Source organism: Aeromonas sp. Y293-4, from assembly GCF_027705905.1.
Lineage (GTDB): Bacteria > Pseudomonadota > Gammaproteobacteria > Enterobacterales > Aeromonadaceae > Aeromonas > Aeromonas veronii.
Map to the genome: position 1 here is coordinate 1 of NZ_JAPDCI010000004.1, position 114,733 is coordinate 114,733.

Genomic DNA, 114,733 nt, shown 5'->3' on the forward strand with positions numbered 1-114,733 from the left:
TCGACTTGCATGTGTTAGGCCTGCCGCCAGCGTTCAATCTGAGCCATGATCAAACTCTTCAATTTAAGTTTGGTTGCCAATTAAGGCGGCTCAATGAATTGCTGAATTAACTGCTGCAACATAAAGTTGCTTTGGTCACTTCATCAGACATTGATATCAAAAATTGTTTTGATGCTCGATGCTGTGAGTGCCCACACAGATTGCTTGATTCAAATTGTTAAAGAGCGACGCAGCTTTTGCTGCTGCGGGAGTGGCATTCTACTCAACCGCCTTCTCGAGTCAAGCCTTATTTGCAAAGGCTTTTCGAGGTTACCGACTCGGTTGTTTGCGTTGCCGCTTGCCGTGTCGATGGAGGCGCATTATAGAGATCCAGCTCACATTGGCAAGCTTTTGCCGCAATAAAATTGCAAAAAAGTGCAATTTATTAGTTATTCATATCAGCACACAGCCTTTATACAGACTTATCCACAGACAAGGGTAAAATGCGGGGTTTTGTCTCCGGATAAGCGCCTCACAAGGGAACAGGCACTCATCCATCATCGCAGCACCGTCGCGTCCGACGCACTGCACCAACGGCCGCTTCTATATAAAGAGGCGTATATAGCAGTGCTTATCCCAATCCAGCCTCTTTGACCCAGCACGCTATCAGCTCGCTGGCAGGAAGATCCCTGCAACCCGATACATTCTGGCCAGCCCAGAGCGGAGAGAAGCCACTGTCCCCCGCCTTCTCGGCGGCGGCACGCAGCGGTGCCAGTGCGCCACTGGCATAGGGGAAGTGAGGGGCAAGATCCGAGAGCGGGCCCAGCTCACGCATCAGACGGTTGACGATACCCCGCGCCGGACGGCCACTGAACAGATTGGTCAGTGCCGTCTGCTGACCTTGGGGCGAGTGGAGGACAGCGCGATGCAGCGCCGAGGTGGTCGCTTCATGGCAGCAGAGAAAGGCGGTGCCCATCTGCACGGCGCTCGCCCCCATTGCTAGCGCGTTGGCGATCCCCTTGCCATCGACGATACCGCCAGCGGCAATCACCGGCAGATCGGTCACCGCGAGGATCTGCGCCAGCAGGGTCAAGGTGCTCTGCTGCAAGGCGATATCATCGGAGAGGAAATGACCGCGATGACCGCCCGCCTCCAATCCCTGAGCGATGATGGCATCGGCGCCGTGTTGAGCGAGCCATACGGCCTCCGCCACCGTGGTGGCACTGGCAAATACCTTGGCCCCCGCAGCTTTCACTTGGACAAGCAGCTCGGGCGCGGGCAAGCCGAAGTGAAAGCTGACCACCGCCGGTCTGAACTCGGCCACCATGGCGGCATGATCCTCATTGAAAGGTGCACGGCTTGGCGCCGTCGTAACAGCTGGGGGCTGTACGCCGAACTCGGCGTAGTAGGGAGCAAACCGCTGCTGCCAGCGGGCCAGTGCAACGGGATCCGGTTCCCGTTGCCGATGGCAGAAGAAGTTGATGTTAAATGGCCCAAGACCACTTTGGGCAAGACGCCCCAGTTCGTTGCGTAGCTCCGCTGATGTGAGCATGGCGGCAGGCAAGGAGCCCAAGCCGCACGCACGGGTCACGGCCAGCGCCAGCTCGCTACCCTGCACACCGGCCATCGGTGCCTGAATAATGGGATAACGCATTCCCAGCTCGCTAAAGAGGCTCATCCATTCACCCCGTTTGTCGCGTCCGCCGCCAGATGTGCGCGGGCCAGCGCAATGGCGCCATCGATGGCACTGCGCGCCTGCGGGCTGTTCTGCCAGCAAGTCGAGCCCAGCATGCTGGCCACCAGCTGGACGATATAGGCGGTGTCGGCCTCTGCCAATCCGGCCAGAGTATAGTAGCCAAGCTGTTCGAGCCGCCCGATAACGGTCGGCCCTACCCCTTTCACGCCGAGCAGCATTGCCCGTTCTTGCGGGCCAAACCGGTTGTTGCCATCCATCTGTCAGACTCCTTTCCGATAGCTATGGTTACACATCAGGCCCGCAAGGGACCCGATGAAGAGAGTGGAGGCTTAACGCACGCTGCGCAGCAGGAAGTCCGGCTGACCACAGGAGCGGCGCTCGCGCTTTTGCATCTCGGCGGAGCAGGTGACCGCATCCGTCCCCTCTTTATTGACGCAGATGTAGATCTCCCGCAGGAAGCGGCCACCATCGGCGCAAGCCACCGTGATGTTGTCGGGAGCCAGCCACTGGTTGGCGCTCGCCAGATCGGCCTTGAGCTGGAAACTGGTTTTGCGCAGCGGCTCTTCCGGGGATTGATAAGCCGCCGGGATCTTCACCTTCTGGCGCAAATCGCTCGCCAGCTGATGGAAGGCCTGCTGGCTCAAGCCAGAGCAGGTACCGTGCTTCTCCCACTCATGGCGATAGAGGAAACGGCTGGGGTAGAGGTCGGCAAACTCGCTCTCCATATCGGGATTGAGCCGTTCGCGGGTGCAGTTGCTGGGGTAACCGCGATCGTACTGGGGCCAGAGCCCGTGTAGCACGAACCCCAGCTTGCGGGAACACTGGTCCCGATCCGCCGGTTTGACGGCGCAATGCTCGGGCGACCAGGAGAGCGCCATGGCGTAATAGTCAAACTCCCCCGCCTCCCCTTTGGCCTGTGCGGCCGAGGAGAGCAACAAACCACCCGCCAGCAGGGCAATCATCTTCTTCATCTATATATGTCCATTTCAACCAACTCGGGAATGGCTGCAATGCTCCCATATTCCAGCACGCGGAAACAGTGCTCCCGCCAAGGCTTGCGACAAGGGTCAGACCACTTCGGGGTTTCACCGGATACTAACGAGGCGTAAGCTGGCATCTTGGCGCCGGGTGCGCCACCGCATCATTTCAAGCAACCACAGGATGTAACATGATCCGCAAGAATCCCTCCGGCCATCTGCCTGTCATCGACGAATCCGCCTATATCGACAAGACCGCCATCATCTGCGGCAAGGTGATCATCAAAGAGAATGTCTTTGTCGGCCCCTATGCGGTGATCCGTGCCGACGAGGTGGATGAGAGTGGAGATATGGAACCCATCGTCATCGGCGCCAACTCCAATATTCAGGATGGCGTGGTGATCCACTCCAAATCCGGTGCCGCCGTCACCATCGGCGAGTACACCTCCATCGCCCACCGCTCCATCGTCCACGGGCCATGCGAAGTGGGAAACCGGGTCTTTATCGGCTTCAACAGCGTGCTGTTCAACTGCCATATCGGTGACGGTGCCGTGGTGCGTCACAACTCGGTGATCGATGGCTGCGATCTGCCGCCGGAGTTCTACGTCCCCTCCACCACCCGCATCAACCAGCAGAGCGATCTGACCCATATCCCGCGGGTTTCGGTGGATGCCGCCGAGTTCTCCGAAGATGTGGCTCACACCAACATCGATCTGGTCAAAGGGTACAAGGCGCTCTCCAACGAGTTCTGATCCCTCTGTATTCCCAGAGAACAAAACGGGCGCCGAGGCGCCCGTTTTTCATCTGACTATCTATGAAGGCTAGATGGCCCTGACGCAGGTGGCTGCATGAGCCTCGTCCGCCAGATCCCACAGCGGATCACCAGTGCTCAGGTCGAGCAGCGGCAACTCACCATCGTCATTGGCAGTTGCATCGCTACTCCAGTAGCGGTTGTAGAGCGGCCACCCCTGCTGCTGAAGCAACTGATCCGTCGCACCATCCTTGTTGTAAGCGGCAAACAGCACCTCCAGCTCGGCCCGGGTCGGCAGACGCCAGTCATCGTGGCCGCGCGCCACCAGCTGCTGGCAGTAATCCCGCGCCCGCGCCTGCCCCATGGTCACATACTCCAGCGGGAAGGGATTGTAGTCACCATCACTGTCACTGCTCACACCGTCATAGGAGATGGACAGACGATCCGCCTCGTCCCTGGTCAACTGGCAGACAAAGGCCAGCTTGCCCGCCACCAGCTCGGGTTGACGACAGCCCCGGGCAAAATCGGGCTGGGCATCCACCACCTGCACCGTCACGGTCAACGTGTGACGAGCCGTGGTCGCCACCAATCGTGCCGTACCGACCGCCACACCGCGTAACTCGCCCTGCGGACTCACGGTGGCGAACTCCGGCTGTTCGCTGCGCCAATCAACAGGCCCATCGAGCGGGCCGAGAGATCCATCGCTCAGTTGCCACTGCAGTTGCAGAGGAAGCGTCCGCCCCACTTCCAGCTGAGGCTGGGCAGGCAGCACGGCCAAGCCGGTGATCACCGCCCCCACCGGAGTCGGGTCATCCGCCTCACTCACCCCCAGCTCGACAACCGTGGCCGGAGTGCGGCGCGGCTCGACCGAGGCGCTGCGCAAAAACTCGCCGATGGCATCGAGCTCGTCATTGCTGAGGCCAAGAGCATGCAGGTGATCGGAGGCTTTGGGGAAGAAGGGATCATATTGATCCGCACCGGTCGGGAAGCCGACCCCGCTGCTCCACTTGGTCACGCCAAAGTTGTACATGGCTACCACCCCCTGCACCGAGCCGCCGATACGTTGGGCCAGGATCGGGAAGATGCCGTTGTGCATATAGGGGCCGGTAAAGGCGACGTCCCGCAAGCTGGGGGTCTTGAAGCGACCGATGTCCGCCTTGTTGCGGGTCTGCAGGAAGCGCCCGCGATCTTCCAGCTTGCCACGACCGTAATAGGTGAGCCCCACACTCTCGAACCCGTGCTGACTCAGCAGCGGGCCGGAGTGGCAGTTCATGCAGCGGCCATCGGTGCGGTAGAGGTGCATCCCCCACAGCGCCTTGTCACTGAGTGCCTGACTATCCCCTTTGACGAAGCGCTCAAAATCGCTGTCTCGGCTGATGATGGTGCGTTCGAAGGTGGCGATCGCCTTGGCGATCCGCTCCAGCGTGATCCCCTGATCGCCAAAGGCGGTGGCAAAAGCAGCCTGATAGTCGGGGCTGGCCTGCAAGCGGGCCAGCAGATCGTCATGACTCAGCGCCATTTCGATGGGGTTCTGGATCGGGTGAAGCGACTGCTCCTCCAGCGTGGCGACCCGCCCATCCCAGAACTGGGTCGAGCTGAAGGCGCTGTTGAGGATGGAAGGAGCGTTGCGATTCCCCTTCTGGCCCAGATGACCGACCGAGACGCTCAGGCCGTCGCTCCACCCCTTTTGCGGATCGTGGCAACTGGCACAGCTGATGTCCCGCCCCTTGGAGAGCTGTTTGTCGAAAAAGAGCTGCTGACCCAGCACCACCTTGGCCCGGCTATAGGGGTTGTCGGCCGGGAAGGGAACCGCCGGCAACGGCCCCAGCTCCTGCCATTCCACCCCTTCATCCACCCGGGCTGCAGGCCATTGGGCTGACGCACCGCTGTACTGGGCACGCAGGGCCGCCATGTCCGGCTTGCTGCTGTCGCGCACCACGGAGGGGCGCACCGGATAGGGGGCCAGCGCATACCAGAGCAGACTGCCTTCTCCCTCATCCAGCCAGGTTCGGGTCGCCAGTTGATAGAGACGGGGTTGACCCGCACCATCCTGCAGCCAGATCTGGGCGGGCAGGCCAACAGCAAAGGTATTGGGATAGCGCCATGCCGACTTGTCACTGCTCAGCAGCCGTTCGAACTCGGTGAGGGTCGGCAGGCGCCAGTCGCTGCGGCCGCAAGCGGTCAGCCCCGCAGCCAGTTGTGGCTGGCTGGCAACCTTCAACGCACTGGTGTCACTGCCATACAGCCAGTACTGGCTACCCTTGACCCCGCTGACCGTGCGCACATCGTGCAGGCACAGCCAGGGGCCACGCACCACCAGTTGCCCCTGCTCATCGAGGCGCAGCAGATCTGCCGTCTCCGGCTCGTCCGGCTGGCTCGGATTGGCGGGATAGAGCTGGGTACGGGCGGACTGGATCTGGGCGCTGTTGCTGCGCTGATACCAGCTGCGTGCCTGCTTGTCATCGCGCAGGGCCAACAGCATCTGCCAACTGTCGGCATAGTCGAGCACGGCACCCGGCTGGCGCTGGGCCAGCAGGAAGGCAGCGTAATCCTCAATGACCGCCTGTTGTTGCACGCGGATCTCCTCTGCCCTACCCCACTCGGCCTGACTGAGGGAACCATCTCCGCTCTGATCCGCCAGCAGGAAGAGCGCCGTCTCCTCCTCGTTCAACCCCAGCCGCGGCACGCTGTTGCGGCGCGCCAGAGTGATCCCGGCCGAGAGATCCGCCACCCGCACCGATACCGCTCGCAGCAGATAGCCCTCGTCGCTACCAAGCAGCTCCAGCGGCTGATCCAGTTGCAGACCTGCTGGCAAAGTGATGCTGACAGGTTGGCCCGGTTCGATGGCCTGCTGCACGCGGATCCCGGTGGCGACCTGTCTCACCTCGAGCTGTGCCCCCGCCCCCAGCCGATCGGCCACATTGACCTCAATGGTCAGAGGCACCCGGGTATGAGTTTCCGGCGGTACTATTGGCGGCGTGATGGGCGGTTCGGTCGGCTTGACGACCGGTGGGGTCACATCGGGTGAGGGGGTCACAGACGTATTGCTGTGATTGTCATTGCATGCGGTCAGAGCCAGCAGGCTGAGCAGTAAAAGGCTGGTTTTCATTCGGTATGGTTGGGTGGTCAGACAAGTGCGCGATTATCCAACCAAATACCAATCATTATCAATTGCATTCAATTAATATGCTTTTTGACAACAACTCCTTATCAGCAACGCCTTACCACCCAATGAGAGAGGGCAGCCTCTTTGGCTGCCCTCTCTTGCTTCAAACCCGCTTGTCGAAAGCCCGACAATCTTCAGGAGCACTTCTTCAGGCTGATATGCCAGTTGGCACCGGACTGAACCTGATGCTTGGCGGCGAAGCTGTCCATGTTCAGCGCCACCGACACCTGCAGCAGGCTGTTGAGGTAGACCAGCGGCTGACCTTCCGGCACGTCACCGAAGCTGCTGACGTAAGGCGCCTTGCCGTCATATTTGACCACATCCCCTTCGCGGATCTTGATGCAGGCGTTATCCCCCTTGTTGATCCCCGCCTTGGTCAGCAGAGCATCGTCGATATTGGTCCAGACGTTGCCGTACTGCACATCGAGGATCGGGATGGTGCCCTTGAGGGTGCCATCCTTCTCGGCTACCGCAGGCTGATAGGGGATCTTCACCACTTCGGCAGGCAGTAGCGGGCCGACCTGCTCGTAGCTGATGGCGCCGGAGGCGAGCCGTGCGCCGGTATAGGCGTACACATCGCGGCCATGGAAGGTGTAGGACTTCTCGGAGCCCTTGAGGCGGTTGAGCTTCTCGTCAATCTGGCGCACTGCCTCGATACCGAAGTGCTCGGCCACCAGAGTCAGGGTGCCGTTGTCCGGGGTCACGATGTAGTGGCCGCTCCTGGTCTTGAGCACTACTGACTTGCGCTCGGTGCCGACACCGGGATCCACCACGCTGACAAACACTGTGCCCTTGGGCCAATACTGCAGGGTCTGGTAGAGGCGGTAGGAGGCTTCCCAGATGTTGTAAGCCGGGATCTCGTGGGTCAGGTCATAGAGCGGCAGGGTGCGATCCACCCCGAAGGCAACCCCCTTCATGGCCGACACGGCGCCATCTTTGAGGCCGAAATCGGTCTGGATCACCAGCGCTTCGTTGGCGGCGGCGATGCCGCTTGCCAGCATGAGGGCGAGCGCAATGGCGCGGGGAGCGGTGCGAAGATCCATATCTGAACTCCTGAATCATCTGAGGATAACGAAACGGCGACAGCCATTTAGACATCCAGACTGCCATCAATGGATTTTTTTGCAAGGGGTTTGCAACAAAGTGAGGGACGACTCGCAGAAATTGTGCTCGCCAAACGTCGGCGGCGGGGGTATCAAAGGCAGAATAGGAAAACGTTTACAATACAGGAGCTCAGAACCATGACACAACCCGTACCGGAGATGATGACCCTGCTGCTGGAGATTGGTGAACAGAGCAGTCAGCTCTGGCTGAGCCAGCCAGATGCGGCCCCGTCACACTACCCGCTGGCCTTTGGCACCCACGCCATCCAGCCCGGACCGTTTCGCCACGCGCCACCCACCCCGCTCGAACTGGAGCGGGCCATCATGGTGGTGGAAGATGAGCTGATGCGCATCGCCCCGCAGATCCCGCCCAGCTTGCAGCTGACCCTGCGCAGCCAGCCGTCGCTGGCCGAAGTGCTGGGGGACAACCAGCTCGCCCGGGATCTGGTGGAGCAAGCCTTTGGCCAGCTGGCCGCCATGGCGGAAGGGGATCCCCTCGCCGCCAGCTTGCTGCCCCGCGACGAGCACTTTGCGGCCGTGCTGCTGATCGTCAGGGAGTGGCTGCACCATCTGGCCAGCGAGAGCGTGCTGATCGTGGAGTAGGGATAAATAAGTGGTGAGGGCTTCAGCTTCTGGCAAGGTTTGTCGGTGGATCCTGTCGGGATTTCATTCGCGTATACTTTGCCCGTATGGCGCCCGCGCCCCTATCGGTACTCTAACCAGACACCTATGACCTTATTTTCAGGTAACCCCCCAGCCTTGCGCTGGCCACCGGCGTTTGCTCGCCAGTTCATCGTCAAAGTGGCCGGATTGGCCCTGCTCGCCCTGACCGGGCTGGGCACTGTCTTCTACTACACCTACCTCACTATCCAGCACGACATGGATCTCATCACCGCCAGACAGAAGAACGTGTTCGAGGTCTTCTACCAGCGAGCCAAGATCCTCAAGGTGGAGAACATCACCAGCTATCTGGCACAACACCATCTGCTCGATCAGCCACCGCCCCCGAATAGCGTCGGCAGCGACTATCTCTACGGGTATGACCTCAAAAGCAAATACCGCTTTGCCGATATTCCGCTGCAATACCCGGCCGCCAACATCCTCAACACCTTCCGCTATGCCCTCTCCTACCCGGAGGTGATCAATATCTACACCATCTGGAATGACTACCGGCTGATCGGCATGGTGGCCGACAACAATGTGCTGCCCGCCAGACTGGCGCCGATCAAGGTGGATCTGATGACACTGCCCGCCTGGTATCACTACTTCGGTTGCGCCAGCTTTGCGCCCGGACGCCCCTTGTGCAGCGCCGATGAAGCCTTTGTCTCCGATATCGAGATCGACAGCTTCAGCATGCGCAACACCATAGTGATGTACTTCCCCTTCATTCATCAGTCGGGGCGCGGCGGTTACAAATACGGGCTGCTCGGTATCGATATCGCCGTCGATGAAGCATTTAACGATGTGCTGCGACCCTTCGACACCATCAACCCGACCCGCACCAACATATCGTTTGAAGCCGCCGAGCCATGCCGCCCGAGGCATCTCTGCCTGAGCAAACCCTTTATGCGCACCAAGGCGGGGGATGATCTCTATCTGAAGTGGTCCTACAGCTGGTTTGATTTCGTCAAGCTGGCCCTGCAAAGTGCGGCCTTCAAGGTCTATCTCATCGTGCTGTTGCTGGGCATGGTGGCCTGGAAGCAGATCTACCTGCGGCTGCGCACCCTGGCGCACACCGACCACCTGACCCGGCTGCCACGCCGGGATGTGCTCTGCCAGAGTCTGCTCCATGAGCACGACTACCTGATGATCCTCGATATCGACAACTTCAAGTCGATCAACGACACCTATGGCCATGGCGTCGGGGATCTGGCACTGGTCGCCTTTGCTCGCCACCTCAGAAGCAATATCCGCAAGGTGGACAGCGCCATCCGCTGGGGCGGCGAGGAGTTTATCGTGCTGTTCAAGGGGATGGAGGATGACGAGATGATGATCCACTCCGCTGGTCGCCTGCTGGATCGGCCATTGGGGATCCCCGAGCTGCCCACCCCCATCACCTTCTCCGCCGGGGTGATCCGCATTCGCGACTACCTCACCGTCACCGAGGCGGTGCATCTGGCCGACGAGCTGCTCTACCACGTCAAACAGCACGGCAAGCACAACATCGCCTGCTACGAGGGCAAAAAGATCCGGCTGATCCGCCCGTTGCCGGACGACGCAGAGGCATAGCCGCCTTCTGCCGCTCCCCCAGCTTCTGTTACCATCGCGGCCACGATCACTCACTGCATCGTGGCCGCAGGCCGCGATAACCCCGACTGGTGCCTTCTATGTCCACGACCTCCTTTGCCGAACTGGCCCTCTCCCCCCGCTTGCAGCAGACCCTGAGCGAACTGGGCTATGCCGCACCGACCCCCATTCAGGCTCGCGCCATCCCCGTCATTCTGGCAGGGCGGGATCTGATGGCAGGCGCCCAGACCGGCACCGGCAAGACCGCCGCCTTTGTGCTGCCGCTGCTGGAGCAGTTGCTGGCACAGCCGCAAATGGCGTCCCCGCGCCCGATCCGCGCACTGGTGCTGGTGCCGACCCGCGAGCTGGCGGTGCAGGTCGCCGAGAGTGTGGCGCGCTACGGCCAGGGCACAGATCTCACCAGCACGCTGGTCTACGGCGGGGTGAGTATCGCGGCGCAGGTGGAGGCGCTTCAAGCCGGGGTGGATATCCTGATCGCCACCCCGGGCCGTCTGCTCGACCATCTGCGTCAGGGGGCATTGAGTCTGGCGGCGCTGCGCCATCTGGTGTTTGACGAGGCGGATCGCATGCTCGACATGGGCTTTATGGACGAGATCAAGGCGCTGCTCAAACAGATCCCGGCGGATCGCCAGACCCTGCTCTTCTCCGCCACCTGCGATGACAATCTGTTTGCCTTGAGCAAGGTGCTGCTACGCGACCCCGAGCTGATTGAAGTGGCACCTCGCAACACCACGGCGGCCGAGGTGGAGCAGCGGGTCTACACGGTGGACAGTGATCGCAAGCTGGCGCTGGTCGAACACATGCTGAAAGTGAAAGGGTGGGCACCGGCGCTGATCTTCAGCCGCACCCGTCAAGGGGCCGACAAGCTGGCCCAGCAGCTCGGCAAGGCGGGCATCAATGCGCTGGCCTTCCACGGCGATCTGTCGCAAAGCGCGCGAGAAAAAGTGCTGCTGGAGTTTCGCGCCGGCACCTTGCAGGCGCTGGTCGCCACCGACGTGGCGGCCCGCGGCCTCGATATCAGCGATCTCAACTATGTGATTAACCTCGAGTTCCCGTTTGTGGCCGAGGATTACGTCCACCGTATCGGTCGCACCGGCCGCGCCGGCAACAAGGGGCTCGCCATTACCCTGTTCAGCCCGGAAGATGCGCCGCTGTTGGAGAAGGTGGAAGCTGTGCTCGACACCCGCTTGCCCCAGCAGTGGTTTCCGGGCTTTGAGCCGGATCTCACCCGCTTCGAGCCCGAGCCGCGCCGCAATAGCAAGGCGGCCCAGAAGCAGCGCGCCAGAAAGCAGGCCCTCGCTGGCAACAAGGGGGGCAAGGGCAAACGCTAAGCTGCCCAGCGCCGCCAATAAAAAACGCCCGCACGGGCGTTTTTTGTTATCTGACCAAAGCCAGCTCTTGGCGAGTAGCACCCTAGCGGGTCGCCAGCACCAGTGGCAGGGATCGCAAGATCTGCCGCTCCGCCAGGGTCGAGAGGATAAACATCACCATATAGCCGAGGCCCAGCGCCACGATAATCGCCACCACGTTGGCGGTGAACTCGGCCACCAGATAGTAGGCGGCAACCAGCGCCACTATGCCCGCCAGCCGGATCAACAAACTCTGGGTAAAGTGGCCGTGAGCCTTGATATAGGCGAGCTGATAGCCGTTGAGCATCATAAAGATGAAGAAGATGGAGAAGTGGAACAGCACAGGCACCGCCCCCACGTAGTCGGCAGGGAAGAACAACAGCACCAGCGGCTTGCCCGCCAGCAGCATCAAGCCAAAGAACGCCAGACTGACGATGGCGGAGAGGCGGAATATCCAGCGCCGGATCATCCGGATCTGGCGGTGGTCGCCATTGCGCAGATTGACCGCCAGCTCAGGCAGCACAAAGCGGTAGATGGGGAAGACAAACAAGGTGGTCATATAGGTGAAGATGGGGCGCACCACCACCTGAAAATCCCCCAGCTCGTCGATGCTGAAGTGGCGGATGGTGAGCAGCACAGTGATGTAGATCATCAGGATACTGGCCCCCGCCTCCAGGGAGGCGGTAAAGCTCTTCTTCACATAGCTCACCATCTCGGGGCCGAGCGCCACCTTGGCGAGCGGCTTGGTGGCGATGGCCCGGCGCCGCGAAACATACATATAACCGGCGATGGCGAGCGACGAGAAGGTCAGCCCGTAGAAGAGCGAGGCAAGCGCATCCATCCCCAGCCCGAAATAGCAGGCCATAAACAGCAGACCGTTGGCCAGCGGCTCCAGCCAGGTGACCCGGTTGGAGAGCTCATACATCCGGTACATCGCCACCAGATTGGTGAAGTAGACCTTGAGCCCAAGCCCGAAGATGACCCCCACCAGTTGCAGATACTCCACCCGGATATGGAGCCCGTGCTTGATATAGGGGATAACCGCCCCCCAGGTGAGCAGCACGATGCCGATGAGGAAGTAGCGGAAGATATTGATGATGTCCCGATCGTTCTTGGTCTGGGAGTAGCTCACCACCATGGAGGAGCGAAAACCTGTCATCAGGATAAAGGAGAGGGAGATCAAATCCACCACGCTGTTGAACAGCGCCAGCTCCCCCTTGGCGACCCACTGCGCCAGCCACACCTTGAAGGCGAAGCCGATAACGATGCTGACCAGCGAGGCCCACATCCCGGTGATAAAGGCCTGCTTGAGGCGCGCGAGAGAGGCGTATTGCATAACGAAAATGGATAACTTTCAGGAAAAAGAGAGAGGGCCATCTTATGAAAGCCCACCCCCCTTGAACAGCGTTAATGCCACGCACTCACAGCCACCAAAAAAACCGCAAACGCAAAAGGCCCGCTTATTTCCTGAAAGAGGGCCTTTTGTGGTGTGCCTTTATGGCTGCTGATTGCAGCGATGGCACGGCTTGCTGCCAGTCTGGCGCACAACCCTTATGACTGCGGCACCGCTTTGATCAGCTCTTCATAGTGATCAATCAGCTCGGGGCCGTGCAGCGGCGAGTCGTGGCCGCCAATCACCGTCTTGATCGGCAACTTCATCGCCTTGAGCCGCTCGATGGTCTGCGGATACTCCTTCACATTGGCAAAGCTCAGGTTGCCCAGCTTCTCCTTGAGGATGCAGTTGCCATAGAGCACCTGCTCGTCGGGGAAGTAGACAAAGATGCCGTCCGGCGTGTGGGCCGGGCCCGCGAAGAAGGCGCGCACCTTGCCCTCTTGCAGGGTGAAGTCGCCATCGTGCACCACGTTGGGCAGCACCAGCGGCAGATCCGGGTACTCCGGCAGCCCCTTGCGGGTAAAGGCGACAATCTCGGCCCAGTCGCTCTTCATCAGATCCCGGGTCTGGCGGGTCGCCACCACCTTGGCCCCGATGGACTTCCAGTAGGCGTTACCGCCCGCCCGATCGGTGTGGTAGTTGGTGTTGATCACCTCCAGCACCGGCTTGCTGCTGACTCTTTTTATCAGCTTGTGCAGCTCGCGGGCGGTATCCGGCGTCCAGGTCGCACCCACCACAGTCACCCCCTTGGCCCCGAAATAGACCATGGAGTTTTCCTTTACGTAGTAGTTATCTTCAACCACGTAAACAGCGCCGCTCACCTGCTTGAGGGAGATCCCCGCCGCCCGCACGCTGCCACCCCAGAAACTCGCCATCAGCACCACGGCCCCGGCCAATCCACACTTCATCCAACCTTTCATCATCTTGCTCCCTCGAACCAACCGCCCCCTCGCCACCCCTGTGGCAAGCCGGGCCTTTTAAGCAGTGGGCAGAAGATACGGAGGATTTGTGAGGGGAAAATGAGGTTGTGTGAAGAGAAGGTGAAGTCAGATGGAATTCAGAAAAAAATCAGGGGGAGATCGACTGCGAACCACGACAAAGATGGCGATTGGCGGTGCGCAGAGTGGAGAGAGGTACAGGCTCAAAACGAACCGACAACACTGATAGCTGCCCCTCACCCTCTCCCGAGGGAGAGGGTGAGGGGATGGCCCGTGCCAACTCCAAGCCCGGTTGCCAGACCAAATCAGAGGCGCATATTTGCCCCCTTCTCCCCTTGCGGGAGAAGGGCTGGGGATGAGGGGGAGGTAACAATAAGCCACATCATGTAGGGACGATTAGCGCAGCGTAATCGTCCGTTTACCGCCGTGCACCGAGTCATGACAAAACCAGCAGGCAACTCTGAATATCACCTGCTTATCGGCCACAACCTGTTCGCGATTGTCCGAATACGCTTCGCTATTCGTACCTACAACCCTGAAATGTGATCTGTGACGGTATCTCAGGGAGTGATTATAAATTAATAAGATAGTACCATTGTGAAATATTTAAAGAATTATCATTGGTATTTAAACTATGTCTTGTGAGAAATTTATTTGCTACAAATGCGTGAGTGAAGAGTATATCAGTAAGCTTATCAAAACAAATGGTGAAAACATCCATAGATGCAGCTACTGTAAAAGCAGGCGTAAAACAATCCCACTAGATGACTTAGCAGAACCTATGCATAATGTATTTTCACTATACTATACATGCAGGACTAATGGAGATTTATATTATGGATATGTGTTTGGTGAATCAGCAGAAGAAGTGATTTATGAATGCCTTGGCGTAGATGATGAAATCCAATCAGATCTTCATGAAATTCTGCAAGAAAATTACAATGACCATTATGACTGTACAATCACATACGATGATGATTTTACTTACAAGAGAACTCATCATTTAACAGAAGAGTTAGACGTCAAATGGGAAGAGATTAAAACATCATTGCAGAGTGAAGCTAGATTTTTCAATTCTCATGTAAAAGCCTTCTTTGAACAAATATTTAGCGATCTTGAATCACATATAACGCATGATGGCAGCAATGCGATAACTTACATTGATAGTAATACTTCATTATTTAGAGCCCGAGTATTTGATAGCCTAGATAAAGTTGAGAATGCCTTAAAACATCCTGAAAATGAATTTGGACCACCACCTCATCAATATGCTACATCAGGTCGAATGAATGCACAGGGAATACCTGTTTTCTATGGAGCTATGTCTTCTGATATAGCTATTGCAGAGGTAAGGCCTGCCGTAGGTAGTTATGTTGTTGTTGCTCAGTTCAAGCCAGTAAGGCCACTACGGATACTAGATATATCTGCTTTAGACAAATTAATACCGTCAACGGATAGTCTATTTGATCCTGCGACGACCGAAAAACTCGCAATATCATCATTCTTAAAAAGATTATCATATAAGCTCACCATTCCCATTTCAGGGGCGAGAACAGATAGCGAATACTTGATAACTCAAGCTGTGTCTGAATATCTTTCCGTTTCTGAAGTGAATGCTCTTGATGGTATAAAGTTCAAATCAACTCAAAAAGCAGGCGATGAAAATAGTAATGAGTCTAGCTACAATATAGTGTTATTCACTAAGTCCTCTGCTGTAGCCGGCGCTGAAAACAAAACAACAGAATACGCAGTTACAATGTACGAATACGATTACGATGATGAATCATATCATCAATATTTATCTCCTGAGATATGTAAAAAAGAAGTAAAGACCAAAAGAAAACATTTCTATGGCATAGGTACAGAGGAACAAACCAATATATCTTTGCAGCTAGACATCAATTCATTAGTCATCCATGAAATAAAGGGTGTTACATATCAACATGAAGAGCATAAAATTAAAAATGGTAAGCCAATAGAAAAAAACGGTCAAAATGACGCCTTCGATGATGATAATTCATTTTGATGGCAACTCACAATTCATACCAAAAAACAAAGAAATCACTTCGATTTTGAAATGGTAACCTTATTATAAAATATGTTTATATTCTAGATGAGCTTGAGTATTCTTATATAGAAAAACCACCTGAATAACGGGTGGTTTTTATTTAAAAAAGAACATGAAGGATTTAATTCAGAGCCACAATCCACACCAACAGCGGCGTGCGCAGCGGCACCATTAGCTTGCTGCCGGTGGACTCAACGCCGAGGCAACACAGCAAACTGTTACCCTCACACACAGCCAACACAGACCAGCCCCAAACTAAAATAGTGCAACCATGGCTAATAAACGCCGTTTTCACTGACGGGTATGATGCAGGCCAGATGTATCGCTTGTTAGTGAGATAAGGAACCAAGGTCATGGCTATTCATGGAGCTACCCCGGTGATGTTGAAGGCTATCGACAGCCTGCAGCTCGCCAACGTCAATCCCGGCAGCAATCAGAAGCTTGCCCTTCATCTGGGTGAAGGCAAGGAGTACACCATTCATATCGGCAAGAGTGGGGATGTCTCCGTACAACGGGACCTGGCCCATTTAAGCACGCTGGGCCGCATCAAAAATGCGGTGGTCGATTTCTTTAGCCGCGCCACCACCAAGGGGGAGAGTGCGCTCACCACCCGGGCCACTCAAATTCAGTCCGAGGTGCAGCGGCAGCTGACCGAACTTGGCCAAGTCAAGAAGATTGTGAAGCAAGCCTTTAACCAGCCCGTCAACGAGTTCAAGAACGAGGCCCAATATCTGAAGCCGGGTAGCGATCCCAAAACGGCGACCATGGCCGACATCACAGATGCCAACAAGAAGCGCCTCGGTCTGGAGAGGCTGGATAAGGACTCACTGAGCTTTGTGCAGCAGCACTTCTCCAGCTTTATCAACGGTAAAGATGCCATCTTCAGCATGCTGAGCAGTCGGGTGATCGAGCGGACGATCGCCCTGCACGAGTCACTCTCGGGTGAGGCACTCAGTTCGGCGTTGAATACGCTGGGCCATGAATCGGAGGCGTTCAACGCCAAGGTCAATGCCGAGTTCAATCGCAGCTTCGTCCAGCTGTTTGAGCAAAGAGCCACCGCCGAGCTGGACGCCCTGACCGAGGCAAACACCCGCGCCAACAAGACCTCACCGCTGGTCGAAGAGCGTACTGGCTCATCGGACGGGGAGAACGTCGCCGCCAAGATGAAGAAAAGCGTGCGCTTTAACGACAATCCGGTGAGCGATGTCCGGATGTTCGAGCTGGAAGAGGGCCGAGCACTCAATATCAAGGTGTAACCCTTGCCATAAATATGGATGACGGCCCGGCCCGCTCGGTGGCGGGCCGTCTCTTTATGATCTTGCCCTGCCCCTTCGAAGACGACCGGGCAACCGGACTGGAGTGTTGTGTTGGATATCTATCAGAAAATCGTGGCCGAGCTGTCGGTCGAGCCGCTGGCCTTCGATGAAAACGGCGTCTGCACGTTCGAGATCCAGCGAGCAGCAGAGGAAGCGAGCGCCCCCTTTGTGGTCAATATCGTGGCTCAACCCGACGAGATGGCACTGGTGCTCTCGGTGACCACGGCGAGCGATCTTCCCGAGCGCCTGTCGCGCGAATTGTTCCTGCGCTTTGGCGAGCATGCCCTCGCCCCCTTGCGCCATGGCTACGGGGTCGGCATCTATCCGGGCACCGAGCGGGTATCGTTTTTCTCCCGGATAGCGCTGGGGAGCTATCGTCCGCAGCAGATCAGGGAGCGCCTCGCCGATCTGCTGGAGAAGGCCCACGAGTGGGAGGCCAGCTTGTTCCAGGATGAGCAGACCCCGCCTGTGACAAAAAGGGAAATGGGCGCGGGCCAGAACATCCGGGTGTGATGGCCAAAGCCAGAACATGGACGAAAAAAGAGGGAGGCATAATGCCTCCCTCTCTCTTTGTGCCTGATCTAACAACTATCAGGCCAGCTGTAGCGATCAAACCAACGGCGGCGTCCGTGGCGGCACCATACGCTTGCTGCCGGTGGATTCGAAGGCCGAGGCGAAGCGCAGCAGGTTGTTGTCGTCATAGGCGCGACCGGCGAAGGTCAGGCCCACCGGCATACCGATATCGGCCATGATGCCCATGGGGACGGTGACGGTCGGTACGCCGAGGTGGCGAATGGCAAGGTTACCGTTGGCAACCCAGATGCCGTTGCTCCAGGCGATATCGGCGGAGGCCGGATTCACATCCGCGTCAGCCGGGCCAACATCGGCCACTGTCGGGAACAGCACGGCGTCGAGCTTAAGCCCGTCCATCCAGTCTTCCAGATCCAGCTTGCGGGTCTTCTCCAGACCGCGCAGACCGTCCGGCACTGTGGCGATCTCGTCCCAGGATTTCAGGCCGCGCTTGGCCATATTGACGTACTCGTCCATGCCCGCCGCCAGATCGCCCTCGCGGTTCGGCAGGGTGCCCGGATCGTGGGGGAAGATCTTCGGCCCATCGACATCCTCAAGCTTGTTCAACTTGGGATCGCCGTTGGCGCGCAGGAAGTCGTCAAACGCCCAGCCGGATAGCTCCCACAGCTCGTCATTGAGAAACTCCGGGCTCACGATGCCGCGATTGAACACGGTCGGCGCGCCGGGTCGGTCCCCTTCGCAGTTGGAGACCAGCGGGAAGTCCACTTCGATGACTTCGGCGCCAGCGGCTTCCAGCGCCTTGCGCGCATCTTCCCACAGGGCAATCACGGTCTCGCGGGTATGGATGCGCTGACCTGTCGGGCCGCCGATGCCGGGGTTTTCGCTGGTGCCGGCCAGTTCATCCTTGTTGATAAACATGCGCGGTACGCCGAGGCGCTTGCCCTTGAGGGCATCGGGCTTGGCAGCCAGATCCAGATAGGAAGCCGGACGCACTTCGGAGGCCTTGGGCAGCTGCACCCAGGGCTGCATGCGCCACAGATCGCCACGGGTGTCGGCATCGTCGGCGACCACTACGTCGAGCACTTCCAAGAGATCGTTCATGGTGCGGGCATAAGGCACCACCACATCCATGGTCGGAGTCAGCGGCCAGTTGCCGCGCACCGAAATCACGCCACGGGATGGGGTGTAGGCACACAGACCGTTGTTGGAAGCCGGGCCACGGCCGCTCGACCATGTCTCTTCCGCCAGACCAAAGGCGGAGAAGCTGGCGGCGGTGGCAGTACCGGCGCCGTTGGAGGAGCCGGAGGCAAAGGGCGCGGTCAGATAGTCGGCGTTGTAGGGGCTCTCGGCACGGCCATAGACGCCGCGCTGCATGCCGCCATTGGCCATCGGCGGCATATTGGTTTTGCCAAGGCAGATGGCACCGGCGGCGCGCAGGCGCTCAACGGTAAAGGCATCGCGCTGGGCCACCAGCTCCTTGAAGGCTGGGCTGCCGGAGGCGGCGGTCAGCCCCTTGACCAGATAGCTGTCTTTGGCGGTGTAGGGGATGCCGTCGAGCGGGCTCAGGGTCTCGCCACGGGCGCGGCGGGCATCGGAAGCCTCGGCCTCTTTCAGCGCATCGGGATTGGCGACCACCACGGCGTTGAGTTTGGTGGCAGTCTCGGGGCCGTTGTAGGCCTCGATCCGGGCCAGATAGGCCTTGACCAGTTCGACCGCTGTGGTGCGGCCTGATTCGAGCGCGGCACGCAGCTCGGCAATGGAAACCTCGGTCACTTCGATCATGGGGATCTCCTGTAAAAGGGTGACTGTTTGTCATGATGATCGCCGCATCTGCGCCTGCGACCATCACACCATCAAGAGAGAAAACCCCACGGCGTGGGGTTTTGAATACCAACCTCAGCTGGCGTAAACCGGTTTACGACCCGTCGCGAGAGGCCGTCAGCAAGGTGAAGAGCAGCGCAGGAACCGGAGCGTATAAACATACGTGAGGCTTCCGAGCAGCACATGAGCCTTGATCACGGTCTCGCAGCAGGATCGTCATCCGGTTCTTATTTGCCGGAGGGGATCTGCTGAGTAATGCAGTGAATATTGCCACCGCCCAGCAGGATCTCGCGAGCCGGTACGCCGATCACTGTGTGCTCCGGGAAGATCTCTTCCAGAATGCGCTGGGCTTCGCCATCGGTGGCGGCATCCAGCAGCGGGTAGACGATGCGATCGTTGGTGATCAGGAAGTTCACGTAGGAACCGGCCAGACGGCCTTCTGCCTCGCGCGGCACACCGCTGCCGCTCTCGACGCCGGCAGACTCCTCTTCAGTGCAGAACAGCGGGCCCGGCTGGGGCAGCTTCCACACTTTCAGCTTGCGACCCTTGGCATCGACCGCCGCTTCCAGCACCTTGAGGGCGGCCACGGAGCGGACGTACTGGGGATCGTTCTGATCGTCAGTCCAGTGCAGGGCCACTTCACCCGGACGCACGAAGCAGCACATGTTGTCGATGTGGCCGTCGGTTTCGTCCATGTAGACACCTTCGTCCAGCCAGATAAAGCTGGTGACGCCCAGATAGTCGCGCAAGTGCGCTTCGATCTGATCTTTGGTCAGGTGCGGGTTGCGGTTTTCGTTGAGCAGGCACTCGGCGGTGGTCAGGCAGGTGCCTTCGCCATCGACATGGATGGAGCCCCCTTCCAGAATCAGCGGCGCGTCGTAGCGAGCCATGCCGTGCTGGGCCAGCATCTGGGCAGCGACCTCTTCATCCTGATTCCACGGGTAGTAGAGACCACCCTTGTGGCCGCCCCAAGCGTTGAAGCCCCAATCCACGCCACGGCACTCGCCGGCAGCGTTGGTAACGATGGTCGGGCCGGTATCGCGGGCCCAGCAGTCATCGCTGTCCATTTCGACCAGAGTGACGTGGGCGGGCATGATGGCGCGGGCCTGCTCCATAAACTGGGCCGGCACCCCCATAAAGACCGGAGTCGCGCCACCGATGGCATCGGCCACCTTGGCGAAGGTCTCTTGCGCGAAGCGACCGGCTACGCGCCAGTTGTCCGGGCGAAACGGCCAGATCATCCAGACGGCCTGCTGGTGCGCCCACTCGGCGGGCATGGTGAAGCCGTCGGCGGCCGGCGTGGAGTTAATGGTCTTGATGCTCATCGCAAGGCTCCTTGCATGGATTGAGGCCCCCGTTTACGCCCGATGCGGCGCGGGAACCCGGAAAAATAAGAGTGGGTCGCAGATTAAGACGTTGCGCCCCCATCCATCAAATGAATAGGATGGATTGTCCCATAAACACGGCGAATAATCCCCCCCATGAAACTGCACCAGCTCGACCTCAATCTGCTGCTCGCGTTTGACGCCCTGATGACGCAGGGCAGTGTCACCCGCGCCGCCGAAGCGCTCTTTATCAGCCAGCCCGCCATGAGCCACTCCCTTAACCGGCTGCGCACCTTTCTCGGCGACCCGCTTTTGGTACGCACCCCGCAGGGGATGCTGCCGACCCCGCGTGCCCAGCGGCTGCATCTCGGGGTGCAGCAGGCACTGCGGCTGCTGGAGCAGCAGCTCACCGAGGAAGAAGAGTTCGAGCCGAGCCAGTCGAAGCGGCGCTTCGTGCTCTGCACCACAGATTACGTGGAGTGCGTGCTGATCCCGCCGCTTATTCAGCGGCTCAGACGGCTGGCGCCGGGGGTCACCATCGAGATCCGCATCCTGCGCGACACCCTGCCCGAAGCCGAGCTGGCAAGTGGCGAGATCGATCTGGTGCTGGGCTTTGACGAGTACATGCAGGTGCCGGGGTATCTGGGTAAAGAGACCTGGCTCACCGAGCCGCTGGCCGGGCTGGTGCGCGCCGATCTGCCCATTGCCAAATCGGCCCCCGCCGGTGCCGAGGATGACCCCTCCCAATGGCAGGAGCGCATCACCTTGCAGCAGCTTATCGCCATGCCCCACGTGTTCCACTCGCCGCTGGGCACCTCGGAGGCGAGCCTCGACCGCTATCTGAAGAGTCAGGGCTTTAGCCGCACCATCTCGGTCAACAGCCAGAGTTATATGTCCGCCGCCGCCATCGTCAGCCAGAGCGATCACCTCTTGGTGCTGCCCAGCATGGTGGCCGAGCTGCTCGCCACCCACTGGCCGCTGAAAAGCCTGCCGCTGCCCGAAGATGTGCCGGATTATCACCTCAACTGCGTCTGGCACCCCGTTCATGCCCAGCAACCGGCGCTGGTATGGCTGAAAGATTTGATGAAGGAGCTGGTGGGGCCGAGGTAAGGCCGCGGCGTATGGCAACAAAGGTTGATGGAAAAGCCCAGCAAGGGCTGAGACCAGAAACAACAGTGGCTCCCGAGGGAGCCACTGTTGTTTCTGCGGTATCGCGTTACGCCCGCAGGGCCCGCATCAGTTGGGCGACCACGTCGTCGAGCAGGGGACGATCGGGGCGGCACTGGGCGAAGGTGACCAGCCCTTGCAGGTTGATCAGCAGCAGGGCGGTGAGGGTGTGGATATTGCTATCCGGGGCCAGTTCACCCTTGGCCTGCGCCTGTGTCAGCAACTCGGCCAGATCCTGCTCCAGCTCGCCGTAGATCCCCTTGACCCGCTGGGTCAGCTCTTCATCCTGTTCGCTCAGCTCCATCATGGTGCGGGTCACCAGACAGGAGCCGCAGAGCGCCTCCCCTACAATCCGGTCGAGATAGGCCGCAAGGCCCGCCAGCGGGCTCGGGTTGTCGAGCAGGGAGCGGCGCAGGGTGCGTTTACCCTCGACATAGTGATCCACCGCCGCCAGCAGCAGGCCGCGCTTGTTGCCAAAGGCGCCGTAAATGCTGCCCGGGTGCAGGCCGGTGGCTGCCACCAGCTCCTGCATGGTGGTTTTGGCATATCCCTTGGCGCGAAACGCTTCCATGGCATTTCGCAGTACCTCGTCCCGATCAAACTCGGCTATGCGCATGGTTCCTCCCGTGGGAAATGGTTCACCGGCAAGGGGCAACAGAGCCCGCCGATAAAGAGTGGCTGGAAAGGGCGGCAAGTTTACCCCAGCCGCCCGCTCGGGCCAACCTTCTTGAACGTGCATTCAAAAAAAGCTTGCGCCCGAGGCAAAAAACGTCTTGAATGCACGTTCAAGAATAACCCGTTCAGGACAACCTATCATGAATACCCTGTTTCAGCCGTATCGACTCAATGACACTCTGACCCTGGCCAACCGTTTCATGATGGCCCCGCTCACCCGCTGCATGGCAGGCCCAGGTCTGGTGCCGACCGAGCAGATGGCAGCCTATTACGGCCGCCGCGCCGACATCGGCCTGATTGTTTCCGAGGCCGTCATCATCCGCCCCGACGCGCAGGGCTACCCCAATACCCCGGGCCTCTTCACCCAGGCTCAGATCGATGGCTGGAAGAGAGTGACCAGCACCGTGCACGCCAAGGGTGGCAAGATCTTCGCTCAGCTGTGGCACGTCGGTCGCCTCTCCCACCCCTTCTTCCATCAGGCTGAAGTGCTGGCCCCCTCTGCCGTGGCGCACGAGGGCACTGTGCCCCGCATGCGCGAGCTGACCTATCAGGTGCCACGCGCCCTGACCGAGGCCGAAATCGCCCAGCTGGTACTGGATTACGCCCAAGCCGCAGCCAACGCCATCGAGGCGGGCTTTGACGGGGTGGAGATCCACGGTGCCAACGGCTACCTGATCGACCAGTTCCTGCACCACTCCACCAACCTGCGCGCCGACAACTACGGTGGCAGCCCGGAAAAGATGAGCCGCTTCGCGCTGGAAGTGGTCGATGCAATCAGCGCCCGCATCAGCGGTGATCGGGTTGGTATTCGCCTCTCCCCGGGTGCCTATGTCCATCTGGCGGGCAGCCCGGAAGATCGCGCCGTGTTTGACTACCTGCTGGGCAAGCTGAACGATCGCCCGCTGGCCTATATCCACCTCGGCATCTTTGATGACAACCTCACCTTCGATTATCTGGGTGGCCGCGCCTCCGACTATCTGCGCGCCCACTACAAGGGCAATCTGGTCGGGGTGGGCAACTACGACGCCGAGCGCGCCGCTGCGGCCATCGAGGCTAACCGCTTCGATCTGGTGGCTATCGGTCGTCCGCTTATCGCCAACCCGGACTATCTCGCCAAAGTGAAAAATGGCGAAGCACTGGTGCCCTACGCCGACACCATGCTGGCTGAGCTGGTATAACCGCGAAGCCATCGCCAGACGACAGGCAATAAAAAACGAGGGGAGCTGTTGCTCCCCTCGTGCTATCTGGCTGATGCGCTGATCAGTTGGTGCGGATGCTTAATTGGTACGAAATAGCGCCTCGATGGAGAGCCCCTGGCTCAGCAGGATCTCCCGCAGACGGCGCAGCCCCTCCACCTGGATCTGGCGTACCCGCTCGCGGGTCAGGCCAATCTCGGCCCCCACATCCTCGAGGGTAGCGGGCTCGTAGCCCAGCAGACCGAAACGACGGGCCAGCACTTCCCGCTGCTTGGGATTGAGCTCCTCCAGCCAGTGGACAATGCTGCTGCGCATATCATCTTCCTGTGACTCCAGCTCAGGCCCCATGCCGCGCTCGTCGGAGAGCACATCCAGCAGCGCCTTGTCGCGATCGCCGCCTATGGGGGTGTCCACCGAGGTGATCTTCTCGTTGAGCTTGAGCATGCGGTTCACGTCATCCACCGAACGATCCAGCGCGAAGGCGATATCCTCGGCGGTCGGTTCATGATCTAGACGGTGAGAGAGTTCGCGCGCGGTGCGCAGGTAAACGTTTAACTCTTTGACCACATGAATGGGCAGACGGATGGTACGGGTCTGGTTCATGATGGCCCGCTCTATGGTCTGGCGGATCCACCAGGTAGCATAGGTAGAGAAACGGAAGCCGCGCTCGGGGTCAAACTTCTCGACCGCACGGATAAGACCGAGGTTGCCCTCTTCGATAAGATCCAGCAACACCAGGCCGCGGTTGTTGTAACGACGGGCGATTTTCACCACCAGTCGCAGGTTGGACTCGATCATGCGCTTGCGGGCGGCTTTGTCACCGCGCAAGGCACGACGGGCGTAGTAGACTTCCTCTTCGGCAGTGAGCAGCGGGGAGAAACCTATCTCCCCCAGATAGAGTTGCGTGGCATCCATCACCTTGTTCAGCTCAGGTGCCAGCAACTCATCGGAGATAGTCTCGTCCGCCTCGGCGGCTACCTCCTGCAACTCTTCTACCTCGTGAGATTCGGGTTCAGCGTCAAACTCTAACTCTGCATCCTGCATTACCAGTTGTTCTTGGCTCATGGTGTGTCTCCCTGACGTTACCAGAGTAAGACGGTCTCTCTGGGGTTAACGCTTTGGCAAATAGCTCATCGGATTGATCGACTTGCCTCTGTACCGGATCTCGAAATGCAATCGCACATCCGGCGCGTCCGTGCTACCCATGTTGGCAATGACCGAGCCCCCCTTGACGCTGTCCCCTTCCTTCACCCGCAACTCGTCGTTGTGTGCGTAAGCGGAGAGATAGTCATCATCATGCTTGAGGATAATCAGCTTGCCGTACCCCCTTAAAGCACTGCCAGCGTATACCACTTTACCGCTGCTGGCGGCGTAGACGGGTTGCCCCTTCTGGCCGGCTATGTCGATCCCCTTGTTACCCTGTTCTGCAACAGAGAACCCCTCGACAATCCGGCCTTTTGCGGGCCAGTGCCAAGCAAGTCTCGACTGGGAGTTGTTTGTTTTTTGTTCTTTGACCTGAGCGTATTCCTTCGGTGCTGCCGGAGCAACGGATTTCTGAGAGATGAATGGCGTGGTCTGACCAGATCCACTCGGCTCGGCCAACGGACGCGGACCGCTGCTCGGACGACTCACGGCCACCGGTGTCACGGTGGCCGGACGAGTCGCAGCCACCATCTGGGTCGAACCGCCGCCTGCAGTCTGGACATTGAGCACCTGACCCGGTTGCAGCGCATAGGGGGCGCTCAGATTGTTGCTCTGGGCCAGCGCCTGCGGCGTCATGCCGAACTGGCGGCCGATGCTGCTTAGGGTATCGCCGCGGCGCACCTCATAGGTACCGGCACTGCGGCTGCTGCCAACACTGGCGCTGGAACCATCGAGTCGCAGTCGCTGCCCCGGATAGATGTTGTAGGGCGGGCTGATGTTGTTGAGGCTGGCCAGCGACGGCACGTCGTTGCCGGAGTTGAAGGCGATAGAGTAGAGGGTATCGCCCCGCTTCACCACATAGCTGCCGCCCTGAATGGGGGCGCTGACCTGGGCACCGCTTTGGCGAGCCGGAATGGTCGAGACAAACTGCCCCTCATCAACACCATCTACCGGAGCTGCATTTTTACTGGAGGAGCAGGCAAGCAGCAGCCATGACAACACCACGACACTGCTTCCTTGCCAAATACGCGAACGCATAATGGATCCTTAACGACTAAACCAGAAATAGGCCACCACGGCCAGACCAATACAGAGCCAACCGAGCACATCAACATAGTGCATCAGTTTGCGTTCCATCTTCTCGCCACCCCAGCGCATCAGGCCCGCAACCAGGAAAAAGCGCATGCCACGACCGATGAGGGAGGTGATGATGAAGGGCAGCAGAGCCATTTGCAACAACCCTGCCGTCACGGTAAACACCTTGTAGGGGATAGGGGTGAAGCTGGCAATGAAAATGACCCAGATCCCCCACTGCTCAAACCAGTTGCGAGCAATCTCGATCTTGTCCTGATAGCCCACAGACTCCACCAGTGGCAGCACGACCGGATCCCAAAGGGCATAGCCAAGGGCATAGCCAAACAGGGCGCCCAGCACAGAGAAGAGGGTGGCCAGCGTGGCGTAGTGCCACGCCTTGTGGGGCTTGGCGAGCGCCATCGGCGCCAGCATCACATCCACCGGGATCGGCCAGAACACCGACTCGATGAAAGCGGTGATGGAGAGATACCAGGGGGCGTATTTGTGGCGCGCCCACTGCATTACCAGCACATACAAACGGGAAAACAACTTCACTCAACATCTCCGTCGATCAGGGGAACAAAACGCACCGGTTCCAGAATTCGGCTGGTCAGCTGGGAGCCGGAGCGTTCAATCAATTGCAGGGTCTGCTGGCTGTCACCCACCGGCAACACCAGCCGACCGCCATCGGCCAGCTGATCGGTGAGCGCCGTCGGGATCTCGCTCGCCGCCGCCGTCACCAGAATGGCGTCGTAAGGCCCCTTGTTGGGCCATCCCAGCCAGCCATTACCGTGCTTGGCCGAGACATTGTGCAGATCAAGCTGGCGCAGCCGGCGTCTTGCCTGGAACTGCAGCGACTTGATCCGCTCCACGGTATAAACGTGCTCCACCAGATGGGCGAGGATCGCCGTCTGGTAACCGGAGCCAGTGCCAATCTCCAGCACATGGGCCGGATCATTTTGCATCAGCAGCTCGGTCATTCGCGCCACCATGTAGGGCTGCGAAATGGTCTGGCCATGGCCAATGGGCAAGGCGGTGTTGTCCCACGCCTTGTGGGCCATGGCCTCATCCACGAATAGCTGGCGCGGCACTTTCGCGATGGTCGCCAGTACGCGAAAATCGCGAATATCCTGCGCAATGAGCTGATTTAACAGGCGCTGTACTATCACACCCTCATCCCTGCAGATCTAACCAGGCCCCCAGACCAGCGAGACTGTCATAGGCAGTCATGTCAATGGTCAGGGGAGTTATCGAGACATAACCCTGCTCGATGGCAGCAAAGTCGGTTCCTTCTCCTGCATCCTGCTTGTCGCCGGGAGGGCCAATCCAGTAGATGGGTTGACCGCGGGGATCCTCGGTGCGGATCACCGACTCCGCCCGATGGCGATTGCCAAGGCGGGTCACTCTGATCCCCCGGATCTGCTCAAGCGGCAGGTCAGGTACGTTCACATTGAGGATCTGATCCGCTGGCAGGGGGTGCTTCATCAACCCCTTCACCAGCAGGGCCGCATAGTGGGCCGCCGTGGCGAAATGGGTCTTGCCCACCAGCGAGATGGCGAGGGAGGGATAGCCAAGGTGGCGCCCTTCGGTCGCAGCCGCCACAGTACCGGAGTAGATGACATCATCCCCCAGATTGGCACCGTGGTTGATGCCGGCCACCACCATGTCAGGCTCGGGGCGCACCAGCTCGTTGACCGCCAGATGCACGCAGTCGGTCGGCGTCCCCTTCACCGCATAGCTCTCGCACCCATTAAAGCCGTTTTCTGCAATGCGGGTAACCCGCAGCGGTACTTCCAGCGTCAGGGAGTGACTCGCGCCGCTGCGGTTGCGATCCGGCGCCACCACAATGACCTCGCCGCAGGCGCGCAGCGCCTCGCTGAGGGCACGAATGCCCTCGGCATGCACACCATCATCATTACTGACCAGAATTCGCATCGGTCTGATTCCTGAAACCGTGATCGGCCTCTTCGGCCTGCATTAACTCGCGCACCACGCTGGTGGCAAACGCGCCCGCCGGCAGGAAGAAGGAGAGGGTCAGCGCCTCGCCGTCCAGCTGCCAGCTCATCTGCTCCGGCTTGAGCAGCAGGGGGCGCCTGTCCTGATCCAGCCCGGCTTTCTCCAGCCCGTCACACCAATCGCTGTAAGGAGCCAGCACGCCCTGTTCGAACTCGGCAGCGGCACCCTGACTGGCCAAACGGCCACGGCCCCACTGGGGCGCAGTCAGCTGCACGTCGCCGGAGGCAAGACGCGCTTCCAGCTCGGGGGTCACGCTCTCTTCGCTGAAGATGGAGTGGCTGCCCTTGAGCATCACGCAATCACCGGCCAGCAGCTGATGAGCCAGCCCCTGCTCGATACGGGCGCTGACAATGGCGTTGAACAGCATGCTGCGGGCGGCAGAGAGGTAGAGGGAACGCTTGTTGCGATCCTTGATCCGCTTGCCGGCAAACATCGCCTTGGCCGCTTCCAGGTTGTTGCCATCGCGGCCAAAACGCTGCTCACCATAGTAATTGGGCACGCCCTGAGTGGCGATGGCCTGCAGGCGCGCTTCCAGCCCGTCAGCCTGTTCCAGAGCGGTGAGACGCAGGGTGAAGTGGTTGCCCTTGAGGTAGCCGACCCGCAATTTGCGGTTGTGACGCCTGGCTTGCAGGATCTGGATGCTGTCGCTCTCGATGACCGACAAGTCCGGCTCGGCCTTGCCTGGCAGGTGAATGCCAAACCACTGCTCTGTCACCGCGTGGCGATCCTTCAGGCCCGCCCAGGTCACCGCATTGCGGTTGACTCCGGCCGCATCGGCCAGCAAACCCGCCACCCAGGCGGTGTTCTCGCCGGTTTTGCGCACCCGGACGAAGATGTGCTCCCCTTCACCGCAAGGCTCAAAGCCGAGATCTTCATTGACCACGAAGTCGGCGGCCTCGGCCTTGAGGATACCGCGGGCAGTGGGCGCCCCGTGCAGATAGGCAAGTTGTTCCAGCATTATTGTTTCACCAGTAGGACGACGGCTTCGGTGGCGATCCCTTCCTTGCGCCCCGTAAACCCAAGCTGTTCGGTGGTGGTCGCCTTGACGTTCACCCGGTTCAAATCACATTGCAGATCGGCGGCCAGCACGGCGCACATGGCGTCGATATGGGGCGCCATTTTGGGGGCCTGGGCGATGATGGTCACATCCAGGTTGCCGATGGCATACCCCGCCTTCTGTACCCGGGCAAAGACATCCCGCAGCAGAATGCGACTGTCGATCCCCTTGAACTCGGCAGCGGTATCGGGGAAGTGGCGACCGATGTCACCGGCACCGATGGCCCCCAGCAGGGCATCGCTCACCGCGTGCAGCACCACGTCGCCGTCGGAGTGGGCAACCAGCCCCTGCTCGTAGGGAACCGGCACGCCACCCAGCATGCAGGGGCCAACACCACCAAATTTATGGACATCAAAACCATGACCAATGCGCATCATCAGCAGCAACCTCCCAACATGCTGAAACCAACCCCATCAATTTTGTGTACGTCCACACCATGTCCAATCAGGATCATGCTAACTCCTTGTTCGGGCCTGTTTGTTCGAGACACTCTGCTCTGAACGGTCTGTTCTGACTGAGGGGCTTATGCCTGCTGGCTTAAAAACAGCCCCGCCAGCGACAGGTCTTCCGGCCGGGTCACTTTGATATTGTCGGCGCGCCCCTCCACCATCCGCACCGTGAATCCGGCCCGCTCCATGGCGGAGGCCTCGTCGGTGATGGTGGCGCCCAGCAGCAGCCCCTCTTCCAGCGCCCGCTTCAGGGCACGGGTCGGGAACATCTGCGGCGTCAGGGCATGCCAGAGCTGCTCGCGCTCGACGGTGGCGATGATATTGCCCTCCCCATCGGAGCGCTTCATGGTATCGCGCACCCGACTGCCGAGAATGGCGCCGCCACAGCCCATGGCCGCAACAATCAGCGCATCGAGATCGCCGTGAGTCAGGCAGGGACGGGCCGCATCGTGCACCAGCACCCACTCCCCTTGCGCCACATGGAGGCCATTGAGTACGGAGAAGGCGCGCTCGGCGCCTCCCTCTACCCGCACAATGCGCGGGTCGGCCGCCACGGGCAGGGCCTCGAACCAGCGATCATGGGGCGCCAGCGCCACGATCACCTGGGCGATGGCCGGGTGGGAGAGCAGCCGCTCCAGGGTATGTTCGAGAATGGTTTTACCCGCCAGTTGCAGGTACTGCTTGGGGCAATCGGCCCCCATCCGGCTGCCGATACCGGCGGCAGGGACGATCGCCGTCAGGCCGGATACCCGGCTGGCATCAGTCATCGTAGGGCTCATCGTCCGGCGCTGTCTCTTTGTCTTTCTCTTTGGGGATGATCCGGTAGAAGGTCTCCCCCTGCTTGATGTAACCCAGATCGTTGCGCGACAACTCCTCGATGGCCTCGAGGCCAGAGGTGAGATCATCTATCTCGCGGTAAATGAGGTCGTTACGATCCTTGAGAGTCTGGTTGTCCCGCTGTTGCTGCGAGATGGCCTCCGACAGGTTCTGATAATCGGATAGCCCGTTCTTCCCCAGCCAGAGGTCATATTGCAGTCCCCCCAGCAGGAGGATCAGGATCAGGGTGAATAGCCGCATGCACTAGGTCTCCTTCAGGCGGCCTAGTGTCCCATATTCGGTGCCAAGACAAAAGAAAGCGAGCACCCGGGAGCCACCGGCCGAACATAAAAAAGTGCCCAAGAGTGAATCAGATAGCACAAAGCCCCGCCAAACCGGTGCAAGGATGGCCAACCAGGGCGCTCCTTGTCCGGGGGCGGGGCTCTCAATCAGAAAGCGGTAAGGGGGATCAGTTCACCGCGACCGGCTCTCCCGCGCTCTCGGCCGGAGTGTTGTACTCCTCCTCGGCATCGCGGAAACGCTCCAGCATCGCTTTTGAGGGCGCTTCGCCCAGCAGACTGCCCACCACGATGGCCAGCAGCGCAAACAGGAAGCCCGGGATGATCTCATACAGCCCCAGCCAGCCGAACTGCTTCCAGACGATGACGGTGATGGCTCCGACCAGCATGCCCGCCAGCGCGCCGTTGCGGGTCATTCGCGGCCAGAGCACGGAGAGCAGCACCACGGGACCAAAGGCGGCACCGAAACCGGCCCAGGCGTAGCTCACCAGCCCCAGCACCCGGTTTTCCGGATTCATGGCGACGGCGATGGCAATCACGGCGATCAGCAGCACCATCAGGCGACCCACCCACACCAGCTCACGCTGGGAGGCGTTCTTGCGCAGGAAGGGCTTGTAGAGATCCTCGGTGATGGCGCTGGAGCAGACCAGCAGCTGGCAGCTTAGAGTGCTCATCACCGCCGCCAGAATGGCGGAGAGCAGCACACCGGCGATCCAGGGGTTGAACAGGATCTTGGAGAGTTCGATAAAGACCCGCTCCGGGTTGCCGGTCACTCCAGCCGCCACTTCCGGGAAACGGGCGAAGTAGGCCAGACCGAAGAAGCCGATGGCCACCGCGCCTGCGAGGCAGAACACCATCCAGGTCATGCTGATGCGGCGGGCATTGGCCATGGAGTGGTGGGAATCCGCCGCCATGAAGCGGGCCAGAATGTGGGGCTGACCGAAGTAGCCAAGGCCCCAGGCCATCAGCGAGACAATGGCGATCACATCCAGATTCTTGAACATGTCGAGGTTGGTAGCGCTCTTGGCGGCCACCTCGATCATTGCGCTATCCACCCCGCCGACGGCGATGATGACGAAGACAGGGGTCAGGATCAGGGCGAAGATCATCAGGGTCGCCTGCACCGTGTCGGTCCAGCTTACCGCGAGGAAGCCGCCGAAGAAGGTGTAGGTAATGGTGGCGGCGGCACCGACCCAGAGGGCGGTGTTGTAATCCATGCCGAAGGTGCTCTCGAACAGACGGGCACCGGCCACCACGCCGGAGGCGCAATAGATGGTGAAGAACAGCAGGATCACCAGCGCAGAGAGAATGCGCAGCACCTTGCTGTGATCTTCAAAGCGGTAGGTGAAATAGTCCGGCAGGGTCAGGGCATTGCGGTTCTTCTCGGTATGTACCCGCAGGCGACCCGCTACCCAGCGCCAGTTGAGGTAGGCGCCGATGACAAGACCGATGGCGATCCAACTCTCGGAGATGCCGCTGACGAAGACGGCGCCGGGCAGCCCCATCAGCAGCCAGCCGCTCATGTCGGAGGCGCCGGCAGAGAGAGCGGTAACCCAGCTCCCCATCCGGCGGCCGCCCAGAATGTAGTCATCAAAGTTGCGGGTGGCGCGATAGGCGACGAAGCCGATCAACACCATTCCGAGGATATACACCAGGAAGGTGATTAACATGGGTGTGCTAGCTGTCATGCAAAACTCCGTTTTGTGTCATTTTCTGCCCGCTCTGGTGACGGGCTCATCCCTAAAAAAACCGGCCTAGCTTAATCAGCCGTTCGCGCCAGCTCAACCACTTTTAACAAACACAAAACACAATAAAAACCTTTACGCATCAAATCATCTGTCGCATCAAGAGGATGGCGCCAGATTTCCTGCCGTGGCCATGACAGTCATCTCGCAGCGCCAGCCGCTACTGAGCGTTATGTTTTCACATTTTGTTACTATCCATTTTTTTACAAGCCAGCGCCCCGCTCCTACACTCCCCGCCCTGTCTCATTACACCAGTCAGAGGTCGGCACCATGTCATCTCATCTGTCACACCTGCGAACCCTCGCCCGCCGCCTTCACCCGGTGGAGGAGTCGGGTCATCTCATCCGACGGGCCAAGTATGTGGGGCGTCTCTGGCTCAATCCCGGCGCCCGCGCCCTCTATCGTCAGCAGCAGGAGCAACCGCTGCTGGCGCAGGCGATCAGCCGCTTCCCCGATATTCTGGAAAAGCCGATCCACCCCTATCGCCACAAGGGGCTCAGCAAGCGCCTGCGAGCCGGACTTATCAGCGGCCACTACCAGCAGCTGGCACGTCAGCTGCCCAAGGCGCAACAACTGGCAATCTACAGCGGGCGCGGCCTGCTGCTGGCCCAGTGGCAGAGCGACAAGCTGACAGCCCCCCTCACCCTGCAACTGGATTACCAAACCCACATGGGCAAAGAGGGGGAGATGAGCCTGACCCTCAAGCTGGGTGACGCGGCGCTCTATTACATGGCCCTCAATCTGCGCCCCGCGCCGAACCCGACCCTCGAGATCTGTTCGCTGCAGGGCGGCAAGGGGCAGAGCGAGGAGATCAAGCTGGTCACCAAGGCGTGCGGCGGGCTGCGCCCCATGTCCCTGCTGGTCTATATGGCCGCCGAGCTGGCCCGGGGGCTGGCGTGCAAGAGCCTGCTCGGGATCCGCACCCAAAGCCACGTCTATCAGAGCAGCAAGCGCACTGCCGATCGGGTCAAGTTCGATCTCGACGGTTTGTGGCAGGAGCATCAGGGCTGCGTGCAGGATGAACTCTGGATGAGCCTGCCGCTGGAGGTGCCCCGCAAGACACTGGAGGAGATCCCCTCCCGCAAGCGGGCCAGCTACAAGGCGCGCTATCAGCTGCTCGATCAGCTCGGCAGCGAGCTGCAGGCAAATCTGCTGCGAAGCTGAGTCAACGCAGCAGAAACAAAAAGGGCGAACAGCTTGCTGTTCGCCCTTTGTCATGACGGGGATTTGCCGTTAGCGGTTGATCGCCATCGGCATGCCGTTGCGCTGCTCCAGCGCCTGCTTCACCAGTTGGGAGTCGCTGTCGGCGTGGGCAATGAAGCGGGTCACCGCCGGGGTCATCGGCAGCGGTGCCGGCAGCTTGGAGTTGAACTCCTCTTCGCTGCGCGACAGCGGCTGGTGCACTTCCAGATAGCGGACGCCGTTGGGCTCGAGAGAGGCCTTGATCGGCTGGTTGACGAACTGGACGCGAGTACCGACCGGTACCTGCTTGAACAGATAGGCGATGTCGTCGTTGCGCAGACGCACGCAACCGTGGCTCACCCGCAGGCCGATGCCGAAGTTGGCGTTGGTGCCGTGGATGGCGTACATCTTGCCGATGTAGAGGGCAAACAGACCCATGGGGTTGTCCGGGCCAGCTGGCCATACCGCAGGCAGGCTCTCGCCACGGGCGGCATATTCGGCATGCATCTTGGCGGTCGGGGTCCAGGTCGGGCCCGCTTTCTTGCGCTGCACGCTGGTCACCCAGTTTTCCGGAGTATCGGTACCGAGCTGGCCGATGCCGATGGGCAGCACTTCCACCACTTTTTTACCCTTGGGGTAGTAGTAGAGGCGCATCTCGGCCACGTTCAGCACGATCCCTTCACGGGGTGCATCCGGCAGGATCAGTTGCTGGGGGATCACCAGCTTCTCGCCGGTCTGTACCAGCAGGGGATCCGCATCGGGGTTGGCTTCGGTCATGTTGGTCAGCCCCAGCTGGAATTTGGCCGCAATGGCCTCCAGCGGCTGGCCGTTCTCTTCGGCCGGAACCACGTATTCCAGATTTTCCCCTACCAGACGGCTGTTGGCCGCAGGCAGAGCATATTCAACAGCGAAAACCGGCGCAGCGGTCAGCAGCAGGCTGTAGCAGAGTGTTGCCACACTATTGCGAAGGAGCTTCATAACTTTCCCATGATGATGACTTGAAGTGACGTCTCTGGGCTGGCAGCTGATCAAGAGAGGATCAGGGGCGCGAAGAGAAGGCCGCCATTTTTCTCCTCTGCACGGCAAATTTCAACTGACAAGTGGCGACGGGTCGATGATTAATATGCGTTTTTTTCCGCGTCCCCGACCCGTCCGGTATCCCTGTTTATCCCCGTTGCCAGGCACGCATGTCGTAACCTGTGGGAGATTGGTGCAACCGCAGATGAAATTGCTCAATGATGGCGAAGATATGGTCGAAAATATCGGCCTGGATCCCTTCGTAATCGGCCCATGCGGTAGTCGCGGTGAAGCAGTAAATTTCCAGCGGCAAACCGTCTGACGTGGGCGCCAGCTGACGCACCATCAGGGTCATGTCCTTGCGAATGCCGGGGTGGGCGCGCAGGTAGGCATCCAGATAGGCGCGCAGGGTACCGAGGTTGGTGAGGTGACGACCGTTGATGGGGCAGCTCAGGGCATCGCTCAGCTGCTGGTTGTAAGCGCTCAGCTCCTGCTCCTTGCGACTGAGATAGGGAGCCAACAGTTGCGCCTGCTTGAGCTGCAACTGCTCCTCGGCCGTCAGAAAACGCACGCTAGTCATGTCGATATTGACGCTGCGCTTGATGCGGCGGCCGCCCGACTCGGTCATCCCCTGCCAGTTCTTGAAAGAGTCGGAGATCAGGGCATAGGTGGGAATGGTGGTGATGGTCTTGTCCCAGTTCGATACCTTGACCGTAGTAAGCCCGATGTCGGTCACCTCGCCATCGGCGCCGTACTTGTCCATCTGCAGCCAGTCACCGACGCTCAGCATCCGGTTGGCGGAGAGCTGGATCCCCGCCACCAGCCCGAGGATGGGGTCCTTGAACACCAGCATCAGCACTGCGGTCATGGCACCCAGACCGCTGAACAGGAACAGCGGCGACTTGCCGAGCAGCAGGGCGATCATCAGGATGCCCACCAGAATGCTGCCTACCAGCTTGGCCCCCTGGAAGATGCCGCGCAGGGGCAAATCCCGACCAAGGCGGGAGTAACGGCTCACCGACAACAGGCAGTCGAGCAGGGCGAAGAAGGCCAGCAGCAGGAACAGCAAGATCCAGAGCTGGGCCACCATCTCGATAAGTTTGAGGCTATCTGATTGGCGAGGCAGCCAGATCTCCGCCTGACCGAGCAGCACGGCCCCCTGCAACACGAAAGCGAGCCGGTTGAAGAGGCGCTGTTGCAGCTGGGGCGGCAGCCATACCTGCTTGGCCTTGCCGAGGATCCCCACCAGCCGGACCAGCAGTACCCGGTGCAGCGCCATGTGCAGCAGCAACGAGGTGATGACGATAAAGCCCAGTGCGATCACCAGCGCCATCATGCTGGTCACTTCCACCCCAAGGCCCGACAACCAGTTAAAAAACGCCTCTTTCATTGCTCTCTCCCGAACCTGGCAGCCTGCTGGCTGCAAAAACAGTGGTGGTCAGGGTACCGCTCCCCTCCCCCATGTCAAATCGGCGTACGCCAGAAATGACAACGCCCGGCACAGGCCGGGCGTTGTTTCAAAGCGAGGCTGACTTAGCAGACCAGGCTCAGGGCATCGCGAGCGATGACCAGCTCTTCGTTGGTCGGGATCACCATGGCGCAACGGCTGTCGGCGGTGGTGATGCGACCTTCGCCACCCAGTACCGCGGCGTTGTTGGCCTCTTTGTCCACCTTGAAGCCGAACAGCGCCAGACGGTTCAGCACCATCTCGCGCACCATGGCGGCGTTCTCACCGATACCGCCGGTGAAGACCACTGCGTCCAGACGACCGTCCATCGCAGCGGCGTAGGCGCCGACATACTTGGCCACACGGTAGGTGAAGACATCCAGCGCGCGCTTGGCTCCGGCGTCGGTAGCGTAGTTGGTGGTGACGTAGCGGCAATCGCTGCTCGCTTCGGTCATCCCCAACAGACCGGACTCACGGGTCAGGGTGTGATTGATCTGCTCCACGCTGTAACCGAGCTGGTCGTGCATGAAGAAGACCACGGCCGGATCGATATCACCGGAGCGGGTACCCATCGCCAGACCTTCCAGCGGAGTCAGCCCCATGGAGGTGTCTACGGATTCGCCGTTCTTGATGGCGCAGACAGAGGCACCGTTACCCAGGTGGCAGTTGATGATGTTCAGTTCATTCAACGGCTTGCCCAGCTCTTTCGCGGCTTCTTCCGCGATGTAGCGGTGAGAAGTACCGTGGGCACCGTAACGACGGATACCGTGTTCGCGGTAGAGCTTGTGCGGCAGCGCATAGAGGTAGGCCTCTTGCGGCAGGGTCTGGTGGAAGGCGGTGTCGAACACGGCCACGTTCTTCTCGGACAGCTGCGGGAACACTTTCAGCGCGGCGCGAATACCGATGAGGTGGGCCGGGTTGTGCAGCGGGGCGAACGGAATGGCGGCTTCGATACCGGCGATCACGCCGTCATCAATGCGCACGGAGCGGGAGAACTGCTCGCCACCGTGTACGATTCGGTGACCGATGGCCACCAGTTGCTCGGCAAGAGTCGGATCCTGCGGCAGGATGTGACCCACGATATGGTCGAGGGCCTCCTGGTGAGCGGCACCCGCTCCCAGCATGGCTTCGCCCTTGACCCCGTGGAGTTTCCATTTGATACGTGCATCATCCAGATTGAAGCATTCGGCCAGGCCGGACAGCATGTCCTCACCTGTTTCGGCGTCCATTACGGCAAATTTCAGGGAAGAGCTACCGCAGTTAAGGATCAATACCAACTTGCTCATTTTCTACATCTTCCTGTGCTTCGGCTTTATGCCGACAGTGTCGTGTCATCCAAAAGAGGATGGGATTCCCCTGCCGGGGGCTTATGGTCGCAGGAGGGTGCGTCCAATTTTTCAATTCTTGCTCTTGAAAGAGTGATCGCAACTTGTGGTGCGTATCACTGGTTTCAATGCTTGCGAGTCTCAACGCATCAGCTGCGCAGGGCTCGCTTTAATGGGAGTGCTCAGGCGATAGCCAGCAGATCCTTGTGTACCTTGACCACCAGCTTCTTCACCTTGGCGGGCTGATTGAAGGTACAGAGCGGGCGGTGCAGTTCGCCCGGCCAGAAGATGGCGAAATCGCCCGGTTGCAGCGCCAGATAGCTGGTCTGCTCGTCATCGACAAACCAGAGGTCGGGATGGGGATGGTCGGCGCCGTCGCTCACGTAGTCGTGGGGGCCCACACCTATCCACTCTTCACCGCACAGCAGCAGCTGGATATCGAGATACTGCTGATGGAATTCGCCACGGCGATCCGCGGCTGGCTCGGTCAGATCCTCGCTCACCAGACAGAACAGGTTGAGACCATCGATCTCGGTCTTGCCGAGCGGAGCGTCACCCCAGTGAGCCACGCTCTTCACCACCTCAGCCATAATGCGGGCCAGCGGGGCGGGCAGCGGCGTCCGCTGCAGGGTGTTCAGGCTACCGGTGATCATGGCGTCTGTTTCCTGTTAGGTATATCTTGGCGGCATCTTTGCCAGCCAATGAAAAAGGACCAGTGACAGGTCCTTCAATAATGCCGTCTGCAATCCGTGCAAACCGGTTTAGAGCTTTTGCTCATGTTCAGCTATATGGGCACTGTTACACACTCGTCAGCACCTTGCCAAGAGACATAATCCCATTTTCATAGTGATCGTACCAGCTGAAACCATATTATTCACCACCCTTTCCCCCTCGACTTTGACCAGACGCAAAAACGGGCGCATCAGCGCCCGTTTTTTTCGCAAAACCGTTTAACAACCGGTTTCATTCAAGCCTTTTTGGCGTTTTCCACCGGTTTGGCGTACATGGCACGCCAGATCGCCTTGTGCTCTTCCGGCACCTCTGACTGACGGGTCAGGAAGGCCGCCTGTTCGATGGTATTGGCCTTGCCGGAAACATCTGCCGCCAGATAGTTGCTGGGGAAGAGGTGGTAGCTGCTCCAGATCGCCTTGTCGATCAGCGCGGCCAGTTCGTCCGGATCGCTGAAGCCCTCGGTGATCGGCGCACCGAAGGAGACATGTACCCGCCCCTTCATGCCGACGATGCCGGCAACGATGCTCTCGATATCCTCGAACTCGCCCTTCTCGTAGCTGCCGTTAACCGACTTCTCGTAGAGCTCGCGTGCCTTCGCCTTGTCGGTGGGGTCCAGCTCGTAGCTGATGCTGACCGGCACGATATTGAGGCTGCGCATGTAGTCGACGAAGTCGATCTTCTGCTTCTTGCCGTCGACGTAGAACATCTTGAGGATGGCGGGATCTGTCTTGTCATCGCCATTCTTGGCGCGTCCTTCCTTCTGGGCAATCCAGATGGAGTGACCTTCGTGGACCGAGTTGCCAATATAGGCAGACAGCTCGCCGAGCGCCTTCATCATCTCCCGCGGCCCCTTGGCGGAGCGTTTGACGATAAAGCTCTTGTTGAGCTTCATCAGCTCGGTAGCGCAGGGTTTGCGCAGCAGGTTGTCACCGATGGCGATGCGCACGGTATCGAAACCGTGGGTGTGCAGCCCCCAGTTGACGAACGCCGGATCCATGGCGATGTCTCTGTGGTTGGAGACAAACAGATAGCCCTGCTCTTTCTTCAGATGCTCGATCCCGGAGAAGGTCACCCCCTTGGTGGAGGTGGCGATCATGCGGGACATGTACCGGGTGACCCCCATCTGGACCTGATGCACAGTGGTCACTTTTGACCATTTGCGGCGCAGGAACAGGCGGATCAGCGGGCGAATGGCCCAACCCAGCCAGCTCATCAGGGAACCGAAACGATACTTGGCGATGGCGCCGATAAATTCATCATCCTGGATCAGCCGTTCGATGGCTGCCGGCACTTCTTCATCGCGGTAGGGGCGAATATCCGCGAATCTATCTACTTCAGTCACAATGTCAGCCTTGCATGCTAGGAAACCGCAGCCAACCCGCGTTGGCCGGGGAAAATTCAGGGCGCAATTTTACACGCTTTTATGGCAAGGGGTATGAGACAAGCATGAATAGTGAGATCTGACCAGTTTATTAATCGGATGCCAGTGCCAGCGCGACCGCCGCCTCGGCATGGATGGCAGTGGTGTCGTAGAGCGGCACCGCCGCCCGGGCATCCCCCACCAGCAGGGCAATCTCGGTGCAGCCAAGGATCACCGCCTCGGCACCCGCGGCTGCCAGCCCCTCGATAATCGCCAGATACTCGGCCCGCGACGATTCGCGGATCTCCCCCAGACAGAGCTCGTCATAGATGATCCTGTGTACCCGCTCCCGCCCGGCCTCATCGGGTACCAGCACCGCCAACCCGAAGCGCTCCTGCAAGCGCCCCTTGTAAAAATCCTGCTCCATGGTGAAGCGGGTGCCGAGCAGGCCGACCCGGGTTATCCCGTCCGCCCGCAATTTGGCCGCAGTAGCATCGGCGATATGGAGCAGCGGGATATCGATGGCCGCCTCTATCTCGGGGGCCACCTTGTGCATGGTGTTGGTGCCGATCAGCAAGAAATCGGCACCGCCATCCTGCAACTTGTGCGCCTCCGCCGCCAACAGGCGGGCAGTGGCGGGCCAGTCACCGGCATGCTGCAGCCGCTCGATAGCGGCAAAGTCGACACTGTTGAGCAGCACCCGCGCCGAGTGCAAACCACCGAGCTGTGCGCGCACCCCGCGGTTGAGCGCCTGATAGTAACTGACGGTGGACTCCCAGCTCATGCCACCCAGCAGACCGATACATTTCATAGGAACTCCTTTCATCCCAAGGGAGGGCAGAACCACGCCACCTTGCAGGCAAAGTCACGGGAACGAGATAAAAAAGGCCCCGCAGGGCCAACAAGACAGCCGGTAAAGGCCCGGGTCAACCCCGGGCTAAATCCAGATCATCCCGACACAGGCGGCCGTCGCCAGCCCCATGCCGAGGTTGAAACGCCGCCAACCCCGGGCAGTGCGGATGATTTGCCGCACTTGGGCACCAAAAAGCACCCAGAACGCCCCGGTGTAGAGGCCGGTAATAAAGAAGATCACCAGCACCCAGAGCGCGGAGGGCCAGTAAGCCTCCCCCGCCAGGGTGAAACCGCTGATGGCGGAGAGCGCCATCATCCATGCCTTGGGATTGAGCAGTTGCAGCATGGCCCCCTGATGGGCGGGAATGAGCGGCCGGTTGCCCTCGGCCGGGCCGCTGGCGGTCGCCACCTTCCACGCCAACCAGAGCAGATACGCCGAACCGATAAGCTTGAGGCCATCGTGCAGCAGCGGCACCTTCTCGAACACCACGCCAAGCCCCAGCGCGGTGGCGAGGATCATCAGATTGATCCCCCCGACCACCCCCACCAGCAGGGGAATCGTGCGGCGAAACCCCTGCGCTGCCCCAGCGCTGGTGAGCAACATATTGTTGGGCCCCGGCGTGCCGCAGGTAACCAGGGCAAACCCCGCCAGGGGCAGTAACCAGTTCAGATCCATCTCAACCTCTTGTCGATGCCACGCCCCCGTTATGGGGAAAGCCTTCTAATATGCAGAGCCAACCCCTTGGCGACAAGTCAGAAATGCCTCTTTCTCGGCCACCTCCCCCATCGGCGCAACACGGCTCAATACCAGAGCATCACCACGCAGAGCGCCGTCAGCAGACCGAGGGAGCCGTTGAGTCGGCGCCAGCCCCGATCCGAGCTGATCCAGTTGCTCAGCTGATGGCCGAACAGTACCCAGACAAAGCAGACCGGCAGGGCCACCAGCACAAACATGACCATCACCGCCAGCTGACTCGACCAGTAACTGGCGCCGGGCAGGCTGAACAGACTGATGGCGGAGATCCCCATCATCCACGCCTTGGGATTGAGGAACTGAAAGCCCAGCCCCTCCAGCATGGTCAGCGGACGGGCACATCGGGCCGGATCCCCCGGCGCCCCGGCCACCGCGATACGCCACGCCAGCCACAGCAGATAGAGGCTGCCGAAAATCTGCAAACCGAGGCGCAACAAGGGCCAGCGCTCGAACAGCGGATAAAGCCCCAGCGCCAGCACCAGTTGCAGCACCGGCTGCCCCAATCCGACCCCAAGCAGATGTGGCAGGGTGCGACGCACCCCGAAGTTGGCACCGGAGGCCGTCAACATCAGGTTGTTGGGCCCCGGCGTACCGCAGGTGAGTACGGCAAAACCGAACAGGGTGACATACCACTCCATCGTCATATTGTGACTCCTTGCTTGCCACATTGTATCGATACAATGTGTGCTATTTGGTTGTTATCAGGTTGAAATTTACGCTATATTGACAACAAATTTTGATCAATGGATTTATTGTCACCATGACAATCTGGACGCCCGACCTTGCGGCCTTCGATGGCCCCCTCTACCTCAAGCTGGTCAAAGCGATCGAACAGGGGATCGTGAATGGCGAGCTGCCACCGCAGACCCGATTGCCTACCCACCGATCCCTGGCGGATCGTCTGGGTGTCACCGTCGGCACCGTCACCCGCGCCTACAGCGAGGCGGAGCGGCGCGGCCTGCTGGCCGCCCGGGTGGGCCACGGCACCTGGGTCAAGGGAGGGAACACGGATCCCGCCAATGAGTGGGTGATCCGCCAGGAGGAGGGGCACCGCATCGAGCTGTGGCAGAACCTGCCGGTGCAGCTGGATCGGGCGGCCATCATTCGCCCCATGCTGGGGGAAGTGGCGGACGGGGATCTCAACGCCCTGCTCGGCTACGACAAGGAGGCGGGACGACCGGATCAGCGCCAGCAGTTCGTCAACTGGCTGGCGGAGCAAGGAGTGGCCTGCAGTGAGGATCGCCTGCTATTCAGCCACGGCGCCCAGCACGGCATCATGCTGGCGCTGCTGGCTACCAATTGCGTGGGGGAGACCATCCTGTGCGAGGGGCTGAGCTACCCCGGTATGCTGGGTAACGCTCGCCAACTGAAAAATCAGGTGGTGGGGCTGGCGATGGACGAGGAGGGGCTGCTGCCCGAGGCGCTGGACGCCGCCTGCCGTACCCGCCGGGCCAAGCTGCTCTACCTCACCCCGACCCTGCAAAACCCCACCACCGCCATCATGAGTCTGGCGCGGCGGGAGGCCATCGTCGCCATCGCCCGTCGCCACGATCTGCTGATCATCGAGGATGACGTCAACGGCCTGCTGCCCCAGCAACCGGTGATCCCTCTGGTCAATCTGGCGCCGGAGCGGGTCATCTATCTGGGCAGTCTGGCCAAGATCGCCTGCGGCGGCCTGCGGGTGGGCTTCGTGCTGACGCCCCCCGCCCTGCGCAGCGCCTTCGCCCAGACCATGCGGCTGTCGAGCTGGATGGTAAGCCCGCTGCTGATCGAGCTCGCCTGCAAAATGGTCAGTCAGCGCCAGATCATGCCGCTGGTCGAGCAGCAGCGGGAGATCCTCAAACGCCGTGGCGAACTGCTGCGCCACCTGCTGCCTGCCGCCCGCTGGCAGCCGGGCAGCATGCACGCCTGGCTGCCGCTGCCAGAGCCCTGGCGCAGCCAGCAGTTTGCTGCCGCCGCCGATGCCCTTGACGTTGGCGTGGCGAGCGGGGAACACTTCGCCGCCGGCCAGTTTGCCGCTCCGCAGGGGGTGCGCCTGAGCCTGAGCCAACCCGCCACCGACGCCCGGGTCGGCGAGGGGCTGGCCCGTCTGGCCCAACTGCTGCAGGGGACGCCCCCCAGCAATCCCCTGCTATAGTCAGGGCCAACCGACCTGACCTTCACGCTTCATCGTCATAGCCAAGGAGATGCCGTGCCCCCCATCAGAGCCGCCCTGCTGCTTGCCACCCTGTTGTTGGGTGGCTGCGCCTCGTCAACGACCCACCAGCAGCTGGGGGCCGCGCTCAATGGACTGGAAGGAGAGTTGCAACGACTGGAAGAGGAGCTGGCGGCGATGAACGGCCTGCACTATCAAAAGGCGATCGATGCGCCGCTCAGTTTGCGCCGCGCACTCGGGGCGCCGCAGCCCACCCCAGAGGGGCTGGTGCCGGTGGCCAGCAAGCTGGAGGATGGGCCACTCCTGCGCTATCAATATCGCCTGCCTGCGGGGATGGCGAACCTGCCCCAGGACAACCTCTGTCAGCGCTACGAGTTCGAGCTGCGCCATCTGGGCCGCCTCGGCAAACTGGAATTGAGCTGGCTGGGGGAACAGGGCAAGGGGTCGCGGCTGATCCGCCAGAGCGACTGCCCCTTCGGGGCACAGATCCGCCCTCGGCAATAGCTGGTCGCGGGCCTGAGCGATTACATAACCGATTGAAATAACAGCCCATAGTGCGCCCTCCAGCACCCTGCTGGCTACTGTCAGCTTTTCACTCAGCGAGTGCTGTGCCTATGTTCCTCTTGGGTCTACCATAATCAACCTAATGGTTTGCTCACAGGAAGTACCTGCATGACGATACTGCTGCTCGAAGAGGATCCCCTGCTCCGTAGCGCCATCACCCGGGAACTGACCGAACAGGGGGTGCCCGCCGACTGGATCCACTACCACAGCCATCCAAACCACGAGCGTAGCGGCCTGCTGGCCCTGCTGCAACAGCACGCCTTCGACGCCATCATCTGTCAGCAGGACAAGCAGCAGGATCTTGACGGAGCCCGGCTGCTGCACGAAGCGCACTATCTCGGCCTGCTGCAACCCGGTTGCGTATTGCTGCTGCTCGATGCCGATCATAGCGAGCAGGAGTTTCTCCCCTCGGATCTCTACTTCTCCCTCTATCTGGCTCTTCCCTTCATGACCCAGCAGCTCACAGCGGTGCTCGGCCAGCTGGTGAAGTTAAGCAACCTGACCCGCACGCTGGCCGCCCCCATTCTGCTGCGGGAGTGGCAACTGGCTACCGCCCTCTGTGAAGACTTGTTGTTTCAACGGGAGAATCGCTCGCTGACCCCCTGGCTGGATCGACTCAAGGGCTACCTGCTGCTGCAATCGACCGAGCGGATAACAGCCGCCCAGCACTATGCCCTCTGTGCCAACGAGTATCAGGCGAGCTGGCCAAGGGCCGGGCTCTTCTACGCCATGCTGGGGCTCGGCAAATTGCAGAGCGCCCGGACCGACTTGCAGCGCCATCAGGCCAGCGTCTCGATGGCCACCCGGCTGGAGCTGCAACTCGCCAGCCAGCTGCATCAGCATTACTGGCTGGCGGCCTGGGAGACCATGGGAGAGCTGCTGCAGATCCGCCCCCATCAGCCGCGCTGGCATCAGCTGGCGATGTTGCTCGGGCTGGTGCTGCAAGATGAGGAGAAGGTGCTGGAGCAGGCCAACAGCCTGACCCTGCGCCACTTCGGCGAGCAGCGCGTCCGGCTCGCCATCGACAGCTTCATGCTCAATGCCAGTCTGGCGGTGTTGTGGCACGCCCCCTCCAGCAACCGGATCCGCTCCCTGCAACAGGAGTGGGAGCACCTCAAGCGCACCGTCCACCTGCAACCCCACGAATATGAGCTGCTGCAGGCGCTGATGCTGGGGCTGGATTACCGCTTCGACGAGGCGCTGATCCTGATTGCCCACCACCAGCCGGATGAGGGGAGCGACAACCACCTCACCCTGCTGCTCGGCTTTGCGGTCAGCCAGTTCTGCGGTTTGCCCCACCACGCCCAGCGCTACCTGACCCAACTGACCCAATATCGCGTCAGGGTGGCGCCCCACCCGCTCACTCGCCAGCTGTTCCACCATCTGGTGGCCGAGCTGGGCCAGCGCCTGACGGCGAGAGAACAACGGCTGAGCGAACTGCGCCAGCTACGCCACAAGGCGATGCAGGCCAGCCAGTATCAGACAGCCCTGCAAGCGGGCTTGCAGCTGCTGGAGGAGTTCCCCGCCCTGCCGGGCGATGCCTGGCAACTGCTGGAGCTGCTGCAACACTGTTGGCCAGCGGGTATGGCCGCCCCCAGGGTGGCTCTGCTGGTTGATACCCTGGAGCGGCGCCTCAAGCACAGCCCCGCGTTTCTCGATCAACATGCCCAGCAGTACCAGCGCACCCTGCAGGAGATCCGCACTCATCTGCAGCCGCACCTCTCCGGCAGCGGCCCCTCCTGCCTTGTCGCAGGGCAGCCCGAGCCGTGATGATGCTGGCGGCGTGCAAACCGGCATTGTCGGCAAAGCCAATATAGAGAGAGGGGAGCCTTGGCTCCCCTCTCTCTATATTGGTTCTCTGTCAGCTGATGACGATGAGCGTTGGGCTCAAACCAGCGCGTCACTCTCCAGCGCCGCCTTGAGAAAATCTTTCCAGCTGATGATGCCGACCAGGGCGCCATTCTCCAGCACCGGCAGGCAGGAGACCCCCTTCTCCAGCATCAGCTTGACGCCGTCGCGCACGGTGAGATGGGGTGCGATGGTGACGAGCTGACGACTCATGATCTGGTGGGCCCGCTTGTTGAGGGTTTCGGTATCGCGACTCATCTCGGCTTCGGAGTCGAGATAGGGGCTGATGGCGCGGAACAGATCCCGATCCGAAATGACCCCCACCAACTCCTCCTCTTCCAGCACCAGCAGGTGGCGAAAGTGTGCCTGCTCGAAGATATCCCTGATGACTCGGAGTCGATCATCCATTGAAACGGTGGCGACCCGGGTCGTCATAATATCCCTGATATGCATGCTAACCTCCCGTAACCAAACTGGTTTCTCTGTTATGGCATGTTTTTGCAGCGCCAGCCAGTGGCCAGCCCTTCGCTACAGTGCAAATCAGCGTCATTTCACGTAAGATCCGCGCCAGTTTTTCTCCTCCATTTTGAGCAAGCAGATCCCACCCATGATAGTTGCCAGTCAAATCGAACTGATCCGCGGCGGCCGCAAGCTGCTGGACAACGCCTCCGCCACCATACCCCCCGGCCACAAAGTGGGTCTGGTGGGTAAAAACGGCTGTGGCAAGTCCACCTTTTTTGCACTGGTACGGGGCGAGCTGGCCATCGACAGCGGCACCTTCAGCCTGCCCGCTGGCTGGCAGATCGCAGGCGTCGCGCAGGAGACTCCGGCGCTCGATTGCTCCGCCCTCGACTACGTGATCGACGGCGACAAGGAGTTCCGCTCGCTGGAGGCCGAGCTGGCGCAAGCCGAGCAGGATGACAATGGGCTGCTGGTGGCCGAGCTGCACGGTCGCCTCGATACCATCGGCGCCTACAGCATTCGCGCCCGCGCCGCCGAGCTGCTGCACGGCCTCGGTTTCAGCGATGAGCAGTTGAGCTCGCCGGTGCGCAGCTTCTCCGGTGGCTGGCGCATGCGTCTGAACCTCGCCCAGGCGCTGCTCTGCCGCTCCGATCTGCTGCTGCTCGATGAACCGACCAACCACCTGGATCTCGATGCGGTGATCTGGCTGGAGAAGTGGCTCAAGGGCTATCAGGGCACGCTGGTGCTCATCTCTCACGACCGCGACTTCCTCGATTCGGTCATCAGTCGCATCATCCATATCGAGAACGGCAAGCTCAACGAATACACCGGCGGCTACTCCGACTTCGAACTGCAGCGCGCCGAACATCTGGCCCAGCAGCAGTCCATGTACGAGAAGCAGCAGCGGGAGATGTCCCACATGCAGGCGTATGTGGACCGCTTCCGCTACAAGGCCTCCAAGGCCCGCCAGGCCCAGAGCCGCCTGAAAGCGATGGAGCGGATGGAGAAGATCCTGCCCGCCCACGCCGACTCGGAATTCAGCTTCGAGTTTCGCGAGCCGTCGGCCCTGCCGACCCCGCTCATTGCCATGGAGAACCTCTCTGCCGGTTACGGCGACAAGGTGATCCTGGAGAAGATCAAACTCAATCTGGTACCGGGTTCGCGCATCGGTCTGCTCGGTCGCAACGGCGCCGGTAAATCAACCTTTATCAAGATGCTGTCGGGCTCCAACCCGCCGCTCTCTGGCAAACTCGAAGTGAGCGCCGGGGTGAGCATCGGCTACTTCGCCCAGCATCAGCTGGAGACCCTGCGTCTCGACGATTCCCCGCTCGATCATCTGGCCCGCCTCGCGCCGGACAAGACCGAGCAGGAGCTGCGCAACTATCTGGGCAGCTTCGGTTTTCACGGAGACAAGGCGCTCGACAAGGTGGCGCCCTTCTCCGGTGGCGAAAAAGCGCGGCTGGTGCTGGCGCTGATCACCTGGCAAAAGCCTAACCTCCTGCTGCTGGATGAACCGACCAACCACCTGGATCTGGAGATGCGCCACGCCCTCACCATGGCGCTGCAAGGCTTCGAAGGGGCTATGGTAGTGGTCTCCCACGACCGTCACCTGCTGCGTACCACCACAGATGACTTCTATCTGGTGCACGGTGGCCGGGTCGAGCCGTTCGACGGCGATCTGGACGACTACCACAAGTGGCTCGGCGAGCAGGAGAAAGAGGCTAACGCCAAACCGGCCGATGGCCCCGTCTCTGCCAACTCGGCGGTAGCGCGCAAGGATCAGAAGCGGCGCGAGGCGGAGTTCCGCCAGCAGACCCGTCCGCTGCGCCAGAAGCTCGAAAAGCTCGAAGCAAGCATGGAGAAGCTGCAAGGCAAGCTTGGCGACATCGAGAGCCAACTGGCCGACCCCGCCATCTACGAAGAGAGCGCTAAAACCAAGCTCTCCGAGCTGCTCAAATCCCAGGGCCCCCTCAAGGAGCAGCTGGAAGAAGTTGAGCTGGAGTGGATGAGCCTCTCCGAAGAGCTGGAAACCATGGAGCAAGCCTTCTTTGCGTGACGAACAGCTGATGGCCAGCGAGCGGGTCGCGGTCCACGAATTACCGACGCCGATCGGCTTCTGGCACTGGAGCGGCAAGGTCTATGGTGAGCGCAGCCAGGATTGGCTCACCGTGCAGGAGCAGGGGGGCAACGTCAATCTGGCGCTGCTGCTGCACCGGCTCGATCAACTCGGCATCGTGGTCGATCTGACCGACCTGCAACCGGCGTTGGTGCAGACCGAGGCGGTGCTAACCCCGTGGCGCGCCCTGCGCCAGAGCGCCAAGACGCGACTCGACGAGCAGCAGTATCAGTCGATGCTGGCCCACGAGCTGGAGCTGGAGCGGCTGCAACAGGGCGTCCTGTTGCAGACCCTGCGCAGCCTCTCCCTGTTTCGCGGAAACAGCCGCAATTTGTTGAACTATCTATCGTTACTGGGTGCCCAGCAGGGCCCCCTCAGAGATCTAATATGCTGAGCTACCGCCACGCCTTTCACGCCGGCAACCATGCCGACGTGCTGAAACACGCCGTTCAGGCCCTGATCATCGAGTCCCTCAAGAAGAAGGAGAAACCCTTCATCGTGCTGGACACCCATGCCGGTGGCGGTCTCTACGACCTGCGCGGTGACTGGTCCCAGAAGAAGGCCGAGTATGCCGACGGCATCGGCCGCCTGTGGGACGAGCGGGCCCAGTGGTCTGCCATGGCCCCCTATCTCGGCGTTATCGAGGAGATGAACCAGAACGGTGAGCTGCACTACTACCCCGGCTCGCCGGAGCTCTCCCGTCGCCTCACCCGCGAGCAGGACAAGCTGGCGCTGATGGAGCTGCACAACAACGAGGTCGAAGATCTGCGCGCCAACATGGGCTATGACCCCCGCGTCGCCGTGCACCACCGTGACGGCTTCGAGGGGCTGATCGCCCTGCTGCCGCCGACCCCGCGCCGCGGGCTGGTGCTGATCGACCCGCCCTATGAGCTCAAGGAAGATTACTTCGCCGTGGTCGACACCCTGAAAAAGGCGCAGAAACGCTGGGCCACCGGCATCTACGCCCTCTGGTATCCGATCCTCGGGCAGGAGGCGGACAAATCCCGCGACATGCTGCGAGCCATCAAGCGGGAGAACTTCGGCAACGTGCTGGTGGCCGAGCTGGAAGTGGCCGGTCAGACTGCCGACTGGGGCATGAACGGCTCAGGCATGCTGATCATCAGCCCGCCCTGGATGCTGGACGAGCAGATTGAAGCCTTCTTGAAGCCCCTCTGCGCCAAGCTGGCACAGGGTGCTGGCGCCCAGTACAAGGTGGAGTGGCTCAACAAGGCCGAGGATTAATCCCCCGCCCCTACGGCGCTCACCGAGTTCAAAAGCAAAAGCCCCATCACGGGGCTTTTGCTATTGGTGCGGCCGGTGTGTGCGGCAGCCTGAGCCTGCTCCCCCTATGAGCGGACAGGCAGATCCTGTTTCAGCGCCACCAGCAACAAGGCCAGCAGGCCAAAGGGCGGAAACAGACAGAGCAGGGAGCAGATAAGGGTGACCAGCGCCGGATGCTCGCTCTTGCGGCGCGCCAGTCGCCAGGCGATGAGGCCGACGATGACCATCAGCAACGCAATGAACTGGCCAAGCAGGGTGGCATTGATATTCATGAAAGATCCTTTTTCATGGGCAAGTGTGAAGAACCTGTACTTTATCGCCTTGGCTGCGATTGGCAACCGCTGAACCACACCGGCCACTCGCCCGTTGATAGGTTCTCTCTATTCCGGCAATAGATGAGAATAGTTTTCATTTAATCTCATTTCGGCGGATACTCTCATCATCAACAGAGGGAGCCGCCATCATGAAAAAGACCATCAGCTTTGCCATCCTGCACTTCGGTGTCGCCTTTACCGTGGCTTACCTGCTGACCGGTGAGCTGCTGACCGCCAGTCTGATCGCCCTGATCGAGCCCGCCGTCAACACGGTCGCCTTCTACTTTCATGACCTTGGCTGGCACACGCTCAAGCCAAATCACAGCCTGCAGGCCAAGACCAGCAGCTTCGCGGTGGTCCACTTCTCGGTGGCCTTCGGAGTGGCCTTCCTGCTGAGTGGCGAGCTGCTCACCGGCGGCGTGATGGCGATGATCGAACCGGCCATCAACACCGTGGTGTTCTTCTTCCACGAGCGGCTGTGGCGCGCCCGCAGTCAGCAACTGGCGCTGGCCTGATCGACCGGGCAAGCCGCCTCCCCCTTTATCGCGGCCACAAAAAACCCGACATTCCGGCCAGGAGTGTCGGGTTTTTCACATCAGCAAAGATCTGTATCTGGATACATCACCCGATGCCCCATCAATAACGATCAGGCTTTCTTGCAGATGGGGTCAACGATAAAGGCATTCTGATCAAACTTCTGCCAGGCGCCGGTGCCAACCCCATCGACCACCAGAATGGAGACCACGCCGAAATCGACAAAGATCCCGAGCAGGGTGGTGGCATCGAACGACTTGGAGACCGGCACCGTCACCGAGTAGCAATCAGCACGCTTGACCGTGATGGTGTACTCCTCTTTCTTCTTGAACGAGGTGATCACATTGCCGTGGCCCAGCAGCATATCGTTGACGTAGATCTCCGCATCGGGATCCTGACTGCGAATGGAAACCTGCTGGCTTGTGCCGTTAAACATGGCCGCACAACCGGACAGCATGATGGCCAGCAAGGCCCCCGTCATCAACCTGAACATAGCTAACCTTCTTGTTATTAAGAAAAGGCGGCAAATCTAGCACGCCTCTCGAACAGGAGTGAAAGTGCAATGCTCAAAGCCTGTCTGAATGCTCAAAATAGCGACCACTCCTGAGCGGTTTTCAAACAAGCTGGCCTCATCCAGCAACCGCGCCCTTCCCCACTGGAGTAGCGCGGCAAAACCGGTCGCCAGCACACGCAGCTGCGCAAAATGCGCTCGGCTCCCCTGCTGCATTGCCCTGTAGAGTGTGCTGTAGTAGGTAGATATGCCCTCCTCATTGCTGGAATCTATCGATGAACAAGACCTTGCTTGCCACCCTGCTGTTTGCTCCTCTGCTGGCCAGCGCCGCAACCCCCTCCTTTGACTGCACCAAAGCCTCCGGGTCGGTCGAAACCCTGATCTGCAAGGATGCCGGACTGGCCGCCCTTGATAACGAACTGGCGGCCCTCTACCCCAAGGCGATTGCTGCACTCTCTCCCGAGCAGCTCAAGACCGAGCGCGCCATGCAGCGCGGCTGGATCAAGGGTCGCAACGACTGCTGGAAGGGGCAGAATCTGCGCCAGTGTGTGGAGGATAACTACCTGCTGCGGATCACCGAACTGCAGATCAGCGGCGGCCAGCTGATGGTGCCGGCACCGGTCAACTACAAGTGCGGCAAGAGCGTCACACTCTCTACCTACTTCTATAACGATGCCAAGCTGCCCGCCGCGGTGATCAACCTGAGCGAGGGCGACAAGCAGCAACAAGTGCTCGCCTATGAAGCCCCCAGCGCCAGCGGCGCCCGTTATGAAGGGCAAAACCTCACATTCTTCACCAAGGGGGACGAAGCCACGCTGGAGCGTTACGGCCAGCCAACCCTCACCTGCATGGAAAATCCGACCAAGGGCTGAGGCTGACAGGGGCGGCTCGCCTTGCCGCCCCACCTTGACTAGATGGCGATATCCAGCGGTTTTCCTTCCCGCACAATCCGCAACTTGAGCGACCCCGGCTTGCTGGTGCTGAGCAGCTCACGCACCTTGTCGATCTCGAGGGGACGATATGCCACCCCGTTGATCTGTTCCAGAATGTCGCCGTTGGCCAGACCATAGGGGGCAAGATCCCGTTCGTCGCTGTAGTAGACCTGCAGATGCTCGCCATCAAAACGCACCCCGATATTGCGCAGGGTTGGCGGCACTTTTCGCGCCAGGCTGTCGGCGTCGTAGCAGAGCATCATCCGCCCGGGCATGATCGCAAAGCGATTGAAGCGGTTAACAAAATCCATCCCCAGACCATACTGCTCATTGCTGTTTTCCGACACGCGCAGCTCACCGAGCTGACGTTCATCAAAGTGCAGGCCGGTGAGGATATATTCACGCCCCTCCACCATACCGCTGGCGTCCACCCCTTTGCGTGGCATCGCATCTTCGCCAGAGATCGCCTTCTGGCTCGCCATAAAGTCGATAAAGGCATGGTCGGCATAGCTCTGATCGGCCCCGGTATCCAGATACATACGCACGCTGCTCTCACCGTGGGTCAGATACACTGCCGGGGAGCGGTTGTAGCTATCTTCATAGCCGATGCAACGCTCGAAGGTGGCTGCCGACGGTGCCGTCAGCGAAGCCGTGAGCTGATGCTTGTCGCGATCAAACACCCAGTTGAAACGGCGGATGGTGTCGATCCCGAGGATGCCATCAATACGGCTGCCAAGAGACTGGGAGAAGAGATCGAAATCAATAGTTGCCCACAGATCGCTGTCATCAATGGTGACCGACCCCACCGAGAAGGGTTGCGGCTCAACAAAGCCAAGCTGCTCGCTGCCCAGTTGGCTCGACACGCTGCTCACAGTGGCAAAATCAGCCTGATAGGCCCTGGGCAATTCGCTTAAGGTCAGCGCCTTGAAGCGGCTGGCCAGACGACGATCGATAAAGGTGATACTGGCCCCGGTATCGAGCAAAAACTGGTACTGCTCACCAGCGATGGTGACGGGGATCAGGGGGGCGCTTTCGTAATGCACTGTCAGCACCGGGCCGGGTGCATTGCGCTTGGCGGATGAATCCGGGGCTGTGCAGCCTTGGACGACGAACAGGGCCAACATGGCCAGCGCCACTTTGAACTGCGACTTCATAACTCTCCTTCCCGATAGCAGATGCCCCCGCAACGCCACCGAATAATGCTATCTTGTTGATTTATAGATAAATAAGCTATTTCAGCGGGGGAGGCGGACAATAACAAAGAGTTTTATGCTGGTTCAAGCCAGATATGACCATGAATATTCTATAGTGTTAGCTCAAAAATGGTTGTTCACGCTATCTCGGCGCGTCATCAATCGTTGGCGAGATTTGATTAATTTATTGATCTTGCACAGAAATTCTCAACATTGAGCTTTCTCTCCACAGCGCCATGGTTAATATTGCCATTTGGCAACACTTGCCTCGTCGGAGTCTCCCATGAGCCATGCCAACCCCATCCCGTTGGTGAACCGCAGCAGACTGGAAGCTGAAATTCAGGGGCGGTAGCCATGCCAATTCCCCTGCCTGCCAAGCCGGTGACTCACCCACAGCATGCAAATCAAGGTGGTGTATGGAAACACAAACCCTGTATCGAGGTCGCTTGATCGACCATATCCAGCTGGTGGTCAAAGATTTGGCTGCCAGCCAACGCTTTTACACCGCAACCCTGGCCAGCCTCGATATTCCGCTGGGCGGCACAGGTGATGGCTACTTCTGGGCGGACGAACTGTTTGTTACCGCCATCGACAGCCCCGCCGCGCTAGAGGTGCTGACCGGTCGCCACCATCTCGCCTTTCAGGCGCAAGACCGCGCCATGGTAGATCGTTTTTATCAGGCCGCACTGGCCCACGGCGGCAAAGACAACGGCGCCCCGGGCGAGCGTAATTATCACCCCGGCTACTACGCCGCCTTTGTCCTCGATCCGGACGGAAATAATATCGAAGCGGTTTATCACGGCGAGGCAAAGCGTAGTACTGGGTCGGTAGAAATTCGGTTTTAGCAATAGGACTGCATGTTTATGATAGTTTGGTAGAGAAGCGTGCACTATTTTGTATTTCAATGACCGTCTATCAAACGATAATAGTAAATTAAAAATGAAACTTTATAAAACACTCTTAATACATAGGTAATAAGATAGCTGCCTCATTATTTGATTAGGAAAGTATATGTCCAACGATATTGACGGTGTGGATTTTATAGATTATGGCCCCTACGGGCTGTTCCATATACGCTACATATCTGATGATCTAAAAGATATTATTAGAAGAAATTTAACTTCTATATGCCATGGCAGCGCTCACTCCGGTAGTGCCCTGTATAGCTACAAGTCAACATTAAAGTCTTTTTTGGAGCGATATGATAAAAAAACCGATAATACCAAAAAAGGTATGATCGGTTAGTTCATTTCTCATTTAATGATGATTGAGTCATTTGATAACTTTAAAATATCATCTGCATTCTTTAATCTTGAAGAGAAGTCCATAAAAAAAGGGTTTGATCTTATTGTATATGATTCAAGAGATAATAGTGTATGGATTACTGAGGTTAAATCAGGAAATCTTCATAAGGACAAAAGTCACGATGAAACAACAAAAGAGTTACTCAACACTGCAAAAATCGATCTAGTTGGTCGATTAAACGAACAGGAGATACAATATTGGATTAATGCAATTAATCACGTCCGTTCTTCTGTTCAGGAAGCAAACGATTACAAAGATGCTTTAATCACGATACTTGATTCTAATTATGGCAGTAATGCTGCAAATGGAAAAGCAAGCAGTAAAGATAAAAATGTTATTTTAGTATCTAATTTATTTGAGGCACTAGACACTAAAGTAACAATAAATCCAGTTGAATCTGCATACAAAGAAATTACAGGAAGCACTCTTTTTCAAAAAGTAATAGTCCTATCTGTGCAAAAAGGAACATACGAAAATATTGTTAATTTTCTAAGGGGGGAGGCAAATTAAAATGAAGGAGCTTACATACAACAGACTTACTCACATAACATTTAAAGAAAAGTTTGACACATTAAAGTCATTATATAGAAAGTTTTTATTTAATCATGATATATCTGAAAATGAAATTGAAAAAGCATTATCAGTATCTGTTCTTTTTTCAAATCAAAAGGATAGAACTTTAAATAAAATTGGATATAAAATAGCCCTGCTCTATGCTATTAACAAACAAGATTTCAAGCCACTTTATGACATATGTATAAACACTGGTATTACACCAGTTGTAGATCTACTAAAGAGAATTGGAGTTAATAACAAAACAAATAATGAGGACGGTTTTTACCCAACCATTATAGAGAGTTTTATTGATAAGTTCAGAGTCGGAAATGTTGTACAAACAGAACAACAATTAAATTTAAATGAGTTCCACATCGAAAAGTTGGATTCGACGACGACAATTGTCGCACCTACATCATATGGGAAATCAGAACTAATAATATCTACTATAGAGCAAGCAATTGGAAAGAAAATATGCGTTCTAGTACCATCTAAATCATTGTTATCTCAAACAAAGAAAAGAATATTGGAATCCAATTCGAAATGGGTAAAAAAAATAATAACTCACCCAGAAATGAATATTGGTGATATAAGTGCATCGGTATATGTGTTAACTCAAGAGCGATTAAGTAGGATCATCAACAAGAATAAAGAATTTTATTTAGATATTGTTTTTATTGATGAAGCACATAACATACTTGAGAAAGGAAGTAGAAGCACGCTGTTAGCCTCTACACTTAGAGTATTGCATTACCGAAATAAAAGCACCGCTTTTAAATTTCTTACTCCTTTCCTTGAGGTTCCACAAAATATTAATTTAAGAGACGTTGCGCTTTCCACATACTGTTTTAAAATTGATGAATATGTAAAATCTGAAAACATTTACATTACTGACTATCGAAATGGTAAAAAAAGGTTTGATCTCTACGACCCATTAATGAATGAGTTTTTTGAGTGTAACCATAGTCATGATAACTATATAGATTATATACATCATCATGCATCCAATAAAAATGCAATATATTTCAATAGACCTAAGCACATTCAAATTTTTTCAAAAATCTTAGCTAATACATTACCTATAGTATCCTCAAAAATAATTGATGCTGCAATAAATGAAATTAGTCGCTTTAGCGATGAAAGTTACTTGCTTATTGACTGTTTGAAAAAAGGAGTTGTATATCATCACGGCTCAATGCCAGAAGCGATCAGGCAGTATGTAGAATACATATATCGAGAGTGCAACGAAGTAAAATACATAATTACAAGTTCGACATTATTAGAAGGTGTTAACCTCCCTGTTGAAAAAATGTTTTTGCTCGACATTCGAAAAGGGCTTGGACACTTGCGTCACTCTCAGTTTAGAAACCTTATCGGAAGAGTAAATAGATTTAACAATGTGTTTACCAATGCCAATCTAGAATCTTTAAATAAACTAATTCCTGAAATACATATTATAGCTACTGAACAATTTTTCCCTAAGTCGGCAAATATAACTAAATTTATTCAGTTGGTAATGCAAGATAGTAAAAAAAACCATGACAATATTGAGAATGTATTAATTAGTGGAACCACAATAAATGATGACAACAGAGATGATTATGAGCTTGCTATCGCAAGACTTGGCAACACTGAAGACGGATTAATCCCTGATGATAAATATAAGGTTGCAAAAACAAATATCGGTAAAAAGTTACTTGCATCGAACATAACTGAAATTGATGTTTTTGAATCAGAAGAAGAAATAGAGACATATTTAGATGTTCATTTGAAAACACATGGAAAAATAAACAACTCAAATATTCTTATGAATGTCATCTATCAGGCATTTGTATCAAAAATTGAAAACAATAGCAAAAATAGAGACAAGAGTTTAACTCGATTAAAAAATGATAAAGCACAAACATTTTATTCCATGTTTCTAGATTGGAATATTGAAAATATCCCAATGGGTGTAATGATTGGGCGATTTATACACTTTTGGAGTGAGTTACCCAAAAACACTCCTATTTTCGTTGGTAGTTGGGGGGATGTTAAAAAAGATGACTCTTATAGAGAGTTATTTACATACATTTCCCAAAAAAGTGAATATGAACAAATAAATCTAGCCATTGTAAGAATTAAAGAGGAAGAAGACTTTGTTGATTACAATATTTTCAGATATATAGATATCCTCTTCGATAGTGAATTAATAGATGAAAACTATTACAAACTTTTGAAATACGGAACAACGAATGAAACAACTATATCCATGATACAGAATGGTTTTAGTAAAAGTACAGCTGAACTAATAAATAAAAAATACATCAATTATTTTACCATTGAAAATGGTGAGGTCTTATCAGTAAAAAAAGACATCCATCAGAAATTACTCAATGATGGTATTGGATTTATGCAACGTAACGAGATAGCCATGAACGTGCTAAACAAATAGATTGTAGGTTCGAATAACGTAGCTTATTTTAAAAATCACGAATAACCCCACTACTAAACAAGAAAGGATCGGAAGATACCCTTGCGGGGTTGATATCGCCCCCCCTGGGGCAACCCAAGGCTTGCCGATGCCACTATAAGCTGGATTTATGGGTTTTCCGATAATGACCCAACTTTTGCTTATAGTGGCTAGCGCCAGCCTGAATGCGCCTACTTACCGGCCACAGGGCGCTTGTCATATACTCTTGTGCTCTTATGACACGCCGGGGAGGCGTTGATATGCAATCACAGACTCACACCTTTATCGTCAATGACAGCCCGCTGCCCTGCCTGCAGGCCGGTTCGGGCGAGCCGCTGTTGCTGATCCATGGCGCACTAGCCAACCATACCCTCTGGCTCGAACATATCGAGCAGCTCTCACGTCACTACACCGTCTATGCTCCCACCCTGCGCCACTTTGGCGAGGCGGGCAAAAACGGGCCTTTTGGTCTGGAGACTCACGCCAGTGATCTGCTTGCTCTGCTTGAACAATTGCCGTGCAGGCCAGTGCATCTGGCGGGCTGGTCATACGGGGCGGATGTTGCCCTGACCGCTGCCCTGATGGCTCCGGAGCAATTCATAAGCCTCTATCTGGTGGAGCCAGGCTGCCCGGGTGCCCTCGATGAACAGGGGATCGCTGCCTTTATGACCGATGCAGGTGCCATGTTTGGTCCCGTGTTTGGCCAGGTTGGGGAAGGCTTGCTGCAAGAGGCCGTAGCGACCCTGATCGATGGTTCGGGTGGTTATGCAGGCTATTTTGCTGCACAACCGCTCAAGTGGCAGCAGGCGCAGTTGGCAGAAGCCGATAGCCTGCCCAAACAATTGAGCCAGAGCGAGCGGCCAGATTGGTCACCCGGGCGCCTTGCCATGCTCAACATGCCCACCTGCATCGTGCAGGGCGCAGATACCAGAGCGCTGTTTGCGCTGGTCTGCGAGGCTATTGGCAACGCCATTCCCGCCTGCGATCGCTTGCAGGTGCCGCACGTAGGGCACCTCTACCCCATCGAGCAGCCCGCGCTGTTTGTGCAGCATCTGCAACGCTGGCTTGAACAGCAGGCATAAAAAAACCGGAACCCAAGGGTTCCGGTTTTTTTCATTCCAGCCGAGGCTGGCAAACCAGCAAATTAAGCCTGGTTTTTAACTTCTTTCAGACCGCGGAAAGGAGCTTTGGCACCCAGAGCTTCTTCGATACGGATCAGCTGGTTGTACTTGGCAACACGGTCAGAACGGCTCATGGAACCGGTCTTGATCTGGCCAGCAGCGGTACCAACAGCCAGGTCGGCGATGGTCGCGTCTTCGGTCTCACCGGAACGGTGGGAGATGACGGCAGTGTAGCCAGCGTCTTTGGCCATCTTGATGGCAGCCAGAGTTTCGGTCAGGGAACCGATCTGGTTGAACTTGATCAGGATGGAGTTGGCGATGCCGTTGTCGATACCGCGCTTCAGGATCTTGGTGTTGGTTACGAACAGGTCGTCACCAACGATCTGGATTTTCTTGCCCAGTTCAGCAGTCTGGTAGGCGAAACCTTCCCAGTCAGATTCGTCCAGGCCATCTTCGATGGAGACGATCGGGAACTTGGTGGTCAGGTCAGCCAGGAAGTCGGAGAAACCGTTGGAGGTGAAGACACGACCTTCACCTTTCAGGTTGTACTCTTTCTTCTCTGCGTCGTAGAACTCGGAAGCTGCGCAGTCCATAGCCAGGGTGATGTCGGTGCCCAGTTTGTAACCGGCAGCGGCAACGGCTTCAGCGATAACTTCCAGCGCTTCGGCGTTGGATTTCAGGTTCGGAGCGAAACCACCTTCGTCACCAACTGCAGTGTTGTAGCCCTTGGACTTCAGCACTTTGGCCAGGTTGTGGAACACTTCTGCGCCCATGCGAACGGCTTCTTTCAGGGTCTTGGCGCCAACCGGCTGGATCATGAACTCCTGGATGTCGACGTTGTTGTCGGCGTGCTCACCACCGTTGATGATGTTCATCATTGGCAGCGGCATGGAGTAAACACCCGGGGTGCCGTTCAGCTCGGCGATGTGGGCGTACAGCGGCATGCCTTTGGCAGCAGCGGCAGCTTTGGCGTTAGCCAGGGAAACAGCCAGGATGGCGTTGGCGCCGAACTTGGATTTGTTCTCGGTACCGTCGAGGTCGATCATGATCTGGTCAACGGTGGCCTGGTCCTTGGCATCTTTACCCAGCAGAGCTTGAGCGATCGGGCCGTTTACGGCTTCGATGGCTTTCAGCACGCCTTTACCCAGGAAACGGCTCTTGTCGCCGTCACGCAGTTCCAGCGCTTCGCGGGAACCGGTGGACGCGCCAGACGGAGCGGCTGCCATACCAACAAAACCACCTTCCAGGTGAACTTCGGCCTCAACGGTCGGGTTACCACGGGAGTCGATGATTTCACGACCGATCACTTTAACGATCTTGGACATGTGTATTTCCTCAGGTTTCGTAAAAAAACAACAAAAATATGCCAAAAAAAGCGGCTGTGGCACAGTGCCCCAACCGCATTTATTTTCAATTACTTCAAATTACGCTTCTGATACTCGCCTGCCGCCTTCACAAAACCGGCGAACAGAGCGTGGCCATCACGAGGAGTAGAGGTGAACTCCGGGTGGAACTGCGCAGCCACGAACCAGGGGTGATCCGGGATCTCGATGATTTCCACCAACTTCTTGTCGGCGGAGAGACCGGTCACTTTCAGACCTGCCGCTTCAATCTGCGGCAGCAGCTTGTTGTTTACTTCGTAACGGTGACGGTGACGCTCGTAAATGGTCGGGCTGCCGTACATCTGACGCACTTTGGAATCTTCGACCAAGTGGCAGAGCTGGGAACCCAGACGCATGGTACCGCCCAGATCGGACTTCTCGGTACGGGTCTCGACGTTGCCCTCTTCATCCACCCACTCGGTGATGAGGCCAACGACCGGATAGGCGCAATCTTTCTTGAATTCGGAGGAGTGAGCCCCTTCCATGCCCGCCACGTTGCGAGCGAATTCGATCATGGCAACCTGCATGCCGAGGCAGATACCCAGGTAGGGGATCTTGTTCTCGCGGGCATACTGGGCAGCCAGAATTTTGCCTTCCACACCGCGCTCACCGAAGCCACCCGGCACCAGGATCGCGTCCAGACCTTCCAGCAGCTCGGCGCCACGGGTCTCGATATCCTGAGAGTCGATGTACTTGATGTTGACGGAGTGACGGGTCTTGAGACCACCGTGCTTGAGCGCCTCGTTGACGGACTTGTAAGCGTCCGGCAGGGAGACGTACTTGCCGACCATACCGATGGTCACTTCACCAGTCGGGTTGGCCTCTTCGTAGATAACCTGTTCCCACTCGGACAAATCAGCCTCTTTGCACTCCAGACCGAAACGCTCGGTGAAGTAGGAGTCCAGATTCTGGGACTTGAGCAGTGCCGGGATCTTGTAGATGGAGTCGACGTCTTTCATGGAGATGACGGCGCGCTCGGGCACGTTGCAGAACAGGGCAATTTTGGCGCGCTCGTTGGCCGGAATGGCACGGTCAGAGCGGCAGATCAGCACATCCGGCTGGATACCGATGGAGAGCAGCTCTTTGACGGAGTGCTGGGTCGGCTTGGTCTTCACTTCACCGGCAGCGGCCAGGTAAGGAACCAGCGTCAGGTGCATGAACATGGCGTTGTTGCGGCCCACTTCAGCAGCCAGCTGACGAATGGCTTCGAGGAACGGCAGGGACTCGATGTCACCTACGGTACCGCCCACTTCGACGATGGCAACCTGATGGCCTTCGGCACCGGCAATCACCCGCTCTTTGATGGCGTTGGTGATGTGCGGGATAACCTGAATGGTGGCGCCCAGATAGTCACCACGACGCTCTTTACGCAGTACGTCGGCGTAGATACGGCCGGTGGTAAAGTTGTTGCGACGGGTCATCTTGGTGCGGATGAAACGCTCGTAGTGGCCCAAATCCAGATCGGTTTCGGCCCCGTCCTCGGTTACGAACACTTCACCATGCTGGGTCGGGCTCATGGTGCCCGGATCCACGTTGATGTACGGGTCCAGTTTCATGATGGTCACATCCAGACCACGGGCTTCCAGAATGGCTGCCAGAGAAGCTGCGGCAATGCCTTTGCCGAGGGATGAAACAACGCCACCAGTAACAAAAATATATTTGGTCGTCATGCTGAACCTGAAAGAAGTTTAGGGAATTTTAAGGGGTGCTTCGGGGATGAAGCAGGACGGGGAAACAGTATACCAAAAACCCCTCTCCCAAACAATGAGCAAAAATCTATCAGGCTCACCGCCCCCCCATCTTGCGCCAAATCAACTTTGCTCGGTTTCCTTCGCCTTATCCCAGGCGGCATCGAGCTTTTCGAGGGTGCAATCGGTCATTTTCAAGCCTTCTGCGGCGATTATCTGCTCAACCTGACGAAAACGACGTTCGAACTTGGCGTTGGCGCCTCGCAGTACCTGCTCCGGATCCTTGCCCAGATGACGCACCAGATTGACGGTGGCAAACAACAAGTCGCCGAGCTCGTCGCTCACCCGCGCCTCGTCCACATCGGCCATCAATGCCTCTTCCATCACCTCGTCGATCTCTTCGTGGATCTTGTCCACCACAGGCCCCAACGTCTTCCAGTCAAAGCCGACGGTGGCGCAGCGTTTCTGGATTTTGGCGGCGCGGGTCAGGGCAGGCAGCGCCTGCGGGATGTCGTCCAGCACGCTCTCTTTGTCGAGGGCCGCCCGCTCTTTGGCTTTTTCTGCTTCCCAGTTCGCTTTTACCGCTTTCTCGTCGCCAAGGTCTGCATCGGAAAAAACGTGGGGATGACGGCGAATGAGCTTTTCACTCACCGTATCGACGATATCGGCGAAGTCGAACAAGCCCCGCTCTTTACCCAGCTGGGCGTAAAACACCACATGAAACAGCAGGTCGCCCAGCTCCCCTTTCAGCCCCTGCCAATCCTCGGTCTCGATGGCATCGGCCACCTCATAGGCCTCTTCCAGAGTGTGCGGCACTATGGTCTGGAAGTCCTGTTTCAGATCCCAGGGGCAGCCGTTTTGCGGATCGCGCAGGCGGGCCATGATATCGAGCAATTGAGAGAGGTCATAACGTTGGGACATGGGATATTCGCTTTCGATTCGTTCAAAAAGGGTCGTAAATGCAGACCGGCCACTGGGGCCGGTCGGTTCAATATCAAAGCCGCTTGGCGCTGATCACGTCGTTAAGCTGACTGAGCTTGGCCAACGCCCGGTTGAAGGCATTGATGTTGTAAATCTCCAGCTCCATGTCGATCTCCGCGGTCTGCTCGCGCACGTTGGAACGTGAGCGCACCCCCATCACATTGATCTTCTCGTTGGCCAGCACGGTAGTGATATCGCGCAGCAGGCCGGAACGATCGTTGGAGATGATCCGGATGGTGAGGCCGTAACCGCCGGAGTAGTTCTCCCCCCACACCGCATCGATCAGCCGCTCCGGGTTGCGACGGGAAAGCTCTTTCAACTGCTCGCAATCTTCCCGGTGGATCGAAACGCCACGCCCCATGGTGATAAAGCCCTGAATGGAGTCCCCAGGGATCGGCTGACAGCAGCGGGCAATATGGGTCATCAGGTTGCCGACCCCTTCCACCACTATGTGGTCTTTGGGCTTGTGGCGCATCGGCGCATTGGCCTTCTGCTCCAGCTTCTCCAGCAGGCGGCGATCTTCCTCTTCCGCCGTCGGCTTGTTGTAACAGGTGTCGAGATAGTTGAGCACCTGGTTGATGCGGATATCGCCGCTGCCGATACCGGCCAGCAGATCGTCGGTGCTCTCCAGATTGAATCGCCGCAGCATGTTGCCCTTGTCGATCTTGGACATGCTGAGGTTGTGGCGATCCAGCTCCTTCTCGAACAGCTCGCGACCGGCCACGATATTCTTGTCCCGATCCAGTTTTCTGAACCAGGTCGCCACCTTGGCCCGCGCCCGGCTGGAACGCAGGAAGCCTGCGTTGGGGTTCATCCAGTCGCGGCTCGGGTTCGGCTCTTTCTGGGTGATCACCTCCACCTGATCGCCGGTCTGCAGCGCATAGGTGAACGGCACGATGCGGCCGTCAATCTTGGCGCCGATGCAGCGGTGACCGATCATGCTGTGGACGTGATAGGCAAAATCAAGCGGGGTTGCGCCCGCCGGCAGGTCGATGACATCCCCTTTCGGGGTGAAGACGTAGACTCTGTCCTCGAACACCTGACTGCGCAGATCTTCCAGCAGGGAGCCGCTCTCGGAGAGATCCTCCTGCCAGGCGAGCAGCTTGCGCAGCCACTCGATCTTGTCTTCGAAGGTGTTGGCCTTGCCGCCAGCCTGTGCCCCTTCCTTGTAGCGCCAGTGCGCCGCGACGCCGAGCTCGGCATCCTGATGCATCTGGTCGGTACGGATCTGGATCTCGACCGTCTTGCCCTCAGGCCCCACCACTACGGTGTGGATCGACTGATAGCCGTTGGGTTTGGGGTTGGCGACATAGTCGTCAAACTCGCGAGGAATGTGGTGGAACTGGGTGTGCACGATACCGAGCGCCGCATAGCAATCCTGCAGCCGCTTGGTCACTACCCGCACCGCGCGCACGTCGAACAACTCGTTGAATTCGAGGTGCTTCTTCTGCATCTTGCGCCAGATGCTGTAGATGTGTTTCGGCCGACCGTACACCTCGGCGTCAACCCCCGCCTCTTTCAGCCCATTACGCAGGGATTGCACAAACTCGCGGATGTAGCGCTCGCGATCGAGCCGCTTCTCGTCGAGCTGCTTGGCGATCTGTTTGTAGGTATCCGGGTGCAGGTAACGGAAGGCGAGATCTTCCAGCTCCCACTTGAGCTGGCCGATACCCAGACGGTTGGCGAGCGGTGCATAGATATTGGTGATCTCCTGGGCCATCAGCACCCGGGTCTCTTCATCTGCCGTCTTCGCTTCCCGCAGGCAGGCGATCCGCTCCGCCAGCTTGATCACCACGGCGCGCACATCCTCGACCATGGCGAGCAACATGCGACGCACGTTGTCGACCTGCTCCGGCGAGGTTTCGCTGCGATGGAGGGTTTGCAGGGAGCGGATGGCCTCCATCTCCAGCACCCCTTCCACCAGCTTGGCGATCTTGGAGCCGAAATCCTCGTCCATCCGCTCCTGGCTGATGAGACCGGCTTCGACGAAGGGGTAGATAATGGCCGCTTTGAGGGTACCAATATCCATGCTGAGCATCTGCAGGATGCCCACCATTTCGATGCCGCGTACCAGCAGCTTGCTGGTCAGCGCCTCGTCACCGAGCGTCAGACAATACTGGTAGACGGTTCGCAGCTGATCCTTTTCACTGTCACTCAAGGAGAGCGAGCTGACCCACTCTTCCAGGGTGAAGTTGTCTTTCAAATGAATATCGCGAACCGCAACCATGGTATCAATCCTTTAAATTATCGGGCCGAAAGCTGTCACTTTCTCCCCTCATGAGATTGCCTCAAATGGGGATATCCAGCGCACTTTTCAAGGCATATTGTCCAGAAAGACAATAGAGCGCGCCAACAGGCCCTGCCGAACGACGAGGGTCTAGATTACCCCAATCACACCAGCTCAAACAGCCGCAGACATGCCGGATTACATATCCGCATCGCCGAACTGATGAGTCATTTACTCCCGTTCAAACAGCGCCATGGACTCCAGATGACCGGTGTGAGGGAACATGTCGAGCATGCCGAGGCGCACCAGACGGTAACCCCCTTTCACCAGTACCTGACTGTCCCGCGCCAGGGTGACCGGGTTACAGGAGACGTAGACCACCCGCTTGGGTGAAAGTTTCACGACGTGTCCCATCACTTCCAGCGCGCCGGGGCGAGCCGGATCCAGCAGCACCAGATCAAACCCTTCCCGCGCCCAGGACATGCCGACTATGTCATCGCTCAGGTCGGCTTTGTAGAAACGGGCATTGGTGATGCCATTGCGACGGGCGTTCTCTTCGGCCCGCTGCACCATGGCCAGTTCACCTTCCACACCCACCACTTCGCGAGCCTGACGGGCCAGCGGTAGGGTGAAGTTGCCGATACCGCAGAAGAGATCGAGCACCTTGTCATCCTTGCTCGCCCCGAGCCATGTCAGCGCCTGCTCAACCATGCTCTGGTTGATGGGGCCGTTGACCTGAATGAAATCACCGGGAGCAAATGCAAGAGACAGGCCATCCAGCGAGTAGGATGGGGAAAATTGTTGCTGCAGCGCTTCGATGCGATCATCCGCCGCCTGCAGATAGAGGTCGATCCCCTGCGCTTTTGCAAACTCCACCAGCAGGGCGCGATCCGCCTCATTGGGGCGGCCGGTGTGGCGCAGCAGCATCATGATCCCCTGCTCGGCCTGGATTAGCTCCGCATGGCCGAGCTCGCGCTGGCTCTTGAGGCGATTGAGGCATTCACGCAGCGGGGCAATCAGCGCAGAGAGCGGCTCGGCCAGTACCGGGCACCCTTCGATTTCCACCAGATCGTTGCTGTTGCGACGGCGGAAACCAACCCGGGTGCAGCGACCGTTTTTGTCAAATTTGATGGCCAGACGACAGACCCGGCGGTAGGCACGATCTTCACCGGTCAGTACCGGCTCCAGCGCCGGCGCCTTGATGTTGCCCAACCGCTCGAACAGGCTGACCAGTCCGGCCGCCTTGGCCGCTTGCTGATCGGCAACCGACATGTGCTGGGCACTGCAACCGCCGCACTCGCGATAGTGGCTGCAAAAGGGGGCGATACGATTGGCCGCCGGGGTCACCACCTGTTGCAAGGCGGCGTGACCATACTGCTTTTTCTCTTCGGTGATGCGTGCCTTGACGGTCTCGCCGGGCAGTGCCCCTTCGACAAAGATCGCCTTGCCCTGATGGCGACCAATACCGACGCAGTGGTGATCGAGGGTGTCTATCGTAAATTCAATGCGTTGGAGCTGAGTGGACTTCTTTTGGGGCTTGAAAAACTGGGCCATAAAACTTGGTGCCTATAGGTGGCTATGTCATGATTGTGGAATCTGCTGCCGGGTATTGTCCCACAAGAATAATAGTATGACCAAATACGGCCACAGAGCCCGTGTATTGCCATCAACCCTATCGCCAACCCTGTTCACTGGTGGCCTGTTCGTATGACCAAATATGGCCTGAGAGCACGCGTTCTCGCCTTCACCATCCTGCCAACCCTGATCATCGGTGGCCTGATGGCCGGTTACTTCACCTTCCACCGCTACCAGCAGCTGGAAAACAACCTCATTGATCAGGGGATCAACATTATCGAACCGCTGGCGATCGCCAGTGAATACGGGATGACCCAGCACAGCCGAGAATCCCTCAAGCGGCTGATTGGCCTGACCCATCGCAAGAACTCCCCCTTCATCAAGTCCATCGCGGTTTTCACCCAGGACAACCAGCTGTTCGTCACCTCGAACTACCACCGGGATTTCACCCGGCTCAGGCTGCCCGATGGCGAGCCAATTCCGGATCTGACCAGCGTGACGTTTCAGGGGGATGACATCATTTTGCGCACCCCGATCCAGGCTGAAACCAGTCTGGATGGCTTCCCGCTGCCCAGCGATGTGGAGCCCCCGATGATCGGCTACATCTCGATGCAGATGGCGACCGACAGGGCCATGCTGCTGCAGTACCGCGACACCTTCTTTGCGGTGATCATGGTGCTCATCGGGGTCGCCTTCAGTACCCTGTTTGGCTTCCGGCTGGTCAAGAGCGTGACCCAACCCATCACCAACATGGTGCAGGCGGTGCACAAGATCAGGGAGGGGCGGCTCGATACCCGGGTCAGCGGCCAACTCACCGGCGAGCTGGATATGCTGAAAAACGGCATCAACGCCATGGCCAAGGCGCTCTCCGAATATCACGAAGAGATGCAGCAGAATATCGATCAGGCTACGTCTGACCTGCGCGAAACCCTCGAGCAGATAGAGATCCAGAACGTCGAGCTCGACATGGCCAAGAAGCGGGCGCAGGAGGCGGCGCGGGTCAAGTCGGAGTTTCTGGCCAACATGTCCCACGAGCTTCGTACACCGCTCAACGGGGTCATCGGTTTTACCCGCCAGCTGCTGAAAACCAGCCTGACCCCGAGCCAGACCGACTACATGCAGACCATCGAGAAATCGGCGCGCAACCTGCTTGGCATCATCAACGACATCCTCGACTTCTCTAAGCTGGAAGCGGGCAAGCTGCAGCTGGAGCATATCCCGTTCAGCCTGCGCGACACCCTCAACGAGACCATGCACCTGCTCGGCCCCAGCGCCCACGACAAGCAGCTGGAGCTCTCCCTGCGGGTGGATGCCGATGTGCCGGATTACCTCACCGGCGACCCCATGCGTCTGCAACAGGTGCTGACCAACCTCACCGGCAACGCCATCAAGTTCACCGAACAGGGCAACGTGGATGTCCATATCGAGCAGACCGGCAGTGGCAACCACAAGGTGAGGCTCAACGTCCAGATCCGCGATACCGGCATCGGCATCTCCCAGGAGCAGCAACATCAGCTGTTCCAGGCCTTCAATCAGGCCGACTCCTCCATCTCCCGCCGTTATGGCGGCACGGGCCTGGGCCTCGTCATCACCCAGAAGCTGGTGCAGCAGATGGGCGGCCAGATCCGCTTTGAATCGGAGCTCGGCAAGGGCTCTATCTTCTCGTTCAGTCTGGATGTGGAGGTCTCCCCCCTGCCCCAGACCGATCAACTGCCGCTGGATCGGATCCGTGGCAAACGGCTCTGGCTGCTGGAGCCGGATCCCTTCGCTCAAGCCTCTCTGCTCGCCCTGCTGGCGGAGTGGCACCTCGACGCACACCCACTGACCAGCGATGATCCCTGGCCCGAGATGAGCGAGCAGGAGATGGTGATCATCGGCAGCAGCCCCCTGCATACGCCGCAGCAGGTGATCGGCCGTCTCGACAGACTGAACGGCCAGCAGCAGAACACCATAGTGCTGCTCAGCAGCCACGAGCCGGCGCTCTATGAAGCGATGCTGGCCCATGGCGCCCAGCACTGTCTCTCCAAACCGGTCAACCACCGCAAGCTGCTGCACGCCCTGCTCTCGCCGGAATCGAGCCGCCAGAAGCTGCCCGCCCAGCCTGCGCCGCGCCAGTTGCAGCCCATCAAGGTGCTGGCGGTGGATGACAACGCCGCCAACCTCAAGCTGATCGCCGCCATGCTCAAGGAGATGGTGAGTCAGGTGGTGGTGTGCAAAAACGGCAAGGAGGCGGTCAAGCAGGCACAGAGCCAGCCGTTCGACATCATCTTCATGGATATCCAGATGCCGATCATGGATGGCATCAGTGCCACCCAGGCGATCCGCAACCAGTCCCTCAACACCACCACCCCGATCGTGGCGGTGACTGCCCACGCCATTCCCGGAGAGCGAGAGCGGCTGATCCGGCAGGGGATGGACGACTACCTGGCCAAGCCCATCGACGAGAGCATGCTGGCCCAGCTCATCACCGACTTTGCCCATCGCCGCCACCAGAATAATGGTGCCCAACAGATCGACTGGGCACTGGCGGTGCGGCAAGCGGCAGGGAAAGAGCATCTCGCCAGAGAGATGCTGACCATGCTGCTGGCCAGTTTTGACGAGGTCGAGCCGGTGCTGGATAGCGCACTGGCGGGCGAAATTGAAGATAGCGAGGTGCTGGCCCAGCTCCATCGCCTCAACGGCGGCTGTGCCTATTCCGGGGTACCGGGACTGCAACGGTTGCTCTCCCAGCTGGAGCAACAGCTGCGTGACGGCGTGCCGGTCAGCGAGCTGGAACCCGAGCTGCTGGAGCTGCAAGATGCGCTGGAACTGGTGCGCCAGGAGGCGCCCCGCTATCTCGGCAAAGCTTGATGAGCTTGACCTGAACTGTATCGGCCCCTGCTTTTTCTGACGCGAGGGCTGCCAGATGGTAAAGTTGCGCCGTTTACACAGGAGTCAGCATGACCAACAACGATATTCTGCGCCGTCTGCGCTACGCCCTCACCATCAGCAACGACCAGATGGTCGAGATGTTTGCCAAGGGCAACCTGACAGTCACTCACGCCCAGCTGCACAGCTGGTTGATGAAAGAGGCGGCGGAAGGTGAAGAGCAAGAGGCAGGCTATGTCGCCTGTCCCGACTCGGCTCTGAGCCAGTTCCTCGACGGTTTCATCATCGCCCGCCGCGGCGTGCGGGAAGATGCACCGGCCCAGGTGATCCCGAACCGGATCAACAACAACATGATCTTGCGCAAGCTGCGCATCGGTCTCAACTTCAAGGAAGAGGATATGCTCGGCACCCTCAAGCTAGCCGACTTCAACCTCTCCAAGTCCGAGCTCAGTGCCCTGTTCCGCTCCAAGGATCACAAGCACTATCAGGATTGCGGGGATCAGATCCTGCGCAACTTCCTGATCGGTCTCACGGCCAAATACCGCGGCTAACCAGCCGCGCGACTGACCAGACAGGGCCTTCGACATGTGCCAGCGACTCACTCCTCCCACGCTCAGCAGACTGGCTGTGGCAGGGGGATGGCGCTGGCGCTGTCTTCTTCCCCTCTTCTTTCTGCCACTGGTTCTGCTGCTGGGTGGTTGTACTTCGTCCGAATACCAGCTCTCTACCCGCTATCAGAGCGCCAACCAGAATGAGCGGATCGCCTTTCTGATCCTTCACTACACCGACGAAGACGATGCCAATTCCTTGCGCCTGCTGACCGAGCCGGAGCACAAGGTGAGCGCCCACTACCTGATCCCCCGCGACAGCCACGAGACCCCGCTACCGGTCTATCAGCTGGTGCCGGACAGCGCGCGCGCCTGGCATGCCGGACGCAGCCGTTGGCACCAATATGCCGGGCTCAATGCCAGCTCCCTTGGCATCGAGATCGTCAACCTCGGCTATCCAGCGGAAGATGAGCCGCTGGCCCCCGATGCCCGCCGCTGGCAACCCTATACCCCGCAGCAGATTGCCGCCGTCGGCGCCCTCAGCCGGGAGCTGGCCGCCCGCTACCAGATTCCACCGACCCAGGTGCTGGGCCACAGTGATGTCGCCCCCGAGCGCAAGCAGGATCCCGGTCCCCACTTCCCCTGGCGCCAACTCTATCTGACGTACGGAGTCGGCGCTTGGCCAGATGAAGGTCGGGTGGCCGAGTTACTGGCCAGCCCCTTGCCCGATTGGGATGCAGCCATGTGGCAACAGCAACTGGCCCGCTATGGCTATGGCCTGCCCCAGACTGGCCAGTGGGATGAGCAGAGCCGCGCCGTCATGGGCGCCTTTCAGCTCCACTTTCGCGCCAGCAGGGTCGATAGCAAACCGGACCGCGAGTGTCAGGCCATCCTGATGGCGCTGCTCGAAAAATACTTCCCCTAATACTCATCCATTGCCCCTGTTGCTGCGTACTGTTTGATAGCCTTTAGCTATCAAACAGTTAGGCACAAGCAATTGTCCCTGCATTTTGCAAGGCGTTACTCTGACTGCGTTCCGAAAGAGAATTTAAAACCGATTTCCAAATCTGGAGGTGAATGATGAAAAGCCCGATTGGTCTTGATACTGCTCAATCACAAGCCCTGGCAGCCGAGTTGAACAAATTGCTGGCCAGCTACCAGATCCTCTACATGAACGTGCGCGGCTTCCACTGGAATATCCGTGGTAACCAGTTCTTCGAACTGCACCTGAAATTTGAAGAGATTTACAACGACCTGCTGCTGAAAGTCGATGCGTTGGCCGAGCGGATCCTGACCCTGGATGGCGTGCCGATGCACAGCTTCAGTGACTACCTGAAAGTCTCTGCCATCCCGGAGCAAAAAGGGCTGCACGATGGCCGCGCCTGTGTCGAATCCCTGCTGGATAGCTTCCGCGAACTGCTGGTTGCCCAGCGCCGTATTCTGGGCCAGGCCGCCGAAGCCGGTGATGAGGGCACGGCCTCCATCCTCTCCGACTATGTGCAGCAGCAGGAAAAACTGGTCTGGATGCTGCGCGCTTATCTGGCCTGATAGTGAACCAAGCCGACTACAGCGTACGTATGCTGGCTTGAGTAAGTACCGGGCCGAAAGCTCCTGACCAGACCACGGCCCAATCCGTCTGATTGTTATGTTCTGTTGCAAACCTGAGTTGTCTCTCCTTTTATCCACCCGCTTGCCGCCCTGTTTGGGCGGCTTTTTTTTGTTTTTGATCTGCATCAAGGGAACCTTAATTGGCAAATTGAATGCCTATTAAGTTTTTCGCGAGAGGAATAGAATCACCACAAAACAGACAACTGAAATGTCCAATTAGGAGAGGCATGATGTTTTGTGTGCAATGTGAACAGACAATTCGTACCCCGGCAGGCAACGGCTGTGCCTACGCACAAGGTATGTGCGGCAAGACGGCGGAAACCTCGGATCTGCAGGATGTGCTGATCTACACCCTGCAGGGGCTCAGCGCCTGGGCGCTGGCCGCCCGCGAGCAGGGCATCATAGATCGCGAGATCGATGCCTTCGTGCCCAAGGCCTTCTTCGCCACCCTCACCAACGTCAACTTCGACTCGAATCGCATCGTGGCCTACGTCAATCAGGCCCTCGCTTATCGCCAGCAGCTGGCCGATCGTCTGGCCGCCATGGCGGTGCAGGTGAACGACTTGCCACAGTCCGCTTATTTCGAGCCCGGTGCCGAGCTGCTGGAACAACTTGCCCATGCCGCGCCAGCCTCCCCCAATCGGGGCAAGAACGAGGTGAACGAAGACATCATGGGGCTGCGTCTGCTCTGCCTCTACGGCCTCAAGGGCGCCGCCGCCTACATGGAGCACGCCCGGGTGCTGGCTCAGCAGAGTGACGAGGTGGCCGCCGAATTCCACCGCATCATGAGCTGGCTCAGCACAGACCCGAGCGAAATGGGTCGGCTGTTCAGCTGTGCCATGGAGATCGGTCAGCTCAACTTCAAAATCATGGAGATGCTGGATCTCGGTGAAACCAGCGCCTTCGGCCATCCGGAGCCGACCCGGGTCAGAGTCACCCCCATCCCCGGCAAGTGCATTCTGGTCTCCGGCCACGACATGATGGATCTCAAGCTCATTCTGGAGCAGACCAAGGGGACCGGCATTCATGTCTACACCCACGGCGAGATGCTGCCCGCGCTGGCCTACCCCTTCTTCAAGCAGTACCCCCATCTGGTGGGTAACTACGGCTCCGCCTGGCAAAACCAGCAGAAGGAGTTTGCCAACTTCCCGGGCGCCGTGGTGATGACCTCCAACTGCATCATCGACCCGAATGTGGGCAACTACTCGGATCGCATCTTCACCCGCTCCATCGTCGGCTGGCCGGGCGTCACTCATCTAGAGGGGGATGATTTCTCCGCCGTGATCGCCAAGGCCCAAGCGCTGGAAGGCTTCAAGCACACCGAGCTCGAGCACTTCATCACCATCGGCTTTGCCCGCAACGCCCTGATGCAGGCCGCACCCGCGGTGATCGAGAAGGTCAAAGCCGGAGAGATCAGCCACTTCTTCCTGGTGGGTGGCTGTGATGGCGACAAGGCCGAGCGCGCCTACTTCACCGAGTTTGCCAAGGCGGCGCCGCGTGACAGCCTGCTGCTCACCCTGGGCTGCGGCAAGTACAAGTTCAACAAGCTCGACTTTGGCGACATCGGCGGCATTCCGCGTCTGCTGGACGTGGGTCAGTGCAACGATGCCTACTCCGCCATTCAGTTGGCGCTGGCACTCTCCGAGGCGTTCGAGTGCGGGGTCAACGATCTGCCGCTGACGCTGGTGCTCTCCTGGTTCGAGCAAAAAGCCATCGTTATTCTGCTCACCCTGCTCTCCCTCGGGGTGAAGGACATTCGTACCGGCCCGACCGCCCCCGCCTTCCTCACCCCGGCTCTGCTCAAGGTGCTGGAAGAGCAGTTCGGTCTGAAAGGGACCACCACGGCCGAGGCTGACTTGGCCGAGATCCTGGCGGCCTGATCGGCACCTCATGTTGTAAGCGTTTGGCGAGCCGCCCGGCTCGCCTTTTTTCTGGACCCGGCTTTTTCACCAGACGTTTTTCAACCCGCTTCAAACCTAAGGAGCCTTGTGATGACCTCTCTCACGCTCACCTGCATTGGCCGCCAACAGAACACCCATGACGTGGTGAGCTGGCAACTGGTGCCGCTTTCCGGCAGCCTTCCTCCCGTACTGGCTGGCCAGTGCATCACCCTGCACACCGAGATCGACGGCCAGCCGGTGTGCCGCGCCTATACCCTCTCCTCCAGCCCGCAGGATGCATGCTGGCAGGTCACCATCAAGGATGTGGGACGGGTCTCCCGCCATCTGCACCAGACCCTGCAAGTGGGAGACAAGATCCGGGTGGATGGTCCCTTTGGCGACTTCAACCTGACCACCTTGCCTTGCGAACGGCCACTGCTGCTCAGTGCCGGTTCCGGCATCACCCCCATGTGGGCAATGTTGCAGGACGAGCTGGCCAAACGGCCGGATGCCGATATCCGCTTTATTCACAGCGCCCGCTCGCCAGCAGATGTGATCTTCGCAGATGACTTGGCTGCATTGGCCGAAGCCCATCCCGGTGTACGGCATGCCCTGATACTGGAAGAGGCGCCAACGGCTCATCCCTGGGTGGGCCGACTCACCCCCGCCATGCTGGCCGAGCTGGCCCCGGATCTGCGCGAACGCCATGTCTATCTCTGCGGCCCAGCCCCCTATATGGCGGCGGTCAAAACCATGCTGACAGAGCTGGGACTGCCGCCGGAGCAGTTGCATCAGGAGTCTTTTGGCCTTCCTCCAGCAGAGCCTGCCACCACCACCAGCGACCACTTCTGGCTGACCCTGAAAAAGAGCGGCAAAAAGGTGAAGATCCTGCCGGGTCAGACCCTGCTGGCGGCTCTGGAAGCGGCGGGCGAAACCATGATGGCGGCTTGTCGCGCTGGGGTATGTGGCAGCTGTCGTTGCACCACCACAGGTGACATCGAGCGCCAGAGCGTGATGACCCTGAGTGCTCAGGATCTGGAGAGCGGCGTTGCTCTGGCCTGCTCCTGCACCGCGAAAGGGGATATCAGTCTCGATTATTGAGGCGTGGTGCAGGCTTTTGTGAGGTGCGGTGAAGGCGTCATCGGTATCCCAACCTTTTCCCAAGTAGACAGGGGCGCTAGACTCTGCCCCAGTTTCACCAGAACACGGGATAAAAAATGACAATACTGGTCACAGGGGGCGCTGGCTATATCGGCTCCCATACCTTGGTTGAACTCTTGAACGTCGGGCAGCAGGTCGTGGTACTCGACAACCTCTCCAACTCCTCACCGGAGTCACTCAAGCGGGTCGAGCAGATCACCGGCAAGCCGGTCACCTTCGTCGAAGGGGATGTGCTGGACAGAGCCTGCCTGCAGCAGCTGTTTGCCAACCACCAGATCGAATCGGTCATCCACTTCGCTGGCCTCAAGGCGGTCGGAGAGTCGAGCCAGATCCCGCTCACCTACTACCAGAACAACATCAGCGGCACTCTGGTGCTGTGCGAAGAGATGGCCAAGGCTGGCGTTTTCCGGCTGGTATTCAGCTCCTCGGCCACCGTCTATGGCGATCCCGCCTCGGTACCGCTGCGGGAAGATTTCCCCACCAGCGCCACCAACCCCTATGGTCGCTCCAAGCTGATGGTGGAGGAGATCCTGCGCGATCTCGCCAAATCCGATCCCCGCTGGGCTATCGTACTGCTGCGTTACTTCAACCCGGTCGGCGCCCACGAGAGCGGCCTGATTGGTGAAGATCCCAACGGCATCCCAAACAACCTGTTGCCCTATATCAGCCAGGTGGGTGTCGGCAAGCTCAAGGAGCTGGGGGTATTTGGCAACGACTACCCGACCCCGGATGGCACCGGCGTACGTGACTACATCCATGTGGTGGATCTCGCCATCGGCCACCTGAAAGCACTGGCGCGCATCAAGAGCGACACCGGCGTCTTCACCTACAACCTGGGCACAGGTCAGGGCTACTCGGTACTGGAGATGGTCAAGGCGTTTGAAGCGGCCAGCGGCCGACCCATTCCCTACCAGATCAAACCCCGTCGCCCGGGCGACATCGCCGAGTGCTGGGCAGAGCCAACGCTGGCCCGTGCCGAGCTGGGCTGGCAGGCAGAACGCGGTCTGGAGCAGATGATGGTCGATACCTGGCGCTGGCAAAGCAACAACCCGAACGGCTATCAAAGCTGATCTCTCGCGGGTGGATAACAAAACGCCCCGACATTTTCATGTCGGGGCGTTTTATTTTGCGACATTCAATCAGTGGGTCTGACTGCGCAGCAGCGGCACACGGGCCAATCGGGGGGCGATGCGGTTTATCAGCCGATCCGCCAGCGGGGTCAGCAGCAACCAGGGCAGACAGAGGGTCGCCAGCCCCAGCGCGCCGACGTAGACATCGGTAAACCAGTGAGCACCAGCCAGAATGCGCGGCGCGGAGAAGATCGGCACCATCAGCAATGCGGTGACTCCCGCCCAGCGCGGCAGATAGCGCAGGGCAAAACCGGCGAAGATCATCAGGAACAGGGCGTGATCCCCGGGGAAGCTATCACCGGAAGAGTCCTTGGTCGGAATACCGCTGATCTGGGTCACCCGCAGCGCATCGGCCACCATCAGGGTCGGGCTGGGTCGCTCCACCGGCAATCTGTGACCAAGCTGGTTGATCACCAGTGCACTTAGCAGCATCACTATGCCCATCGCCACCAGCTGGCGACGACCAGCAATATCACGGGCAAAGAAACAGCGAGCCAGGATCAATCCCATGCAGCCAAGCACCACCAGATCGAACAGCCGGTTGTTGGTGATGGCCACCAGATCGGCCCACAAAGGTGACTGCCCGAGCCAGCCGTTAACGGTGTGAAAAATCGCGAGATCCCACTGATCCCAGGGACCATGGGCGGGCAGCGCAGCCCAACTGATGGCCACCAGACCACCGACCAGATAGCAAAGCAGGAACTTGCCCATGAGGACTCTCCTTTGGAAAAGGGCGATATCGTAAAACTGTTGAGTGCGTCACAAAAACGAAGAATTGTAAGAAAGTGCGACACAAAATCAAGCCTCAAATAAAACCGAATGGTTTGCCCTCCTCTTTCATTGCTGTTCGGGCTACTGAGTTTTACTCCCAGCCCCCCGGTCTGTGGGCCTCTCACCATGAGTGCGGCTTGTGCCACTACCGCAACACACCCTAGAATGCGCACTTCCCTTTACTGCGAAAGGAAGCGGTATGCATATTCACATTCTCGGGATCTGCGGCACCTTTATGGGTGGTCTGGCGGTGTTGGCAAAACAGCTTGGTTACCGGGTGACCGGTTCAGACGCCAACGTCTATCCCCCCATGAGCACCCAGCTCGAGCAACAGGGCATCGAACTGACCGAAGGCTATGATCCTTCCCAGCTTGATCCGGCGCCGGATCTGGTGGTGATTGGCAACGCCATGAGCCGCGGTAACCCCTGTGTTGAATATGTGCTGGATCGCAATCAGCCCTACATCTCCGGCCCCCAGTGGCTGCTGGAGCACGTGCTGCAAGATCGCTGGGTACTGGCCGTTGCCGGCACCCACGGCAAAACCACCACCGCCAGCATGCTGGCCTGGGTGCTGGAGTACGCCAAGCTGGAGCCCGGTTTCCTTATTGGCGGCGTGCCGGGCAACTTCCCGGTCTCGGCCCGCCTCGGCTCTGCCCCCTTCTTCGTCATCGAAGCGGACGAGTATGACTGCGCCTTCTTCGACAAGCGCTCCAAGTTCGTCCACTACCACCCGCGCACCCTGGTGATGAACAACCTGGAGTTCGACCACGCCGATATCTTCCCGGATCTCGCCGCGATCCAGCGCCAGTTCCACCACCTGATGCGTACCGTGCCGAGCAACGGCCGGGTGCTGTTCCCGCAAGCGGATGACAACCTCACCGCCGTTCGCAAGATGGGCTGCTGGAGCGAAGTGGAGCTGGTGGGTCAGGATGACGCCAAGTGGAAAGCGGTCAAGCTGGCCAATGACGGCTCCGCCTTCGAGGTGTGGCTGGATGGCGAAAAACAGGGCGAGGTGCACTGGGAGTGTATCGGCGAGCACAACGTCAACAATGGTCTGATGGCCATCGCTGCCGCACGTCATGCTGGCGTGATGGTGGAGCATGGCATCGCGGCGCTCTGCCAGTTCAAATCCCCCAAGCGACGGATGGAGCTCAAGGGCGAGGTAGCTGGCATCAGTGTCTATGACGACTTTGCCCACCACCCCACCGCCATCGAGACCACCCTCGGCGGCCTGCGCGCCAAGGTAGGCGGCTCACGTATTCTGGCGGTGCTGGAGCCACGCTCCAACACCATGAAGCTGGGGGTTCACAAGGAGGAGCTGGCTGGCTGCTTCGATGGCGCCGACGAGGTGTTCTTCTTCCAACCCCCCAACATCGGCTGGGATCTCGGCGAGGTGACGGCCCATATGACCCGTCCGGCCAAGGTATTCAACGATCTGGAGACCCTGATCAATCGGCTGGTGGCCGAGAGCCGCGATGGCGACCATATTCTGATCATGAGCAACGGCGGCTTTGGCGGCATTCATGACAAGCTGATCGCCCGCCTCAAGGATTACCACGGCGAACTATGAACAAAACGATCACCCTGGCGCTGACCGGTGCCTCCGGCGCCCCCTACGCCCTGCGCCTGCTCCAGTGTCTGGTGCAGGCGGACTATCGGGTCTATCTGCTCGCCTCCTCGGCAGCTCGTGTGGTGCTTAAAACCGAGCAGCAGCAGGATTGGCCGGGCTCGCCGAAAGAGCTCTCTGCCTATCTTTGTCGCCAATATGGCGCCAAGGAGGGGCAGATTGTCGCCTGCGGCAAGGAGGAGTGGTTCTCGCCGGTCGCCTCCGGTTCGGCCGCGCCCAAACAGATGGTGGTCTGCCCCTGCTCTATGGGCACCGTCTCGGCCATTGCCAACGGCACCTCCGACAACCTGCTGGAACGGGCGGCGGATGTGGTAATCAAGGAGCGCGGCCAACTGATCCTGGTGCCCCGCGAAACCCCCTTCTCGGCGATCCATCTGGAGAACATGCTGAAACTGGCACGGCTCGGGGTGACCATCATGCCCGCTGCCCCCGGTTTCTATCATGAGCCGAAAAGCATCGCCGATCTGGTGGACTTTATGGTCGCCCGCATCCTCGATCATCTGGGTGTCGAGCATGAGTTGACCCACCGCTGGGGCTATGGCCACCACTGAGCGGACCGCCATATCCGGCCATAAAAAAACGGCGCCACTCAATGAGTGACGCCGTTTTTTCGTTAAGCCGTGTTAGCGAGCCTGAATTGGCGCCGTCACGTACTTGAACAGGAAATCAGTCACCTCTTGGCGCGCCGGGCGCTGAGGTTGATTGATCATCTGCATCATCACATAGCCAAAACCGGTCAAAGAGCGGGCCAGATCCTGTGCTGACAGCACGCTGGTGATCTCCCCTGCATCCATGGCGGTTTGCAGCTCGCTGGCGATCAGCTCAAGGCAGTGATCGAGCAGCCGGGTATAGCGGGGCCATACCTCTTCCCGAACCGATGAGCTCCACTCCAGCCAGATACCGGCATAATCCGGTTGATCGTAGGCGGCATCGACAGAGAGGCGTACATGACGCTGGATCTTGTCGAAAATGGAGCCCTGGTCACCGTATGCCTGCGACAGCATCTGGTTCACAAAGCGTTCGATCTCGGCCAGCACCTCATCTACCAACTCCTCGCGGGTGTTGAAATAGTTGAAGACGGTAGCCACAGAGACCTTGGCCTGTTCGGCTATCTCGGCGTGACCTGCACGGCCAATGCCGCGACGGGAGAACACCTCGATGGCACATTCCATCAATTGGGAGCGACGAGCTTCCGGCGACAGCCGGGTACGACGTCTTATTTCTGCGCGTGGTTCCATAGTTTTTATCATCTAATAGTTATTGATTATGGTGTTTATAGTATTTTAACTAATCATGCCTGAGTGCCTGCTAACTCTATCAATTAAAATAAGCCGATAAAAGCACCACGTATCTCTAGCACCCTTCAACATGAGTGGTAGAATCATCGGTTTTGATATTCATGAACGGCCAAATCCCCTTTGGCCTTATGGGAGTAAGTGATGAAACACACCGTCGAGGTGATGATCTCCGAGGCTGAAGTAGCCGCCCGGATCGCCAAATTGGGTGAAGAGATCACCGCCCGCTATCAGGGTTCTGACGAAGTCGTGATGATTGCGTTGCTGCGCGGTTCCTGCATCTTCCTGGCCGACCTCTGCCGCCAGTGCAAGCTGCCCATCACCCTGGACTTCATGACCGCCTCCAGCTACGGCTCCGGCATGCACAGCACCCGTGACGTCCGCATCCTCAAAGACCTGGACGATGACATCAAGGGCAAGGATGTGGTGATCGTGGAAGACATCATCGACACCGGTTACACCCTCAACAAGGTGCGCGAGATCCTCTCCCTGCGCGAGCCGAAATCCCTGGCCATCTGCACCCTGCTGGACAAACCCTCCCGCCGCGAAGTGCAGGTGCCGGTCGACTGGATTGGCTTCGCTATTCCGGACGAATTCGTGGTCGGCTGTGGCATCGACTACGCCCAGAAGTACCGCAACCTGCCGTTTATCGGCAAAGTGGTACCCCAGGAGTAAGCCAGGTTCAGGAATATCACGGGTGAAGCGGCCTTGCGCCCTTTACTCTGTGCAGGCGGCCTTGGCCGCCTTTTCTGTATCGAGCCGGATTCAACCATCACAGAGGTTGCAATGAACGCACTGGAAATCAGCGGCCTGAAAAAGACCTATCAGGGGGGCGTCGAAGCCCTTAAAGGCATCGATCTTACCGTCAGGCAGGGGGATTTCTTCGCCCTGCTAGGCCCGAACGGCGCGGGCAAATCCACCACCATCGGCGTCATCAGCTCGCTGGTGAACAAGAGCGCCGGCAAGGTGAAGGTGTTTGGCTACGACATCGACAGCGACCTTGAACAGGCCAAGGCCCAGCTCGGACTGGTACCGCAGGAGTTCAACTTCAGCCAGTTCGAGAAGGTGATCCAGATTGTCACCCATCAAGCCGGCTTCTACGGCGTGCCCAAGGCAGAAGCCAAGATCCGCGCCGAGAAGTACCTGCGCCAGCTCGATCTGTGGGAGAAGCGCGACATGCCAGCCCGCACCCTCTCCGGCGGCATGAAGCGCCGGCTGATGATCGCCCGCGCCCTGATGCACGAGCCCAAGCTGCTGATCCTCGATGAACCGACCGCCGGGGTCGATATCGAGATCCGCCGCTCCATGTGGAGTTTCCTCAAGGATCTCAACGAGCAGGGCGTCACCATTATTCTCACCACCCACTATCTGGAAGAGGCCGAGATGCTCTGCCGCAACATCGGCATCATCGACAAGGGTCGCCTGATCGAGAACACCAGCATGAAGAATCTGCTGGGCAAGCTGGGTCGCGAGACCTTCCTGCTCGACCTTGCGCCAGGTTCTGCCGTACCCGAGGTGCCAGAGTTCAACGGCCGCATGCAGGATGAGCGCACCCTTGAGGTAGACCTCGACAAGAGCCAGTCACTCAACAGCCTGTTCGAGCAGCTGTCGAGCCAGCAGGTGCAGGTCGTGAGCATGCGCAACAAGGCCAACCGGCTGGAAGAGCTGTTCGTCAATCTGGTCGAAGAGGGGAGAAAAGCATGAATCTGGCCATCTACTACATCGCCTTCAAGAGCATTCTGGCCAAGGAGGTGAGCCGCTTTACCCGGATCTGGATCCAGACCCTGGTGCCACCCGCCATCACCATGAGCCTCTACTTCGTCATCTTCGGCAACCTGATCGGTTCGCGCATCGGTGACATGGGCGGTTTCACCTACATGGAGTTCATCGTGCCCGGCCTCATCATGATGTCGGTGATCACCAACTCCTACTCCAACGTCGCCTCCTCCTTCTTCAGCGCCAAGTTCCAGCGCAATATCGAGGAGATGCTGGTCGCGCCGGTGCCCAACTACGTCATCATCGCCGGTTACGTGGGCGGTGGCGTGGCGCGCGGCCTCTGCGTCGGCCTTATCGTCACCCTGGTGTCGCTGTTCTTCGTGCCGCTGCAGATCCACCATCTGTTCAGCGTCTGCGTGACCGTGCTGCTGACCGCCATCCTCTTCTCGCTGGGTGGCCTTATCAACGCGGTGTTTGCCAAGACCTTCGACGACATCAGCATCATCCCCACCTTCGTGCTGACACCGCTCACCTATCTGGGCGGGGTGTTCTACTCCATCAGCCTGCTGCCCCCGTTCTGGCAGGGTGTCTCCCAGGTGAACCCCATCATCTACATGGTGAACGCGTTCCGTTACGGCTTCCTCGGCATCTCCGACGTGCCACTCGGCACCGCCTACCTCATCATCATCGGCTTTATCGTGGCCCTCTACGGCATCGCCTGGTGGCTTATCTCCCGCGGCACCGGGCTGCGCCACTGATGACTAAAACGGGCACCTCGCGGTGCCCGTTTTCATTGTCCTGCCGGCCTCGGGATGACCTAGACCCGGATGGCGTGATCCTTTAGCAGCCGGGCGGTGAGCTCAAGCTTCTCGTTGCGCTCGGCAGCTCGCTCGGGAACCGTGACGCCCCCCTGCTCATCGACCCGCTCCTGACCGAAGGCATCGTCGATAGCCTGCGCCATGGCGGTGCGACCAGCCGCGAGATCGGGATCGATCAGGCTCTCCTGCATCCGGATCCGGTTCTCGCTGGCCGCCAGCTGCAGTTCCTCCAACTGGGTGGCGAGAGTGACAATCCGGTTATCGACCCGCTGGGCCAATTCGAAGAGACGGTTCTCATTCCCTGCCGCCATCGCCAGTCCATCTAGCTGCTCCCCTTTGCGCTGATCAAAGTTGCTTACCGCACGAGCGGCCAGCTCCAGTGCATACGCCTTGGTTGCCATGGCGTTGACTCCGCCCTCCCAACCGACATCGGACCCCACCCCCAGTGTCACGCCAAGGGTGGTATGGAACTTGGCTCCCTCCGGCCCGAAAGCCGCAGTGGCACCGGCCGATGCACCGACCCCCAGATTGGCGGAGGCGCGTACCTTGGCCGAAAGGCTATAGGCATCCGCATACTGGCTCTTGAGCAAATTGAGCTGGGCACTCCCCTCAGCTTTCATACCAGCAAAGGCCGAGGCGTTGGCCGTTACGCTGACCACTGGCCCATTTGGGGTCATGATAGCCGCAGCACCGGCCTCCAGCTTGGCATTGGCGACCACCTCGGCAGAGCCTGCCAGCTTGGCGTTAAGCAGGTTGCCGATAGTCCAGCTCCCCTCAACCGACAGCCCCAGCCTGCTCACCAGCTCGGCACTGGCCCCGATGCGCAGCAGACTAAGGTCATGGGGCCCCGGGGTGTAACGCGATCCGTCGGTATCATTGACGATCTTGTTCACCGGATTGAACACCAATGAGCCCTCCGCCTTGCCAATCACCAGCTCGGCCTTGGCACTCGCCTTGTTCTCCTGAGTCAGGGCCACCTTGCCGGCAAACTCTCCTACCGGTGTGTCGCGACGCCCCTCCCACTTGCCAATCTCGATCTTGGCGAAAGCCTCCACCAGCGCACTGGCACTGACCAGCCCGAGCCCGCCAAAAGCCTTCTGGCCCACGGGCTCACCCGGTTTCAGCTCCTTGCTGGCAGCAGAGAGAGGGCTCTTGAGCTCGGCCCGGACACCACTCTGATAGTGCTTGCCTGATGCGCCCTCTCCCTGCCAGAGCGCCTTCTCCTGCGCCTCGCGCTCAAGCCAGGGCTCATTCAGTCCATCCACCAGCGCGGTCAGCAGCTCGGTCCTGAGCAGGCCAATCTCCCCCTGCTTGCTCACCTGCTGCTGAATGCTGAGATCCAGAACCTCCTTGAGGTGGCCCAGCTCCAGCAACTGACTGTGGGTAAGCAGGATATCGCGACCATTCTCCTCGGCAGTGGCTTGGGGCTTGAGCTCACCCAGTGCGGGCAGAGCCTGACGCAAGGTCCCGCAAAACAGCTGCCACTCGTGACTTGTAGCGACCTCTTCACGGGTCGGCGCCCGCTCCAGCCGCCGCGCCATCATCCCCTCACTCACCCCGAACATCAGATCGAGCCCTCCTTGCAGCTCCCGCTTGAACAAGTCGTTGGCCCCCTCCTGTTGCAGGCGAGCCAACTCGCTGCACCACTGGCGGATCTGCTGGTTACTCTCGATAGGCTGATTGACCCTCCCCTGTTCGTTGCAGACCCACGCCAGCTGAAATGAGGGAGGCTTGCCACCCTGTGCCAACGCCTGACGGCGGACAGCGATGTCATCGACCAGTTTTTGCAACACGGGATCCTGCTGACGGGAGCGATTCTTGCCCGAGTCGATCCAGAACTGCAGCGCCTGTTCGATCTTCGCCAGCCCGGCCAGTGAAGGTGTTGGCTGGGCCTGATAGTGCCGTACCGCCTGCTTGACCGCCTTGAGTTCCGGGCTCTGCCGATGGCCAATACCGCGGCGGATCCCCCTCTCGAACTCCCGGTTACCGGCATCCAGCAGCCGTAGTCTGGCGTTGCCAAGGCGAGCAGTAGCAGGAGGCGTAGCATCAGGGGTTGTCTGCTGATGACGGCTTAGATCGATATCCGGGGAGGCAATTTTCATGGCAAGAAACCTGCGTTGATGAGAGAGAAGATACTCAGCGTACGCCGCCCCCCCTTGTCACCCTGTCAGCGATGGTCCCGCTTTTTTAGGATTCGGACTGACCCGTAAAAGATGTCTGTCAGCTCACAATTTCGGCACAATCACCCGCCCCGCCGACCAAAAACGCTAAAAAAATGACGACAAGTGATAAGCAGCCACCGATCAGCCGCATAGGGTGTCACTCTTCCCCTGCCAGAGGTTTGGCCATGTATCACGCTCTCATTACCGCCCTGTACACACAACTTGGACTTCCGATTCCGGTGGCCGGACAGACAGCCACCACCCTCGCCATCAACGACGAACTGGTGCTAACGCTGGCAGAGGATGAGGGCCATCTGGTGATCTATCTGCTGCTACCGGGCCACGCCATGCCCAACACGCCCCTGCTCAACCACCTTGGCGACGAGCCGGTGTTTCTGCTGGATCAGACCGAGCAAGGAGAGACCCTGATCTGGGCCCGCGAGTGGCTCGATCATCTGACGGTCGACAGCCTGCTGCTACTGCTCGAGCGGGCCATCGAGCTGGCTGCCGAACTGCTGACCCACCAGCACGACCGGGAGCAATCGACACAGCCACAGCATCCCGCCTCCACAACCGCCACCATCAGGGTCTAGCGCCCCCATTCTGGTCACTGTCTCGCAAAATCGAGATTTATCTTGTTTGGCATGGGTTTAGTCATTGCGGCTCAATCGGGAATTGTTAGAATTCATCCCTCTCTATAAAGAGGTAGAACATGCCTGCGTTGTTGCGCATGCTGGCCAATCTGGCGCTGGGAGGATTCTTCCTCGCCTCTGCCGGGTTCAAGCTGGCCTCCCCCGCCCCGTTCATCGATCAGATCGGCGCCTTTGGCCTGATCTGGCCGCCGCAGATCCCGTTCGCCGCCTGGGGGCTGATTGCCCTTGAGCTCTGCGCAGGGCTTGCGGTCATCGCCAACCGGCGCTGGGGATTGTGGCTGGTGATCGGGCTGCTCGCCCTGTTTATTCCGGTGTTGGGCTATGGCGTTGCCATCGGGCTCGACATCTCTTGCGGCTGTCTTGGCAGGGCTGATCTCAGCTCGCTGCCGGAGGCCATTGTGCGGGATCTGCTGCTACTGACGCTTGCGGGCGCCCTGCTGCGAACCTCCCACCCCGTTTTTCCCGTTCCAAAGGAGTAGTGACATGATGACATTGCGATCCCGCACTCTGCTGGCCTCGCTGATCGCCGCCAGCTTTGCCCTCGCGGGCTGTGGCGACAACCAGTTCGAGCAGGAGGTGAAGCTTGAGCAATCGGCTGTGCAGCTGGCACAGGAGGCGCAGCAGGGGGGCTATCAGCTGCTGACCGTGGCCGAGCTGAAAACCCGGATGGACAAGGGCGAGGAGCTGGTGATCATCGACACCATGCCCTATGAGGACTCCTACAAGAAAGAGCACATCCCGGGCGCCAAGAACTTTGCCTTCGTGAAAGAGGCGAAAGCGGGCGACAACTGGAGCGAGATTGTCGAGGGAAGCGGTACACCGGAGCAGTTCCAGGCGCTGCTGGGTGAAGACAAAGCTCGCCCCGTGGTGATCTACTGCGGCTTCGTCAAGTGCGGCCGCAGCCACAACGCTGCCGCCTGGGCAGTCAATCAGGGCTATCAACAGGTCTATCGGGTGCCGGGCGGCATCTTCGCCTGGAAAGGGGCCGGCTACCCCGTCACGGCCGAGTAACCCGACCTTTCGCCCCAAAAAAGAAGCCCGCAACTGCGGGCTTCTTTCATATTGGGTAACGCTGGGGTTAGCTGGCGGCCTGCTCTTGCGGCTGCTCCGCTTGGGCCAGCTGTTGCTTGCCCAGCAACCGCTTGGTGATCATGGCCGCCATGATGGAGCCGTTGACGTTGAGAGCAGTACGGCCCATGTCCACCAGCGGCTCGATGGCGATCATCACCCCCACCAGCGCGATGGGGAAGTTGAGGGTGGAGAGCACGATCAGCGCGGCGAAGGTGCCGCCACCGCCGACACCAGCCACCCCGATGGAGCCCAGCGCAATCACCGGCAGCAGAGTCAGCAGGAACAGGGGATCAAACGGGTTGATACCGAGCATGGGGGCAATCATCGCCACCATCATGGCCGGATAGATACCGGCGCAGCCGTTCTGGCCGAGGTTGGCACCGAACGAGGCGGCAAAGTTGGCGATGCTGGAGGGCACGCCAAGACGCTGCTGGGTCTCGATACTGAGCGGGATGGAAGCCGCGCTGCTGCGGGAGATAAAGGCGAAGGTGAGCACGCCCCACACTTCCCGCAGGTAGTGCAGCGGGTTCTGGCCGATCAGCAGCAGGATCACCATGTGCACCGCAAACATCGCCAGAATGGCGACGTAGCAGACCAGAATAAAGCCGAGCAGGCTGAGGATCTCGCTCAGCGGATAGTGGGCCACCACCCGGGCGATCAGCGCCATCACGCCATAGGGGGTGAGCGCAATCACCACCCGCACCATCTTCATCGCCCACAGTTGCAGAGTGTCGATGGCGACGGCGGCGCGAGCGCCAGCCTCTGGATGCTCCGCCTTCAACTGCAGCAGGGCAACCCCGGCCAGCACGGTGAAGATCACCACCCCGATCACCGAGAGACCGCGGCTGCCCGCCATATCGGCGGCAAAGTTGGTGGGCACCAGCGAGAGCAGCAAGGCCGGCAGGGACTGGGCACTGTCGATGGTGCTCATGCTCTGTTGCAGCGCAGCCGTGTCGCTGCCGTGGCTCAGCAGCCCCTCGGCAGTGAGACCACTCAGATGGGTCACCGTCATCCCCACCACACCGGCGATCATCACCAGGGTCAGCATGGAGCCGATCAACACGGCGCTGATCTTGCCGAGGGACTGGGCCTGCTCCAGCTTGTTGATGGCAGAAAGGATCGAGGTGAACACCAGCGGCATCATCACCACCTTGAGCAGGCTGACATAGCCGCCGCCGATGATATTGACCCACTCCAGGGTCTGCTGGACGCCGGCATCATCGGCACCCCACCCCAGTTGCAGCGCCAGCCCGAACAGGGCGCCAAACAGCAGACCCGCAAGCACCTTGCGCGAGAGCGGCAACCCGGAGGGTAACCGGGTGAGAGCAAAACAGAGCAGACAGAAAACAAGCGATGCAATCAGGACAAACATCATGAATACCTGTAGCGGCCATCAGGCCGAGAGTGGATTGAAACAAAGGAGGATGCGGGCAGGGCCGCAGAACAAAACGCCGGAATGCAGGAGAGTGCAGGCGTGAACAAGCAGCGGACGCCCGGGAAGGCGTCCGCTGGCAATCGGGAGAATTACTTCTTTACGGTGACGACGCGGTTGTCGATAAGACGGGCCTTGCCAAGATAAGCAGCCATCAGGATCACCAGCTGCGCGCTCTCGTCAGTGGCAGATTCGAGGGTGGCGGCATCGACGATGTCGATGGCATCGGTACGAAAACCGGCGTTGTCGAGGCGCTGGCTGGCCTGCGCCACCAAGGAGGGCAGATGGTGGTCACCCGCTTCAATCTGCTCGGCGATCCAGTTCATGGTGCGCGCCAGCTCGGGGGCGATGGCCCGCTCGGCGGCAGTCAGATAGCCGTTGCGGGAAGAGAGTGCCAGCCCGTCTTCGGCCCGCACGGTGGGCACGCCGACGATCTCGATGGGCATCGCCATGTCGGCCACCATCTTGCGAATAAGCGCCAGCTGCTGGTAATCCTTCTGGCCAAAGCAGGCCACATCAGGCTGCACCAGATTGAACAGCTTGGTGACGACGGTACTGACCCCGCGGAAGTGACCCGGACGCAGCGCCCCCTCCAGCAGATTGGAGAGACCCGGCACCTCGACGAAGGTCTGGCTGGCCAGCCCCTGCGGATACATGATCTCCGGGGTCGGGGTGAACACCATGTCGACGCCGGCCGCTTCCAGCGCAGCGCAATCCTGCTCCAGAGTGCGCGGGTAGTTGGCGAGATCCTCGGCCTTGTCGAACTGCATCGGGTTGACGAAGATGCTGACCACCACCTTCTCGGCGTGACTGTGCGCCTCTTTCACCAGCGTCAGGTGGCCCTGATGCAGGTTACCCATGGTGGGCACGAATGCGATGGCACGCCCTTCACGGCGCCATTGGCTGATCTGCTCACGCAGAACGACGGGATTATTTACGACCAACATCAGCAGTTCACCTTCCGATAAATCAAAAAGAGAGACGGGTTGCATCTACCGGTAGCGCTCGGGCGGGATGGGGCACGAACATGGCTATCAGCAGTTCACCTTTAGATGAATCAATAAGATACGGATTAGCTATACGGATTAACTGTGCGAGGCTGACAAGCAGAGACGGGGCCGCAGCCCCCATCATGCAACCGCCGGGATCAGTTGAAGCAGTGCTCCGGGCCGGGGAAGCTCCCCTCGCTCACCTGCTGCACATAGAGGCGGATGGCGGCACGCACATCGCCGGTCTCGGCCAGGAAGTTCTTGGTGAACTTGGGCACATAGCCGGAGGTGACGCCAAAGGCATCGTGCATCACCAAAATCTGACCGTCGGTCGCGGGGCCGGCACCAATGCCGATCACCGGGATGCGAAGCGCCTTGGTGATGCGCTCGGCCAGCGCAGTGGGCACACACTCGAGCACCAGCAGCTGGATACCGGCCGCTTGCAGTTCGAGGGCCTGACGGTAGATCTCCTGGGCTTGAAACTCATCGCGCCCCTGCACCTTGAATCCACCAAAGACATGAACGGATTGCGGGGTGAGGCCGAGGTGACCACACACCGGCACCCCGTTGCGGGTGAGGTGGCGGATGGAGTCACACAGCCAGTCGCCCCCTTCCATCTTCACCATGCGGGCACCGGCCGCCATCAGGCGGGCAGCGTTCTGGTAAGTCTGCTCGGGGGTGGCGTAGCTCATGAACGGCATGTCGGCGACCACCAGTGCCTTGCTGGCACCGCGCGCCACACAGCGGGTGTGATAGACCATCTCATCCATGTTGACCGCCAGGGTATCCTGACCCCCTTGCAGCACCATGCCCAGCGAATCGCCGATAAGCAGCACGTGGGCCCCCTCGTCGTCGAACAGCTTGGCAAAGGTGGCATCATAGGCGGTGATGGCGGTGAACTTTTGACCGTCCTGCTTCATCTTCAGCAGGCTGGCGGTGGTGATCTTGCTCATAGAGGCTCCTGTACGTCTGCACTCGGCGCAATGATGGCCAAATCATTGTGCGGGCAGCGGGCAACCAGTCGGGCGAGCGGGGTGCCGCAGGGCAGCACCAGAGCAGGCGCAATTTCGGCAAGGGGCAGCAGCACGAACTCCCGCTCCTTCATACCGTAGTGGGGTACGATCAGGCGCTCATGGTTGATCACCTGATCCCCATAGAGCAGCAGATCGAGATCCAGAGTTCTCGGCCCCCACCGCTCATCTTTGCGCACACGTCCCTGTTCCAGCTCGATTTTTTGTAATTGATCCAGCAGCGCAAGGGGCGCGAGCCGGGTATTGAGCCGGGCCACGGCATTGACGTAGTCCGGCTGGTCAGCAGGCCCCATGGGGCGGCTGCTGTAAAACGACGAGGCCTCCACCAGCACAGATTCCGGCAACCTTGCCAACGCGGCAACGGCGCAACGAGCCTGACCCAGCGGGTCAGACAGGTTGGAACCAATGGCGATGAAGACCTCGGTCATCACGTCTGTTGTCACTCGGTCACTTTCGGTTTGCGGCGACGGGGACGACGACGGTTGCGACTGTTGCTGCTGCGCTTCTCGCCATCGTGGCTGCGGGCCTCGCCGCGCTCACCGCTGGCCGGGCGACGGGTCGCTTCCCGTTGCAGTTGCGGGCGCACATCCGGATTGGAGGCGACATAGCGCTCCCACCAGCTGGCCAGCTCGCCGAGACCGCGCTCGACCCGGTTGCGCAGCAACAGGAAGTCGAACGCCGCGCGGAACTTGGGATGCTCCATGGCGCGCTCGGGGTGCTTGCCCTGACGACGGGTCAGCCGCTGTTGCAGTGCCCAGATGTCGCGGACATCTGTGGTGAAACGGCGGGGAACGGCGATGATCCGCACCTGATTGTCCAGTACCTCGTTGATCGCCAGCATGAAGGCGTCATACCAGGGCAGGCCGCTCTCGTTCTCCAGCACCCGACCACGGGCCTCGACGCAGCCCCACAGCAGGGTGGCGTAGAGGAAGGCGGGAGTGACGCGCTTGTCTTCACGAACGCGGGTGTCGGTATCGATCAGCGCCTGCTCGATAAACTGCTCGTAGGGCGAGTTGCCGTGCGGGGTAAACAGCGCAGCCACTTGCGGGAAGAGCTGCTGGAACAGGCCATACTCGCGCAGCAGTTTGTAGGTCGCCAGACCGTCGCCAGCCAGGAACAACTTGAGGGTCTCCTCAAACAGGCGGGCAGCCGGGATGTCTTGCAGCAGTGGCGCCAGCTCCTTGATGGGGGCGGCAGTACGCGGGCTGATGGTCATATCCAGCTTTGCGGCAAAGCGCACGGCGCGCAGCATGCGCACCGGATCTTCACGATAACGGGTCTCGGGATCGCCGATCAGCTCAAGCTTGCGCTCGGCCAGATCTTCCAGACCCCCTTCGAAATCGTGCAGGGTGAAATCTTTGGCGCTGTAGTAGAGGGCGTTGACGGTAAAGTCGCGGCGCTCGGCATCCTCTTCGATGGTGCCGTAGACGTTGTCGCGCAGCAGCATGCCTTCATCAGACTGGGCCGACACATGTTTGCTGGTATTGACCTGATGGTGGTGACCCCGGAAGGTGGCCACTTCGATCACGTCACGACCAAAGACAATGTGGGCCAGGCGGAAACGACGGCCAATCAGGCGGCAGTTGCTGAACAGCGCCTTGATCTGCTCCGGCGTCGCATCGGTTGCGATGTCGAAATCCTTGGGCGTCTTCCCGAGCAGCAGATCCCGGACTCCGCCGCCGACCAGGTAGGCCTCATAGCCCCCTTTGTTCAGGCGATAGAGCACCTTGAGTGCATTCTCGCTGATCTCTTTGCGCGAAATAGGGTGCTGATCACGGCTTAAGGTACGACGTTGACCGGCGACACGGGCTGGAATGGGGGATTCCACCGACTGCTCGCCGTCTTCCTTGCCGAGCACCTTGCGGCAAAAGTTTGCGATCTGGGAAAAAATGGTACACCTCTTCATGACTTCTAAATTGACGGGAGGCCAAAAAATAGCGGCCTATCATAGCTCACGCCTAACCAAATGAAAAACCGTGCTGACAATTGATCCCGTTTGAAACGGAGCATCCCGGTAAAATCACAATCAACAGCGGCAATTTACGCTCAATCAAACAAAAATCACCTGGTCGACTCAGCAATCCGCGAGCGGGATTTTCTCGCTGGCGGGCACCCGTTCGAGCTGCCAGTTAGCGATACCCCACCGGATGATCTCGTCAATCCGGCTCGCCATCAGCTCGGGCGGCGGGCACTGGCCGAGGAAGTGCAGCGCCTGCCACAGGGCCGGTCGCACCTCATCGAGCGCCAGGGCCGGCGCATGGTTCTGCTTGGAGAGCTTGTTGCCATCGGCCAGTACCGCCAGCGGCAGGTGCACCCAGTCGGGCACCGGCGCCCCCAGGGTCTGGTAGAGGGCAATCTGGCGCACCGTGGGCTCCAGCAGATCGGCACCGCGCACTATCTCGGTGATGCCGCTGTCCATATCATCCACCACCACTGCCAGGTTGTAGGCGTAAAGCCCGTCGCGGCGGCGGATAATAAAATCCTCCTCGGCAAGCGCCGCCGGGACCGCGATATGGCCCTGCAAGCGATCGTCGAAGTGGTAGACCGGATGGTGCTGGCGCAGCCGGGCGGCGCAACCTTCGGCCGCAAGCCCGAGGGTGCGGCAGTGGCCGCTGTAGAGACCGCCCGCGGCCATGATTTCGCGCCGGGTGCAACGGCACCAGTAGAGATCCCCCGCCCGATAGAGCTGGTCGATGATCTCGTCATAACGACTATGGCGCGCGCTCTGGAACATCACCTCCCCATCCCACTCGAGGCCATATGCCTCAAGGGTTTTGAGGATCAGGTGCGCTGCCCCCGCCATTTCCCGCGGCGGATCGATATCTTCGATGCGAACCAGCCAGCGCCCCTGCTGCGCTCTGGCCTGCAAAAAGCTGCCGAGGGCGGCGATCAGCGAACCGAAATGAAGCGGGCCTGAGGGTGAGGGGGCAAAGCGGCCGACATAGGGGCGCACAAGGGGTGAGGACGGGAAATTCACTGGCATGACTATTCGGGTAAGCGATTCATTGAGGCTGCATTCTGGGGCGCGACCGCCAAAAGCTCAATAAAAAAGGGAGCCCGCGAGCTCCCTTTTTCATATACCAGAGGGTCGGGATCAACCGGCCATCTGTTTTTCCTTGATCTCGGCCAGCGTCTTGCAATCGACACAGAGGTCGGCAGTCGGACGGGCTTCCAGACGACGGATACCGATCTCGATACCGCAGTGTTCGCAGTAACCGAAATCATCGTCTTCAAGCAGCTGCAAGGTCTTCTCGATCTTCTTGATCAGCTTGCGTTCACGGTCGCGGGTACGCAGTTCAAGAGCGAACTCTTCTTCTTGCGCGGCACGATCCACGGGATCCGGGAAGTTGGCAGCCTCGTCTTTCATATGGTCGACGGTACGATCAACTTCCTGCATCAGTTGGTTGCGCCAGGCACCCAGGATCTTGCGAAAATGCGCCTTTTGTTGGTCATTCATGTACTCCTCACCCGGCTTTTCCTGGTAAGGCGCGACACCCGCAATGGCCAGGGGGCCCAGAGATTTCCTGTTTTCGCCTGTTGGCATGCCCTGTCTCCTAATTCAGCACGCTACCCGTGCCATCCATAAATTGAGGGCGACATCTATAGCAGAAGGGTAACGGGTAAGCAAACGAGCCGTACCAATAATGTTACCCACTCCAATATTTATGCACTCCCCTCGGGTAACAGGTGACCAGATTCAAACGGGATAAACCCTTGAGCCACCATGCCTTGCACCCCAACATGGGGCCGATAGCATAAAATTTCAACCCCCGCCGCGATTGCCTGCTCAATTAGCAGACTATAGTGCGGATCTATATGGGTTGCAGGGCGCATCCGGCTTATTCCGGAGTGCAACACCATAAAGAGCAGCACGGCCCTGTGGCCCGCCGCTTTCATCGCCATCAACTCGCGCAAATGCTTGGCACCACGGGCGGTGACCGCATCGGGGAAGTAGCCCATGCCAGCCTCCTCCCGCTCGTCGAGCAGGGTGACCGATTTTACCTCGATGTAACAATTGCCCTTCTCGTCATCTTCCAGCAACAGATCGATGCGACTGTTCTCTTCGCCATACTTCACCTCGGTCCGCAACCGGCTGTAACCCGCCAGCGGAGCGATGGCCTCCTGCTCGATCAACTCCCGGGCGATCTGGTTGGCGCGCGCCGTGTTGACGCAGATAAAGTGGCCCGCCGGGCTCTCGGCGATCTCCCAGCTGTTGGGCAGCTTGCGCTTGGGGTTATCGGAGGTGGAGTACCAGACCCGGGTGCCCGGATCGGCACAACCGGTCATGGCACCGGTATTAGCGCAGTGGATAGTGATGACCTCGCCGTTATCGAGTTGCACATCGGTCAAAAAGCGCTTGTAGCGGGCCACCAGCTGGCCCGATTGCAGGGGGGGATCAAAGATCACGGGTTAGCCCTCCGCGCGTCTTCTTTTACCCGGGCGCGCAGCGGCCAGCAGGCAAGCGGCTCGTAGCGCACCCCGTCCGGAGTCGAGATGGATTGATAGAGGCAGAACTCATCTGCCTGCAGCAGAAAATTTGGGGCCGGCAGGATGGCAGGCGCCTCGCTCGCCTTGCGCGACAGGGTGATATGGGGGCGATAACCCTGCTCGCCATTGCCAAGACGCAGCTTCTCGCCGTGGCGGCGCAGCGCCTTCGCCAGCACGGTCAGCTCGTTGGGCCACTCTTTCGGGCCAATCCAGGCGGCCTTGGCCCGGCTGAACCAGCCGGTCTCATCCAGCCTGATGGAGAGCGGCGGACAGTGCTGACGCTCCACGGCGGCGATCAGGCGGCGGGTGGTCAACTCGTCCGCGTCCCCCAGAAAGGCGAGGGTCAGATGAAGGTTGGCTTGCGGCACCGGCTGACCGGGCCAGGGCAGCTGATCGCGCCAGGCGATGAGCTCGGGGGCGAGCTCCTTGACGGGCAGGGCAAAGAAGAGTTTGGCCATGTGGTGATAATGCCTTTTTCACGCTCATTGGATGGGCCCATTCTATGGCAGCCATCCGGCCATGTCTCGCCAGCCTCCCGCCCGAGTGGTCATCTCCGCACATCCACTCACGGTGGCACGGGTGGCTGTGGCAGAATAGGCGCCGTTTTACCGGTTGCCACAGAAGGTGCTCATCGCTTTGTCCCAGCTCCCCATCGTTTCGGTATTACCCGAACTCCTTGCCGCCCTCGACAGCCACACCAGCGTGATCCTGCAGGCGCCCCCAGGCGCAGGCAAATCGACCCTGCTGCCGCTGGAGCTGGTGCGCCAGAACCGGCTGCCCGGCCGCATCATCATGCTGGAACCAAGGCGCCTCGCGGCGCGCAATATCGCCACTTTTCTGGCCCGTCAGCTGGGGGAGAAGGTGGGCGAGCGCATCGGCCTGCGAGTGCGTGGCGAAAGCCGCACCAGCTCAGCGACCCGGCTCGAGATCGTCACCGAAGGGGTGCTGACCCGGATGTTGCAGCAGGATCCCGAGCTCACCGGCGTCTCGCTGGTGATCTTCGATGAGTTCCACGAACGCAGTCTGCACGCCGATACCGCGCTGGCCTTCGCCATCGAGAGCCAGCAGGGATTGCGCGATGACCTCAAGCTTTTGATTATGTCCGCAACCCTGGATGGCATGGCGCTCGAGACCTTGTTGCCGGATGCCCCAGTGGTTCGCTCCGAGGGGCGTGGTTTTCCCATCGACTATCACTACCGCCCCGCCAATCGCCAGCAGTGGCTGGAACCGCAAGTTGGCGCCGTGGTGCTCGAAGCGCTGGCCGCTCAAGATGGCAGCCTGCTGGTCTTTCTGCCGGGACAGGGTGAGATCGAGCGACTGGCGCAATGGTTGGCAGACAAACTGCCGGACAACGTGACCCTCGCCCCCCTCTACGGCCGCCTCGACATGGCGGCGCAGCAGGCAGCCATCGAACCAGCGCCTGCCGGCCGCCGTAAGCTGGTGCTCACCACCAATGTGGCGGAGACCTCCCTCACTATTGAGGGGATTTCGGTGGTGATCGATAGCGGGCTGGAACGACGGGCCTCCTATGATCTGAAAAGCGGTGTCACCCGACTGGAGACCCGCCAGATAGCCAAATCCTCCGCCACCCAGCGAGCCGGTCGCGCCGGTCGCCTCGGCCCCGGTATCTGCTACCGGCTCTGGAGCAGCGAGGTGCAGGAGCGGCTCGCCGAGCAGAGCCCGCCAGACATCCTCACTCAGGAGCTGACCGGCCTGCTGCTGGACGCCGCCCAGTGGGGGGCAAAGGTGGAAGATCTGCCGCTGCTGGACATGCCCCCAGCCGCCGCGGTGGCCAGCGCCCAGCGGCTGCTGGTGGCTCTTGGCGCCATGAAGCCGGAGGGTGAGCAACAACTCACTCCCGCTGGCCGTGCCATGGCGGCCTTCGGTACCCACCCTCGTCTCGCCCGCATGCTGCTGCGTGCCCGCGAGCTGGAGTCCGAGGGTCTGACAGGGATTGTCGCCGATGCCGCATATCTGGTGGCGTTGCAGGAAGAAGATCTGCGAGGATCGGAGCGCCTCTCTGTGCTGTTCCACCGCCGTCAAAGTGCCCTGCGCCAGGGAGCGGCCCGCTGGTTTGAACGGCTTGGCGTACGCCCTGCCAGTGCGCAAGGTCAGTGGCTCGGGCTACTCTGCGCCCTCGCCTGGCCGGATCGCATCGGCAAGCTGCGCAGCGGCAGTCGCTATCAACTCAGTGGTGGGGTGAGCTGCGATCTGGTAGAAGGTCATCCCTGTCAGGGACAAGGGGCGCTGATCGCCATCGAGATGGGGCAGAATGATCGCGGCAGCCGCATCTTTATCGCCGAACCGGTCGAGCTGGACGAGCTGGTACGCCTGCTGCCGGAGCTGGTGAGCGAACGGCAGTGGTTCGACTGGGATGAGCGGGAAGAGCGGGTGCGCGCCGAGCGCCAGCAGGTGATCGGCGAACTGGTGCTGAGCCAGCGACCGCTGACCGAACTCTCTGACGAGCAGAAAGGGCGCTGCCTGCTGCAAGGCATTAGCCGCAAGGGGCTGCATGTGCTGCCTTGGGACGAGAGCAGCGAAGGACTGCTGGCCCGTCTGCGCTGCGCCCGCGACTGGCTGCCCGATGAGGGGTGGCCCGCGATGGATGACGAGAGCCTGCTGGCCACACTGGAACAGTGGCTGCTGCCAGCGGTGAGCGGTATGACCCGGCTGGAGCAGCTGAAGAGGCTCAATATGAGCGACATCCTGCGCCAATCCCTGCCCTGGCCGTTGCCCAAACGGCTGGACGAGGCGCTGCCGAGCCACTTTGCGGCACCCACCGGCAGCCGGGTGCGGATCCGCTATCAGCCGGGACAGGCACCGGTGATCCCGGTGCGCATTCAGGAGATGTTCGGTCAAGGTTCGACCCCCTGCGTGGCCGATGGCCGGGTGCCGCTGGTAGTGGAGCTGCTCTCCCCCGCCCAGCGACCGCTGCAGATCACTGCCGATCTGGCCGCTTTCTGGGCAGGATCCTACGAACAGGTGAAGAAAGAGATGAAGGGGCGCTATCCCCGCCACTACTGGCCGGATAATCCGCTGGAGGCGATGCCGACCAAAGTCACCAAAAAGAAGATGGGCATCTAGGTTCGATGGGTTAATCCCGCTCGGACGTTCGCGAATGCGACATAACAAGTAGAAAGGAAAGCAAAGAGGATTTATGGCAACCCAACGACGCAAGCGAGCCCCCAAGAAGGCAGCGCCCAAACGCACCATCTGGCGCAAGCTGTTCTGGCTTGGCTTCAAGCTCTCCCTGGTGGTGGCGGCCTTTATGGTGGTGTTTGGCATCTATCTGGATACCAAGGTGCGCGAGCGCTTCGATGGCGAGAAGTGGCAGCTGCCGGTGATGGTCTACAGCCGTCCGCTGGAGCTCTACCCCAGTCAGCGCCTGTCACGGGACCAGATGCTGCGCGAGCTCAACATGCTGAGCTACAAGCAGGTGCGCCAGCCTCACACGCCGGGTGAATACACCATCAACGGCAATCGCATCGAGCTGATTCGCCGCCCGTTCGAGTTCTATGACGGCGCCGACGGAGCCCGTGGCCTGCGCCTCACCTTCAACGGCCCGCGCCTCGAGGGGATCCAGTCGCTGGAGAACCAGCGCCAGCTCGGTTACGCCCAGATGGACCCGGTGCTACTCGATCGCCTCAATACCGAAGATCGGGAAGATCGCCTGCTGGTGCGTATCGCCGAAGTGCCCGACAGCCTGCTGGTGACCCTGCTCACCACCGAAGATCGCGACTTCTACCAGCATGGCGGCGTCTCGCCGGTGGCCATCATGCGCGCCATGTTCGCCAACCTGATCGCGGGTCGTACCGTGCAGGGGGGCAGTACCCTGACCCAGCAGCTGGCCAAGAACTTCTTCCTGACCCGTGAACGCAGCCTGTGGCGAAAACTGCAGGAAGCCTATATGGCGGTGCTGATCGACTATCGCTACAGCAAGGACGAGATCCTCGAGTCCTACCTCAACGAGGTCTATCTGGGGCAGAACTTCTCGCAAGGGGTCTATGGTTTCGGCCTCGCCTCCTACTTCTACTTCGGCATTCCGGTCAACGAGCTGGATATCGATCAGGTCGCCCTGCTGGTCGGTCTGGTGAAAGGCCCCTCCTATTACGACCCATGGCGCTTCCCGGAGCGGGCCAAGACCCGCCGTGATCTGGTGCTGAAGCTGCTGATGGATCACGGCAGCCTGACCCAGGCCGAGTATGAACTGGCCAGCCGCCAACCCCTCGGCATCATCGCCCGTGGCCAGATGAGTTATGGCCGCACCCCGGCCTTTATGGGACTGCTCAAGCGGGAGATCCAGAGCCGCTTCGGCGCCGATCTACTCAAACAGTCCGGCCTCAAGATCTTCACCAGCCTCGACCCCATCGCCCAGCACGCGGCCGAGCGGGCGGTCGAATCGGGCCTCGCCGATATAGAAAAGCTGCGCGGCAAGAAGAAGCTGGAGGCGGCCATGGTGGTCTCCGACTGGCACAAGGGCGAAGTGGTGGCGCTGGTGGGTGGCCGCGATCCCCGCTACGCCGGGTTCAACCGGGCGCTGGATGCCCGCCGCCAGATCGGCTCGCTGGTGAAGCCGGCGGTCTACCTCACCGGCCTCTCCAACGGTCTGACCCTGGCGACCCCGCTCAAAGATCAGCCGATCCGCATTCGCGGTCAGGATGGTCAGGTCTGGACGCCGCAAAACTACGATCGCAAGTTCCGCCAGAGCGTGCCGCTGATGGATGCATTGGCCAGCTCCCTCAACGTGCCGACCGTCAATCTGGGTCTGCAGGTGGGGCTGGAGAAGGTGGTCGATACCCTGCACAAACTGGGAGTCCAGCAGGAGATCCAGCCCTATCCGTCGCTGGTGCTGGGGGCGGTGGCCCTCTCCCCGCTGGAGGTGAACCAGATGTATCTGCCCATCGCCAATCAGGGGCTGACCCAGCCGCTATCGGCCATTCGCGCCGTGGTGAACGGGGATGGCAGCCTGCTCTATCAGCATGATCAGACCGCCAAGCGAGTCACCGACCAGCAAGCAAGCTGGCTAACCCTGTTCGCCATGACCAAGACGGTGAGTCATGGTACGGCCCGCGCGCTCAGTGCCAAGTTCCCGGGCGCCACCATGGCGGCCAAGACAGGCACCACCAACGAGCTGCGCGACTCCTGGTTTGCCGGGATGGACAACAACGAACTGGTCAGTATCTGGGTCGGTCGCGACGACAATACCCCGGCAGGTTTGACCGGTGCCAGCGGTGCCCTGCAGCTCTTTAGCGGCTACATGAGCCAGCGCGGCGTCAACAGTCTGGGACTGAAGATGCCGGAAGGGGTCACCTGGGCCAACTTCTCCCGCGCCAGTGGCACCCGCGTCACCAGCGACTGCCCGGGCAGCCTGCAGGTGCCGGCTAAAGCCTCCACCATGGGCTCCCCGGCCGGTTGCGCCAGCAGTGCGTCGCCGCGCAGTGCGCTGGATGACTGGTTCGGCGGTTTCTTCAACTAGATCAACGACACGGGCAGCGCAGGCTGCCCGTTCACTATGCTGCTGACAAGGAAACACCATGACCTTTCCGCTGTTTGACGCCATCCACCATGTGGCCATCATCGCCAGCGATTACCCACGCTCGCGCCACTTCTACCACGAGGTGCTGGGGCTGCCCATCATCGCCGAGACCCTGCGCGAAGCGCGCCAGTCGTGGAAACTGGATCTGGCCCTGCCGGACGGCAGCCAGCTGGAGCTGTTCAGCTTCCCCTCGCCTCCCGAGCGCCCCTCCCGCCCCGAAGCGTGCGGCCTGCGCCATCTCGCCTTTCGGGTCAGCGATCTTGACCGGGTCATCGCCCATCTGCTGGCCCATCGGGTCGAGGTAGAGCCGGTACGGGTGGACGAGCTGACCGGCAAGCGCTTTACCTTCTTCGCCGACCCCGACGGCCTGCCGCTGGAGCTCTACGAAGCGCCGCGCTGAGCCTGCATCGACCAAGCAATCAGCCAAACAAAAGCCGCCCGGTTGCAACCGGGCGGCTTTTCTTATTGCTTCAGGTTATCAGGCGGTAGTCAGCATAACGACAGCCAGCGCCATCACCATCATGCCAGCCCAACCGATGGGCTTGAGCCGCTCACCGAAGAAGAGCAAACCGCCCAGCGCCGTACCGACGATGCCGATAGCCCCCCAGGTGGCGTAGGCAACAGCCAGGTCAATCTGGCCGCCACTTACTGCTTCCGAGAGCAGGGTAAAGGCGCCGAGTACCAGCATGATCCCCAGGAAGCCCCACCCCTTGTAACGAAAACCCTTGGAGCGGTTGATGGCCATGTTGGCGCCGATATCGATCAGTGCGGCACCCAGTACAATCACAAACGGACTCATGCTGTGGCCTCCGCTTCTACTGACTTGTCTGCGGGCTCATCATGGGTCTCCCCCATGGTCACCATAACAATCCCCACTATCGCGAGAGCCAGGCCAATCAGCTCCTGAACGGTCACATCGTAACCAAGGAACATGACCGACACTATGGTGATCAGGGTGATCCCGAGCCCCTCCCAAAGCGCAAACGCAATACCAATGGAGATTGTTTTGGCGGCTTTCGCCAGCAACCAGTACGAGAAACCGATCAACAGCCACATCGGGATGTAGTTCATCCAGCCAGCTCCCTGCTCGGGGATCATGGCCATGCTGGAGGTACCGGCGACCTCGGTCACGATGGCACCGGTCAAAAACAGCCGGGCCAGAAACATACGACTTAATAACATATAAGATGCCTTTGTTGCTTCGACGGGAGAGATGGTAAACGGGGAGAAGCAACTCGCGACAATCGCTCAGCGTCGATTATTCCGACGCCACAGGTTTGCCTTGCCTTGGTTCGGCACGCTAAGGTGATGGTGAAAAACTCCGCCACAGCCTGTAAAACATGAAGCTATATCAGATAGAACTCTTTGTAGAGTCCGCCAATAGCGGCTCTATTGCCAACACCGCCCGTCGTCTCGGCAAAAGCCGCAGCGCCGTCAGCACCTCCATCGCGGCGCTGGAAGTTGAGCTTGGCGTCGAACTTTTTGAACGAGGTGCCAATCAGAGTCGGCTGACCGAGATCGGCGAGCTGGTGCTGGATGATTGCACCCGCCTGCTGCAGGCAGCCAACAGCCTGCAGCAGAAGTGCAAACATTACGCCTCGGGGGCCGAAGTGGCGCTGCGAGTCGCCCGCGATGACGCGATTCCCGAACCGGTGTGGCGCGAGATGCTGGCCAGCCTGCACAATCAGTTTCCCGGCACCAGTATCTCGCTAGTGCTCGCCTCTCCGCCCGAACTGCCGGCGCTGGTGGAAGAGGGATTCGTCGATGCCGCTTTTGGCCTTATTACCGAAGATCAGGAGCGCAGCGGCCTCAATATCGACGTGCTCAACCCGATCCGCACCCTGATGGTGGTGGCCCCCAGCCATCCGCTGGCCGGACTGAAGCGGGTCAAACAGCAGGATCTGACCGATCACACCCAGGTTACCCTCTCGTATGTAGATGAATTTTCTGTAAAAAGCCTGTTACCTGTGGGAGGCCAGCATATCGGTCTCTCCAGCTTCGAGTTGATGCGCAATGCGGTGCTGGACGGTCTGGGCTGGGCGGTGCTCCCCTCGCCACTGATCCAGAGCCAGCTGCGACAAGGCTCCCTGCTGACTCTGAAACACAAGTTCAGCCTGCAATGGCGGGATTACGGGGTCTATCTGGCGGAAAACGCCTATCACGGCAAGGTGTTGGCCTGGTTGAAGAAGTCGATCCAGGGGTATCTGGAACCTTTCGAGTAGCGATAAAGAGGCGGAGCCAGCTCACGATATCTACTTATCCTGATGATCCGAGCGGATGTGATCGTGCATACTGTTCACATACTCATTGAGCGCCGGAGGCGTAACCGATATGAGCAGTGCCCAAGACAAGGACGATATCTTGCTGGACGACGACATCATCGAACTCGATGATGAGGAGGTCGTGGTCCCCAAGGCACTCAACCCATGGCAAGTGCTGATCGTGGATGATGAGCCGGATATCCATCATGCCACCCGCCTAGCCCTCTCCAACATTCACTACAAATCCCGTCCGCTGGAGCTACTCAATGCCTACAGCGGCGCCGAAGCTGGCCGCATGCTGGAGGCCAATCCCAGGATTGCGCTGATCCTGCTCGATGTGGTGATGGAGACCGAAGACGCAGGTCTGCGGCTGGTGCACCGGATCCGCAACGAAATGCACAACTCGCTGGTGCGGATCGTACTGCGTACCGGCCAACCCGGCCAAGCCCCCGAGCAGCGGGTGATCCTCGATTACGACATCAATGACTACAAGACCAAGACCGAGCTGACGGTACAAAAGCTTTACACCACTGTCATCGCATCCCTGCGTTCATACGAAACCCTCAGTGCCATCGACAAGAGCCGTCAGGGGCTCGGCAAAATTCTGGAAGGGGCGGGCGATCTCTACCATCTTCATTCACTCAAGGAGTTTGCCTCCGGCGTGCTGAAACAGATCAGCGCCATTCTCGATGTGGGCACCGAAGGGGCCATCTGCGCCGAGCGCCGTCCCGGCGAACAGGGGCTGGAGATCCTCGCCGCCACCGGCGACTACGAGACTCTGCTGGATGATGGCAAGATCACCGACTTCCCCACCCTCAATGACTCGGTTCTGAAGGCACTGGCGGCGCGCAGCAACCGCTTTGAACACCCGCAGGACTCCCTCTATATCGCCGCCCAGAATGGTCGCGAGTTCGTGTTGAGTTTTACCCCGACCCAGCCTCTCGATCCCCTCGAATGCGATCTGCTGGATGTCTTCTGCCAGCGCATCTCGGCGGCCTACGACAACCTCTATCTCTACAACCAGTTGCTGCGCGCCCAAGAGGCCACCGTGGTGGCACTGGCGGCGCTGGCGGAGTTTCGCGACTCCGATACCGGCGAGCATGTCTTGCGGGTACAGAAGCTCTCGGATGCCATCGTGGCCGAATTGAAGAAGATGGCGGCCTATCCTGAGCAGCTGACCCCGGAGTTTGTCGAGATGATCGGCATGGCCTCCATCCTGCACGATGTAGGCAAGGTGGGCACCCCGGACCATATCCTGCACAAGCCGGGGCGTTTCGACCCGGAAGAGCGGGCCATCATGGAGCAGCACGCCGGTATCGGCGCCAATATCCTGCACAAGGCGGGTGAAATGGTGGAGGGAACCAGCTACCTCTCTCTCGGCGCCGAAATCGCTCGGGGCCACCATGAACACTTCGATGGCAAGGGCTACCCGCAGCAGCTGGCTGGTCAGCAGATCCCGCTGTCGGCGCGGATTGTGGCGGTAGTCGATGTATTCGATGCCCTGCTCAGCAAGCGCCCCTACAAGGAGCCTTGGACGCTGGCGCAGACCATGGAGTATATCCAGTCCCGCTCCGGCACCCAGTTTGACCCTCATGTAGTGACAGCCCTGTCGCGACTGGTCAACGAGTCGAGACTCCCCTACTCGCTCTGACCCCCTTTGCTCGCAACTCCACATGCCCTGCCGGTGACCAAGGTCAGCGGCAGGGCATCAAAACAGCCGTTTTGTTGCATCCCGCACACATCAAAGTGCCGCAAAGCGGAAACATCCCCCTTCTTTGTTAGCGATATCCGCTGAAATATGGTCATTTAACATCACATCGCTATAATATCGGCCTGCAAACCTGATACTAACAACGAAGGAATTATCATGAGCCTGAACCTGGTACCGGCCGGCAAGAGCCTGCCCGACGATATCTATGTCATCATCGAAATCCCGCAGAATGCCGACCCGATCAAATACGAAGTCGACAAGGACAGCGGTGCTATTTTCGTCGATCGCTTCATGTCTACCCCGATGTTCTATCCGTGTAACTACGGCTACGTGAACGCGACCCTCTCTCTGGATGGTGACCCCGTCGACGTACTGGTTCCGACCCCCTACCCGCTGCTGGCCGGTTCCGTCATTCGCTGCCGCCCGGTTGGCGTGCTGAAGATGACCGACGAATCTGGCGAAGATGCCAAGATCGTTGCAGTACCACACTCCAAGCTGACCAAGCAGTACGACCACATCCAGGATGTGAACGATCTGCCGGAACTGCTGAAAGCCCAGATCCAGCACTTCTTCGAGCGCTACAAAGAGCTGGAAGCGGGCAAATGGGTCAAGGTGGAAGGCTGGGGCGACAAGGCCGCTGCCGAAGCCGAGATCAAGACCTCTGCCGAACGTTACGCTGCCAAGTAAGCGTCACTTCGCTTGTAAAAAAGGCGCCTTATGGCGCCTTTTTTGTCGGTGTTTGCGGCAGCTGACCGGCCGCATCTTCGGCAGGATTGCCCTGAATGTATATTTCACGGCCATCTTTCTGGTAAGGCCGATAGTAATCACCGCCACAGCGATAGCCGCCGCCCGGCTGGCTCATCAGCTCGCAGTTGACCGGCAACACCTCCAGCCACTTGATGGCCTGCTGGTAGCGCAGCCACTCCTGCCATTCGTGCTCGCGTGCCAGCTGATCGCGCAGGGCAAAGGTATCCGCAATGGACATCCCCTTGTTGACGATCACCTGACCCGCCATGGCTGGCAGGCTGAGCAGCCCTGACAGCACTATGATCCAAGGCTTCATAACCCCTCCAGAGTGACTTAATTTCACAATTAAATTAAAAGTCACATCAATCTGTTATCCAGATCACAAAACGAAACATCACCAAAGTGGTGCCAGCTCACCTAGTTGTTAATTATCGTCCACGGCAGGAAGCACCACCATGAAGCTGACCCCCGCGCTGTTGCTCAGCCTCACTCTCTGCACCACTCTTGGTGCTACAAGCAACGCCAGCGAAATCAACATGAGCTGGCAGTGGCAATCCACCGATGGCCAGCGCAAGCACTTCCAGCTGACCACCGACGATCAGGTGATGGCCGCCAGTCGCCACGAGATGAGCCTGCTGAAGGCTTCCCTCACCAATCCGCTGGAGACCCTCTACGCCTACATCAGCCCGCGGCTCTACAACAGCATCAACCTGATCAATCAGAGCAGCCCAGAGACCGCGACCAAATTTCGCAATCTGGAGCAGGCCTTCACCCTGCGGGACGACAGCATGGAGTCGATGCTGTTCTGGCAAGCCTACCAGCAGTATCAGGAGGATGCCTTCTACCAGATGAGGGTGATCCCCTGCGTCCATCCTGCCAATCGCAAACTGCCATGCGTGCGACCCGATTACTCCCAGCTCTTCTACCACTTCAAAGGGCACCTCAAGCCGCTGGCGCAGCAATTTGCGGCCAAGGATCTCGCCACCAGCGTCAGCCTGCTGCAGGAGTGGCTGAACGCCATCCCCACCCAGCCGGAGCAGCTGGATCACTTCGCACCGCCGCTGCAAGCGTTGCAGGATAACAAGGCCGACAGCGACGAGAAGGCGCTGTTGATGGCCAGCCTGCTGGCGGAGCTGGCGCCGCAATATGTGCTCAGCATCATCTATCCGGATATCAGCATCGGTAGCGTCTCCCCTGCCTGGCTGGCCATTACGGCAGACAGTGGCGTACCCGGTGATGTGGTGGTGATCAACAATCAGCGCCATGTGCTGCTGACCGGCTCGTCCCTGCTGGCCCAGCAGATGACCATGGCCAAGATCCCCCTCATCAGCGAATCGCTCTACTGACGCAGACAGCTCAGACCAGCAGCCAATTCATTGATTTTTATCGATGTCATGCCATCCTAGCCGCCCTTGCCAGCCAACCACCTGACTGGCGGGGCGCCGACGCTTCTGAATTGCGATCTTATTTAACACTTTTTAAACAGATCCGATCAGTTTAGGATGAAGCTCGCCCATTCCCTCAATCCGAAACTCGTTATAACATAACAAATGGAGTGTCATCAGGATGAAACATCTCGTACTTACTTTGGCGCTGCTGCCATATCTGGTCTTTGCTCACAACTTCAAGGATGGCAACTCGGTGCCGCTGGTCAATGTCAGCGACAAGGGTGAGCTGGTACTGAATGGCAAGGAGATCGGCTACCAGCCGTGGCAGAGCACCTCGCTCACCGGCAAGGTGTTCCTGATCCAGCATATTGCCGGTCGCTCCAGTGCCAAGGAGCTGAACGCCCCGATGATCGAGGCGATCAAGGCCGCCAAACTGCCGCAAGACAAGTACCAGACCGTTACCGTCATCAACAGCAATGACGCCATCTGGGGCACCTCCGGCTTCGTGAAGAGCAGTGCCGAGGACAGCAAGAAAGAGTTCCCCTGGTCCGCCATGGTGCTGGATGCCAAGGGCATGGCGCGCAACGCCTGGGATCTGACGCCGGAAAGCTCGGCGATCATCCTGCTGGATAAAGAGGGCAAGGTGCTGTTTGCCAAAGATGGCCAGCTCGATGCCAACAATATTGCTACCGTGATGGGGCTCATCAAGTCCCATCTCTAAGTCAGAGAGAAAGGGCGCTGATAGCGCCCTTTCCATAAGGGTCTATGGGTCGTATCAAGCTGAAAATCTGGATCTTGCTGCTGGGCTGGTTATGGCTGCAGCCTGCCCTTGCCCGGCACCAGTTTGAATCCGCCCTGCCCGGCCACGACGACCATCACTGTCTGGTCTGCGCCCTCCATCTGGATGGCAAGCAGGTCATCACCGCTACCCCCTATTGTTTCCCCAGTTCGACCTCTGTTTTGCCCGCTGTTGCAATAATGCAACGCTCGGCAAATACCGCCACGCTTCACAGCTATGCCATCCGTGCGCCGCCCGCCTCTGCTTTTCTCTATCCCTTTGTTTAATTTCGCTATTTGTTTTGAAAAAGGATTAAAGATGAAAGCAGTTACTCTGTTGCTGGCCGCAGCGGCCTTTGGCGCACACGCAAATCACGACGAACACGAGAGCCACAGCCACGGCGCCCACGAGCATGGCCACGGCCACCTCAATCTGGTGGTCGATGGCGACCAGCTGATGATCGAGCTGCAGGCCCCTGCCGCCGATCTGGTAGGCTTCGAGCACGCAGCCAAAAGCGATGAAGAGAAGGCGCAATATGCCAAGGCTATCGCCCGCCTCCAGCAGCCTGATGCCCTGTTCCGCTTCGACCCGGCCGCTGGCTGCAAACTGACCCAGCAGGAGCTGCAAGCCGCCAAAGAAGAGCACGACCATGACCATGACCATGACCATGACCATGACCATGACCATGACAAGGCTACCAGCGACAAACATGAAAACCACCATGATCATGACGAAGCGGGTCACGCCGATATGGGCGCCATGTACACCTACACCTGCGCCACGCCGGCCAAACTGACCGGCCTTGAGGCGACCCTATTCAGCGTCTATCCGAGCCTTGAGAAGCTGAGCGTGCAGGGCATCCTGCCTACTGGCCAGACCGCTGGCGAGCTGACCCCGTCCGCCAACAAGCTGAGCTGGTAACGCCATGAAAAAAGCCGTGGTTGAGATCCGCGATCTGGCCTTTGCCTGGCCAGGTGGCGACGCTGTACTCGATCTGCCCGCCCTCACCATCCGCGAGGGTGAGCGGGTCTTTATCAAGGGCCCGTCGGGCTCTGGCAAGTCGACCCTGCTCGGGTTGCTGGCCGGGATCCAGACCGCCAACCACGGCACCCTGGAGGTGCTGGGCCAACCATTGGCCCGGCTCTCTGGCCGTGCCCGTGACCACTTCCGGGCGGCCAATCTGGGTTATATCTTCCAGCAGTTCAATCTGCTGCCTTTTCTCTCGGTGCAGGACAACGTGACCGCTGCCCTCACCTTTTCGCCCGCCAAACGGGCTCGCCTGCAAGGGAGTCCGGAGCAGGAGGCGCGCCGTCTGCTGGCGGAGCTGCAACTGCCGGATGACGCACTGCATCGCCCCGTCCATGCCCTCAGCATCGGCCAGCAGCAGCGGGTTGCTGCCGCACGGGCGCTGATCGGCTCGCCGCCACTGGTGATCGCCGACGAGCCCACCTCGGCCCTCGACACCGATAACCGGGCGGCCTTTATCAAGCTGCTGTTCGAGGAGTGCGACAAGCAGGGCTCGACCCTGATCTTCGTCAGTCACGACCCTTATCTCGAACCCCTGTTCCCACGGGTGGAAAACCTGCAACAACTTAACCGGAGGGCTACGTGCTAAAGCTCGCCCTGCAAAGTCTCTGGGCCCGCCGCCTTACCGCCGGGCTCACCCTGCTGGCCGTCGCCATCAGCGTCACCCTGCTGCTCGGGGTGGAGCGGGTGCGTACTCAGGCCCGCGAAAGTTTCTCCAACACCGTCTCGGGGACCGATCTCATCGTCGGCGCCCGCTCCGGTCAGGTGAACCTGCTGCTCTACTCGGTGTTTCGCATCGGCAACCCCACCAACAACGTGGGGTGGGACTCTTATCAAGCCATCAAACAGAAACCGGGCGTTGCCTGGACCATCCCGCTTTCCCTTGGTGACTCCCACAAGGGATTTCGGGTGCTCGGCACCAATGGCGACTACTTCACCCACCTGAAGTACGGTCAGCAGCAATCGCTGCAACTGCGCGAAGGACGGCCGTTCGACACGCCGTTTGAAGCGGTACTCGGCGCTCAGGTGGCCGAGAAGCTCGGCTATCACCTCGACCAATCCATCGTTATCGCCCACGGCGCTGGCAACACCTCGTTCAGCCAGCACGACAACCTGCCATTCAAGGTGGTGGGCATTCTGGCGCCGACCGGCACGCCCATCGATCGCACCATCCATGTGCCGCTGGCGGGGATCGAGGCGATCCATCTCGGTTGGGACACCGGCCGCCACAGCAAGAACGTGACGCCGGAGCAGGCGCTGGCGCAGGATCTCACCCCGAAAACCATCACCGCCTTTATGGTGGGCTTGAGCAACCGGATCCTGGCGTTCCAGCTGCAGCGCAGCGTCAACACCTATCCCAAAGAGCCGCTGATGGCGATCCTGCCGGGGGCCGCCCTGCAGGAGCTGTGGAGCCTGATGAGCGTGGCGGAAACCGCTCTCTCGGTCATCGCCGGTTTTGTGGTGGTAGCGGGCCTTATCGGCATGCTGACTACCCTGCTGGCGGGGCTTAACGAGCGGCGCCGGGAGCTCGCCATCTTGCGATCCCTCGGCGCAGGCCCTGCCCACCTGTTCCTGCTGCTGGCGCTGGAAGCGATGGCGCTGACCACGGTCGGCATTGCTCTCGGGGTCGCCGTGCTCTATCTGGGGCAGGGGCTTGCCTCGCCCTGGCTGCTCAGCCACTATGGCCTGCAACTGAGTCTGGGGCTGCCGAGCACCTACGAGTGGCAGTTGCTGGGGATAGTCTGGCTGGCAGGCATGGTGATCGGCCTGCTCCCTGCTGCCCGCGCTTACCGCTACAGCCTGAGCGATGGCATGAGCATTCGCGTCTAGCGAGACGCCCAAAAATAGAAACAGAAGGACAGATGATGAAGTGGAAAATTGTGGCGCTGCTCGCCAGCCTGCTGGTGCTGCCCGCCCTGGCCGCCGATTACAAGACCATCGACTGGGATGTGCTCATCCCGGAAGGGGAGAAACTGCTGCCACCGCCCCAGGTCAATCACGAAGATCCCATGTCGGTTCCGCAACCGGTGGGTGGGGTAAACAAGAAGCTGGACAACCAGGATGTGCGCATTCCGGGCTTCGTAGTGCCGCTGGAAGGGGATGCCAAGAAGATCACCGCCTTCCTGCTGGTACCCTACTTCGGCGCCTGCATCCATGTGCCGCCGCCCCCCACCAATCAGGTGATCTATGTGAGCTACCCCAAGGGTGCACCGGTGGATGATCTGTGGGATGCCATCTGGGTAAAGGGCAAGATGCGCACGGTCAGCTCCAGCCACGAGATGGCCACCGCCTCCTATTCGATGGAAGCGGTCGAGGTGAGCGTCTACGAGGAGTAATCCTCCCGTTGCAAAAAAAGCGGCCTCCACGGAGGCCGCTTTGTTATCTTGGCATCCCGGTTGGAGTAACATTCAGCTCCAGAACCTGTGCGAATGGAGTCAGCATGGCAGACCTCCCCCCCCCGAAAAAAGAGAGTTCGATCCTGAGCAGCCAGGAGCAGACCCTGCGCCTGGCCCGCAGCCGCGGCATCGACGGCATGCTCACCCGCAATACCGACAGCACCTTCGAGCAGCGCGCCACCTTTCGCCATCTGGCGGATCAGGCCGCCCGCCAGCGCAATCTGGAAGCCATCATGGTGATGGCCTCCCGCCACTGCGAAGAGACCGCGGCTGGCGGCGAGATGGACAGTGATTGGCTGACCCGCTTCCTGCAACTGGCGGAAGATATCAGCATGGTGCCGATGCAGCAGCTGTGGGGGCGGATCTTCGCGCTGGAAGTCGCCACCCCGGGCCGCTTCTCCATTCGGGCGCTCGCCACCCTCAAAGAGATGACCCAGCGCGAGGCCCAGCTGTTCCAACGTATCTGCTCACTGACTTGCCACTACACCGGCAGCGACGAGCAGCGACTGCTGCTGGGGCTGCACAAGGGGGCCAGCCTGCTGAGTCGTGCCAAGGCAACGCGCCTTGGCCTTGGCAAATACCGACTGCCCTACAACGCCCTGCTGCAACTGTTTGAGCTCGGGCTGCTGCATCGCGCGGAGCTGGAGTCCGGCCCGCTGCCCGCCGATGGGGTCGAGCTGGAGTTCGGCAACCAGCGCTGGCGACTGCAGTGCAAGCAGAACAACATCACCCTGCTCTACTACCGCCTCACCCCGGTGGGCAACGAGCTTGCCCAGCTGCTGCAAGAGTCGCCGCTGGAGGAGTACCTGCAGGATCTGAAAACCGTGCTGGTGCAGGGGATCCAGATTGAAGTGATGCAGCTCGTCAGCGCCCCCTCCTCACCCGCTCCCGACCCTCTCCCCTGATCTCTGGCGGGGCAGCTGATGCCCCGTCGGTTCATGGCTCCTTCGCATCAAGCTGCTGGCTCCAAGCTTATGGGCTTGTCCAGAATAGGTTGCAAATTGCAGATGCCGCAGAGGCACACCCCGTCTGCTCCGTTGCATATTGCAAACAGCAACGGTCTTTTCCTGCCAAAACGGCACTAATAACATATCAATCATTAGCTTTTGCCAGCTGGCCCACCCCTTGCAGATGTCTTGATGCAGATCAAAATCTAACCATCACAGCTCGGGAGTAAGGCCATGAGAATCAATCAACCGGTTACCCAAAGAGAACGTCTCTATCCAGACCACCAGAGCCTGATCTCCACCACGGATCTGGAGAGCCGCATCACCTACGCCAACGATGAGTTCTGCGAGATAGCAGGCTTCCAGCTCGACGAGCTGGTGGGGGAACACCACAATCTGGTACGTCATCCTGACATGCCGAAACAGGCCTTTGCCGATCTGTGGAACCATATCCGCGAAGGCAAGAGCTGGATGGGACCGGTGAAGAACCGCTGCAAGAGTGGCGATCACTACTGGGTCAGCGCCTTTGTCACCCCCATCAAGGATGCCAGCGGCCGGGTGGTGGAGTATCAGTCGGTGCGCACCGCCCCGAGCGAGGAGATCAAACAGCGGGCCGAGAAGGTCTATGCCGACCTGCGCAATAACAAGCTGCCGCTGGCACTCAAGTTGCCCACCTTCTCCCATACCCTGACCATCAACTTCTGTCTGCTGCTGAGCCTGCTCGCCATGTTTGCGCTGGGCTACAACCACGACATGAACTGGCAACTGGCGCTGGTCGCCCTGCCGCTGGCGATAGCGGCCATCACCCTGAATGCCCTCTCCCGCCGCCTCGGCAAGCTCAACAAGATGGCCCGCAGCCGCTTTGACAACCCGCTGATGCAGCTGCTCTACACCAACAAGGTGGACAATATCGCCGCCATCGAACTCTCGATGGTGATGAATCAGGCCGAGTTCAACGCCGTGCTGGCCCGCACCCAACAGACTTGCAGCAAGATCCTGCAGGCCGCCGAGGGGGATCTGCGCAACGCCGAATCCATCACTGACAACCTGCAACAGCAGCAGGCCGAGACCAATCAGGTAGCGACCGCCGTGACCGAGATGTCGGAATCCATTCGCGAGGTTTCACAGAGCTCCAGCGAATCCTCCAGCCTGCTGGACGAGACCGCCGACCTGTTCAAGAGCGGCAACCACAGCGTGGCCGAAACCGTGGCTGCCGTGGCGGGTATGAACAGCGAGCTGACCACCTCCAAGAGCGTGATCAGTGCGCTGGTCGGCCACTGCCGCGATATCGATGGCATCCTCGATGTGATCAATAACATCGCCAACCAGACCAACCTGCTGGCCCTCAACGCTGCCATCGAAGCGGCACGGGCTGGCGAAGCGGGCCGCGGCTTCTCGGTGGTCGCCGACGAGATCCGCTCGCTCGCCATCAAGACCCAATCCTCGACCAGCGAAATCCAGAAGATGATCACCGAGCTGCAAACCAGCGCCGGGGATGCAGAGCAGGCGATGGAGAAGGGCTGCCAGCTCTCCGAGAGCTGCCAGCAAAAAGCCTCGGCAACCGGCACCATACTCCAGCAGATCAACGATATGCTGCAGCAGGTGGCCTCCGGCAGCGGCCAGATTGCCCAGGCGGTACAGGAGCAGTTCCACGTCACCGCAGAGATCAACCGCAACGTGCTCAGCATCAAGACCCTGGCCGATGACTCCAGCGTCGGCAGCCAGCACGCCGTGCACGGCATCACCCAGCTGGTCAACCAGTTGAGCGATCTCGACCGGCTGGTACGCCAGTTCCAGAAGGGCGCTCCGACAAGCCAGAGCCGCTACGAAGTGGCCACCACCCGCGCCGTGCCGGTTCGCCAAGCGAGATAACCACTACCCAAACCATCACCTCAGACAAACCCTATAGGCCCAAGGGCCCATAGGGTTTTTTAGTGTCCACCAACAAGAGGACGATACTCCCGCTTCACTGTCCGATTTCCCTCTGCGCTAATGGGCCCAAGCGGTTGAGTGACCACATTTAAACCCATTAATGATTAATTTATTGATCTTGCTCAGGAAACGGCCCGCTTGCGCTTTTCACCTGAGCCCCGTTCGGTAACATAGCAGCTTGGCAACCTCTTGCAGGAGTCAGCCATGAGCCAACCAGTGCCAAATCACAGGTAAAAGCAGCAAGCTGGAGGCTGGAAATTCAGGGGTGGTAGCGTGGTTTTTGTAGGTTGGCGCAGAGCGTAGCGAAGCCCAACAGACGAGATGCTTTTTCATACAGTAGTAACAGTGGCATAAAAAGAGGAAGTCAAGCGAATATGCCCAGCACGAGAAAGAAGCGGATAACATCATGATTTAATGATTATATTTACTTGGCGACAGTGAAAATGTTACGGAGTTATATGAAATGCTCTGCTAACGGATTAGTGCCGCCTTCCATCTAATCACTGTTAGATTTTTCTATGCACATACCATCTAGCCACGTATTTGAAGCTCTTTCAGAGAAAGGCGTTGACCAATTGCACCATGCGAACAGTGTTGCGACCGCATGCCAGTTCTTAAGGTCACGTGCGCTCCTATCCAGAGGCACGGTAGAGCGTCTTGGTATAACCCAAACGCCTCAGGAATCAGATGACATCGATCGCCGATACAGTATTTGGTTTGATGTATTTATCGACTCCGTTGATATTCATCATCGTGCGCGCCGTGCAAACGTATACGGCCCAGTGCTTTTCGTTTTCGATATTGGTCTAATAGATAGAACCGGCACCGGCCGACTATGGGTAACAAAACTAAATCCTACCAAATGGGCTGGTAAATCAGAAAAACAGCGCTGGTTCCAAGACAAGGACGATCTAGAAGAAAATTTTGTACTGGGACAATTCGATCAAATGGTTCTAGCCCGCCATAGTGGCGGAGAGCTTCCATTCAAGGGGCACTTGAGAAAAATAATACTTGATGACCCACGCCATGAAGACGACGAGGGAATAGATACATACAGTATGGCTGTAGGTGCTCTTCGGCTTGCAATGCAAGATGCGGGGCTTAATATTCCGATTGAGCGACGAGCTTGCAGGAGAGGTTGCATGTGCAGGCGATACTGGACGGAAGATGATGATCGAACCCTTAAGATGTTTAGCCCAAAAATCTAACCAGTGGTTCAAATCGTTCACTACGCTCACTGGGTCGAGCTAAAGCCCGCCCCTTAACCAAACGTTATGTTTATTCAGAGGTAAGAATGAGGTTCTTAAATAAAAATAATATTATGTGGGTTTGCTTATTGGTACTAGTTTATTTGCTAAGCCATGGAATTGTTAACAGCGATATTTTTATTGATTATTATAAAGGAAGTCTTATCCCAGAGTTTACGGGGATGTTTTTAGAGTTGCTGATAATATTGGCCATATTTAATAAATGGCAAGAGAGAATTGATAACCAAAACAAAATAGATAAAGAGCGTGTCTTGCGGAAATATATAATATTTACAATCAATAAATTAAGGGCTTTTGACTCCATTCCAACTTCTTTCAGTTTTTATGGAGAAAATCATAATGAAAATCATGCTACTTTAAATAGCCTGAGAGATGAAGTTAGAGCTTTGTCTGGAAATGATGTGTATGAAAAGGTTGGTAATGATTTCAAAAAACATTGCAAAATTGATGTTGATGCTATCACGGCTCTATTGCCCGTGGCGGCGGATTTATCTAAAGAGCATTTTAAATCTTGGTCTAGATTAGTCTTTTTTGTGAAAAAGCTATCATTTGATGATGTGAATGAAGAAGATGTAAAAGAGTATATTATTAATTTAATAGAGTACATTCGGGATTTTGATGATGCATCATTTAAAAATAAAATCTATGACGGCGCAAAATAAACATAACAAACGCCTCAAGAGGGACTGTCAACGCGTGGCGTTTCCAGCCCGTAGGTTCAAATAGCGTAGCGTATTCGGACAATCGCGAATAACCGCGCCGAAATAACAATCCAGCTCCCTTTATCAAATGGCGCAACTCAACAACTACAAATAATTCCCCTGCCGCAGGGCGGTCAGCAACTCCTCCACCAGCGTATCCACCGGTTTACCGGCATTAAGCAGATGGATTTCCGGCTGCTCCGGTGCCTCATAGGCGGAGTCGATACCGGTAAAATTGCGAATTTCCCCTGCCCTAGCCTTCTTGTAAAGTCCTTTGGGATCGCGCTCTTCACAGATGGCGAGCGGTGCATCGACAAAGACTTCGACAAACTCCCCTTCACCCAAGAGACTGCGCACCAGCGCCCGCTCGGCACGGAACGGCGAGATAAAGGCGGTAAGCACGATAAGGCCCGCATCCACCATCAGTTTCGCCACCTCGCCGACCCGGCGGATATTCTCCTGCCGCGCAGCATCGTCGAAGCCGAGATCCCCGCACAGGCCGTGGCGCACATTGTCCCCATCCAGCAGATAGGTATGCTTGCCTTGTGCCGCCAGCGCCTGCTCCAGCGCCCCCGCCAGGGTCGATTTGCCCGCCCCCGACAGCCCGGTAAACCAGATCACCAGCGGCTTTT

The 114,733-nt window shown here is 58.9% G+C and carries 108 protein-coding genes and 1 rRNA gene (1 of these 109 cut by a window edge); 55 read left to right on the forward strand and 54 right to left on the reverse strand.

Annotated features, from left to right (window positions below; translation table 11 throughout):
* The 4 genes from OKC31_RS05745 to OKC31_RS05760 form a co-directional block, all read right to left on the reverse strand.
* A 16S ribosomal RNA gene (locus OKC31_RS05745) occupies positions 1-65 on the reverse strand; the annotation flags it as partial.
* Positions 66-610: 545 nt separating this feature from the next.
* The gene (locus OKC31_RS05750; RefSeq protein ID WP_270656473.1) at positions 611-1,657 is read right to left on the reverse strand and encodes an NAD(P)H-dependent flavin oxidoreductase; all 1,047 of its coding nucleotides are present in this window, start codon (positions 1,655-1,657) and stop codon (positions 611-613) included.
* Positions 1,654-1,932, reverse strand: a complete 279-nt coding sequence (locus OKC31_RS05755) for a helix-hairpin-helix domain-containing protein (RefSeq protein ID WP_270656474.1) — start codon at positions 1,930-1,932, stop codon at positions 1,654-1,656. The genes OKC31_RS05750 and OKC31_RS05755 overlap by 4 nt, the downstream gene beginning before the upstream one ends.
* 72 nt (positions 1,933-2,004) lie before the next feature.
* Positions 2,005-2,646, reverse strand: a complete 642-nt coding sequence (locus OKC31_RS05760) for a ribonuclease T2 family protein (protein WP_265061437.1) — start codon at positions 2,644-2,646, stop codon at positions 2,005-2,007.
* Between the two features lie 197 nt (positions 2,647-2,843).
* On the opposite strand from OKC31_RS05760, the gene OKC31_RS05765 reads away from it, so the two are divergent.
* The gene (locus tag OKC31_RS05765; RefSeq protein WP_005335471.1) at positions 2,844-3,404 is read left to right on the forward strand and encodes a gamma carbonic anhydrase family protein; all 561 of its coding nucleotides are present in this window, start codon (positions 2,844-2,846) and stop codon (positions 3,402-3,404) included.
* Positions 3,405-3,473: 69 nt separating this feature from the next.
* Here OKC31_RS05765 and OKC31_RS05770 read toward each other — a convergent pair whose 3' ends face one another.
* Together OKC31_RS05770 and OKC31_RS05775 are read right to left on the reverse strand one after the other, a co-directional pair.
* The gene (locus OKC31_RS05770) at positions 3,474-6,512 is read right to left on the reverse strand and encodes a cytochrome c peroxidase (protein ID WP_270656475.1); all 3,039 of its coding nucleotides are present in this window, start codon (positions 6,510-6,512) and stop codon (positions 3,474-3,476) included.
* Positions 6,513-6,703: 191 nt separating this feature from the next.
* The gene (locus OKC31_RS05775; protein ID WP_270656476.1) at positions 6,704-7,612 is read right to left on the reverse strand and encodes an SAM hydrolase/SAM-dependent halogenase family protein; all 909 of its coding nucleotides are present in this window, start codon (positions 7,610-7,612) and stop codon (positions 6,704-6,706) included.
* A gap of 198 nt (positions 7,613-7,810) precedes the next feature.
* Here OKC31_RS05775 and OKC31_RS05780 point away from each other — a divergent pair, with 198 nt between their 5' ends.
* From OKC31_RS05780 to OKC31_RS05790, 3 genes are all read left to right on the forward strand, one after another.
* Entirely contained in the window at positions 7,811-8,275 is a 465-nt protein-coding gene (locus OKC31_RS05780; protein ID WP_270656477.1) for a hypothetical protein, read from the forward strand.
* A 156-nt stretch (positions 8,276-8,431) separates the two neighbouring features.
* A complete protein-coding gene (locus OKC31_RS05785) occupies positions 8,432-9,901 on the forward strand; it encodes a GGDEF domain-containing protein (protein WP_333563517.1) in 1,470 nt (489 codons plus the stop codon).
* A gap of 98 nt (positions 9,902-9,999) precedes the next feature.
* The gene (locus tag OKC31_RS05790) at positions 10,000-11,250 is read left to right on the forward strand and encodes a DEAD/DEAH box helicase (RefSeq protein ID WP_270656479.1); all 1,251 of its coding nucleotides are present in this window, start codon (positions 10,000-10,002) and stop codon (positions 11,248-11,250) included.
* 82 nt (positions 11,251-11,332) lie between these two features.
* Here the strand turns inward: OKC31_RS05790 and OKC31_RS05795 are convergent, their stop codons facing one another.
* Together OKC31_RS05795 and cphA are read right to left on the reverse strand one after the other, a co-directional pair.
* Positions 11,333-12,604, reverse strand: coding sequence for a hypothetical protein (locus OKC31_RS05795; RefSeq protein ID WP_236303466.1), 1,272 nt, complete (start codon positions 12,602-12,604; stop codon positions 11,333-11,335).
* Between the two features lie 215 nt (positions 12,605-12,819).
* Positions 12,820-13,584: a CphA family subclass B2 metallo-beta-lactamase gene (cphA, locus tag OKC31_RS05800; protein ID WP_270656480.1), complete on the reverse strand. Its 765-nt coding sequence runs from the start codon at positions 13,582-13,584 to the stop codon at positions 12,820-12,822.
* A 796-nt stretch (positions 13,585-14,380) separates the two neighbouring features.
* On the opposite strand from cphA, the gene OKC31_RS05805 reads away from it, so the two are divergent.
* The 3 genes from OKC31_RS05805 (at position 14,381) to OKC31_RS05815 (ending at position 17,496) form a co-directional block, all read left to right on the forward strand.
* A complete protein-coding gene (locus tag OKC31_RS05805; protein WP_442865749.1) occupies positions 14,381-15,625 on the forward strand; it encodes an RES family NAD+ phosphorylase in 1,245 nt (414 codons plus the stop codon).
* A 395-nt stretch (positions 15,626-16,020) separates the two neighbouring features.
* Positions 16,021-16,923: a hypothetical protein gene (locus tag OKC31_RS05810; protein WP_270656483.1), complete on the forward strand. Its 903-nt coding sequence runs from the start codon at positions 16,021-16,023 to the stop codon at positions 16,921-16,923.
* A gap of 108 nt (positions 16,924-17,031) precedes the next feature.
* A complete protein-coding gene (locus OKC31_RS05815) occupies positions 17,032-17,496 on the forward strand; it encodes a CesT family type III secretion system chaperone (protein WP_270656484.1) in 465 nt (154 codons plus the stop codon).
* Positions 17,497-17,592: 96 nt separating this feature from the next.
* On the opposite strand, the gene OKC31_RS05820 is transcribed toward OKC31_RS05815, so the two are convergent.
* Positions 17,593-19,296: an amidase gene (locus OKC31_RS05820; protein ID WP_270656485.1), complete on the reverse strand. Its 1,704-nt coding sequence runs from the start codon at positions 19,294-19,296 to the stop codon at positions 17,593-17,595.
* Between the two features lie 266 nt (positions 19,297-19,562).
* Entirely contained in the window at positions 19,563-20,660 is a 1,098-nt protein-coding gene (gene aguA, locus OKC31_RS05825; RefSeq protein ID WP_270656486.1) for an agmatine deiminase, read from the reverse strand.
* A 156-nt stretch (positions 20,661-20,816) separates the two neighbouring features.
* On the opposite strand from aguA, the gene OKC31_RS05830 reads away from it, so the two are divergent.
* Positions 20,817-21,770 (forward strand): LysR family transcriptional regulator, encoded by a 954-nt coding sequence (locus OKC31_RS05830; RefSeq protein ID WP_033115874.1) that lies wholly within the window; start codon positions 20,817-20,819, stop codon positions 21,768-21,770.
* Positions 21,771-21,876: 106 nt separating this feature from the next.
* Here the strand turns inward: OKC31_RS05830 and OKC31_RS05835 are convergent, their stop codons facing one another.
* Positions 21,877-22,443, reverse strand: coding sequence for a TetR/AcrR family transcriptional regulator (locus OKC31_RS05835; protein WP_005335495.1), 567 nt, complete (start codon positions 22,441-22,443; stop codon positions 21,877-21,879).
* A 199-nt stretch (positions 22,444-22,642) separates the two neighbouring features.
* Here OKC31_RS05835 and OKC31_RS05840 point away from each other — a divergent pair, with 199 nt between their 5' ends.
* Complete coding sequence (locus OKC31_RS05840) at positions 22,643-23,680, forward strand: alkene reductase (RefSeq protein ID WP_270656488.1); 1,038 nt, start codon at positions 22,643-22,645, stop codon at positions 23,678-23,680.
* Positions 23,681-23,779: 99 nt separating this feature from the next.
* On the opposite strand, the gene rpoS is transcribed toward OKC31_RS05840, so the two are convergent.
* The 10 genes from rpoS to putP all read right to left on the reverse strand — a co-directional run bounded on the left by rpoS (position 23,780) and on the right by putP (position 32,240).
* On the reverse strand, positions 23,780-24,763 hold the full coding sequence (gene rpoS / locus OKC31_RS05845) for an RNA polymerase sigma factor RpoS (protein ID WP_005335504.1): 984 nt from the start codon (positions 24,761-24,763) through the stop codon (positions 23,780-23,782).
* Between the two features lie 45 nt (positions 24,764-24,808).
* On the reverse strand, positions 24,809-25,879 hold the full coding sequence (locus tag OKC31_RS05850) for a LysM peptidoglycan-binding domain-containing protein (RefSeq protein WP_043821617.1): 1,071 nt from the start codon (positions 25,877-25,879) through the stop codon (positions 24,809-24,811).
* A 9-nt stretch (positions 25,880-25,888) separates the two neighbouring features.
* Entirely contained in the window at positions 25,889-26,470 is a 582-nt protein-coding gene (locus OKC31_RS05855) for a YqaA family protein (RefSeq protein ID WP_204380696.1), read from the reverse strand.
* Entirely contained in the window at positions 26,467-27,084 is a 618-nt protein-coding gene (locus OKC31_RS05860; protein WP_033113776.1) for a protein-L-isoaspartate(D-aspartate) O-methyltransferase, read from the reverse strand. Before OKC31_RS05860 ends, OKC31_RS05855 begins: the two co-directional genes overlap by 4 nt.
* Positions 27,085-27,088: 4 nt before the next feature.
* Positions 27,089-27,850, reverse strand: a complete 762-nt coding sequence (surE, locus tag OKC31_RS05865) for a 5'/3'-nucleotidase SurE (protein ID WP_270656489.1) — start codon at positions 27,848-27,850, stop codon at positions 27,089-27,091.
* Positions 27,831-28,889, reverse strand: a complete 1,059-nt coding sequence (gene truD, locus OKC31_RS05870) for a tRNA pseudouridine(13) synthase TruD (RefSeq protein ID WP_110303495.1) — start codon at positions 28,887-28,889, stop codon at positions 27,831-27,833. Before truD ends, surE begins: the two co-directional genes overlap by 20 nt.
* On the reverse strand, positions 28,889-29,365 hold the full coding sequence (gene ispF / locus OKC31_RS05875) for a 2-C-methyl-D-erythritol 2,4-cyclodiphosphate synthase (RefSeq protein WP_005335518.1): 477 nt from the start codon (positions 29,363-29,365) through the stop codon (positions 28,889-28,891). Before ispF ends, truD begins: the two co-directional genes overlap by 1 nt.
* Positions 29,366-29,511: 146 nt before the next feature.
* The gene (gene ispD, locus OKC31_RS05880) at positions 29,512-30,204 is read right to left on the reverse strand and encodes a 2-C-methyl-D-erythritol 4-phosphate cytidylyltransferase (RefSeq protein WP_110303496.1); all 693 of its coding nucleotides are present in this window, start codon (positions 30,202-30,204) and stop codon (positions 29,512-29,514) included.
* Positions 30,197-30,514 carry a cell division protein FtsB gene (ftsB, locus tag OKC31_RS05885; protein ID WP_005335520.1) on the reverse strand — a complete coding sequence of 106 codons (318 nt, stop codon included), beginning with the start codon at positions 30,512-30,514 and terminating at the stop codon, positions 30,197-30,199. Before ftsB ends, ispD begins: the two co-directional genes overlap by 8 nt.
* A 208-nt stretch (positions 30,515-30,722) precedes the next feature.
* Positions 30,723-32,240 (reverse strand): sodium/proline symporter PutP, encoded by a 1,518-nt coding sequence (gene putP / locus OKC31_RS05890; RefSeq protein WP_005354514.1) that lies wholly within the window; start codon positions 32,238-32,240, stop codon positions 30,723-30,725.
* A gap of 327 nt (positions 32,241-32,567) precedes the next feature.
* Here putP and OKC31_RS05895 point away from each other — a divergent pair, with 327 nt between their 5' ends.
* Entirely contained in the window at positions 32,568-33,461 is an 894-nt protein-coding gene (locus OKC31_RS05895) for a VirK/YbjX family protein (RefSeq protein ID WP_270656491.1), read from the forward strand.
* 69 nt (positions 33,462-33,530) lie between these two features.
* Here the strand turns inward: OKC31_RS05895 and OKC31_RS05900 are convergent, their stop codons facing one another.
* From OKC31_RS05900 to OKC31_RS05935, 8 genes are all read right to left on the reverse strand, one after another.
* On the reverse strand, positions 33,531-34,457 hold the full coding sequence (locus OKC31_RS05900) for a L,D-transpeptidase family protein (RefSeq protein WP_005354531.1): 927 nt from the start codon (positions 34,455-34,457) through the stop codon (positions 33,531-33,533).
* 187 nt (positions 34,458-34,644) lie between these two features.
* Positions 34,645-35,886 (reverse strand): mechanosensitive ion channel family protein, encoded by a 1,242-nt coding sequence (locus tag OKC31_RS05905; RefSeq protein ID WP_270656492.1) that lies wholly within the window; start codon positions 35,884-35,886, stop codon positions 34,645-34,647.
* 143 nt (positions 35,887-36,029) lie between these two features.
* Positions 36,030-37,229, reverse strand: a complete 1,200-nt coding sequence (locus OKC31_RS05910) for an acetate kinase (RefSeq protein WP_005354534.1) — start codon at positions 37,227-37,229, stop codon at positions 36,030-36,032.
* Positions 37,230-37,450: 221 nt separating this feature from the next.
* On the reverse strand, positions 37,451-37,921 hold the full coding sequence (locus OKC31_RS05915; protein ID WP_270656494.1) for a YhcH/YjgK/YiaL family protein: 471 nt from the start codon (positions 37,919-37,921) through the stop codon (positions 37,451-37,453).
* 314 nt (positions 37,922-38,235) lie between these two features.
* Positions 38,236-39,342 carry a 1-acyl-sn-glycerol-3-phosphate acyltransferase gene (locus OKC31_RS05920; RefSeq protein WP_005335527.1) on the reverse strand — a complete coding sequence of 369 codons (1,107 nt, stop codon included), beginning with the start codon at positions 39,340-39,342 and terminating at the stop codon, positions 38,236-38,238.
* A gap of 130 nt (positions 39,343-39,472) precedes the next feature.
* A complete protein-coding gene (locus OKC31_RS05925) occupies positions 39,473-40,171 on the reverse strand; it encodes an aspartate/glutamate racemase family protein (protein WP_270656495.1) in 699 nt (232 codons plus the stop codon).
* A gap of 126 nt (positions 40,172-40,297) precedes the next feature.
* Entirely contained in the window at positions 40,298-40,888 is a 591-nt protein-coding gene (locus tag OKC31_RS05930; protein ID WP_005335534.1) for a LysE family translocator, read from the reverse strand.
* A gap of 125 nt (positions 40,889-41,013) precedes the next feature.
* The gene (locus OKC31_RS05935) at positions 41,014-41,610 is read right to left on the reverse strand and encodes a LysE family translocator (RefSeq protein ID WP_216952008.1); all 597 of its coding nucleotides are present in this window, start codon (positions 41,608-41,610) and stop codon (positions 41,014-41,016) included.
* 116 nt (positions 41,611-41,726) lie between these two features.
* Here OKC31_RS05935 and OKC31_RS05940 point away from each other — a divergent pair, with 116 nt between their 5' ends.
* The 3 genes from OKC31_RS05940 to OKC31_RS05950 all read left to right on the forward strand — a co-directional run bounded on the left by OKC31_RS05940 (position 41,727) and on the right by OKC31_RS05950 (position 45,455).
* On the forward strand, positions 41,727-43,103 hold the full coding sequence (locus OKC31_RS05940; protein WP_270656496.1) for an aminotransferase-like domain-containing protein: 1,377 nt from the start codon (positions 41,727-41,729) through the stop codon (positions 43,101-43,103).
* Positions 43,104-43,157: 54 nt separating this feature from the next.
* On the forward strand, positions 43,158-43,625 hold the full coding sequence (locus tag OKC31_RS05945) for a hypothetical protein (protein WP_139406641.1): 468 nt from the start codon (positions 43,158-43,160) through the stop codon (positions 43,623-43,625).
* 168 nt (positions 43,626-43,793) lie between these two features.
* Complete coding sequence (locus tag OKC31_RS05950) at positions 43,794-45,455, forward strand: hypothetical protein (RefSeq protein ID WP_219296129.1); 1,662 nt, start codon at positions 43,794-43,796, stop codon at positions 45,453-45,455.
* A gap of 117 nt (positions 45,456-45,572) precedes the next feature.
* Here the strand turns inward: OKC31_RS05950 and OKC31_RS05955 are convergent, their stop codons facing one another.
* The gene (locus OKC31_RS05955) at positions 45,573-45,986 is read right to left on the reverse strand and encodes a CBS domain-containing protein (protein WP_040068349.1); all 414 of its coding nucleotides are present in this window, start codon (positions 45,984-45,986) and stop codon (positions 45,573-45,575) included.
* A 154-nt stretch (positions 45,987-46,140) separates the two neighbouring features.
* Between OKC31_RS05955 and OKC31_RS05960 the strand changes: the two genes are divergently transcribed.
* The 3 genes from OKC31_RS05960 to OKC31_RS05970 are packed head-to-tail and all read left to right on the forward strand — an operon-like array spanning position 46,141 to position 49,353.
* Positions 46,141-48,051: an ABC transporter ATP-binding protein gene (locus tag OKC31_RS05960; protein ID WP_270656497.1), complete on the forward strand. Its 1,911-nt coding sequence runs from the start codon at positions 46,141-46,143 to the stop codon at positions 48,049-48,051.
* Positions 48,044-48,505, forward strand: coding sequence for a DUF2390 domain-containing protein (locus OKC31_RS05965; protein ID WP_005343337.1), 462 nt, complete (start codon positions 48,044-48,046; stop codon positions 48,503-48,505). The genes OKC31_RS05960 and OKC31_RS05965 overlap by 8 nt, the downstream gene beginning before the upstream one ends.
* Positions 48,499-49,353: a 23S rRNA (adenine(2030)-N(6))-methyltransferase RlmJ gene (locus OKC31_RS05970; RefSeq protein ID WP_040068346.1), complete on the forward strand. Its 855-nt coding sequence runs from the start codon at positions 48,499-48,501 to the stop codon at positions 49,351-49,353. The genes OKC31_RS05965 and OKC31_RS05970 overlap by 7 nt, the downstream gene beginning before the upstream one ends.
* Before the next feature lie 104 nt (positions 49,354-49,457).
* On the opposite strand, the gene OKC31_RS05975 is transcribed toward OKC31_RS05970, so the two are convergent.
* Positions 49,458-49,664, reverse strand: a complete 207-nt coding sequence (locus tag OKC31_RS05975) for a hypothetical protein (RefSeq protein WP_270656499.1) — start codon at positions 49,662-49,664, stop codon at positions 49,458-49,460.
* A 191-nt stretch (positions 49,665-49,855) separates the two neighbouring features.
* Between OKC31_RS05975 and OKC31_RS05980 the strand changes: the two genes are divergently transcribed.
* On the forward strand, positions 49,856-50,221 hold the full coding sequence (locus OKC31_RS05980; RefSeq protein WP_040068342.1) for a DUF2061 domain-containing protein: 366 nt from the start codon (positions 49,856-49,858) through the stop codon (positions 50,219-50,221).
* Between the two features lie 131 nt (positions 50,222-50,352).
* Here OKC31_RS05980 and OKC31_RS05985 read toward each other — a convergent pair whose 3' ends face one another.
* Positions 50,353-50,733 carry a hypothetical protein gene (locus OKC31_RS05985; protein ID WP_108539757.1) on the reverse strand — a complete coding sequence of 127 codons (381 nt, stop codon included), beginning with the start codon at positions 50,731-50,733 and terminating at the stop codon, positions 50,353-50,355.
* Between the two features lie 293 nt (positions 50,734-51,026).
* Here OKC31_RS05985 and OKC31_RS05990 point away from each other — a divergent pair, with 293 nt between their 5' ends.
* On the forward strand, positions 51,027-51,623 hold the full coding sequence (locus tag OKC31_RS05990; RefSeq protein WP_270656501.1) for an MliC family protein: 597 nt from the start codon (positions 51,027-51,029) through the stop codon (positions 51,621-51,623).
* Between the two features lie 38 nt (positions 51,624-51,661).
* Here OKC31_RS05990 and OKC31_RS05995 read toward each other — a convergent pair whose 3' ends face one another.
* Positions 51,662-52,837 (reverse strand): aspartyl protease family protein, encoded by a 1,176-nt coding sequence (locus tag OKC31_RS05995; protein ID WP_270656502.1) that lies wholly within the window; start codon positions 52,835-52,837, stop codon positions 51,662-51,664.
* Positions 52,838-53,292: 455 nt separating this feature from the next.
* On the opposite strand from OKC31_RS05995, the gene OKC31_RS06000 reads away from it, so the two are divergent.
* The 5 genes from OKC31_RS06000 to OKC31_RS06020 all read left to right on the forward strand — a co-directional run bounded on the left by OKC31_RS06000 (position 53,293) and on the right by OKC31_RS06020 (position 58,270).
* The gene (locus OKC31_RS06000; RefSeq protein ID WP_270656503.1) at positions 53,293-53,721 is read left to right on the forward strand and encodes a VOC family protein; all 429 of its coding nucleotides are present in this window, start codon (positions 53,293-53,295) and stop codon (positions 53,719-53,721) included.
* A gap of 166 nt (positions 53,722-53,887) precedes the next feature.
* The gene (locus tag OKC31_RS06005; RefSeq protein ID WP_270656504.1) at positions 53,888-54,121 is read left to right on the forward strand and encodes a hypothetical protein; all 234 of its coding nucleotides are present in this window, start codon (positions 53,888-53,890) and stop codon (positions 54,119-54,121) included.
* A gap of 15 nt (positions 54,122-54,136) precedes the next feature.
* Complete coding sequence (locus tag OKC31_RS06010) at positions 54,137-54,691, forward strand: hypothetical protein (RefSeq protein WP_270656505.1); 555 nt, start codon at positions 54,137-54,139, stop codon at positions 54,689-54,691.
* A gap of 1 nt (position 54,692) precedes the next feature.
* Entirely contained in the window at positions 54,693-57,170 is a 2,478-nt protein-coding gene (locus OKC31_RS06015) for a DEAD/DEAH box helicase (RefSeq protein ID WP_270656506.1), read from the forward strand.
* A 278-nt stretch (positions 57,171-57,448) separates the two neighbouring features.
* Positions 57,449-58,270: an alpha/beta fold hydrolase gene (locus OKC31_RS06020; protein ID WP_270656507.1), complete on the forward strand. Its 822-nt coding sequence runs from the start codon at positions 57,449-57,451 to the stop codon at positions 58,268-58,270.
* A gap of 62 nt (positions 58,271-58,332) precedes the next feature.
* Here OKC31_RS06020 and eno read toward each other — a convergent pair whose 3' ends face one another.
* The 5 genes from eno to rlmD form a co-directional block, all read right to left on the reverse strand.
* Entirely contained in the window at positions 58,333-59,634 is a 1,302-nt protein-coding gene (eno, locus tag OKC31_RS06025) for a phosphopyruvate hydratase (protein ID WP_005335583.1), read from the reverse strand.
* A gap of 89 nt (positions 59,635-59,723) precedes the next feature.
* On the reverse strand, positions 59,724-61,361 hold the full coding sequence (pyrG, locus tag OKC31_RS06030) for a glutamine hydrolyzing CTP synthase (RefSeq protein ID WP_005335584.1): 1,638 nt from the start codon (positions 61,359-61,361) through the stop codon (positions 59,724-59,726).
* Positions 61,362-61,502: 141 nt separating this feature from the next.
* Complete coding sequence (gene mazG, locus OKC31_RS06035) at positions 61,503-62,300, reverse strand: nucleoside triphosphate pyrophosphohydrolase (RefSeq protein WP_270656510.1); 798 nt, start codon at positions 62,298-62,300, stop codon at positions 61,503-61,505.
* Between the two features lie 73 nt (positions 62,301-62,373).
* Positions 62,374-64,587, reverse strand: coding sequence for a GTP diphosphokinase (gene relA / locus OKC31_RS06040; RefSeq protein WP_005335588.1), 2,214 nt, complete (start codon positions 64,585-64,587; stop codon positions 62,374-62,376).
* Positions 64,588-64,818: 231 nt separating this feature from the next.
* Entirely contained in the window at positions 64,819-66,141 is a 1,323-nt protein-coding gene (rlmD, locus tag OKC31_RS06045) for a 23S rRNA (uracil(1939)-C(5))-methyltransferase RlmD (RefSeq protein ID WP_069528883.1), read from the reverse strand.
* A 153-nt stretch (positions 66,142-66,294) separates the two neighbouring features.
* On the opposite strand from rlmD, the gene barA reads away from it, so the two are divergent.
* From barA to galE, 7 genes are all read left to right on the forward strand, one after another.
* Positions 66,295-69,012: a two-component sensor histidine kinase BarA gene (gene barA / locus OKC31_RS06050; RefSeq protein WP_270656512.1), complete on the forward strand. Its 2,718-nt coding sequence runs from the start codon at positions 66,295-66,297 to the stop codon at positions 69,010-69,012.
* An 89-nt stretch (positions 69,013-69,101) separates the two neighbouring features.
* Entirely contained in the window at positions 69,102-69,581 is a 480-nt protein-coding gene (locus tag OKC31_RS06055; protein ID WP_005335594.1) for a DUF1456 family protein, read from the forward strand.
* A gap of 34 nt (positions 69,582-69,615) precedes the next feature.
* Positions 69,616-70,503 carry an N-acetylmuramoyl-L-alanine amidase gene (locus OKC31_RS06060; RefSeq protein WP_270656514.1) on the forward strand — a complete coding sequence of 296 codons (888 nt, stop codon included), beginning with the start codon at positions 69,616-69,618 and terminating at the stop codon, positions 70,501-70,503.
* A gap of 155 nt (positions 70,504-70,658) precedes the next feature.
* Entirely contained in the window at positions 70,659-71,126 is a 468-nt protein-coding gene (locus tag OKC31_RS06065) for a Dps family protein (RefSeq protein WP_005362843.1), read from the forward strand.
* Positions 71,127-71,416: 290 nt separating this feature from the next.
* The gene (gene hcp / locus OKC31_RS06070) at positions 71,417-73,066 is read left to right on the forward strand and encodes a hydroxylamine reductase (protein WP_270656584.1); all 1,650 of its coding nucleotides are present in this window, start codon (positions 71,417-71,419) and stop codon (positions 73,064-73,066) included.
* Positions 73,067-73,177: 111 nt separating this feature from the next.
* Complete coding sequence (locus tag OKC31_RS06075) at positions 73,178-74,167, forward strand: hybrid-cluster NAD(P)-dependent oxidoreductase (protein ID WP_270656516.1); 990 nt, start codon at positions 73,178-73,180, stop codon at positions 74,165-74,167.
* A 116-nt stretch (positions 74,168-74,283) separates the two neighbouring features.
* Positions 74,284-75,297: a UDP-glucose 4-epimerase GalE gene (galE, locus tag OKC31_RS06080; RefSeq protein WP_270656518.1), complete on the forward strand. Its 1,014-nt coding sequence runs from the start codon at positions 74,284-74,286 to the stop codon at positions 75,295-75,297.
* 69 nt (positions 75,298-75,366) lie between these two features.
* On the opposite strand, the gene OKC31_RS06085 is transcribed toward galE, so the two are convergent.
* On the reverse strand, positions 75,367-76,068 hold the full coding sequence (locus OKC31_RS06085; RefSeq protein ID WP_270656519.1) for a phosphatase PAP2 family protein: 702 nt from the start codon (positions 76,066-76,068) through the stop codon (positions 75,367-75,369).
* Between the two features lie 259 nt (positions 76,069-76,327).
* Here OKC31_RS06085 and mpl point away from each other — a divergent pair, with 259 nt between their 5' ends.
* Together mpl and OKC31_RS06095 are read left to right on the forward strand one after the other, a co-directional pair.
* Entirely contained in the window at positions 76,328-77,698 is a 1,371-nt protein-coding gene (gene mpl / locus OKC31_RS06090; protein ID WP_270656521.1) for a UDP-N-acetylmuramate:L-alanyl-gamma-D-glutamyl-meso-diaminopimelate ligase, read from the forward strand.
* On the forward strand, positions 77,695-78,306 hold the full coding sequence (locus tag OKC31_RS06095) for a flavin prenyltransferase UbiX (RefSeq protein WP_101529620.1): 612 nt from the start codon (positions 77,695-77,697) through the stop codon (positions 78,304-78,306). Before mpl ends, OKC31_RS06095 begins: the two co-directional genes overlap by 4 nt.
* Before the next feature lie 72 nt (positions 78,307-78,378).
* Here the strand turns inward: OKC31_RS06095 and OKC31_RS06100 are convergent, their stop codons facing one another.
* Positions 78,379-78,993 carry a TetR/AcrR family transcriptional regulator gene (locus OKC31_RS06100; protein WP_042079938.1) on the reverse strand — a complete coding sequence of 205 codons (615 nt, stop codon included), beginning with the start codon at positions 78,991-78,993 and terminating at the stop codon, positions 78,379-78,381.
* Positions 78,994-79,194: 201 nt separating this feature from the next.
* On the opposite strand from OKC31_RS06100, the gene hpt reads away from it, so the two are divergent.
* From hpt to OKC31_RS06115, 3 genes are all read left to right on the forward strand, one after another.
* Positions 79,195-79,725 (forward strand): hypoxanthine phosphoribosyltransferase, encoded by a 531-nt coding sequence (gene hpt / locus OKC31_RS06105; protein ID WP_005362861.1) that lies wholly within the window; start codon positions 79,195-79,197, stop codon positions 79,723-79,725.
* Between the two features lie 111 nt (positions 79,726-79,836).
* Positions 79,837-80,754 (forward strand): ABC transporter ATP-binding protein, encoded by a 918-nt coding sequence (locus OKC31_RS06110; RefSeq protein WP_111900181.1) that lies wholly within the window; start codon positions 79,837-79,839, stop codon positions 80,752-80,754.
* Positions 80,751-81,524, forward strand: coding sequence for an ABC transporter permease (locus OKC31_RS06115; protein ID WP_005362866.1), 774 nt, complete (start codon positions 80,751-80,753; stop codon positions 81,522-81,524). The genes OKC31_RS06110 and OKC31_RS06115 overlap by 4 nt, the downstream gene beginning before the upstream one ends.
* Positions 81,525-81,583: 59 nt before the next feature.
* Here the strand turns inward: OKC31_RS06115 and OKC31_RS06120 are convergent, their stop codons facing one another.
* Entirely contained in the window at positions 81,584-83,686 is a 2,103-nt protein-coding gene (locus OKC31_RS06120) for a hypothetical protein (protein WP_270656522.1), read from the reverse strand.
* 245 nt (positions 83,687-83,931) lie between these two features.
* On the opposite strand from OKC31_RS06120, the gene OKC31_RS06125 reads away from it, so the two are divergent.
* The 3 genes from OKC31_RS06125 (at position 83,932) to OKC31_RS06135 (ending at position 85,410) form a co-directional block, all read left to right on the forward strand.
* Complete coding sequence (locus OKC31_RS06125; protein WP_270656523.1) at positions 83,932-84,339, forward strand: hypothetical protein; 408 nt, start codon at positions 83,932-83,934, stop codon at positions 84,337-84,339.
* Positions 84,340-84,458: 119 nt separating this feature from the next.
* Complete coding sequence (locus tag OKC31_RS06130; RefSeq protein WP_270656524.1) at positions 84,459-84,878, forward strand: MauE/DoxX family redox-associated membrane protein; 420 nt, start codon at positions 84,459-84,461, stop codon at positions 84,876-84,878.
* A 4-nt stretch (positions 84,879-84,882) separates the two neighbouring features.
* Positions 84,883-85,410, forward strand: coding sequence for a rhodanese-like domain-containing protein (locus OKC31_RS06135; RefSeq protein WP_201909109.1), 528 nt, complete (start codon positions 84,883-84,885; stop codon positions 85,408-85,410).
* 67 nt (positions 85,411-85,477) lie between these two features.
* On the opposite strand, the gene OKC31_RS06140 is transcribed toward OKC31_RS06135, so the two are convergent.
* The 9 genes from OKC31_RS06140 to thpR form a co-directional block, all read right to left on the reverse strand.
* On the reverse strand, positions 85,478-86,845 hold the full coding sequence (locus OKC31_RS06140) for a cation:dicarboxylate symporter family transporter (protein WP_270656525.1): 1,368 nt from the start codon (positions 86,843-86,845) through the stop codon (positions 85,478-85,480).
* A 149-nt stretch (positions 86,846-86,994) separates the two neighbouring features.
* Positions 86,995-87,849, reverse strand: a complete 855-nt coding sequence (panC, locus tag OKC31_RS06145) for a pantoate--beta-alanine ligase (protein WP_019445357.1) — start codon at positions 87,847-87,849, stop codon at positions 86,995-86,997.
* Between the two features lie 200 nt (positions 87,850-88,049).
* Positions 88,050-88,844 (reverse strand): 3-methyl-2-oxobutanoate hydroxymethyltransferase, encoded by a 795-nt coding sequence (panB, locus tag OKC31_RS06150; protein ID WP_042063124.1) that lies wholly within the window; start codon positions 88,842-88,844, stop codon positions 88,050-88,052.
* Entirely contained in the window at positions 88,841-89,350 is a 510-nt protein-coding gene (gene folK, locus OKC31_RS06155; protein WP_270656586.1) for a 2-amino-4-hydroxy-6-hydroxymethyldihydropteridine diphosphokinase, read from the reverse strand. Before folK ends, panB begins: the two co-directional genes overlap by 4 nt.
* Before the next feature lie 11 nt (positions 89,351-89,361).
* Positions 89,362-90,828 carry a polynucleotide adenylyltransferase PcnB gene (pcnB, locus tag OKC31_RS06160; protein WP_270656526.1) on the reverse strand — a complete coding sequence of 489 codons (1,467 nt, stop codon included), beginning with the start codon at positions 90,826-90,828 and terminating at the stop codon, positions 89,362-89,364.
* A 168-nt stretch (positions 90,829-90,996) separates the two neighbouring features.
* Positions 90,997-91,905: a tRNA glutamyl-Q(34) synthetase GluQRS gene (gluQRS, locus tag OKC31_RS06165; RefSeq protein WP_199427623.1), complete on the reverse strand. Its 909-nt coding sequence runs from the start codon at positions 91,903-91,905 to the stop codon at positions 90,997-90,999.
* A gap of 111 nt (positions 91,906-92,016) precedes the next feature.
* Positions 92,017-92,466, reverse strand: a complete 450-nt coding sequence (gene dksA, locus OKC31_RS06170) for an RNA polymerase-binding protein DksA (RefSeq protein ID WP_005335644.1) — start codon at positions 92,464-92,466, stop codon at positions 92,017-92,019.
* Between the two features lie 119 nt (positions 92,467-92,585).
* Complete coding sequence (sfsA, locus tag OKC31_RS06175) at positions 92,586-93,329, reverse strand: DNA/RNA nuclease SfsA (protein ID WP_019444756.1); 744 nt, start codon at positions 93,327-93,329, stop codon at positions 92,586-92,588.
* Complete coding sequence (thpR, locus tag OKC31_RS06180; RefSeq protein ID WP_236768058.1) at positions 93,326-93,868, reverse strand: RNA 2',3'-cyclic phosphodiesterase; 543 nt, start codon at positions 93,866-93,868, stop codon at positions 93,326-93,328. The genes sfsA and thpR overlap by 4 nt, the downstream gene beginning before the upstream one ends.
* Positions 93,869-94,046: 178 nt before the next feature.
* On the opposite strand from thpR, the gene hrpB reads away from it, so the two are divergent.
* From hrpB to gloA2, 3 genes are all read left to right on the forward strand, one after another.
* Positions 94,047-96,494 carry an ATP-dependent helicase HrpB gene (gene hrpB, locus OKC31_RS06185; protein WP_270656527.1) on the forward strand — a complete coding sequence of 816 codons (2,448 nt, stop codon included), beginning with the start codon at positions 94,047-94,049 and terminating at the stop codon, positions 96,492-96,494.
* A gap of 73 nt (positions 96,495-96,567) precedes the next feature.
* On the forward strand, positions 96,568-98,886 hold the full coding sequence (gene mrcB, locus OKC31_RS06190; protein ID WP_270656528.1) for a penicillin-binding protein 1B: 2,319 nt from the start codon (positions 96,568-96,570) through the stop codon (positions 98,884-98,886).
* Between the two features lie 58 nt (positions 98,887-98,944).
* Positions 98,945-99,346, forward strand: a complete 402-nt coding sequence (gene gloA2, locus OKC31_RS06195; protein ID WP_005362902.1) for an SMU1112c/YaeR family gloxylase I-like metalloprotein — start codon at positions 98,945-98,947, stop codon at positions 99,344-99,346.
* A 78-nt stretch (positions 99,347-99,424) separates the two neighbouring features.
* Here gloA2 and OKC31_RS06200 read toward each other — a convergent pair whose 3' ends face one another.
* Both OKC31_RS06200 and OKC31_RS06205 read right to left on the reverse strand, forming a co-directional pair.
* Entirely contained in the window at positions 99,425-99,745 is a 321-nt protein-coding gene (locus OKC31_RS06200) for an SMR family transporter (RefSeq protein WP_005335659.1), read from the reverse strand.
* Positions 99,742-100,128 carry a DMT family transporter gene (locus OKC31_RS06205; protein ID WP_005335660.1) on the reverse strand — a complete coding sequence of 129 codons (387 nt, stop codon included), beginning with the start codon at positions 100,126-100,128 and terminating at the stop codon, positions 99,742-99,744. Before OKC31_RS06205 ends, OKC31_RS06200 begins: the two co-directional genes overlap by 4 nt.
* Positions 100,129-100,286: 158 nt before the next feature.
* Here OKC31_RS06205 and OKC31_RS06210 point away from each other — a divergent pair, with 158 nt between their 5' ends.
* From OKC31_RS06210 to ppa, 3 genes are all read left to right on the forward strand, one after another.
* Entirely contained in the window at positions 100,287-101,168 is an 882-nt protein-coding gene (locus OKC31_RS06210) for a LysR family transcriptional regulator (protein ID WP_021229560.1), read from the forward strand.
* 109 nt (positions 101,169-101,277) lie between these two features.
* The gene (locus OKC31_RS06215) at positions 101,278-102,858 is read left to right on the forward strand and encodes a DUF3369 domain-containing protein (protein ID WP_201939161.1); all 1,581 of its coding nucleotides are present in this window, start codon (positions 101,278-101,280) and stop codon (positions 102,856-102,858) included.
* A gap of 216 nt (positions 102,859-103,074) precedes the next feature.
* Positions 103,075-103,605, forward strand: a complete 531-nt coding sequence (ppa, locus tag OKC31_RS06220) for an inorganic diphosphatase (protein WP_005335667.1) — start codon at positions 103,075-103,077, stop codon at positions 103,603-103,605.
* Between the two features lie 28 nt (positions 103,606-103,633).
* Here the strand turns inward: ppa and OKC31_RS06225 are convergent, their stop codons facing one another.
* The gene (locus OKC31_RS06225) at positions 103,634-103,981 is read right to left on the reverse strand and encodes a hypothetical protein (protein ID WP_270656529.1); all 348 of its coding nucleotides are present in this window, start codon (positions 103,979-103,981) and stop codon (positions 103,634-103,636) included.
* A gap of 139 nt (positions 103,982-104,120) precedes the next feature.
* Between OKC31_RS06225 and OKC31_RS06230 the strand changes: the two genes are divergently transcribed.
* The 11 genes from OKC31_RS06230 to OKC31_RS06280 all read left to right on the forward strand — a co-directional run bounded on the left by OKC31_RS06230 (position 104,121) and on the right by OKC31_RS06280 (position 114,062).
* On the forward strand, positions 104,121-105,011 hold the full coding sequence (locus OKC31_RS06230) for a hypothetical protein (RefSeq protein ID WP_043821720.1): 891 nt from the start codon (positions 104,121-104,123) through the stop codon (positions 105,009-105,011).
* A 220-nt stretch (positions 105,012-105,231) separates the two neighbouring features.
* Complete coding sequence (locus OKC31_RS06235) at positions 105,232-105,774, forward strand: YtfJ family protein (RefSeq protein ID WP_270656530.1); 543 nt, start codon at positions 105,232-105,234, stop codon at positions 105,772-105,774.
* Between the two features lie 44 nt (positions 105,775-105,818).
* Positions 105,819-106,118 carry a DUF2607 family protein gene (locus tag OKC31_RS06240; RefSeq protein ID WP_204385066.1) on the forward strand — a complete coding sequence of 100 codons (300 nt, stop codon included), beginning with the start codon at positions 105,819-105,821 and terminating at the stop codon, positions 106,116-106,118.
* A 31-nt stretch (positions 106,119-106,149) separates the two neighbouring features.
* Positions 106,150-106,752, forward strand: coding sequence for a DUF2796 domain-containing protein (locus OKC31_RS06245; RefSeq protein WP_270656532.1), 603 nt, complete (start codon positions 106,150-106,152; stop codon positions 106,750-106,752).
* A gap of 4 nt (positions 106,753-106,756) precedes the next feature.
* On the forward strand, positions 106,757-107,446 hold the full coding sequence (locus tag OKC31_RS06250; RefSeq protein ID WP_042063153.1) for an ABC transporter ATP-binding protein: 690 nt from the start codon (positions 106,757-106,759) through the stop codon (positions 107,444-107,446).
* On the forward strand, positions 107,440-108,687 hold the full coding sequence (locus tag OKC31_RS06255) for an ABC transporter permease (RefSeq protein WP_270656533.1): 1,248 nt from the start codon (positions 107,440-107,442) through the stop codon (positions 108,685-108,687). Before OKC31_RS06250 ends, OKC31_RS06255 begins: the two co-directional genes overlap by 7 nt.
* 32 nt (positions 108,688-108,719) lie before the next feature.
* The gene (locus tag OKC31_RS06260; RefSeq protein ID WP_026034852.1) at positions 108,720-109,193 is read left to right on the forward strand and encodes a DUF3299 domain-containing protein; all 474 of its coding nucleotides are present in this window, start codon (positions 108,720-108,722) and stop codon (positions 109,191-109,193) included.
* 104 nt (positions 109,194-109,297) lie between these two features.
* Complete coding sequence (locus tag OKC31_RS06265) at positions 109,298-110,158, forward strand: TIGR03899 family protein (protein ID WP_005335692.1); 861 nt, start codon at positions 109,298-109,300, stop codon at positions 110,156-110,158.
* Positions 110,159-110,434: 276 nt separating this feature from the next.
* Positions 110,435-112,072 carry a methyl-accepting chemotaxis protein gene (locus tag OKC31_RS06270; RefSeq protein ID WP_270656535.1) on the forward strand — a complete coding sequence of 546 codons (1,638 nt, stop codon included), beginning with the start codon at positions 110,435-110,437 and terminating at the stop codon, positions 112,070-112,072.
* Between the two features lie 578 nt (positions 112,073-112,650).
* Positions 112,651-113,340, forward strand: a complete 690-nt coding sequence (locus tag OKC31_RS06275; protein ID WP_270656537.1) for a hypothetical protein — start codon at positions 112,651-112,653, stop codon at positions 113,338-113,340.
* Positions 113,341-113,426: 86 nt separating this feature from the next.
* Entirely contained in the window at positions 113,427-114,062 is a 636-nt protein-coding gene (locus OKC31_RS06280; RefSeq protein WP_270656538.1) for a hypothetical protein, read from the forward strand.
* A 144-nt stretch (positions 114,063-114,206) separates the two neighbouring features.
* Here OKC31_RS06280 and cysC read toward each other — a convergent pair whose 3' ends face one another.
* Positions 114,207-114,733: the 3' portion of an adenylyl-sulfate kinase gene (gene cysC, locus OKC31_RS06285; RefSeq protein WP_270656539.1), read on the reverse strand. 64 nt of this gene lie beyond the right edge of the window; 527 of the gene's 591 nt are visible here — the last part of the coding sequence; its start codon lies off the right edge, out of view — the gene reads right to left on this strand; its stop codon occupies positions 114,207-114,209.

Coding starts and splice junctions, on each gene's coding strand:
- OKC31_RS05750 (WP_270656473.1), bottom strand. CDS start 1,657: ATGAGCCTCTTTAGCGAGCTGGGAATGCGTTATCCCATTATTCAGGCA.
- OKC31_RS05755 (WP_270656474.1), bottom strand. CDS start 1,932: ATGGATGGCAACAACCGGTTTGGCCCGCAAGAACGGGCAATGCTGCTC.
- OKC31_RS05760 (WP_265061437.1), bottom strand. CDS start 2,646: ATGAAGAAGATGATTGCCCTGCTGGCGGGTGGTTTGTTGCTCTCCTCG.
- OKC31_RS05765 (WP_005335471.1), top strand. CDS start 2,844: ATGATCCGCAAGAATCCCTCCGGCCATCTGCCTGTCATCGACGAATCC.
- OKC31_RS05770 (WP_270656475.1), bottom strand. CDS start 6,512: ATGAAAACCAGCCTTTTACTGCTCAGCCTGCTGGCTCTGACCGCATGC.
- OKC31_RS05775 (WP_270656476.1), bottom strand. CDS start 7,612: ATGGATCTTCGCACCGCTCCCCGCGCCATTGCGCTCGCCCTCATGCTG.
- OKC31_RS05780 (WP_270656477.1), top strand. CDS start 7,811: ATGACACAACCCGTACCGGAGATGATGACCCTGCTGCTGGAGATTGGT.
- OKC31_RS05790 (WP_270656479.1), top strand. CDS start 10,000: ATGTCCACGACCTCCTTTGCCGAACTGGCCCTCTCCCCCCGCTTGCAG.
- OKC31_RS05795 (WP_236303466.1), bottom strand. CDS start 12,604: ATGCAATACGCCTCTCTCGCGCGCCTCAAGCAGGCCTTTATCACCGGG.
- cphA (WP_270656480.1), bottom strand. CDS start 13,584: ATGATGAAAGGTTGGATGAAGTGTGGATTGGCCGGGGCCGTGGTGCTG.
- OKC31_RS05805 (WP_442865749.1), top strand. CDS start 14,381: ATGCATAATGTATTTTCACTATACTATACATGCAGGACTAATGGAGAT.
- OKC31_RS05810 (WP_270656483.1), top strand. CDS start 16,021: ATGGCTATTCATGGAGCTACCCCGGTGATGTTGAAGGCTATCGACAGC.
- OKC31_RS05820 (WP_270656485.1), bottom strand. CDS start 19,296: ATGATCGAAGTGACCGAGGTTTCCATTGCCGAGCTGCGTGCCGCGCTC.
- aguA (WP_270656486.1), bottom strand. CDS start 20,660: ATGAGCATCAAGACCATTAACTCCACGCCGGCCGCCGACGGCTTCACC.
- OKC31_RS05830 (WP_033115874.1), top strand. CDS start 20,817: ATGAAACTGCACCAGCTCGACCTCAATCTGCTGCTCGCGTTTGACGCC.
- OKC31_RS05835 (WP_005335495.1), bottom strand. CDS start 22,443: ATGCGCATAGCCGAGTTTGATCGGGACGAGGTACTGCGAAATGCCATG.
- OKC31_RS05840 (WP_270656488.1), top strand. CDS start 22,643: ATGAATACCCTGTTTCAGCCGTATCGACTCAATGACACTCTGACCCTG.
- rpoS (WP_005335504.1), bottom strand. CDS start 24,763: ATGAGCCAAGAACAACTGGTAATGCAGGATGCAGAGTTAGAGTTTGAC.
- OKC31_RS05850 (WP_043821617.1), bottom strand. CDS start 25,879: ATGCGTTCGCGTATTTGGCAAGGAAGCAGTGTCGTGGTGTTGTCATGG.
- surE (WP_270656489.1), bottom strand. CDS start 27,850: ATGCGAATTCTGGTCAGTAATGATGATGGTGTGCATGCCGAGGGCATT.
- truD (WP_110303495.1), bottom strand. CDS start 28,889: ATGCTGGAACAACTTGCCTATCTGCACGGGGCGCCCACTGCCCGCGGT.
- ispF (WP_005335518.1), bottom strand. CDS start 29,365: ATGATGCGCATTGGTCATGGTTTTGATGTCCATAAATTTGGTGGTGTT.
- ispD (WP_110303496.1), bottom strand. CDS start 30,204: ATGACTGATGCCAGCCGGGTATCCGGCCTGACGGCGATCGTCCCTGCC.
- ftsB (WP_005335520.1), bottom strand. CDS start 30,514: ATGCGGCTATTCACCCTGATCCTGATCCTCCTGCTGGGGGGACTGCAA.
- putP (WP_005354514.1), bottom strand. CDS start 32,240: ATGACAGCTAGCACACCCATGTTAATCACCTTCCTGGTGTATATCCTC.
- OKC31_RS05895 (WP_270656491.1), top strand. CDS start 32,568: ATGTCATCTCATCTGTCACACCTGCGAACCCTCGCCCGCCGCCTTCAC.
- OKC31_RS05900 (WP_005354531.1), bottom strand. CDS start 34,457: ATGAAGCTCCTTCGCAATAGTGTGGCAACACTCTGCTACAGCCTGCTG.
- OKC31_RS05905 (WP_270656492.1), bottom strand. CDS start 35,886: ATGAAAGAGGCGTTTTTTAACTGGTTGTCGGGCCTTGGGGTGGAAGTG.
- OKC31_RS05910 (WP_005354534.1), bottom strand. CDS start 37,229: ATGAGCAAGTTGGTATTGATCCTTAACTGCGGTAGCTCTTCCCTGAAA.
- OKC31_RS05915 (WP_270656494.1), bottom strand. CDS start 37,921: ATGATCACCGGTAGCCTGAACACCCTGCAGCGGACGCCGCTGCCCGCC.
- OKC31_RS05925 (WP_270656495.1), bottom strand. CDS start 40,171: ATGAAATGTATCGGTCTGCTGGGTGGCATGAGCTGGGAGTCCACCGTC.
- OKC31_RS05930 (WP_005335534.1), bottom strand. CDS start 40,888: ATGGATCTGAACTGGTTACTGCCCCTGGCGGGGTTTGCCCTGGTTACC.
- OKC31_RS05935 (WP_216952008.1), bottom strand. CDS start 41,610: ATGACGATGGAGTGGTATGTCACCCTGTTCGGTTTTGCCGTACTCACC.
- OKC31_RS05940 (WP_270656496.1), top strand. CDS start 41,727: ATGACAATCTGGACGCCCGACCTTGCGGCCTTCGATGGCCCCCTCTAC.
- OKC31_RS05950 (WP_219296129.1), top strand. CDS start 43,794: ATGACGATACTGCTGCTCGAAGAGGATCCCCTGCTCCGTAGCGCCATC.
- OKC31_RS05955 (WP_040068349.1), bottom strand. CDS start 45,986: ATGCATATCAGGGATATTATGACGACCCGGGTCGCCACCGTTTCAATG.
- OKC31_RS05960 (WP_270656497.1), top strand. CDS start 46,141: ATGATAGTTGCCAGTCAAATCGAACTGATCCGCGGCGGCCGCAAGCTG.
- OKC31_RS05970 (WP_040068346.1), top strand. CDS start 48,499: ATGCTGAGCTACCGCCACGCCTTTCACGCCGGCAACCATGCCGACGTG.
- OKC31_RS05975 (WP_270656499.1), bottom strand. CDS start 49,664: ATGAATATCAATGCCACCCTGCTTGGCCAGTTCATTGCGTTGCTGATG.
- OKC31_RS05980 (WP_040068342.1), top strand. CDS start 49,856: ATGAAAAAGACCATCAGCTTTGCCATCCTGCACTTCGGTGTCGCCTTT.
- OKC31_RS05985 (WP_108539757.1), bottom strand. CDS start 50,733: ATGTTCAGGTTGATGACGGGGGCCTTGCTGGCCATCATGCTGTCCGGT.
- OKC31_RS05990 (WP_270656501.1), top strand. CDS start 51,027: ATGAACAAGACCTTGCTTGCCACCCTGCTGTTTGCTCCTCTGCTGGCC.
- OKC31_RS05995 (WP_270656502.1), bottom strand. CDS start 52,837: ATGAAGTCGCAGTTCAAAGTGGCGCTGGCCATGTTGGCCCTGTTCGTC.
- OKC31_RS06000 (WP_270656503.1), top strand. CDS start 53,293: ATGGAAACACAAACCCTGTATCGAGGTCGCTTGATCGACCATATCCAG.
- OKC31_RS06005 (WP_270656504.1), top strand. CDS start 53,888: ATGTCCAACGATATTGACGGTGTGGATTTTATAGATTATGGCCCCTAC.
- OKC31_RS06010 (WP_270656505.1), top strand. CDS start 54,137: ATGATGATTGAGTCATTTGATAACTTTAAAATATCATCTGCATTCTTT.
- OKC31_RS06015 (WP_270656506.1), top strand. CDS start 54,693: ATGAAGGAGCTTACATACAACAGACTTACTCACATAACATTTAAAGAA.
- OKC31_RS06020 (WP_270656507.1), top strand. CDS start 57,449: ATGCAATCACAGACTCACACCTTTATCGTCAATGACAGCCCGCTGCCC.
- eno (WP_005335583.1), bottom strand. CDS start 59,634: ATGTCCAAGATCGTTAAAGTGATCGGTCGTGAAATCATCGACTCCCGT.
- pyrG (WP_005335584.1), bottom strand. CDS start 61,361: ATGACGACCAAATATATTTTTGTTACTGGTGGCGTTGTTTCATCCCTC.
- mazG (WP_270656510.1), bottom strand. CDS start 62,300: ATGTCCCAACGTTATGACCTCTCTCAATTGCTCGATATCATGGCCCGC.
- relA (WP_005335588.1), bottom strand. CDS start 64,587: ATGGTTGCGGTTCGCGATATTCATTTGAAAGACAACTTCACCCTGGAA.
- rlmD (WP_069528883.1), bottom strand. CDS start 66,141: ATGGCCCAGTTTTTCAAGCCCCAAAAGAAGTCCACTCAGCTCCAACGC.
- barA (WP_270656512.1), top strand. CDS start 66,295: ATGACCAAATATGGCCTGAGAGCACGCGTTCTCGCCTTCACCATCCTG.
- OKC31_RS06055 (WP_005335594.1), top strand. CDS start 69,102: ATGACCAACAACGATATTCTGCGCCGTCTGCGCTACGCCCTCACCATC.
- OKC31_RS06060 (WP_270656514.1), top strand. CDS start 69,616: ATGTGCCAGCGACTCACTCCTCCCACGCTCAGCAGACTGGCTGTGGCA.
- OKC31_RS06065 (WP_005362843.1), top strand. CDS start 70,659: ATGAAAAGCCCGATTGGTCTTGATACTGCTCAATCACAAGCCCTGGCA.
- hcp (WP_270656584.1), top strand. CDS start 71,417: ATGTTTTGTGTGCAATGTGAACAGACAATTCGTACCCCGGCAGGCAAC.
- OKC31_RS06075 (WP_270656516.1), top strand. CDS start 73,178: ATGACCTCTCTCACGCTCACCTGCATTGGCCGCCAACAGAACACCCAT.
- galE (WP_270656518.1), top strand. CDS start 74,284: ATGACAATACTGGTCACAGGGGGCGCTGGCTATATCGGCTCCCATACC.
- OKC31_RS06085 (WP_270656519.1), bottom strand. CDS start 76,068: ATGGGCAAGTTCCTGCTTTGCTATCTGGTCGGTGGTCTGGTGGCCATC.
- mpl (WP_270656521.1), top strand. CDS start 76,328: ATGCATATTCACATTCTCGGGATCTGCGGCACCTTTATGGGTGGTCTG.
- OKC31_RS06095 (WP_101529620.1), top strand. CDS start 77,695: ATGAACAAAACGATCACCCTGGCGCTGACCGGTGCCTCCGGCGCCCCC.
- OKC31_RS06100 (WP_042079938.1), bottom strand. CDS start 78,993: ATGGAACCACGCGCAGAAATAAGACGTCGTACCCGGCTGTCGCCGGAA.
- hpt (WP_005362861.1), top strand. CDS start 79,195: ATGAAACACACCGTCGAGGTGATGATCTCCGAGGCTGAAGTAGCCGCC.
- OKC31_RS06110 (WP_111900181.1), top strand. CDS start 79,837: ATGAACGCACTGGAAATCAGCGGCCTGAAAAAGACCTATCAGGGGGGC.
- OKC31_RS06115 (WP_005362866.1), top strand. CDS start 80,751: ATGAATCTGGCCATCTACTACATCGCCTTCAAGAGCATTCTGGCCAAG.
- OKC31_RS06120 (WP_270656522.1), bottom strand. CDS start 83,686: ATGAAAATTGCCTCCCCGGATATCGATCTAAGCCGTCATCAGCAGACA.
- OKC31_RS06125 (WP_270656523.1), top strand. CDS start 83,932: ATGTATCACGCTCTCATTACCGCCCTGTACACACAACTTGGACTTCCG.
- OKC31_RS06130 (WP_270656524.1), top strand. CDS start 84,459: ATGCCTGCGTTGTTGCGCATGCTGGCCAATCTGGCGCTGGGAGGATTC.
- OKC31_RS06135 (WP_201909109.1), top strand. CDS start 84,883: ATGATGACATTGCGATCCCGCACTCTGCTGGCCTCGCTGATCGCCGCC.
- OKC31_RS06140 (WP_270656525.1), bottom strand. CDS start 86,845: ATGATGTTTGTCCTGATTGCATCGCTTGTTTTCTGTCTGCTCTGTTTT.
- panC (WP_019445357.1), bottom strand. CDS start 87,849: ATGTTGGTCGTAAATAATCCCGTCGTTCTGCGTGAGCAGATCAGCCAA.
- panB (WP_042063124.1), bottom strand. CDS start 88,844: ATGAGCAAGATCACCACCGCCAGCCTGCTGAAGATGAAGCAGGACGGT.
- folK (WP_270656586.1), bottom strand. CDS start 89,350: ATGACCGAGGTCTTCATCGCCATTGGTTCCAACCTGTCTGACCCGCTG.
- pcnB (WP_270656526.1), bottom strand. CDS start 90,828: ATGAAGAGGTGTACCATTTTTTCCCAGATCGCAAACTTTTGCCGCAAG.
- gluQRS (WP_199427623.1), bottom strand. CDS start 91,905: ATGCCAGTGAATTTCCCGTCCTCACCCCTTGTGCGCCCCTATGTCGGC.
- dksA (WP_005335644.1), bottom strand. CDS start 92,466: ATGCCAACAGGCGAAAACAGGAAATCTCTGGGCCCCCTGGCCATTGCG.
- thpR (WP_236768058.1), bottom strand. CDS start 93,868: ATGGCCAAACTCTTCTTTGCCCTGCCCGTCAAGGAGCTCGCCCCCGAG.
- mrcB (WP_270656528.1), top strand. CDS start 96,568: ATGGCAACCCAACGACGCAAGCGAGCCCCCAAGAAGGCAGCGCCCAAA.
- gloA2 (WP_005362902.1), top strand. CDS start 98,945: ATGACCTTTCCGCTGTTTGACGCCATCCACCATGTGGCCATCATCGCC.
- OKC31_RS06200 (WP_005335659.1), bottom strand. CDS start 99,745: ATGAGTCCGTTTGTGATTGTACTGGGTGCCGCACTGATCGATATCGGC.
- OKC31_RS06205 (WP_005335660.1), bottom strand. CDS start 100,128: ATGTTATTAAGTCGTATGTTTCTGGCCCGGCTGTTTTTGACCGGTGCC.
- OKC31_RS06210 (WP_021229560.1), top strand. CDS start 100,287: ATGAAGCTATATCAGATAGAACTCTTTGTAGAGTCCGCCAATAGCGGC.
- OKC31_RS06215 (WP_201939161.1), top strand. CDS start 101,278: ATGAGCAGTGCCCAAGACAAGGACGATATCTTGCTGGACGACGACATC.
- ppa (WP_005335667.1), top strand. CDS start 103,075: ATGAGCCTGAACCTGGTACCGGCCGGCAAGAGCCTGCCCGACGATATC.
- OKC31_RS06225 (WP_270656529.1), bottom strand. CDS start 103,981: ATGAAGCCTTGGATCATAGTGCTGTCAGGGCTGCTCAGCCTGCCAGCC.
- OKC31_RS06230 (WP_043821720.1), top strand. CDS start 104,121: ATGAAGCTGACCCCCGCGCTGTTGCTCAGCCTCACTCTCTGCACCACT.
- OKC31_RS06235 (WP_270656530.1), top strand. CDS start 105,232: ATGAAACATCTCGTACTTACTTTGGCGCTGCTGCCATATCTGGTCTTT.
- OKC31_RS06240 (WP_204385066.1), top strand. CDS start 105,819: ATGGGTCGTATCAAGCTGAAAATCTGGATCTTGCTGCTGGGCTGGTTA.
- OKC31_RS06245 (WP_270656532.1), top strand. CDS start 106,150: ATGAAAGCAGTTACTCTGTTGCTGGCCGCAGCGGCCTTTGGCGCACAC.
- OKC31_RS06250 (WP_042063153.1), top strand. CDS start 106,757: ATGAAAAAAGCCGTGGTTGAGATCCGCGATCTGGCCTTTGCCTGGCCA.
- OKC31_RS06260 (WP_026034852.1), top strand. CDS start 108,720: ATGATGAAGTGGAAAATTGTGGCGCTGCTCGCCAGCCTGCTGGTGCTG.
- OKC31_RS06265 (WP_005335692.1), top strand. CDS start 109,298: ATGGCAGACCTCCCCCCCCCGAAAAAAGAGAGTTCGATCCTGAGCAGC.
- OKC31_RS06270 (WP_270656535.1), top strand. CDS start 110,435: ATGAGAATCAATCAACCGGTTACCCAAAGAGAACGTCTCTATCCAGAC.
- OKC31_RS06275 (WP_270656537.1), top strand. CDS start 112,651: ATGCACATACCATCTAGCCACGTATTTGAAGCTCTTTCAGAGAAAGGC.
- OKC31_RS06280 (WP_270656538.1), top strand. CDS start 113,427: ATGAGGTTCTTAAATAAAAATAATATTATGTGGGTTTGCTTATTGGTA.